The 115343-nt window shown below is 43.0% G+C and carries 106 protein-coding genes and 5 tRNA genes (1 of these 111 only partly in view); 35 read left to right on the top strand and 76 right to left on the bottom strand.

Annotation, left to right across the window (positions count from 1 at the left end):
- Positions 1-166 precede the first annotated feature (166 nt).
- From PR699_RS02755 to PR699_RS02720, 8 genes are all read right to left on the bottom strand, one after another.
- Positions 167-1291 carry an adhesin gene (locus PR699_RS02755; RefSeq protein WP_306169839.1) on the bottom strand — a complete coding sequence of 375 codons (1125 nt, stop codon included), beginning with the start codon at positions 1289-1291 and terminating at the stop codon, positions 167-169.
- A 13-nt stretch (positions 1292-1304) separates the two neighbouring features.
- Positions 1305-1838 (bottom strand): fimbrial protein, encoded by a 534-nt coding sequence (locus PR699_RS02750; protein ID WP_004915882.1) that lies wholly within the window; start codon positions 1836-1838, stop codon positions 1305-1307.
- Complete coding sequence (locus PR699_RS02745) at positions 1838-2371, bottom strand: fimbrial protein (protein ID WP_004915879.1); 534 nt, start codon at positions 2369-2371, stop codon at positions 1838-1840. Before PR699_RS02745 ends, PR699_RS02750 begins: the two co-directional genes overlap by 1 nt.
- Positions 2364-2792: a hypothetical protein gene (locus tag PR699_RS02740; protein ID WP_014657342.1), complete on the bottom strand. Its 429-nt coding sequence runs from the start codon at positions 2790-2792 to the stop codon at positions 2364-2366. Before PR699_RS02740 ends, PR699_RS02745 begins: the two co-directional genes overlap by 8 nt.
- A 31-nt stretch (positions 2793-2823) precedes the next feature.
- Positions 2824-3555, bottom strand: coding sequence for a molecular chaperone (locus tag PR699_RS02735; RefSeq protein WP_014657341.1), 732 nt, complete (start codon positions 3553-3555; stop codon positions 2824-2826).
- A gap of 28 nt (positions 3556-3583) precedes the next feature.
- Positions 3584-6109 carry a fimbria/pilus outer membrane usher protein gene (locus PR699_RS02730; RefSeq protein WP_014657340.1) on the bottom strand — a complete coding sequence of 842 codons (2526 nt, stop codon included), beginning with the start codon at positions 6107-6109 and terminating at the stop codon, positions 3584-3586.
- 57 nt (positions 6110-6166) lie between these two features.
- Complete coding sequence (locus PR699_RS02725) at positions 6167-6745, bottom strand: fimbrial protein (protein WP_004915870.1); 579 nt, start codon at positions 6743-6745, stop codon at positions 6167-6169.
- Between the two features lie 214 nt (positions 6746-6959).
- Entirely contained in the window at positions 6960-7511 is a 552-nt protein-coding gene (locus PR699_RS02720) for a fimbrial protein (RefSeq protein WP_004915868.1), read from the bottom strand.
- Between the two features lie 1778 nt (positions 7512-9289).
- Here PR699_RS02720 and nrdD point away from each other — a divergent pair.
- Both nrdD and nrdG read left to right on the top strand, forming a co-directional pair.
- Positions 9290-11428, top strand: a complete 2139-nt coding sequence (gene nrdD, locus PR699_RS02715) for an anaerobic ribonucleoside-triphosphate reductase (RefSeq protein ID WP_014657339.1) — start codon at positions 9290-9292, stop codon at positions 11426-11428.
- A 4-nt stretch (positions 11429-11432) separates the two neighbouring features.
- Positions 11433-11897, top strand: a complete 465-nt coding sequence (gene nrdG, locus PR699_RS02710; RefSeq protein ID WP_014657338.1) for an anaerobic ribonucleoside-triphosphate reductase-activating protein — start codon at positions 11433-11435, stop codon at positions 11895-11897.
- On the opposite strand, the gene PR699_RS02705 is transcribed toward nrdG, so the two are convergent.
- Positions 11894-12331 carry a YhbP family protein gene (locus PR699_RS02705; protein ID WP_014657337.1) on the bottom strand — a complete coding sequence of 146 codons (438 nt, stop codon included), beginning with the start codon at positions 12329-12331 and terminating at the stop codon, positions 11894-11896. The two genes, nrdG and PR699_RS02705, sit on opposite strands and share 4 nt — an antisense overlap.
- Before the next feature lie 114 nt (positions 12332-12445).
- The gene (locus PR699_RS02700; protein WP_004915853.1) at positions 12446-12697 is read right to left on the bottom strand and encodes a DUF1471 domain-containing protein; all 252 of its coding nucleotides are present in this window, start codon (positions 12695-12697) and stop codon (positions 12446-12448) included.
- Between the two features lie 296 nt (positions 12698-12993).
- On the opposite strand from PR699_RS02700, the gene PR699_RS02695 reads away from it, so the two are divergent.
- The gene (locus PR699_RS02695; RefSeq protein WP_014657336.1) at positions 12994-13305 is read left to right on the top strand and encodes a GIY-YIG nuclease family protein; all 312 of its coding nucleotides are present in this window, start codon (positions 12994-12996) and stop codon (positions 13303-13305) included.
- On the opposite strand, the gene PR699_RS02690 is transcribed toward PR699_RS02695, so the two are convergent.
- Together PR699_RS02690 and PR699_RS02685 are read right to left on the bottom strand one after the other, a co-directional pair.
- Entirely contained in the window at positions 13278-13781 is a 504-nt protein-coding gene (locus tag PR699_RS02690; RefSeq protein ID WP_014657335.1) for a GNAT family N-acetyltransferase, read from the bottom strand. The genes PR699_RS02695 and PR699_RS02690 overlap by 28 nt on opposite strands.
- Entirely contained in the window at positions 13775-14299 is a 525-nt protein-coding gene (locus PR699_RS02685) for an SCP2 domain-containing protein (protein ID WP_014657334.1), read from the bottom strand. The genes PR699_RS02690 and PR699_RS02685 overlap by 7 nt, the downstream gene beginning before the upstream one ends.
- A gap of 347 nt (positions 14300-14646) precedes the next feature.
- On the opposite strand from PR699_RS02685, the gene PR699_RS02680 reads away from it, so the two are divergent.
- Positions 14647-15642 (top strand): peptidase U32 family protein, encoded by a 996-nt coding sequence (locus PR699_RS02680; protein WP_004915849.1) that lies wholly within the window; start codon positions 14647-14649, stop codon positions 15640-15642.
- 13 nt (positions 15643-15655) lie between these two features.
- Positions 15656-16531, top strand: a complete 876-nt coding sequence (locus PR699_RS02675; protein WP_014657333.1) for a U32 family peptidase — start codon at positions 15656-15658, stop codon at positions 16529-16531.
- A 138-nt stretch (positions 16532-16669) separates the two neighbouring features.
- Here PR699_RS02675 and PR699_RS02670 read toward each other — a convergent pair whose 3' ends face one another.
- The 6 genes from PR699_RS02670 to PR699_RS02645 all read right to left on the bottom strand — a co-directional run bounded on the left by PR699_RS02670 (position 16670) and on the right by PR699_RS02645 (position 22711).
- The gene (locus PR699_RS02670) at positions 16670-17866 is read right to left on the bottom strand and encodes a glutathionylspermidine synthase family protein (RefSeq protein WP_004915847.1); all 1197 of its coding nucleotides are present in this window, start codon (positions 17864-17866) and stop codon (positions 16670-16672) included.
- A gap of 2 nt (positions 17867-17868) precedes the next feature.
- Positions 17869-18597: a DUF1190 domain-containing protein gene (locus PR699_RS02665; protein ID WP_004915846.1), complete on the bottom strand. Its 729-nt coding sequence runs from the start codon at positions 18595-18597 to the stop codon at positions 17869-17871.
- Between the two features lie 16 nt (positions 18598-18613).
- The gene (locus PR699_RS02660) at positions 18614-19021 is read right to left on the bottom strand and encodes a DUF350 domain-containing protein (RefSeq protein WP_004915844.1); all 408 of its coding nucleotides are present in this window, start codon (positions 19019-19021) and stop codon (positions 18614-18616) included.
- A 404-nt stretch (positions 19022-19425) separates the two neighbouring features.
- Positions 19426-20583, bottom strand: coding sequence for an ABC transporter permease (locus PR699_RS02655; RefSeq protein ID WP_004915840.1), 1158 nt, complete (start codon positions 20581-20583; stop codon positions 19426-19428).
- Positions 20583-21728 (bottom strand): ABC transporter permease, encoded by a 1146-nt coding sequence (locus PR699_RS02650; protein ID WP_004915838.1) that lies wholly within the window; start codon positions 21726-21728, stop codon positions 20583-20585. Before PR699_RS02650 ends, PR699_RS02655 begins: the two co-directional genes overlap by 1 nt.
- A gap of 11 nt (positions 21729-21739) precedes the next feature.
- Complete coding sequence (locus tag PR699_RS02645; RefSeq protein WP_014657332.1) at positions 21740-22711, bottom strand: HlyD family secretion protein; 972 nt, start codon at positions 22709-22711, stop codon at positions 21740-21742.
- Between the two features lie 241 nt (positions 22712-22952).
- Here PR699_RS02645 and PR699_RS02640 point away from each other — a divergent pair, with 241 nt between their 5' ends.
- The 3 genes from PR699_RS02640 to PR699_RS02630 all read left to right on the top strand — a co-directional run bounded on the left by PR699_RS02640 (position 22953) and on the right by PR699_RS02630 (position 25840).
- Positions 22953-24638, top strand: coding sequence for a sensor histidine kinase (locus PR699_RS02640; RefSeq protein WP_004915834.1), 1686 nt, complete (start codon positions 22953-22955; stop codon positions 24636-24638).
- Between the two features lie 15 nt (positions 24639-24653).
- Positions 24654-25370, top strand: a complete 717-nt coding sequence (gene btsR, locus PR699_RS02635; protein ID WP_014657331.1) for a two-component system response regulator BtsR — start codon at positions 24654-24656, stop codon at positions 25368-25370.
- Between the two features lie 95 nt (positions 25371-25465).
- Positions 25466-25840 (top strand): YjaA family stress response protein, encoded by a 375-nt coding sequence (locus PR699_RS02630; protein WP_014657330.1) that lies wholly within the window; start codon positions 25466-25468, stop codon positions 25838-25840.
- Between the two features lie 115 nt (positions 25841-25955).
- Here PR699_RS02630 and PR699_RS02625 read toward each other — a convergent pair whose 3' ends face one another.
- From PR699_RS02625 to rlmE, 16 genes are all read right to left on the bottom strand, one after another.
- Positions 25956-27824, bottom strand: coding sequence for a DEAD/DEAH family ATP-dependent RNA helicase (locus tag PR699_RS02625; protein WP_004915822.1), 1869 nt, complete (start codon positions 27822-27824; stop codon positions 25956-25958).
- A 169-nt stretch (positions 27825-27993) separates the two neighbouring features.
- Positions 27994-28911 (bottom strand): lipoprotein NlpI, encoded by a 918-nt coding sequence (gene nlpI / locus PR699_RS02620; protein WP_004915819.1) that lies wholly within the window; start codon positions 28909-28911, stop codon positions 27994-27996.
- A 78-nt stretch (positions 28912-28989) separates the two neighbouring features.
- Positions 28990-31113 (bottom strand): polyribonucleotide nucleotidyltransferase, encoded by a 2124-nt coding sequence (gene pnp / locus PR699_RS02615; protein ID WP_014657328.1) that lies wholly within the window; start codon positions 31111-31113, stop codon positions 28990-28992.
- Positions 31114-31393: 280 nt separating this feature from the next.
- Positions 31394-31663, bottom strand: a complete 270-nt coding sequence (gene rpsO, locus PR699_RS02610) for a 30S ribosomal protein S15 (protein ID WP_004915813.1) — start codon at positions 31661-31663, stop codon at positions 31394-31396.
- Positions 31664-31785: 122 nt separating this feature from the next.
- Positions 31786-32730 carry a tRNA pseudouridine(55) synthase TruB gene (truB, locus tag PR699_RS02605; protein ID WP_014657327.1) on the bottom strand — a complete coding sequence of 315 codons (945 nt, stop codon included), beginning with the start codon at positions 32728-32730 and terminating at the stop codon, positions 31786-31788.
- The gene (rbfA, locus tag PR699_RS02600) at positions 32730-33140 is read right to left on the bottom strand and encodes a 30S ribosome-binding factor RbfA (protein WP_014657326.1); all 411 of its coding nucleotides are present in this window, start codon (positions 33138-33140) and stop codon (positions 32730-32732) included. Before rbfA ends, truB begins: the two co-directional genes overlap by 1 nt.
- 103 nt (positions 33141-33243) lie before the next feature.
- Positions 33244-35976: a translation initiation factor IF-2 gene (gene infB, locus PR699_RS02595; protein WP_004915802.1), complete on the bottom strand. Its 2733-nt coding sequence runs from the start codon at positions 35974-35976 to the stop codon at positions 33244-33246.
- 23 nt (positions 35977-35999) lie between these two features.
- A complete protein-coding gene (nusA, locus tag PR699_RS02590; protein ID WP_004915799.1) occupies positions 36000-37508 on the bottom strand; it encodes a transcription termination factor NusA in 1509 nt (502 codons plus the stop codon).
- A gap of 23 nt (positions 37509-37531) precedes the next feature.
- The gene (rimP, locus tag PR699_RS02585; protein WP_014657325.1) at positions 37532-37984 is read right to left on the bottom strand and encodes a ribosome maturation factor RimP; all 453 of its coding nucleotides are present in this window, start codon (positions 37982-37984) and stop codon (positions 37532-37534) included.
- Positions 37985-38190: 206 nt separating this feature from the next.
- A tRNA-Met gene (locus PR699_RS02580) sits at positions 38191-38267 on the bottom strand.
- A 59-nt stretch (positions 38268-38326) separates the two neighbouring features.
- Positions 38327-38416 (bottom strand) — tRNA-Leu (locus tag PR699_RS02575).
- 100 nt (positions 38417-38516) lie between these two features.
- Positions 38517-38855: a preprotein translocase subunit SecG gene (gene secG, locus PR699_RS02570; RefSeq protein WP_004915793.1), complete on the bottom strand. Its 339-nt coding sequence runs from the start codon at positions 38853-38855 to the stop codon at positions 38517-38519.
- 260 nt (positions 38856-39115) lie between these two features.
- Positions 39116-40453, bottom strand: coding sequence for a phosphoglucosamine mutase (gene glmM / locus PR699_RS02565; RefSeq protein WP_004915791.1), 1338 nt, complete (start codon positions 40451-40453; stop codon positions 39116-39118).
- Complete coding sequence (folP, locus tag PR699_RS02560; protein ID WP_004915787.1) at positions 40446-41294, bottom strand: dihydropteroate synthase; 849 nt, start codon at positions 41292-41294, stop codon at positions 40446-40448. Before folP ends, glmM begins: the two co-directional genes overlap by 8 nt.
- Positions 41295-41360: 66 nt before the next feature.
- Positions 41361-43340 carry an ATP-dependent zinc metalloprotease FtsH gene (ftsH, locus tag PR699_RS02555; protein ID WP_127891335.1) on the bottom strand — a complete coding sequence of 660 codons (1980 nt, stop codon included), beginning with the start codon at positions 43338-43340 and terminating at the stop codon, positions 41361-41363.
- A 48-nt stretch (positions 43341-43388) separates the two neighbouring features.
- Positions 43389-44018 carry a 23S rRNA (uridine(2552)-2'-O)-methyltransferase RlmE gene (gene rlmE / locus PR699_RS02550; RefSeq protein WP_004915770.1) on the bottom strand — a complete coding sequence of 210 codons (630 nt, stop codon included), beginning with the start codon at positions 44016-44018 and terminating at the stop codon, positions 43389-43391.
- A gap of 206 nt (positions 44019-44224) precedes the next feature.
- Between rlmE and yhbY the strand changes: the two genes are divergently transcribed.
- The gene (gene yhbY / locus PR699_RS02545) at positions 44225-44518 is read left to right on the top strand and encodes a ribosome assembly RNA-binding protein YhbY (protein WP_014657324.1); all 294 of its coding nucleotides are present in this window, start codon (positions 44225-44227) and stop codon (positions 44516-44518) included.
- Between the two features lie 118 nt (positions 44519-44636).
- On the opposite strand, the gene greA is transcribed toward yhbY, so the two are convergent.
- Entirely contained in the window at positions 44637-45113 is a 477-nt protein-coding gene (gene greA / locus PR699_RS02540; RefSeq protein ID WP_004915763.1) for a transcription elongation factor GreA, read from the bottom strand.
- A gap of 261 nt (positions 45114-45374) precedes the next feature.
- Here greA and dacB point away from each other — a divergent pair, with 261 nt between their 5' ends.
- Positions 45375-46823: a serine-type D-Ala-D-Ala carboxypeptidase gene (dacB, locus tag PR699_RS02535; RefSeq protein WP_004915760.1), complete on the top strand. Its 1449-nt coding sequence runs from the start codon at positions 45375-45377 to the stop codon at positions 46821-46823.
- Between the two features lie 81 nt (positions 46824-46904).
- Here the strand turns inward: dacB and cgtA are convergent, their stop codons facing one another.
- The 3 genes from cgtA to rplU form a co-directional block, all read right to left on the bottom strand.
- Positions 46905-48077 carry an Obg family GTPase CgtA gene (gene cgtA, locus PR699_RS02530; protein WP_004915758.1) on the bottom strand — a complete coding sequence of 391 codons (1173 nt, stop codon included), beginning with the start codon at positions 48075-48077 and terminating at the stop codon, positions 46905-46907.
- A gap of 130 nt (positions 48078-48207) precedes the next feature.
- The gene (rpmA, locus tag PR699_RS02525; protein WP_004915755.1) at positions 48208-48465 is read right to left on the bottom strand and encodes a 50S ribosomal protein L27; all 258 of its coding nucleotides are present in this window, start codon (positions 48463-48465) and stop codon (positions 48208-48210) included.
- 19 nt (positions 48466-48484) lie between these two features.
- Positions 48485-48793 (bottom strand): 50S ribosomal protein L21, encoded by a 309-nt coding sequence (gene rplU / locus PR699_RS02520; RefSeq protein ID WP_004915752.1) that lies wholly within the window; start codon positions 48791-48793, stop codon positions 48485-48487.
- A gap of 334 nt (positions 48794-49127) precedes the next feature.
- On the opposite strand from rplU, the gene ispB reads away from it, so the two are divergent.
- Positions 49128-50099: an octaprenyl diphosphate synthase gene (ispB, locus tag PR699_RS02515; protein WP_004915749.1), complete on the top strand. Its 972-nt coding sequence runs from the start codon at positions 49128-49130 to the stop codon at positions 50097-50099.
- A gap of 41 nt (positions 50100-50140) precedes the next feature.
- Here the strand turns inward: ispB and PR699_RS02510 are convergent, their stop codons facing one another.
- Entirely contained in the window at positions 50141-50503 is a 363-nt protein-coding gene (locus PR699_RS02510) for a DNA-binding protein (RefSeq protein ID WP_004915746.1), read from the bottom strand.
- 133 nt (positions 50504-50636) lie between these two features.
- Entirely contained in the window at positions 50637-50984 is a 348-nt protein-coding gene (locus PR699_RS02505; RefSeq protein ID WP_014657323.1) for a DNA-binding protein, read from the bottom strand.
- A 515-nt stretch (positions 50985-51499) separates the two neighbouring features.
- On the opposite strand from PR699_RS02505, the gene PR699_RS02500 reads away from it, so the two are divergent.
- Positions 51500-51772 (top strand): helix-turn-helix transcriptional regulator, encoded by a 273-nt coding sequence (locus tag PR699_RS02500; protein WP_014657322.1) that lies wholly within the window; start codon positions 51500-51502, stop codon positions 51770-51772.
- A gap of 78 nt (positions 51773-51850) precedes the next feature.
- Here PR699_RS02500 and mdh read toward each other — a convergent pair whose 3' ends face one another.
- Positions 51851-52789 (bottom strand): malate dehydrogenase, encoded by a 939-nt coding sequence (gene mdh / locus PR699_RS02495; RefSeq protein WP_004915736.1) that lies wholly within the window; start codon positions 52787-52789, stop codon positions 51851-51853.
- Between the two features lie 549 nt (positions 52790-53338).
- Between mdh and argR the strand changes: the two genes are divergently transcribed.
- Positions 53339-53809 (top strand): transcriptional regulator ArgR, encoded by a 471-nt coding sequence (gene argR, locus PR699_RS02490; protein WP_004915733.1) that lies wholly within the window; start codon positions 53339-53341, stop codon positions 53807-53809.
- Positions 53810-53886: 77 nt separating this feature from the next.
- The gene (locus tag PR699_RS02485; RefSeq protein WP_272577822.1) at positions 53887-54273 is read left to right on the top strand and encodes a DUF6122 family protein; all 387 of its coding nucleotides are present in this window, start codon (positions 53887-53889) and stop codon (positions 54271-54273) included.
- Positions 54274-54450: 177 nt separating this feature from the next.
- Here PR699_RS02485 and mpl read toward each other — a convergent pair whose 3' ends face one another.
- The gene (mpl, locus tag PR699_RS02480) at positions 54451-55830 is read right to left on the bottom strand and encodes a UDP-N-acetylmuramate:L-alanyl-gamma-D-glutamyl-meso-diaminopimelate ligase (protein WP_014657320.1); all 1380 of its coding nucleotides are present in this window, start codon (positions 55828-55830) and stop codon (positions 54451-54453) included.
- Between the two features lie 302 nt (positions 55831-56132).
- Here mpl and fbp point away from each other — a divergent pair, with 302 nt between their 5' ends.
- Together fbp and ppa are read left to right on the top strand one after the other, a co-directional pair.
- The gene (fbp, locus tag PR699_RS02475; RefSeq protein WP_004915725.1) at positions 56133-57140 is read left to right on the top strand and encodes a class 1 fructose-bisphosphatase; all 1008 of its coding nucleotides are present in this window, start codon (positions 56133-56135) and stop codon (positions 57138-57140) included.
- 212 nt (positions 57141-57352) lie between these two features.
- Complete coding sequence (gene ppa, locus PR699_RS02470; protein ID WP_004915724.1) at positions 57353-57883, top strand: inorganic diphosphatase; 531 nt, start codon at positions 57353-57355, stop codon at positions 57881-57883.
- Between the two features lie 94 nt (positions 57884-57977).
- On the opposite strand, the gene PR699_RS02465 is transcribed toward ppa, so the two are convergent.
- Genes PR699_RS02465 through PR699_RS02455 form a run of 3 tightly spaced genes read right to left on the bottom strand, consistent with a single transcriptional unit; the run spans position 57978 to position 63838 of the window.
- Complete coding sequence (locus PR699_RS02465) at positions 57978-58325, bottom strand: gamma-glutamylcyclotransferase (protein WP_004915721.1); 348 nt, start codon at positions 58323-58325, stop codon at positions 57978-57980.
- 3 nt (positions 58326-58328) lie between these two features.
- Positions 58329-62099, bottom strand: a complete 3771-nt coding sequence (locus tag PR699_RS02460; RefSeq protein ID WP_014657319.1) for a translocation/assembly module TamB domain-containing protein — start codon at positions 62097-62099, stop codon at positions 58329-58331.
- Positions 62096-63838, bottom strand: a complete 1743-nt coding sequence (locus PR699_RS02455) for an autotransporter assembly complex family protein (protein ID WP_014657318.1) — start codon at positions 63836-63838, stop codon at positions 62096-62098. The genes PR699_RS02460 and PR699_RS02455 overlap by 4 nt, the downstream gene beginning before the upstream one ends.
- Positions 63839-63970: 132 nt before the next feature.
- On the opposite strand from PR699_RS02455, the gene msrA reads away from it, so the two are divergent.
- Positions 63971-64612 (top strand): peptide-methionine (S)-S-oxide reductase MsrA, encoded by a 642-nt coding sequence (msrA, locus tag PR699_RS02450; protein ID WP_014657317.1) that lies wholly within the window; start codon positions 63971-63973, stop codon positions 64610-64612.
- Positions 64613-64760: 148 nt separating this feature from the next.
- Positions 64761-66128 carry a hemolysin family protein gene (locus PR699_RS02445; RefSeq protein WP_014657316.1) on the top strand — a complete coding sequence of 456 codons (1368 nt, stop codon included), beginning with the start codon at positions 64761-64763 and terminating at the stop codon, positions 66126-66128.
- Between the two features lie 95 nt (positions 66129-66223).
- Here PR699_RS02445 and PR699_RS02440 read toward each other — a convergent pair whose 3' ends face one another.
- Positions 66224-66430, bottom strand: a complete 207-nt coding sequence (locus PR699_RS02440; protein ID WP_014657315.1) for a DUF1107 domain-containing protein — start codon at positions 66428-66430, stop codon at positions 66224-66226.
- Between the two features lie 307 nt (positions 66431-66737).
- Here PR699_RS02440 and PR699_RS02435 point away from each other — a divergent pair, with 307 nt between their 5' ends.
- The gene (locus PR699_RS02435; RefSeq protein WP_004915703.1) at positions 66738-67298 is read left to right on the top strand and encodes a YtfJ family protein; all 561 of its coding nucleotides are present in this window, start codon (positions 66738-66740) and stop codon (positions 67296-67298) included.
- Between the two features lie 159 nt (positions 67299-67457).
- On the opposite strand, the gene qseC is transcribed toward PR699_RS02435, so the two are convergent.
- Positions 67458-68804, bottom strand: coding sequence for a quorum sensing histidine kinase QseC (gene qseC / locus PR699_RS02430; protein ID WP_014657314.1), 1347 nt, complete (start codon positions 68802-68804; stop codon positions 67458-67460).
- Positions 68801-69463, bottom strand: coding sequence for a quorum sensing response regulator transcription factor QseB (gene qseB, locus PR699_RS02425; protein WP_004915700.1), 663 nt, complete (start codon positions 69461-69463; stop codon positions 68801-68803). The genes qseC and qseB overlap by 4 nt, the downstream gene beginning before the upstream one ends.
- Before the next feature lie 177 nt (positions 69464-69640).
- Between qseB and PR699_RS02420 the strand changes: the two genes are divergently transcribed.
- From PR699_RS02420 to mqo, 4 genes are all read left to right on the top strand, one after another.
- Positions 69641-70045, top strand: coding sequence for a YgiW/YdeI family stress tolerance OB fold protein (locus tag PR699_RS02420; RefSeq protein ID WP_014657313.1), 405 nt, complete (start codon positions 69641-69643; stop codon positions 70043-70045).
- A gap of 145 nt (positions 70046-70190) precedes the next feature.
- Complete coding sequence (locus PR699_RS02415; RefSeq protein WP_014657312.1) at positions 70191-70784, top strand: NUDIX domain-containing protein; 594 nt, start codon at positions 70191-70193, stop codon at positions 70782-70784.
- 422 nt (positions 70785-71206) lie between these two features.
- Positions 71207-71596, top strand: a complete 390-nt coding sequence (locus PR699_RS02410) for a cupin domain-containing protein (RefSeq protein ID WP_014657311.1) — start codon at positions 71207-71209, stop codon at positions 71594-71596.
- An 11-nt stretch (positions 71597-71607) separates the two neighbouring features.
- The gene (gene mqo, locus PR699_RS02405) at positions 71608-73101 is read left to right on the top strand and encodes a malate dehydrogenase (quinone) (RefSeq protein ID WP_004915691.1); all 1494 of its coding nucleotides are present in this window, start codon (positions 71608-71610) and stop codon (positions 73099-73101) included.
- Positions 73102-73154: 53 nt separating this feature from the next.
- On the opposite strand, the gene cysQ is transcribed toward mqo, so the two are convergent.
- Positions 73155-73895, bottom strand: coding sequence for a 3'(2'),5'-bisphosphate nucleotidase CysQ (cysQ, locus tag PR699_RS02400; RefSeq protein ID WP_004915686.1), 741 nt, complete (start codon positions 73893-73895; stop codon positions 73155-73157).
- 586 nt (positions 73896-74481) lie between these two features.
- Between cysQ and PR699_RS02395 the strand changes: the two genes are divergently transcribed.
- Complete coding sequence (locus PR699_RS02395) at positions 74482-75450, top strand: hypothetical protein (protein ID WP_196715686.1); 969 nt, start codon at positions 74482-74484, stop codon at positions 75448-75450.
- Between the two features lie 95 nt (positions 75451-75545).
- Here the strand turns inward: PR699_RS02395 and fklB are convergent, their stop codons facing one another.
- On the bottom strand, positions 75546-76166 hold the full coding sequence (fklB, locus tag PR699_RS02390) for an FKBP-type peptidyl-prolyl cis-trans isomerase (protein ID WP_004915679.1): 621 nt from the start codon (positions 76164-76166) through the stop codon (positions 75546-75548).
- A 230-nt stretch (positions 76167-76396) separates the two neighbouring features.
- On the opposite strand from fklB, the gene PR699_RS02385 reads away from it, so the two are divergent.
- Positions 76397-77038, top strand: coding sequence for a LysM-like peptidoglycan-binding domain-containing protein (locus PR699_RS02385; RefSeq protein ID WP_004915675.1), 642 nt, complete (start codon positions 76397-76399; stop codon positions 77036-77038).
- Between the two features lie 403 nt (positions 77039-77441).
- On the opposite strand, the gene rplI is transcribed toward PR699_RS02385, so the two are convergent.
- The 7 genes from rplI to nsrR all read right to left on the bottom strand — a co-directional run bounded on the left by rplI (position 77442) and on the right by nsrR (position 82796).
- Positions 77442-77891: a 50S ribosomal protein L9 gene (gene rplI / locus PR699_RS02380; protein WP_004915671.1), complete on the bottom strand. Its 450-nt coding sequence runs from the start codon at positions 77889-77891 to the stop codon at positions 77442-77444.
- A 38-nt stretch (positions 77892-77929) separates the two neighbouring features.
- Entirely contained in the window at positions 77930-78157 is a 228-nt protein-coding gene (gene rpsR, locus PR699_RS02375) for a 30S ribosomal protein S18 (RefSeq protein ID WP_000135199.1), read from the bottom strand.
- A 4-nt stretch (positions 78158-78161) separates the two neighbouring features.
- Complete coding sequence (gene priB / locus PR699_RS02370) at positions 78162-78479, bottom strand: primosomal replication protein N (RefSeq protein WP_071599631.1); 318 nt, start codon at positions 78477-78479, stop codon at positions 78162-78164.
- 8 nt (positions 78480-78487) lie between these two features.
- The gene (rpsF, locus tag PR699_RS02365; protein ID WP_004915670.1) at positions 78488-78883 is read right to left on the bottom strand and encodes a 30S ribosomal protein S6; all 396 of its coding nucleotides are present in this window, start codon (positions 78881-78883) and stop codon (positions 78488-78490) included.
- 156 nt (positions 78884-79039) lie between these two features.
- Positions 79040-79789: a 23S rRNA (guanosine(2251)-2'-O)-methyltransferase RlmB gene (gene rlmB, locus PR699_RS02360; RefSeq protein ID WP_004915668.1), complete on the bottom strand. Its 750-nt coding sequence runs from the start codon at positions 79787-79789 to the stop codon at positions 79040-79042.
- A gap of 67 nt (positions 79790-79856) precedes the next feature.
- The gene (rnr, locus tag PR699_RS02355; protein ID WP_014657307.1) at positions 79857-82331 is read right to left on the bottom strand and encodes a ribonuclease R; all 2475 of its coding nucleotides are present in this window, start codon (positions 82329-82331) and stop codon (positions 79857-79859) included.
- A gap of 42 nt (positions 82332-82373) precedes the next feature.
- The gene (nsrR, locus tag PR699_RS02350) at positions 82374-82796 is read right to left on the bottom strand and encodes a nitric oxide-sensing transcriptional repressor NsrR (RefSeq protein ID WP_014657306.1); all 423 of its coding nucleotides are present in this window, start codon (positions 82794-82796) and stop codon (positions 82374-82376) included.
- 455 nt (positions 82797-83251) lie between these two features.
- Between nsrR and PR699_RS02345 the strand changes: the two genes are divergently transcribed.
- On the top strand, positions 83252-84454 hold the full coding sequence (locus PR699_RS02345) for a mechanosensitive ion channel family protein (RefSeq protein ID WP_004915659.1): 1203 nt from the start codon (positions 83252-83254) through the stop codon (positions 84452-84454).
- Positions 84455-84517: 63 nt separating this feature from the next.
- Here the strand turns inward: PR699_RS02345 and PR699_RS02340 are convergent, their stop codons facing one another.
- The 9 genes from PR699_RS02340 to tsaE all read right to left on the bottom strand — a co-directional run bounded on the left by PR699_RS02340 (position 84518) and on the right by tsaE (position 94836).
- On the bottom strand, positions 84518-85819 hold the full coding sequence (locus PR699_RS02340) for an adenylosuccinate synthase (protein WP_014657305.1): 1302 nt from the start codon (positions 85817-85819) through the stop codon (positions 84518-84520).
- A 251-nt stretch (positions 85820-86070) separates the two neighbouring features.
- Complete coding sequence (gene hflC / locus PR699_RS02335; RefSeq protein WP_004915648.1) at positions 86071-87072, bottom strand: protease modulator HflC; 1002 nt, start codon at positions 87070-87072, stop codon at positions 86071-86073.
- Between the two features lie 2 nt (positions 87073-87074).
- Entirely contained in the window at positions 87075-88289 is a 1215-nt protein-coding gene (gene hflK, locus PR699_RS02330) for an FtsH protease activity modulator HflK (RefSeq protein WP_004915644.1), read from the bottom strand.
- An 86-nt stretch (positions 88290-88375) separates the two neighbouring features.
- Positions 88376-89656 (bottom strand): ribosome rescue GTPase HflX, encoded by a 1281-nt coding sequence (hflX, locus tag PR699_RS02325; protein ID WP_004915641.1) that lies wholly within the window; start codon positions 89654-89656, stop codon positions 88376-88378.
- 101 nt (positions 89657-89757) lie between these two features.
- Positions 89758-90054, bottom strand: coding sequence for an RNA chaperone Hfq (gene hfq, locus PR699_RS02320; protein WP_004915637.1), 297 nt, complete (start codon positions 90052-90054; stop codon positions 89758-89760).
- A 106-nt stretch (positions 90055-90160) separates the two neighbouring features.
- On the bottom strand, positions 90161-91102 hold the full coding sequence (gene miaA, locus PR699_RS02315) for a tRNA (adenosine(37)-N6)-dimethylallyltransferase MiaA (protein ID WP_004915633.1): 942 nt from the start codon (positions 91100-91102) through the stop codon (positions 90161-90163).
- Positions 91095-93050 carry a DNA mismatch repair endonuclease MutL gene (gene mutL / locus PR699_RS02310; protein ID WP_014657304.1) on the bottom strand — a complete coding sequence of 652 codons (1956 nt, stop codon included), beginning with the start codon at positions 93048-93050 and terminating at the stop codon, positions 91095-91097. The genes miaA and mutL overlap by 8 nt, the downstream gene beginning before the upstream one ends.
- A gap of 11 nt (positions 93051-93061) precedes the next feature.
- Positions 93062-94357, bottom strand: coding sequence for an N-acetylmuramoyl-L-alanine amidase AmiB (amiB, locus tag PR699_RS02305; RefSeq protein ID WP_014657303.1), 1296 nt, complete (start codon positions 94355-94357; stop codon positions 93062-93064).
- Between the two features lie 14 nt (positions 94358-94371).
- Positions 94372-94836: a tRNA (adenosine(37)-N6)-threonylcarbamoyltransferase complex ATPase subunit type 1 TsaE gene (tsaE, locus tag PR699_RS02300; RefSeq protein ID WP_004915627.1), complete on the bottom strand. Its 465-nt coding sequence runs from the start codon at positions 94834-94836 to the stop codon at positions 94372-94374.
- 241 nt (positions 94837-95077) lie between these two features.
- Here tsaE and queG point away from each other — a divergent pair, with 241 nt between their 5' ends.
- Positions 95078-96235: a tRNA epoxyqueuosine(34) reductase QueG gene (gene queG / locus PR699_RS02295; RefSeq protein ID WP_014657302.1), complete on the top strand. Its 1158-nt coding sequence runs from the start codon at positions 95078-95080 to the stop codon at positions 96233-96235.
- Between the two features lie 698 nt (positions 96236-96933).
- Here queG and PR699_RS02290 read toward each other — a convergent pair.
- The 4 genes from PR699_RS02290 to orn all read right to left on the bottom strand — a co-directional run bounded on the left by PR699_RS02290 (position 96934) and on the right by orn (position 98129).
- Positions 96934-97009, bottom strand: a tRNA-Gly gene (locus PR699_RS02290).
- A gap of 39 nt (positions 97010-97048) precedes the next feature.
- Positions 97049-97124: transfer RNA gene (locus PR699_RS02285), tRNA-Gly, on the bottom strand.
- A gap of 40 nt (positions 97125-97164) precedes the next feature.
- Positions 97165-97240 (bottom strand) — tRNA-Gly (locus PR699_RS02280).
- A gap of 346 nt (positions 97241-97586) precedes the next feature.
- Positions 97587-98129, bottom strand: a complete 543-nt coding sequence (gene orn / locus PR699_RS02275) for an oligoribonuclease (protein ID WP_014657301.1) — start codon at positions 98127-98129, stop codon at positions 97587-97589.
- Between the two features lie 117 nt (positions 98130-98246).
- On the opposite strand from orn, the gene rsgA reads away from it, so the two are divergent.
- The 4 genes from rsgA to PR699_RS02255 all read left to right on the top strand — a co-directional run bounded on the left by rsgA (position 98247) and on the right by PR699_RS02255 (position 104166).
- Positions 98247-99299, top strand: coding sequence for a small ribosomal subunit biogenesis GTPase RsgA (gene rsgA / locus PR699_RS02270; RefSeq protein ID WP_040133385.1), 1053 nt, complete (start codon positions 98247-98249; stop codon positions 99297-99299).
- A gap of 127 nt (positions 99300-99426) precedes the next feature.
- Entirely contained in the window at positions 99427-100383 is a 957-nt protein-coding gene (gene asd, locus PR699_RS02265; RefSeq protein WP_004915608.1) for an archaetidylserine decarboxylase, read from the top strand.
- Between the two features lie 38 nt (positions 100384-100421).
- Positions 100422-103763, top strand: coding sequence for a miniconductance mechanosensitive channel MscM (gene mscM / locus PR699_RS02260; RefSeq protein WP_036942645.1), 3342 nt, complete (start codon positions 100422-100424; stop codon positions 103761-103763).
- A 70-nt stretch (positions 103764-103833) separates the two neighbouring features.
- Positions 103834-104166: a hypothetical protein gene (locus PR699_RS02255; RefSeq protein ID WP_004915603.1), complete on the top strand. Its 333-nt coding sequence runs from the start codon at positions 103834-103836 to the stop codon at positions 104164-104166.
- Between the two features lie 9 nt (positions 104167-104175).
- Here PR699_RS02255 and PR699_RS02250 read toward each other — a convergent pair whose 3' ends face one another.
- The 6 genes from PR699_RS02250 to pldA form a co-directional block, all read right to left on the bottom strand.
- Positions 104176-104967 carry a tetratricopeptide repeat protein gene (locus tag PR699_RS02250; RefSeq protein ID WP_004915601.1) on the bottom strand — a complete coding sequence of 264 codons (792 nt, stop codon included), beginning with the start codon at positions 104965-104967 and terminating at the stop codon, positions 104176-104178.
- A 262-nt stretch (positions 104968-105229) separates the two neighbouring features.
- Positions 105230-105943 carry a hypothetical protein gene (locus tag PR699_RS02245; protein ID WP_014657297.1) on the bottom strand — a complete coding sequence of 238 codons (714 nt, stop codon included), beginning with the start codon at positions 105941-105943 and terminating at the stop codon, positions 105230-105232.
- A gap of 223 nt (positions 105944-106166) precedes the next feature.
- Entirely contained in the window at positions 106167-106973 is an 807-nt protein-coding gene (gene yigL / locus PR699_RS02240) for a sugar/pyridoxal phosphate phosphatase YigL (protein ID WP_014657296.1), read from the bottom strand.
- Between the two features lie 13 nt (positions 106974-106986).
- Positions 106987-107982: a lysophospholipase L2 gene (gene pldB / locus PR699_RS02235; protein ID WP_004915594.1), complete on the bottom strand. Its 996-nt coding sequence runs from the start codon at positions 107980-107982 to the stop codon at positions 106987-106989.
- Positions 107983-107997: 15 nt separating this feature from the next.
- Positions 107998-109824 carry an ATP-dependent DNA helicase RecQ gene (gene recQ, locus PR699_RS02230; protein WP_014657295.1) on the bottom strand — a complete coding sequence of 609 codons (1827 nt, stop codon included), beginning with the start codon at positions 109822-109824 and terminating at the stop codon, positions 107998-108000.
- 129 nt (positions 109825-109953) lie between these two features.
- Positions 109954-110847: a phospholipase A gene (pldA, locus tag PR699_RS02225; protein WP_004915589.1), complete on the bottom strand. Its 894-nt coding sequence runs from the start codon at positions 110845-110847 to the stop codon at positions 109954-109956.
- Between the two features lie 156 nt (positions 110848-111003).
- Here pldA and PR699_RS02220 point away from each other — a divergent pair, with 156 nt between their 5' ends.
- The 4 genes from PR699_RS02220 to PR699_RS02205 all read left to right on the top strand — a co-directional run.
- Positions 111004-111474 (top strand): thioesterase family protein, encoded by a 471-nt coding sequence (locus tag PR699_RS02220; protein WP_014657293.1) that lies wholly within the window; start codon positions 111004-111006, stop codon positions 111472-111474.
- Between the two features lie 159 nt (positions 111475-111633).
- Positions 111634-112524 (top strand): EamA family transporter RarD, encoded by an 891-nt coding sequence (gene rarD, locus PR699_RS02215; RefSeq protein ID WP_004915578.1) that lies wholly within the window; start codon positions 111634-111636, stop codon positions 112522-112524.
- A 713-nt stretch (positions 112525-113237) separates the two neighbouring features.
- On the top strand, positions 113238-114590 hold the full coding sequence (locus tag PR699_RS02210) for an APC family permease (RefSeq protein ID WP_014657292.1): 1353 nt from the start codon (positions 113238-113240) through the stop codon (positions 114588-114590).
- A gap of 104 nt (positions 114591-114694) precedes the next feature.
- Positions 114695-115343, top strand: partial view of an amidohydrolase gene (locus tag PR699_RS02205; protein ID WP_004915572.1) — the beginning only. The gene runs 1073 nt beyond the window's last position; the window shows 649 of its 1722 coding nt (coding positions 1-649); its start codon is at positions 114695-114697; its stop codon lies beyond the right edge, outside the window.

Raw genomic sequence — 115343 nt, 5'->3', positions numbered from 1 at the left:
GAAAAAGAAAAACAGTTATCCCCTTAGGGGGCTGATATTGATGAAATATTCAAAATTAGCTAAGGAAGATTTTCTCATTTCCTGCCCCTGTCAATAAACGGCTTTGATATTTTATCAAGGCCGTTTATTAACTTACTTTTATCTTATCGAGAAAAAACATAAACAATTAATCAAATGTCGCTATCAACCAAGCCGAACCTTTATAATCCCCCGCGGCGGCATTTGTTCCTTGGATATGACTCGTAATTTTAATTGTTCTTAGGTCTTTAATCTCAATTTTAAAATCTTTACCCGTTTGACCCGTTGTTTCATCGGTCATGGTCAAGTTACTGTAGATTTTATGATTACTATTTTGGCTACTCGTCATTGGTAAACGTTTCTGTGGGTCATTGTCTGTTGCATAATCAAGGCGTAACCTGACATTTGTTGGAATAGCGAACTTGCAGTTATAAGTCACTTGTTCAGTGACAACACTATCGTAATTTAATGTGTTTAAGTGTCCATGCCGTAAGTTTACTGTCCCCGCTTGCCCAGTGGTCGTGGTGGTATTACACGATGAGCCCACATTTAATGTTGAAGAGAGTAAGCGCATTGGAACCGTTGTTTCCTCTAATGGCCAAGATGTATAGATTGGCGGTACTTTAGGGTTCATAAATGCACGTACATACCCCCCAAGAGGCATCGCAGCAATCATCACCTGACCATCAATAATGCGCTCATTAATATAAAATGTTACGGTGATGGGAAACTGTACTCCAAAATTAGATGCCGACGCTATCATCGCTGTACTCGAAGCATTCGCACAAACTCCAGCTCCCGTAATATTGATCCAATTAAGCATTCTACTCTCAACGGTCATCACGACGTTACTATTGATGCGATAACCTGGTTTGCCTTCTATCGTAGCGGCTTCAGGGACATACATGAATAGCCTGTGGTAAGCACTATCACTACCAATAATCCTCGTACTTGTTCCCCCCCAAGTTCTACCAATACATTTTGCCGCTCCCGTTGCTTTAACCGCTGAGTCAATGCTACTAATCACTATCGGCTCCCCCACACGATAATAATTTTTACCATCAGAGCCGGTGACAGGCGTCGAAACGATTGCGCTATTACTCGCCAGTGTGATCAAATAGCCATCATTTGGGTTTTGGATCATCGGTGCATAGTTTGCTAGGGCAATCGAGGGAAGTAATAAACCGCCTGATGCAATGCCCCCCCAGCCGATTTTCTTTTTTTTAAAAGACTGCAACCCGTGTGTAAGAATAATGCCTTTTAAGTTCAACATAATCATGATCCTACTAATGATAAGTCACAGAAAGGGTGACGGTTGACGTAAATTTCCCCAGAGCCAATTGATTGATCGGCACCGTACTCACTAATTGCGCTTGTAAATCCATGCGGTACAATGTCGCGTCCACCCGTTCGGGGTAAATTCGTTGCTTTTTACTCACTTCCAATGCACGCACCGTACCGCCCGTCACCTCTTTAAAATCAATACCCAGCCCATTGATACTGGTCGCTAAAATATTTTTCCCGTTATATAACACGCTGCTGCCCCCTTTGGGGCTCAACACGATAGCTAATGTATTGTTGAAATTACACCCCGTGATATAGAGTGAAAAATCGTTCACTGCCGCCGATGTATTCAGTGAGTTTGGGTTAAGTGTGCCGAAACCAATTTTCAGCGGTGAGCTGCTGTTTTCACTGCGAATATTACAAGCGGGATCTACCATGGTGGCGGTCACATCCACCAAAACGTCAGCGTGGCTCTCTAATACGGTCAATAACAGGAGTAACCCGAGAGGCTGTTTGAGCTTATTCAGTCTTATCACTATTCGTACTCCACCTGAAAGGTCACGATCCCGGAAAAATCGCCCACATTAGCTTCGCCAGTGGCGGGTTTACGGACAAAAACACCAAAATCAAATTGTTGTAAGCCGTCAACCACACTGACATCACCCATCGTCATCGGCTTATTCCACACAAGGGGTTTTTCATCATGATCGACCAGCCCCAAGACGACCCCACTGTCGCCTTTGGTGGTTAAAAAACTCTCACCGCCAATCGTGACTAATTCGCTGCTTTTCCACGTTAATTGAATACTTTTTTGTAAATCCGTTGCACTACACTTATCGATGGCAATGGTAAAGGGCGTCACCGCGCTGGTGCCATTTTCATTAATCAATTGCCAACGCAAGTTATACAGTGTGATTTTCTGATGGAGAGAGCCGGCTGCCACTTGGCATGCCGTGTTGACCAGCTCACCACTCAACTCAATATCTAAGCTATTGGCCGCGCGTACCTGAGAAGCTCCCCCGAAAAGCGCCACCGAAAACAGCCAAATATACTTTGCTGCCCTATTCATAGCTCACCTCTAAACGCACCGTGTGCCCATCTTTCATCCATGTCGGTAGGTCGATTGGATTATCCCCATTTAGCAAAGACAGCGGGTAACGCACTGAAAACACCCCGCGTTGTACATCGTAAAGCCGCACACTCGCTGGGGTATTGGCTGCTGCATTAAACACCGCCATTTCTTGGTACTTGTTTCCCGCGCCACACCCAATCAAACGCAGCGTGTTATCTAACGACAAATTGCAGGGGGCATTAAATAGCGTGGCACTCACCTGTATTTGGCCTTGATGCTGCGGTTCGTAGTCCGATTGATTAACCGGTGTATTCGCCACAGGGCTATTAGCCATCGCCCATTGGCTCAAGACACTGCCAAGAACAAACAGTACCGCGTTGTACCCGGCTGTTTTGATGAACATGTTGTGTTTACGCATCGTCCTTTCCCGTTCGCTCATACGCTGAAAGTTACGGCTCACCCGTTACCGTGCAAGTCTCACCTTGGCAACGAAATGCCAGCGTGGGCTTACCACCATAATCATTGATGTACGTCAGATACGGTGTGGACAGTGCGGGGGATACCACATCCTGTGTTGACTTAGGCGGCACCATAACCACATCAAATGAATTGTGCTCAGCCGCGGCTTGACTGTTCCCTAGCCCAATCACCGTTAAGTGAAATGGCGTGGTATTATTGATGCGATAACCTTTCGCTATCTTTGTTAATGTGACTTGATGCGCCCACTTAGTGTCCGATTCAGGCAAAATACTGGCCGGTCGATAAAACAGTTTGACCCGTGATTGCAAGGCAATTTGTAAGGTATTGCCATCGGTGGATTTAGGGGGCACTTCACGCAAATTGAAGTAAAACACCGACTCACGATCTTGTGGCAATTGGCTCAGTGCCGGCGTCGTGCTTAAACGCACTAAACTGTTGCTCATGGGCTCAATGCGTTGCAACGGCGGCGTCGCCAAAATAGCCCCTTTGGTGAGCTTATTTCCCTGTAAATCTTCAATCCAACTTTGGGCTAAGTAAGCTTCTTCAGGGTTATCGTTCGAAATGGTGACGTTAATCGATTTTTCCGTTCCCGGAAAAATGATGCGTGTTCTATCTAATGTGACTGCGCTGTAGGCACTCATTGAGACAAATACCGCGATACCCACCCACATATGGCATAATCTTTGACCTAAATTCAACATCATTGACCTCATAAAACGAATAAAAGACTTATTTTGCTGGCGTTACATTTGCCGTTGACAGCGCGGGCGCGGGTGCAGCGCAAGGCAGCAATAACATGCTGGATAATGACGTGACATTGTCAGGCATGCGTAATTCACACTGCTTCTTTCCGGCCCAATAAACAGACAGGATTTCTTGAGGGGAAATACCGACCAACCACGTCACCCCCTCTTCACCCACAATGCCCAATTCACGGTTGTCAGCATTGCGCACACTGGCCCCAAACGGGGGATTTTTGCCATCACTCAACGATACGATGGCGAACAGTTTTTCCCCTTTCATCACCGATAAACGGCGGTAACCTATCGCGCCTTTGGTTAAGGTAATGTCGGTCGTTGACTGTAACGTTTCTAAATTCTCTGGCAGCTGACTGGTGTTAATCGACGCCGTCGATTTACGGTAACTGTTCACGTTAGGAATAACCGCAATCCCAAAACGGTTGGTTTTGATGACGCCACTGTCCAGTGGCACATCCCCCACCCCCGGTGTTTCAATCATTAAGCGGGTATCGCCATTTGCTGAACGGTGCAGTGCTACCCCGTGAGCCGTCGCCGTGATCCCACTGTTAATCGAGGCGCCAAAACTGCGATATTGTTGTGGCACATAACTGACGTTTGTGGATAAGTTAGCCTGCGACAGATCCCGTGAATAATAGCCACTGAAACTCGACTGACTCTGCATATGCTGTCCGTGGTTATACCCCACATTCAGGCTGTAATTATCACGATCGCTATAGCCGCTATACCCGACACTGTGGCTATATTGGTTATACTCACCGGCACGTGAATAGCGTTCGGAGAAGGTGATATTGTGCCCGCGATACAGAGGAACCGTTAAATACAGGTTGATAGCATCATCTTTATAGCCGTTATCACGCTCGGTACGCGTCGCCGATAATGAAATATTGGCATCTTGCTGCGATAGCCCAGGTATGCTGATATTGGTACTGGCGTATAAACCATATTGCGTTTGCGGTTTATCTTGCCAATAAGTACTGTATTGATAATTCAACGATAAACTGAAATTATCAAAATACTTGTTCAGATAGATTTGGTAGTTTTCTTTTGCCACACGCGCCACATGACCGCTACGGCTTTGATCTATAAATTGGCTTAATGTGCGGTAATCTCTATCGGCAAATCGATACCCTGCAAAGGTAATATCCGTGCGTAACTCATCAAATGACTTTGCATAGTTGAGGCGATAGGAGCGGCCTTGCAGCGTGTGATGGGTAAAGCGGGCAAAAGACTGCGTCATATCGAGTGACAATGCCCCAAATGCAAACAAGTCTCGTCCAATCCCTATCGCTGCGGTTTGGTAATCCCCATTCAGTTGCGTCCCCCCATACAGTGACCACGCATTGGATAACCCATAAGACAACTCGCCGCTGATCACCGGCTTACCAGTTAGGCGATGACCGTCATAGCGCGTTTTACCCGCCACTAACTTATAAATAATGCGCCCCGGGCGGGTTAAATAAGGCAGTGAGGCGGTGTTGAGACTAAATGTTTTCTCTTCGCCATTTTCTTCACGCACAGTGACATCGAGCACCCCTCGTACGCCGCTGTCCAAGGTCTGAATGCGAAACGGCCCCGGGGGCACCGTGGTTTCTAAGATCACGCGGTCTTGGCTACGCACAATCACCGTGGCATTCGTGTTCGCCACGCCAATAATTTCCGGCGCGTACCCCACCAATTTAGGCGGTAACATGCGGTCGTCACTTTCGAGGGCGATACCACTGTATTGCCATGACTCAAACACATCAGAATAGAAGTAGTTTTCCCCAATGGTCAAAATAGAGGCTAATTTCTTCAAGGAGGTAAACGTATACAGCCGGCTAAAATCAAAACGGTGGGTTTCTTGGGGGTTGCTGCCACCGTGCTGTTTTTGGTAGTTCGCGTTATAGTCACCACGAAAACGCCAAGCACCGAGGTTAAGACCTGTTGTACCATTGGTGGATAAATAGACCCGTTTACTCCCGCGACTTTCTTCGATGACAGACGCATTGGCGCTATAATCCACAAAGGCACCATTCACCCCCTCTTCCCATAACGCCGGGGGTGTCCAGTTTGGATCACGGTATTCCATCCATAACTGGGGAATGGTGATTTTCAGTGAGAGTGTGGACAATTCAACCGTCGATTTCACCCCAGTTAACGCGGAAAAATCAAGACACTGCCCCGCCTCGGAAAGGGTGACTTTTTGTTTTGCCGAATCTTTCAGGCCAATCAGATCCAGTAAGTTCGCCGGTATGCAAATGGCATGTTGTGCTAAGACCGTGATATCACGAGGCGCCCCTAAGCGCTGGCCGTTAACAAACACGGTTAACACATAGTCTCCGGGAGGCACATAACCCGCAACGGAAAATTGGCTCATATCGACGTTTTGCATATCTTCCGCATCCAATACGTCAGTATTGAACTCTGTTGCAGACACCGTGCATGCACTGACGCTCACCGCCAATAAAACGGCCTGCCTGACTTTGCTAAGTTTGAACATCATGCTCTGTACCATCCCAAAGACAGCAAGAATGCCTCCTCAATGTCATCATTGAAGACGTGCTTCTGTGCTTTATTGATAATCGATAAAAAAACGAACCAGCCCGTGATAACGTCCTGCTTGTAGCGGCTTTCCTGTCAGCTCGAGCCGTAAAAAATAGCGCAAAAAGAGGGTTTGCCCCGATTGACCTTGCCGTAACACACTGTCAAACAAAGGATAGGTTTCCCCAGGGATCACGATATTTTTCGTGTTATCCAGCACGGATACGCCCAACCCCTGAGAAGGCCCTTGCAAGGCAAATGCGTCGATATTATCGGCCCCTTGCCCGTCAAAACGTATTGTCCATGTTTTACTGTCAAGGGTGCTGTACACACTGCCACAATCACGAAGCTCAATGTCAAAAGGGCGTGTTTGTTGTTCACGCGCCACGGCGGTTGAGAGCATCGTCAACGTTAACGACGAAAAATCGACCGTTTGGTCGCGATTTGACATCACAATCGAGCATGGTGTTGAGATCACACTGCCAACCAGTTGAGTGACACCTTCATGGCGCATGCCCACCTCGTTGGCGCCAAAAGCCGATGTGCCCCCCAAAATCAGCGAAAAGAGGATCCCTGTTGTTTGCAAACTCACGCGTTGATAAACAGCCACCCGTTTCTCCCTTGCAGACAGTAAAAAAATCCACCTGTGTTATGACTGTTAACAAACAAATACTGTTTGACGGCAGTCGTTAGAGGTTGTTAACTCCATGAAGAAAATCAATTTATTGACTTTCGATTGAGAAGACGAAGAGGGCGAGATTGCACTTTACCCCTCTTCGTGAGCCCCTTGGCCGCCAGCGTTCACTGACGGTCAATGTATCGACTTACTGGTACGTGATACGGAAGTTAGAGATGGCGCTGAATCGCCCTTCCGCAACATCTTTAGTGGTATCAACCGCTTTCGCCAATGCTTTAAAAATTAAAGTATTTTCACCATTTGTGTTGGCAATACGAGGGAGAACGTCTGTGGCTTTACCGAACTCAAAACCATCAATCAAAATACCGAGGTTGTTCGAATTCCCCGCGGAAGTTGCCAGCAGCGTGTTGCCTTTATCTGCATAGCTTTGGCCAGTAAACACGAGTTCCATTGATTTCACCGCAACAGGGTTACCTTCAGTATCTTTACCAAAGTTAGCAAAGTCACAGCCAGTGAATTTGATCTCGAACTCTGCTTCCGCAGGCTTACCACTTTCCAACGCTTTACGAGACAGCTGACCGAAATCAACGGTTTGTTTCAGAGAAGACTGCTCGATATTACAAGGCGTGTTCACAACTGTACCCACAAAGTTAATCGTTCCGGTGTTATCCGCCATTGCGCTAAATGACACAACAGACGCCGCAAATACAGTTGCAACTGCTAATTTTGTTAATTTCATTTATTTTTCCTTTCTAGTAAAAAGACAATAGAAACCAGTCACCACACATAAATTGAAGAGTGTTAATTTCATTTTTTGTTGATAAAGCAAAGGTTACATCATTAATAAAAACATCGTCCCTGCTGCTACCTATCCCTTATCCATATCTAAGAGACAAATAGTTCCTTATAGGCTAAGGCTAACCCATATAATTTATTTATATATAATCTTAAAATAGAATTAATTAATTTGACATTTTGCCGTCATAGTTAACCATGACTGAACAGAATAAATTCTGTCAGATTTCCCCGAAAATGTTGAGCATAGTATCCGGAATTAAAATATTAATTACTGATTTCATCGACTTAAAATAGGAGAAACATCTAACATTTAATTATTAACATTCCGTGAAATAATTACACTAACTTATTTTATTTAAACAATCTCAATATTTATATTTAATGAATTTTTATTGCCATATTAAATTTAGTTTCTCAAATAAAAATTCATAAAATAAAACTATTATTTTGATATTTTTGAAATAATAAATTGATGGCGAATATAGAACCAACCCCATTTAGAGTAAATACGTTTTTAACGATAAGTCTCCATATTTCGATAGGTGATAACTATTAAATATTTGTTATTAATGGCATCGACATAACCAAATATTAATTTGGTTCCTATATATCAATGGATTACAATAAATCATGATAATCAAAATCATATAAATCTCCAAACAATGTCTTATTCTTAATGAGAGTATGTTGATTTTATTTAACGCTATTTTCATTTTGTTACATATTTAATTATTTTGATATTTTTATAAGAGATATAGCTTTATTTTTTTCAATAATAAAACAAAAAACCTCAATATTGCTTATTTTTTGGCGCCATTAAAAAATAGAAAAAATACTCATAAACTTAGACACACTCTAAGAACACCCATAATAAACATAGGTGTAACCCATTAAATACAATATAACCCACCTTAATTACTCATTAAATGCGTTATCACTTTTCGCTATTAAATTTATTTAATGATAATTTATTGTTTTTTAACAGTGAAATAAAAATATTACTCATCATCGCATATCAGCGCTCTTTAAATGCCAACAATACCCTTATCAAAGCCCTATCCTCAAAATCTTCACCGACTCAAATCCTCCATCGACAATACGACTAATCGATTATCAACTGGATATTAATATCCAGAGCCACGCCTATGCTCTGATAATGGTCAACAAAATAATTTGGCCCGCAGTTTTGGTGGCCACTTTGCCTGTATAACCCGCCAAATCTTGTCAGACATGCGCTAGCTCTTGAACGGCAAAAAGTGGGAAATATGGCTTCTTCCGTGGGAAAGAGCAGAAGCCAGTTCAGGGGGAGCGTGATATTCCATGCATCCAATGATGATGGCATAGGAGAGTCTCATTTAAGTTGCCAATTGCAGTAATGACACAACTTAGGTCACCGTTCGATATATCTCGCTGTTGGAAAGAACCATTTGTTCGAAAACCTATCACGTGCTCAAGGTTGCCATCATCCTAAATAATTAGGGGCGTTTTTATTTTTCATCTTCTCCGCTTTTGATATTCATACAATTTATTTTTTTCCTTGTTGTGGATCAAATTATCGATAGCTAAAAAAGAGCAATAAACTATATATTGTGCTTTAATTACACAATCAAACACTACATATAGTATTTATTCACAGTTTTATCCACATTCCCTTCGCACATGCAGCGGAAACTTATCGCTAGGTTTAAGGTTGTGGATAACTCAACAAGGAGCATTTCAGTGAAAACGGTTGTGATTAAACGAGATGGTTGCCAAGTGAACTTTGACTTCCAAAGAATTCAAGAGGCAATAAAACGTGCATCAGCGGCTGTGAATATTCAGGATGATGACTATTGCCTTCAAGTTGCTACAACGGTCACAGAGCAACTTGGCAACCGTGAAAAAGTCGATATTCGAGAGATCCAAGATGCTGTTGAAAATCAACTAATGTCAGGCCCTTATAAAGACCTCGCTCGAGCCTATATTGAATATCGCCATGATAGGGATAGTGCTCGCGAAAAACGCAGCCAGCTTACCCATGATATTCGCGGCCTTATCGAACAAAGCAACGTTTCACTGCTTAATGAAAATGCCAATAAAGACAGTAAAGTGATCCCGACTCAGCGTGATTTACTTGCTGGTATTGTGGCTAAGCACTATGCCAAACAGCATATTTTGCCTCGTGATGTCGTTATCGCTCATGAACGAGGAGAAATACACTATCACGACCTTGATTATGCCCCCTTTTTCCCGATGTTTAACTGTATGTTGATCGATCTTGAAGGCATGCTTACGCAAGGGTTTAAAATGGGCAATGCAGAGATCGAACCACCAAAATCAATTTCAACAGCAACCGCTGTGACTGCACAAATCATTGCGCAAGTTGCTAGCCATATTTATGGTGGTACGACGATTAATCGCATCGATGAAATTCTGGCTCCTTATGTACGCATCAGCTATGAAAAACATCTTAAAACGGCTGAAACGTGGGGGATCAATGATGCTCAAGGTTATGCTGACTGCCAAACAGAAAAAGAGTGCTATGATGCTTTCCAATCCCTAGAATATGAAGTCAATACATTGCATACCGCGAATGGGCAAACCCCCTTTGTCACCTTTGGTTTTGGTCTTGGCACCTCGAAAGAAGCGCGCTTAATCCAACAATCCATCTTGAAAAATCGTATTGCAGGTTTAGGCAAAAATCGTAAAACAGCCGTATTCCCTAAGTTGGTCTTTGCCATTAAAAAAGGATTAAACCACCAATTTGGTGATCCTAACTATGATATCAAACAGTTAGCCCTTGAATGTGCTAGCAAGCGCATGTACCCCGATATCCTTAATTATGACCAAGTTGTTAAAGTGACCGGATCGTTTAAAACACCCATGGGCTGCCGTAGCTTCTTAGGGGTCTACGAAGAAGCGGGGCAACAAATTCATGATGGTCGCAATAATTTAGGGGTGATCAGCCTTAATTTGCCTCGCATTGCCATTGAAGCACAAGGCAATGAAGACGCATTTTGGCAACTGTTAGAAGCACGTTTATCTATTGCTAAAAAAGCCCTTATGACACGGATCGCACGCCTTGAAAACGTCAAAGCACGTGTCGCGCCAATTCTCTATATGGAGGGGGCTTGCGGTGTAAGATTAGCCGCTGATGATAGCGTTGCAGAAATCTTTAAAAAGGGTCGAGCCTCAATTTCGCTCGGCTATATCGGACTACATGAGACCATCAATGCACTATTTGGTACGCAAAACCATGTTTACGACAGTGAGCACTTAAGGGAAAAAGCCATCGCGATTGTTAACCGCCTACGCCAAGCAACAGATGAGTGGAAAGCAGAAACTGGCTATGGTTTTAGCCTGTACAGTACACCTAGTGAAAACTTATGTGATCGTTTTTGCCGCCTTGATACTGCTGAATTTGGCGTAATAGCTGGTGTGACAGACAAAGGCTACTACACAAATAGCTTCCATCTTGATGTTGAAAAACGCGTGAACCCATACGACAAAATAGACTTTGAACAGCCTTACCCTGCCATCGCAAATGGGGGCTTTATCTGCTATGGCGAGTATCCTAATTTGCAGCATAACCTCAAAGCGCTCGAAGATGTTTGGGATTACAGTTATGAGCATGTTCCATATTATGGAACAAATACGCCCATAGACGAATGTTATGAGTGTGGATTTACGGGTGAGTTTAACTGTACCAGTAAAGGCTTTGTTTGCCCTCGTTGTGGTAACCATGATACTAACCGTGTCTCAGTGATCCGCCGAGTATGTGGTTACCTTGGCAGCCCTGATGCACGCCCATTTAATGCAGGCAAGCAAGAAGAAGTGAAGCGACGTATCAAACACCTAGGTAATGGGCAGTTAGGTTAATAGTATGAATTATCATCAATATTACCCTGTTGATGTCGTGAATGGTCCGGGCACGCGTTGCACACTGTTCGTCTCAGGATGTGTTCATCAGTGCCGAGGATGTTATAACCAAAGCACATGGCGCCTCGATTCGGGTATTCCATTCACTCAGGAAATGGAAGATAGGATCATTCAAGACTTACAAGATACCCGTATCCGTCGGCAAGGTTTATCCCTTTCCGGCGGGGATCCACTACATCCCGCTAACTTATCAGCGATCTTTCAGTTGGTTAAACGTGTAAAAACCGTTTGTCCAGATAAAGACATTTGGCTATGGACAGGCTATCAATTTGCCGAACTGACCGCCGAGCAACATAAGGTGGTGAGTTTGATCAATGTACTGGTTGATGGGAAATTTGTAAAAGCGCTGCATGACCCCGCGTTACTTTGGCGAGGAAGCAGTAATCAAGTGATCCATAAATTACGCTAGCGATTTCTAGACCAATAGAGCTTGCTGCCAAAACCCAATTTATTATTGACCATTTTGACTTCTTGTAACTGCAAACGCCATACAGGCAGTTTTGCCGTCAATGCCACAGGGAAGCGACGACAATAAAATTGATGGGCTTGCTGTCGTAAGCTTCCATCCAGCGCTATCACTTGCCCAATAAATTGTAGCCCTTGGATTTGGCTAACCACTTTCGTTTGGGCAGAGACAGTCCCTGCGACGTGAGGATTTTCAGTCATCAGTTGACCATGGCGTGAAGCAGGATCGGTCATAAAGAATAAACTCATCGACTTAGCATCAAATGCATAATAACAACTGGCAGGCCAGATATCATTGCCGTGGCAAGTAAATAGAGAAAAGACGTGTTGGCGAGAAAAGTAACGTTGGATATGTTGTAAGGCGTGTTCATCATTCATAGCAAAAGCCCATATTGACCGTTCAGAACACGCTCTTTGAATATGTACATCCTATCGCTGAGCGTGCTTAAGCTGTTCTGAACGTTTGGTATTACATTTGCTAGGTACTATAAATTATTTATAGATTGCAGCAACACCATTCATTGAGTTTTCACCGCCAGCTGAGATAACACGGAATGAAGTTGCACCAGCTTCATCAGCTTTTTTGGCTAACTTTTCAGTCAGGTCATTAACACTAACAGCACCTGATACAGAAACATAACCCGCAGCTGGTTGGCTAGAATGTTGAACTTCTTCAGCAGCCATTGAACCAAATGAAATAGCACTTAAAGCCAAAGTTGCAGCGACTAATGTTGATTTTTTCATAATGTTTTCCTCATTGTATATTCATTTTTATCAGGGATTTTTGTTCTCCCCCTGTGATATGGATCATATTATGCTCTTTTAGTTACGATGAAAATTAGCTAATTTTGCTGTTATAGTTCAAATATTTTGAATCAAAACCACGCTTTAGGTTACAAATTTATGACTTTAATGTGTCATTTTTTATTTATAATTTAATAAGTTATGGCTATCCTTGTTCGCGAGATTTTTAGTCTATTTATGAATTATTTCCCCTTAAATTTCAGCACAGAAAGTCAAAAATAGGGCAACAAAATAAAATGTCTACGCAGAAAAACTGGTACATTTACCTAATTAGAGAGAAAAATAACAGGTTATATTGTGGGATCACCACAGATGTCTCGCGCCGCTTTACCCAACATAAAGAGGGAAAAGGCGCAAAAGCGTTGAAGGGGAAAATGCCGCTCACGCTAGTATTTGATTGTTTAGCCGGGGATCGCGCTACCGCATCAAGATTGGAATATCAGATAAAACAACTGAGTAAAGCCGCCAAAGAAAGGCTGGTTATTGACCAGCCCATTAATATCTTTGATTACTTAATGCATCAGAATACATCAAAGTGTGAAGAGTAAGTCACCTGCCCTTTGTGATCACTCAAGCTGCCATTTTCTAGCCCGCAAATCAGAAAATGCTCTTGCAATTCAGGCCACTGGCTGAAAACTTCATATTTTGAGGCAGGTTCAAAGCCAAAACGGCGGTAATAGTTGCTATCTCCTAATACCACAACCGCACCATAGCCAAACTCATTAAGACTATCTAGCCCTTCATAAATAAGTTGCCCACCAATGCCTTGTTTTTGGTGCGCTTTACTCACTGCAAGCGGTGCAAGGCCAACCCATTGAACGTCTTCATTGTTGACATCGACAGGTGTAAAGCCGACATAACCGATCACTTCGCCGTTGTCATTCGTGGCAACAACACCCAGAGTCAATAAGCCGTCTTCTCGTAGCTTTTGTACCAGATCGGCTTCTGCTTCCGTCGGGAAAGTGTCACGCAGTAACTTATCGATCCCCATAGCATCGACAGGAATTTCAACACGAATTAGCATGAGGCAACCACGGAGCCTTTATGCTCTGTGTCCTCATTTTGTTGAGTCGTTTTAATCAAGTCGGCCAATTGTAGTAATGCAAAACGCAGGGGTGTCGGCATATTGTCTAGCTCAAAAGCATCCATAAGGTTTTTTACATACAGCCCTAATTCGGTGTCACCTTCAATGACCAAACGGCGCTGAAAAAACAGCGTATCAGGATCTTCTTTACGCGCCGCGATAAGGATCAGGTCATTGGCTGTAGCACAGACACTGACATCGGCTTGCTCTTGATTACGCACAATTAACATGCCATTTTGCAAACTAATGAACCAGACTAAATCAAGGTCACTGACTTCAACTTTCAGCCATTTACCTTCGAGAAAATCCAATTCCCCTTCTTTGACCGATTCACGAAACTGCCAGCTCAGTAACTGCTCAAGTACTTGACGCTGCACTGCAAATGGGGTCACTTTTAAAGGTAACTTCAATAATGAAGGCCCTTTTGAAATAAGTTGAGAACGAATTTTAGCTAACACAGCACTGACTCCCGTATCAATTGCCTGCCCGTTAAATACACACCCCAGCATCAGCTACGGCCTCTCGGTAGCAAATCAGTATTAGAACAGGCATTTATATCGACATACTCAATAATAGAATAGTCCTATCATGCCAGAGAAAATAAGTACTCACTTGATCCTATATCAAGGTTTACACTTCTCGCCAGCATTTATTTTTTATTATGCCAAAAAGCTCATGGAGTCATGACCTCATAAGCCACAAAAACAGATAGCCAACAGCCAATTCAATGCCTTAAATCAAAATTTACATCGCATGAGTTGACTAGAATGCTAAGTTGTCGAAAATTTAAACTGGAACAGATACCATGGAATTACTCTGCCCAGCAGGCAACTTACCGGCCCTTAAAGCCGCTGTCGATAACGGTGCCGATGCGGTTTATATTGGCTTGAAAAATGATACTAACGCACGCCATTTTGCTGGACTCAACTTTACTGAAAAAAAATTGCAAGAAGCAGAGCGCTACATACATCAACATCAGCGTAAACTTCATATTGCTATCAATACATTTGCTCACCCAGATGGCTTTCAACGTTGGAAAGATTCGGTCGATCTTGCGGCTTCGCTAGGGGCTGATGCCCTGATCCTTGCCGATCTCGCGATGCTTGAGTATGCTGCACACCGATACCCTCATATTGAACGTCATGTCTCCGTTCAAGCTTCAGCAACCAACACCGAAGCGATTCGCTTTTATGCCCGCAATTTTAATGTTCATCGGATTGTACTGCCTCGGGTTCTATCTATTCATCAAGTCAAACAACTCGCTAAAAGTAGCCCTGTCCCCTTAGAAGTCTTTGCTTTTGGTAGCCTATGTATTATGGCGGAAGGACGCTGCTATCTCTCTTCCTATTTAACGGGTGAATCCCCCAATACTGTTGGGGCATGCTCGCCCGCGCGTTTCGTTCGTTGGCAACAAACGCCTCATGGCATGGAGTCACGTTTAAATGAAGTGCTTATTGATCGCTACCAAAGTCATGAAAATGCAGGTTACCCCACTCTCTGTAAAGGGCGTTATTTGGTGGATGACCATCGATATCATGTACTCGAAGAGCCAACTAGCCTCAATACCATCGAATTACTACCAGACCTAATGGCGGCGAATATCGCCTCGGTCAAAATTGAAGGCCGCCAGCGCAGCCCTGCTTACGTCACCGAAGTGACACGCATCTGGCGAAAAGCTATCGATACATATCATGCAAACCCAGAGCAATTTATTGCAGATCCACAATGGATAAAAGTACTGGGTGGGCTTTCTGAAGGCAGCCAAACCACATTAGGCGCTTATCATCGTAAATGGCAATAATAAGGAATAGATGATGAAGTATGCATTAGGGTCAGTTCTTTATTACTGGCCTAAACAAGAGCTATATGATTTTTATCAGCAAGCAGCACAAAGTGAAGCCGATATTATTTATCTTGGTGAGACGGTTTGTAGCAAGCGCCGTGAAATGAAACCGGCTGATTGGATTGAATTAGCAAAAACGCTAGCGCTAAGTGGCAAGCAGATTATCTTAAGTACATTAGCGCTATTGCAGGCACCTTCCGAACTTAAAGAAATAAGTAAACTCGTTGATAATGGCGATTTTTTGGTTGAAGCCCATGACTTTGGTGTCGTCAATATGCTCACTGAGCGCCATCTTCCTTTTATTGCTGGTCATGGTTTGAATTGTTATAACGCACAGACCCTCAATATATTATTACGCCAAGGCATGCAGCGTTGGTGTATGCCTGTAGAGCTTTCTCGTGACTGGTTGATCAATTTACTCAATCAATGCGATGAATTGGGGATACGTGGCAAATTTGAAGTAGAAGTGATGAGTTATGGTCATTTACCGCTGGCCTACTCTGCTCGCTGTTTTACTGCCCGTTCAGAAAATCGTGCCAAAGATGATTGTGAAACTTGCTGCATTCACTATCCTCAGGGGCGAAAGGTGTTCTCTCAAGAACAACAGCAAGTGTTTACTCTCAACGGGTTACAGACACAAAGTGGCTATTGCTACAACCTAGGTAATGAGCAAACATCTATGATTGATTTGGTTGATATTGTACGTATTTCGCCGGAGAACATTGAGTCTCTAGACATATTGGCGCAATTTAAAGCGAATCAAACCGGAGAAGCGCCACTGGTCATCAATGACAAGAGTTGTAATGGTTATTGGAGGCAAGTGGCAGGATTAGAAATGCTGCCTTAGCCGCAATATCAATCAGCGCCATTGGATAAAAAGCGGGAGCAAACACCAGCTTCCCGCTGTGTATTCATTCTAAAGCATCTCATTGATTTTATTTTTGAAAAATGAATAAATTGCACGGTTCACAGCATTACCTCACACTCACTCATTCATAATATAGTGAGGAACAAACCTAGAAGTATCTTTTGTGATTAAAGAGTTATCTTCACGTATACCGATCCCTGCTGGGGCATCCCCCACCACCCAGCTCCCAATTAAAGTGTAGTCATTACCGAATTTAGGCAAAAAAGCACTCGCCTGATAAATTCTAGGCTCATGAGCATACATCCCTAATTCTTGCGTGATCACTTCTTGCTCATTATTAAAAAATAATGAAACATTAGCGCCTTCCCGTGAAAATAATGGCTTTGTCGTAAACCCTTGCCACGCTTTCCCCATATCCTGTTTTAATTTTCCCACAATATCGCTCTGCTCATCCGCAAAATAGGCAGGAAGTAAGTTAGGGTGATTAGGAAAAAAACGCCATAATAACGGTAATAGTCCTTTATTACTTAAAATGGATTTCCATAAAGGTTCTACCCATTCTGTTCGTTCACTACGTAGTACTGGACCATAATCATCTTGGAACATCCATTCATATGGATATAATTTAAAGCCTTGGTGAATAATTTGATCTTGTAAATCCGTAAAAACACCACCTAAGCCTAATCCGATGTCCTCCACATAAATAAATTGTGTCTGTAGCCCTGCTTGACGCGCACAATCTTCCAAATATAAAACAGTTCCTCTATCTTCAATGGAGCCTTCACAGCAACAAAAATAAAAAGGGTGCTCATTGCGCCACAATAAAAAACGCTGGATAAGCTTTTCCTGTATCGAATTAAATTGATCGGCATTTGCAGGAAGCATACCTCTATCTGTCATGTCAGATAACCATTGCCATTGAAAAAATGCCGATTCATAAAGTGATGTCGGGGTATCTGCATTATATTCCAGCAACTTTGCAGGCTGATATCCATTCCATGAAAAATCCATTCGCCCATACAGTGATGATTTATTATTTCGCCAACTATTTGCAATCGCATCCCAATATAATTCAGGTATGGCTAATGCTTCTAAAATACGTTCATCATTGATAGCAGAATTGACTACTTCTAAGCACATTTGGTGCAACTCTTCGGTTGGGTCTTCGATGCCAGATTCAATTTGCGCTAATGTAAAACAATAAGCATGCGATTCATCCCAATAAATTTCATTGTCGATAATATGGAAGTCAAAACCATAATCTTGCGTAATTCGCACTAAATCTTCGCGTGGCTTTACAGGTATTCGTAACATAATTAACCACCTCTACTCCCCGATTTATGCCCAAAGCCCCCTCTTGATGTTGTTTTAGTCGAATTATTACTATATTTCGCAGGCTTTAGCCTATTCGAACCATCAGCAACCCATTTATCGGATGAACCTAGCTCATGATAAATATTCGGTTCATTTTTAGCGCGATAAAATGGACGAACTCGTGAAAAATAGTAATGAGAGCCTGAGTAAGAGCTGGTTGTATGACTACTACTTGCTGGCTGCGGAAATTCATTAAGCGCAAAACCAGCCAATTTGGGGCCATAAACATCACGCTGTATGCTATCGCAATATTCTGGCTTTGATTGTAATAAGCATTGCTGATATTCTCTTATATTAAGGGCACGATGAACTAAAACACAGTTATCTTTCCCATAATGATATTCACAATCAACTAATCGATTGTAAATCGCCATGCTTCTATTCAATTCTTGTTGTGCTTCTTCTTGTTTTTGTTTACAAAAAGAGTTGGTATAACCTGCAAGCTCACAATCATTAAGCCCCTTGAAAATCGTTATTTTGGGTGTTGGTGATTCGTCACTGCAACTGCGTAACCCCAAAAAAACGGCTCCTCCCATAATTGCCAACGTAAGTATATTAGCGCCTTTGCGTGGTTCATCTTTTACATCAAGGCCAATACGCTTTAATTCAGGCCCCTCTTGAGCCTTATTATACTTACGCTGTTTTCTTTTGATTTTATTTTTATTTTTCATAGAACATCATTATTCATTAATAGCTCATGCTTACTGCATTCAAAATACCAAATCCAAGTGATGTTCCACCTAAAAAGAGGCCTGCGGATATATTATTTTGCTCTATTTTTTCACTGATTTTTGGCATATAGATTTTTGTTGCGCCAAGAACAAGCAATTGAACTAATAATGCAATAACACCCCATATTATACAGTCAAGAATACTAATAGAATGAGAAATCGCACTCGATAACGGAGTGATATAACCTAGCATCGCACCAATAAATGCAAGGCCAGCGGCGGTATTATTCTGTTTAATTAATACCCATTCATTATGACGCGATATACGTGTATAAATAAAGAGGAATGCAAGTACCATAACAGCACCAATTGCAAAATAACTAATAAAGGAGAGTAGAGCAGAAAGTATAGCTGTAAAATCCATGAAATTATATTTCCGTGAAAAAGGAATAAATGTAGCTTAACCTTTTTCAAAAATAAAGAGATTATAAATAATTCAGTGCATTTTACTTTTATCTAGAGACTATGATCTAATGATTCATTTTTTACTGAGCATGATAGAGTAGTAGTATCAAATAAGTCGCTTTATTAATAATAGAATAACTGCATGAGGTCTAAACGATTAATTGATGATGACAATCCTGTCACGAATAAACCAATAATGGATTTTTCTTATCTAATGTTAAAAACACTTATATTTAAGTAAGAATACCAAACAGATAAAGATAATAATATTGAGAGCAAAATGATTAGTGGTGTTGCAGCTGGCTACCACCAACTGCAATCGTTTTTTATTTTCTGACAATCAAACACGCCAGAAGAATAATATTAATTATGATGTTGTTTACGCCAACGATGAATAATATGAGAAATCTGACGTAATTCACCATCACGCAACATGCCAATTAAGACACCAATTACAGTATAAATCACACCGAGCACTAACATCATCACAATATCCATCAAGACGCCACTAAAAGGTAGCCCCATTTGATTGATACCCGCCATGGCACTCGTTGCCCATGTTGATGGTAAAGCCGAAGCAATCATTCGTACCCATTCAGGCATGGCTTGTAAGGGCCATATCGTACCGGACATGTAAAAGACAGGTGTTGTAATAAACGCTAATGTCAGATAAATCATCTCGACACTACGCAAACACTCAGTGACCAACTTCCCTAACCCAATTACGGCAAGCAAGAAGGGAAAAGTGAGCATCCACAATTGATACAATGGCGCCTCTTGACGATAGCCTAAGATCCACGGCCATAATGCAAAAAAGACGGTCGATAAAAATAGCCAGATCGGGATCAAGGCCGATAGCGCCCCCAAATACACCGCTAATGGTGGTTTACCTTTCGGTGTACCGCGGATAGCAATACTCACGCGAACACAAGCAATCAGCAAGGAGTGTTGTAGCAACATCACTAACAACCCAGGAAACACAATCGCGGCAAAGCTTACACCCGGGTTATATAACGGCTCTGTTAAACTACGTATTGGCGTAATAATGACGTTCGCTTGCTCTTGACTAAATCCTGAGTTGATGAGTAATTGGGTGTTATAGCTATTTAATAACGTTTGATACGCACTCATTAGCTCTTGCTGGATCTGACCACTTGCTAAACGGTTTGTCGCATCACCATAAACGGGGATAGTGATATTTTTCCCATTTAGCAGGAATTTTTCAAAGTCTGTCGGGATAATAATAATGGCAAAAAGCTGCCGATTAATCATATCCTTACGAGCTTGTTCCAAATTGTCATAGCTGTGTAATTTAACTTTAGGCGCCGCATCCAAATCGCGGATAAGTGCCCGACTTGCCACACTATGATCCTGATCGATGACTGCAACAGGCAGATCCCACAAGACGGGTTTCGCATACACCAAACTCATCACACACAGTGAAACGATCAATAATAACCACATTGGCTTATCTAACATGCCAATCAGCACCTTACGGAAAGTCGCAAAATACATTTGCATTACAGCTCCCCTCCTTGTGCCGCAATACGTTTCGGCAAGCGCTTACGGATCAAAAATGCCGTCACTATTGGATAAATCAGCAAAAATAGACACACTTCCACAATACGTTTAAATGAGATCTCACGTAGGAAAATATCAAACATCGCATTGAGTGTATGAGTTAATGGCTCGATATTGGAAATAATCTGCGCAGGTAAAATCATGGATAATTCCGGTACAGCCATACCGGAGAAAGCGAGTGCAATACTCACTAGCATCCCTATCAAGCTGTAAGCCATAATCGCACTTGAAGTAAAGCTAAATAGCAGTAGCCCAATACTTTGTGCCGCTATTACATAGAAAAAGCCCACCATTATCATATAGAGGGGATTCCCCACAACCTTAGCATCAAAAATACTGACCAAAGCCGCAAGTTCAACCACTAACAGTGTCGTAAAAAATAGCGTATAAGGAGCCATTTTCCCTAAGACCGCCATACCGAAAGGCTTCACGCTTTGTAAGATAGAACTACGTGATAATGTGTAAATCGTACAGGTCACCACAAACAGTTGTAGCATATGAATGGTAGCCGCAAATTGCTGATAATAAATATAACTACCACTAGGGTTAAATAAACTGTCATAAGAGAGGGTCACTTGAGCGAGCGGTGGTAATGCTTTCCCCATCGAACCTGCCAACTGCGTTCGATATTTGGCATTTAGCTCAGCCACCAGCCCACTAAAGTCTTGGATTGCATAGCTCCCTGACGCATAAAACAGCGCGTTATAGTACATGCGTAGCTCAGGTTGACGCCCCCGTAATGCATCGGCCTCAAAATTAGTCGGCACGTACAGCAGCGCATAATCCTGTGCACTGGCTAATCGTTTTAACGATGTATTAAGATTATTATCAATCGCTTTAACGTCAGCATGGGGTCCAGCATTGAGATCCCGGATAATTTGTCGGGAAACGGGGCTTCTGTCATTATCCACCACCGAAACAGGCAAATCCATCAACGTTCCTTCTGAGAAGTTAGCACTAACTAACGTGAATAACATTAATGGAAACAACCAGCTTAACCAGTGAAAAACCGGACTACGAATAGCGGCTTGTGTTTCTCGACTGAATGCATGCTCAAAACCATGCCAAGCGAATTTTAATCTCATACTCGCGCCTTTTATTTATCCCAGCGCCATAGCACGCTCATTCCAGGCCTTAAGCCGTCAACAGGCTCTACTGGATACAAACGAACCTCAAAGGTTTTCAAGTCAAAATCCCCTGTTGCACGTGTTGCCCTTTTTGTTGCGTAATCCCCTTTTGGCGCAATATAACGCACCTCAGCTTCGATTTTTTTATCGCCTAATGCAGACACATCAAGCTGAACTCTATCGCCTTTTTTCACATCGACAAGAATGTCTTCACGTAAGTTATAGATAAAGTAAGACTGCGGTATACGCACCATGGTCAAAAGCGGGCTGCCCGCATTGAAAATTTCCCCTACTTCTGCGGGAATTGGACCGATTTCCCCATCCACTGGCGCTTTCACTTGTAAATCATCTAATTGGACTTGAAGCTCCGCGAGTTTTTGTTCAGCTTCATTCAGCGCCGCCTCATATTTTTGACGCAATTCAATGCGATCACCATTCTTAGCTTCTTCAAGCTGCGCTTTTGCCCCTTGAACTTGCTGAAAAGCAACTTCTTTCGCTTTACGCGCATTATCAAGCTCATTGGCTGAAACATAGCCTTTAGCCGATAAATTACTTAAGCGTTGGTATTCACGAGACGCATTTTGGTATTGTGAATTGGCTTGTGCCAATGAGGCTTGCAGGTGACGGATCGTCTCTTCGCGAGTGCCATGGAGCGATTGTGCTAACTGTGCCTTTGCTTGATCTCTTGCGGCTTTCAAGGCAGCGTATTGCGCTGTTAGCTCAGGGCTTTCTAAGGTCAATAATAACTGCCCCTTTTTAACATCATCCCCACGCTCAACATGACGCTCAATAACACGACCTTTAGCCTTAGATGTGACCATGACTTCGGGTGCATCAACTTCACCTTGTAATAGCAAAAATTGATTGTGAGAATGGAAAAGTGCCGCCGCCGCTATCAAAATCAGCATCAACAAAATCAGTGCTATTGTTCTTTTTTTCATTATTAGTAAAACCCTAAATAATCACGGAGGAAACTATGGCTATAAAATTATCGCAGTAATTGCCGATACAGCGTTAATAAATTTGTGCGCAAGGTCACAAATAGAAGGGGGATATATAATATTGAAGTGACTTGCCCCTTATGTCAAATAAAGAAAAGTTAACTTTGACCAAATCGCTATTATCAAATCAGCCGCTTACGTTACAATTGCCCTGTTAAGACGCCACCAACTGGAAACCTTTATGTACGAGTTTGATCTCATTCTGCTGCTACTACAGCAGATGTGCGTTTATTTGGTCATTGCATGGGCGCTCAGTAAAACCCCCCTTGTTATTCCATTATTAAAAGTGACCATTCGCTTACCCCATAAAGTGATGTGCTATCTCATTTTCTCGGTTTTCTGCATCATGGGAACCTATTTTGGGTTACACATTAACGACTCAATAGCAAATACACGCGCCATTGGCTCTGTCCTTGGTGGATTACTTGGTGGCCCCGCGGTTGGGTTTGCTGTTGGCTTCACGGGAGGATTACACCGTTACTCACTCGGCGGCATGACCGCCTTCAGTTGTATGGTCTCCACCATCGTGGAAGGGCTAATTGGTGGCTTAGTCCACCGCTACTATATGAAACGCGGTCAGATCAATAAAATATTTAATCCTCTCACCGCCAGTTGCGTTACCTTTGTGGCCGAAATTATTCAGATGCTGATCATCCTATTACTTGCCCGCCCTTTCGGCGAAGCACTGGAACTGGTCAAAAGTATTGCCGCCCCGATGGTCATTGCCAACACGATTGGTGCCGCGATGTTTATTCGGATTTTACTCGATCGCCGCGCTATCGTAGAAAAATACACAACCGCATTCTCCGCACAGGCCCTAAAAATAGCCCTCTGCACAGATGGTATTTTACGTAAAGGGTTCAATACCGATAACAGTATGAAAGTGGCTAAAATTATCTATCAAGAGCTAGAAATTGGTGCGGTCGCCATCACCGATAGAGAAAAAATATTAGCTTTTATTGGGATAGGAGCCGATCACCATTGCCCCGGAACCCCCATAGCTTCAGAACAATCGCGCCGAGCAATTGATAATAACGAGGTGGTGTATGCCGATGGTAATGAAACCCCCTATAAATGTTCGTTAAGCCCAACATGTAAGCTCGGCTCTGCACTGGTGATCCCACTTAGGGGAGAGAACGAACGCGTTATTGGTACAATTAAACTGTATGAGGCCAAAAACCGTTTATTTAGCTCTATCAACCGTACATTGGGTGAAGGCATTGCGAGTCTATTTTCGGCACAAATCCTTGCTGGGCAATATGAACGCAATAAACAATCATTACTACAATCCGAAGTGAAGCTACTTCACGCGCAAGTAAACCCTCACTTCTTATTTAATGTCCTCAATACGCTACAAGCCGTTATTCGCAGAGACAGCCAACAAGCGGGTCAGCTAGTACAATATATTTCCACCTTCTTTCGTAATAACCTTAAGCGTCCGGAACAAAATGCAACGCTTGGCGAAGAGTTAGAGCATGTAAATGCTTACTTACAAATTGAGAAAGCACGCTTTTGTGAGAAATTACAGATAGAGCTGGATATCCCTGAAGCATTAAGACAAGTAGAGTTACCTGCCTTTTCCCTACAACCGATCGTTGAAAATGCAATTAAACACGGCACCTCACAGTTATTAGACACTGGATATATTACAATTAGAAGTTATATACGCTGTGAACAGGTTTATATTGAGATAGAAGATAATGCAGGTCTTTATCAACCCACAGCTCAGAACGATGGATTAGGCATGAGCCTAGTTGATAAGCGTCTACGCCTAAAATATGGCGAACAATATGGCGTTAGCGTGGAATATGAACCTGAACAGTTTACGCGAGTGCAATTACGTCTGCCTTATAGGCTAACAGAATAAAATGATTAAATTTCTATGAATGTATTGATTGTTGATGATGAACCACTTGCGCGGGAAAATGTACGCTGTTTGTTGGAAGAGCATGATGATATTGAAATTATGGATGAGTGTGCCAATGCCATTGAGGCGATCAGTGTTATCCATAAAAAGAAGCCCGATGTCGTGTTTCTTGATATTCAGATGCCACGTATTACGGGTCTTGAAATGGTACGCATGCTCGACCCTGAAGATAGGCCTTATATTGTCTTTCTAACTGCATTTAATGAATTTGCCATACAGGCCTTTGAAGAACATGCTTTTGATTACTTATTAAAACCATTAGAGAGTGAAAGGCTAAATAAAACACTAACTCGTCTACGCCAAGGCAAGCAAAAACAAGATCTTGAGATCCTAAGTGACCATGAACCACTCAAATTTATTCCTTGTACTGGTCACAGTCGTATTTGGCTGATGAAGTTGGACGAAGTGCAGTATGTGACCTCGCGGATGAGTGGTGTTTATGTGATGAGCACGCAAGGTCAAGAGGGCTTCACCGAACTGACACTGAGAACGCTAGAGTTACGCACACCTTTGGTCCGTTGCCATCGCCAGTATTTGGTGAACATGACAGAATTAAGTGAGATTTTGTTTGGTGACAATGGGCAAGCAGAGCTCGTTTTAAGGTCGGGCGAACATATTCCTGTCAGCCGTCGTTACTTAAAACCACTAAAAGAAGCGCTGGGGATCATTTAATGTGCCATACTGACTCTAAATAATTTGCGTTGTCGCTAGGCGACAAGTCAACATACTGCAACTTGGCGGATAACGAGCTTATAAGGAGATCACACATGGCGGACTTCTATTTACAACTTCGCACTAACTCAATGACTTTAAAAAACCTAAAGACCCATGAGGAGTACACCGCCGAAGGGGAGTTCTCATCTTCTCGGTTAATTGTCGGAGATTTCTACGTCGCCCAAAGCCTCCTAATACAGCTTATTGATGCAATGAAACTCAGTATTCGCCTTCCTTTAACCCCTCATCACCGCATTGTTATACAAGCCTTAGAAAAAAATGAAGGTGGACTAAGCCCCGTTGAAGTCAGGTTATTAGAAGAAATTACCGTTACGGCGTTTAATCATAAACTGAAAAAAGTGATTGTCAGCCATGACGAATTACCAATACCACAAAGGCAAGCGGAAGAATTATTAGATAATAAATAGTGTTATTACCTGTCGTGTTAGAACAACATAAAAAAACCGCTCCATTAATTTGAAGCGGTTTTTTCACAATTTAAGTCGTGCTTCCTAAATAGAAACACTCGATAAATGTGTGTAATTAAGCATTATGGCTGGTGCTACGGCGGCGCGGAGCTGCCGAGTTGTGATCTTCATTACGACCACGTCCGTTACCACGATGGCCACCACGACGATTGCCACCCTCACGGTCGTTGCGACGCTCACCATTAAAGCCACCGTCACGGCGTGAACCACCACGACGCTCACGACGTTCAAACGGCTGTGCATCACCAATTAATTGCATTTGCATTGGTTTATTCAAAATGCGTGCACGGCTTAAGTGAGTTAACACTTCGGTTGGCATGCCTTTTGGTAGCTCAATCGTTGAGTGAGAGCCAAACAGCTTGATATTACCAATATAACGGCTGCTAATATCCGCTTCATTGGCAATCGCCCCTACAATGTGACGCACTTCTACGCCATCATCACGGCCGACTTCGATGCGATACATTTCCATATCGCCAACATCACGGCGCTCACGACGACCACTACGATCACCACGCTCTGCACGGTCAAAGCCATTGCCATTACGATCACGACGGCGATCATCACGGTCATTGAATTCACGACGTGGGCGACGCGGTGCATCTGGTGGCAGAATAAGTGCACGCTCACCTTGAGCCATTTTTAGCAACGCGGCGGCCAATGTTTCCATATCAACATCTTCTGACGGTGACAGTTTCTTTAACAGCGCGCGGTATTGGTCTAAGTCACTGCTTTCAAATTGCTGTTGGATTTTTTCAGCAAATTTCGCCTGACGACGTTCACTTAGCAATTGTGAATCTGGCAGTTCAACTTCAGGGATCGTTAGCTTCATGGTGCGTTCAACGTTACGCAGCAAACGACGCTCACGGTTCTCTACGAACAAGAGTGCACGGCCAGCACGCCCTGCACGGCCAGTACGACCGATACGGTGAACGTAAGACTCTGCATCCATTGGGATGTCATAGTTAACGACTAAGCTAATACGGTCAACATCAAGACCACGAGCAGCAACGTCAGTGGCGATCAAAATATCCAAACGACCGTCTTTTAAACGTTCTAGCGTTTGTTCACGTAACGCTTGGTTCATATCACCGTTCAATGCAGCACTGTTATAACCGTTGCGCTCAAGCGCTTCTGCCACTTCCAGCGTTGCATTCTTTGTACGAACAAAAATAATTGCTGCGTCAAAATCTTCGGCTTCTAAGAAACGAACCAGAGCCTCATTTTTGCGCATGCCGTAAACAGTCCAATAGCTTTGAGCAATATCTGGACGTGTTGTAATGCTAGCCTGAATACGAATTTCTTTAGGCTCTTTCATGAAACGGCGTGTTATACGACGAATTGGTTCTGGCATCGTCGCTGAAAACAGCGCTGTTTGATGCTCTGCTGGGATTTGGCTCATGATGTTTTCAACATCTTCAATAAAGCCCATACGCAGCATTTCATCAGCTTCATCCAGTACTAAGCCTTTCAATTTAGACAGGTCTAATGTACCGCGTTTCAGATGATCAAGCAGACGCCCAGGCGTTCCTACAACAACTTGTGGCCCTTGGCGCAAAGCACGCAATTGCACGTCGTAACGCTGGCCACCATATAGGGCCACCACGTTAACACGGCTCATGTGTTTAGAAAAATCGCCCATCGCTTCAGCAACCTGAACCGCCAACTCACGTGTTGGGGCTAGGACTAGAATTTGCGGAGCTTTTAAATCTGGATCAATGTTGTGCAGTAGCGGCAAACTAAAGGCTGCGGTTTTACCGCTCCCCGTCTGTGCCATACCCAACACATCATTACCGTCCATTAACAATGGAATACATTGTTTTTGGATCGGAGAAGGTTTTTCATATCCCAGGTCGTTTAGTGCAGTCAAAATAGACGCTGATAAACCTAAATCAGCGAAAGAGATATCAGTCTCGGTGGTCATGTAAAGGTGCCTCATACTTAATGGCGGCCAGTTTACATAACCGTGCGAAAATCATTTCGGTCATTTTCATTTAAAATGTGAACTGGCTCAAATTGTGTTATTAAACGAACAAATAGGCCGTCACCCCGAAGGATGATGACTCAAAAAATAGTGATGAAATGTTCGTCAGCTATTGCTGGCCCGATTCTAAAAGGTCGTCTTGTTCTTGGCCTAACAGCGCCAATTCCAACAATGCATAGCGGTGTTCAACAAAGCTATGAGCGTTGTTAGCCACCGTCAGTTTGAATAACGCAGTTGCGCTATCCTTATCCCCCAGACTTAGGTAATGCTTACCTAAATAGAAGTTAGTTTCACTGAGATGCTCAGCGAGCGAAGTGTTATCCGTAGAAGTTTCTTTCAAGCGCTCCATCAATGTGTTTTCACTGATTTTGCCAAGGTAAAACTCTACGATATTCCAGCCCCATAGCCCTTTCTCCGCACGGTCATAACGAGCTGCAAGATTATCTTGCGCCACTCGCGGGTCTATGTCTTTCTCAACGAGATAAAGCCATAGCGTGCGAAAAGGATCATTTGGATCTATCTGATAATACGCCAGCAGATCATCTTGCGCTAGTTTGTACCGACCACCGTAATATAATGCGATGCCGCGGTTCATACGCGCGAAAGTGTAAGTTGGATCAAGCTCTAATACAGAATCAAACGCTTCATAGGCGGCATCATAGTTGCCAGCCTGCGTAAAATATATTCCTAAAAAGTTAAAAATTTCAGGAATATCAGGGCGAATCGCTAACGCCGTTGAAAAATCATTGCGCGCTAACGCCCTCAAACCGAGACTATCATACAACACTCCGCGCTCATATAAAAGCTGAGCGTATTCGTCATCGGTTAAAGATCGGCTCGCAAGGATTTGTTCCATACGAGCCAATATTACTTCTTGTTGTAATGAAGGTTGCAGAGGAACAGCAAATACCTCGTTTTTACGCCAATCTTTACTGCTGCATCCAATGAGCACAAAAAAGATAAGCGCAGAGACCACACGAGTAAACGTGCTTAAGCCCCTAAACCGAAGACAGATACTATTCAGCATACTCCGCCCTTACATTACCACTATTTCAGCAAATTACGGCTATGCGCCCTAACTTATAGGGCGCTGCTTAGATTCAGCCTATTCTGCTGAGTCCTGCTGCTGTGCTGGAGTTTCTTCAGTCGCAACAGCTTCTTTCATGCTCAGGCGGATGCGGCCTTGACGGTCGATTTCCAACACCTTAACAGGAACTTCTTGACCCATTTGCAGATAGTCAGTCACTTTCTCAACACGCTTATCGGCGATTTGAGAAATATGCACTAAGCCTTCTTTACCACCACCGATAGCAACGAACGCACCAAAGTCAACGATACGAGTAACTTTACCTTGGTAAACACGGCCGACTTCGACTTCAGCAGTAATTTCTTCGATACGACGGATAGCTTCTTTTGCTTTCAAGCCATCAGTTGCAGCAATTTTCACTGTACCATCATCTTCAATTTCGATTGTAGTGCCAGTTTCTTCTGTCAGCGCACGGATAACCGAACCACCTTTACCGATAACATCTTTAATCTTATCTGGATTAATGCGGATAGTGTGAATACGTGGTGCAAATTCAGAAATATCATCACGAGGGCTGTTAATCGCTTGTTCCATTGTACCTAGGATGTGCAGACGAGCACCTTTTGCTTGGTTCAATGCAACTTGCATGATTTCGCGAGTAATACCTTCGATTTTAATATCCATTTGCAGTGCGCTGATACCATCACGGCTACCTGCGACTTTAAAGTCCATATCGCCTAAATGGTCTTCATCACCAAGGATGTCAGAAAGTACGACGAAATCATCGCCTTCTTTAACCAGACCCATAGCAATACCTGCAACCGCTGCTTTAATTGGTACACCTGCATCCATCAGTGCTAAAGAAGCACCACAAACCGACGCCATTGATGATGAACCGTTTGATTCAGTGATTTCAGATACAACACGAACAGTGTATGGGAAATCAGCATGATCAGGCATGACCGCCATCACACCGCGTTTCGCTAAACGACCATGACCAATTTCACGACGCTTAGGCGAACCAACCATACCTGTTTCACCAACAGAGTATGGAGGGAAGTTATAGTGGAACAAGAAGCGGTCAGTATATTCGCCCATTAACTGGTCAATAACCTGTGCATCACGTTCAGTACCCAGTGTTGCAGTGACTAATGCCTGAGTTTCACCACGGGTAAATAGCGCAGAACCGTGAGTACGTGGCAGAACGCTAGTGCGTACATCCAGCGCACGAACCATGTCTTTTTCACGACCATCAATACGTGGCTCACCACGAATGACACGGCTACGAACAACTTGTTTTTCTAGGTTCGCTAGAATGTCAGCAACTTCAGCTACGTCGACATTTTCATCTTCAGCCACGATTGCTGCTGTGACTTCTTCTTTGATCAGGTCAACTTGCTCATAACGCTCTTGTTTTTCAGTGATACGATAAGCATCACCCATACGGCTTTCAGCCAGCGCTGCAACTTTATCACGTAAAGCTTGGTTAACTGGCTCTGGTTGCCAATCCCATTTTTCTTTACCTGCTTCTTTAACTAACTCATTGATTTCTTGAATCACGATTTGTTGTTGATCATGACCAAAAACAACGGCACCCAGCATTTGCTCTTCGCTTAACAGATCCGCTTCTGACTCAACCATCAGAACTGCGCTTTCTGTTCCTGCTACCACTAAATCAAGGCGGCTTAATTTTAGCTCATCTGCTGTTGGGTTCAGAACATATTGGTCATTGATAAAACCAACACGTGCCGCACCAATTGGGCCATTAAAAGGAACACCAGACAACGCCAATGCAGCCGATGCACCGATCATAGCAACAATATCCGGGTTAACTTGTGGGTTAACAGAAACAACAGTTGCGATGATTTGGATTTCGTTCAGGAAACCTTCTGGGAACAGAGGGCGTAATGGGCGGTCAATAAGACGCGCGATCAGCGTTTCACCTTCACCAGGGCGGCCTTCACGACGGAAGAAACTGCCTGGAATACGACCAGCAGCATAAGAGCGCTCTTGGTAGTTAACGGTCAGAGGGAAGAAGTCTTGGCCTTCTTTAACTTTTTTCTGAGCAACCGCGGTCACGAAAACGGCTGTATCATCCATGTTTACCATAACAGCGGCAGTCGCTTGACGCGCTATCATGCCGGTTTCAATGGATACGGTATGTTGACCGTATTGAAATTTGCGTACGATAGGATTTAACAAAATAGTACCCTTTATTTTAGGCCACTCGACTCTCTCTCGTGGCATTGGCTTTCTCTTCCTAACTACAGCCTCGCGACTAATGAGAAGACAGATATTCAAATGATCAATTTTCTCATTAGCCGCGCGAATCGGTGTAGCTGAAGAGGCGTTAATAAAACAATTAATTACGAATCATAGCTTAGCATTTAAGTTAAGTATAATTCGAGTCTTACTTCAACTTTAAATATAACTTTTAGAAGAAAAGGGGCCATTAGGCCCCTTTCCACTGAAACTGACTCGATTAACGACGCAGACCCAGACGCTCGATAAGAGCGGTGTAACGCGCGATATCTTTGCTTTTCAGATAAGCTTGCAATCTACGACGCTGAGCAACCATACGCAGCAGACCACGACGGCTGTGGTGATCTTTTTTGTGCTCTGCAAAGTGGCTTTGCAGATGGTTGATTTGAGCGGTCAACAAAGCGATTTGCACTTCGCTTGAACCAGTGTCGTTAGCATCGCGGCCGAATTCAGCAACGATTTTTGCTTTAGCTTCAGTACTTAGAGACATATTAAACTCCAAATGTATAAATGTATGTAATGAGAGCCAATCTCTAATTTAGCATCTCACAGATTAAGCGCCGCTATTCTACGCTGCTTATAGTCGCAAAGCAATAAGTGCCGCCATGCGGATTATTCATTTTCAACAACTAAACGCCGAGGAGCAACCCGCATATCTTCACTGATCAACGCAATGCCAATAAAACGTTCAGCAGTACCACAAGTCACGCGAACCATGGTGCCTTCCGCTAATTGACCAATATTCGCCCTAACAGGCTGGCCCTGCTTAAAGTATGCCGCCGTTTCTTCTGTCAAATTAACGGCAGGAAAATGCACCACCGCAGTATCCATCGGCAACAATAAAGGGTCGAGCAGCGATTCAAAAGTGCCATTGCCTTCATCAACTTGCGCTCTTAATGCGGCGAGCTGCTCTAATGTCACCATCCGCGCATAAGGGTAGTTTGCTACCTGCAAGCGTCGTAGGTAAATGACATGTGCACCACAACCTAACATCTCACCTAAATCGTCAATAATGGTACGAATATAAGTACCTTTAGAGCAGTGAATTTCCAGTTCCAGTTCATTATTTTCTAAACGAATAAACTGTAACTCATACACTGTGATAGGCCGTGCTTCCCGCTCAACGGTGATCCCTTTACGCGCATACTCATACAAAGGTTTCCCTTGATGTTTTAGTGCCGAATACATTGATGGCACTTGCAATGTATCACCACGAAAATGCGCTAATGCCTCATCAAGCTGAGCTTGTGTAAACTCAACGTTACGCTCACTGATGATTTGACCATGGGAATCCGAAGTGTCAGTACGTTGTCCTAGACGGGCAATCACACGATAACGCTTGTCTGAGTCGAGTAAAAATTGAGAAAACTTGGTTGCTTCACCGAGACAAACAGGGAGCATCCCTGTTGCAAGTGGATCTAACGCTCCCGTGTGACCCGCTTTATTTGCATTGAAGAAGCGCCGCACTTTTTGCAGCGCATCGTTTGAAGAAATATCAGTGGGTTTATCCAGCAGCAAAACGCCATGTATGTCACGGCCGCTACGACGACGCCCCATTATTTTTCCTCTTTATCATCCGCGTTCGCACGACGCATTTCATCATTACGAATAACATTGGAAACTAAGTTAGACATACGCATACCGTCAACCAATGAGCTATCGTAAGAGAACGTTAACTCTGGAATAACGCGTAAACGCATCGCTTTTCCTAGCAAAGAACGAATAAAGCCAGAAGCTTCATTGAGCGCTTTAATGCCATCTTGAACCATTTGAGACTCATGTTCTTCATGAGAAATGTTAAGGAAAGTCACGAAAACTTTACCATAAGCCAAGTCTCTTGATAGCTCGACACCTGAAACAGTTGCCATGCCAATGCGGGGATCTTTAACTTCACGCTGCAAGATAATCGCAATTTCTTTTTGCATTTCTTGGGCTACGCGCTGAGAACGACTAAATTCTCTTGCCATCGTTATATCTCCTGACATTTTGGGGGGCTATTGCCCCCCAATAAATACAAAGCTATGGATACCCGTGATAAGCGATATGCTCCCTTCGCGGGTATAAAAGAAATTAACCGTCAATCGAACGTTTAACTTCAATCACTTCAAAGACTTCAATCATATCGCCAACACGGACATCGTTGTAGTTCTTAACACCGATACCACACTCCATACCATTACGGACTTCGTTGACGTCATCTTTAAAGCGGCGCAGTGACTCCAGCTCACCTTCGTAAATAACCACGTTATCACGCAGAACACGGATTGGGTTATTACGCTTGATAGTACCTTCTGTCACCATACAACCAGCGATAGCACCAAACTTCGGTGATTTAAAGACGTCACGGACTTCTGCAAGACCCATGATTTGCTGTTTGTATTCAGGTGCTAACATACCGCTCATCGCTTGTTTGATTTCATCAATCAAGCTATAGATGACGGAGTAGTAACGTAAATCAACACTTTCACTCTCAATAACGCGGCGAGCAGATGCGTCAGCACGAACGTTAAAGCCAAGAATGATCGCATTCGATGCCGCAGCCAGAGTTGCGTCAGTTTCGGTAATACCACCCACACCAGAACCGATGATTTTGATTTTAACTTCATCAGTCGATAGTTTTAACAGTGAGTCAGTAATCGCTTCACAAGTACCTTGAACGTCGGTTTTTAGAACAATGTTCAGTTCAGAAACTTTACCTTCTTCCATGTTAGCAAACATGTTTTCCAGTTTAGATTTCTGTTGGCGAGCCAATTTCACATCGCGGAATTTACCTTGGCGATACAATGCAACTTCACGTGCTTTTTTCTCGTCACGAACAACGGTTGCTTCATCACCTGCGGATGGAACATTGGATAGACCTAAAATCTCAACAGGCATTGATGGGCCAGCAGATTGAACTTCTTTACCGAGTTCGTTACGCATTGCACGAATACGGCCGTATTCAAAACCACAAAGAACAATATCGCCTTTGTTGAGCGTACCTTCTTGAACAAGAATCGTTGCAACTGGACCACGACCTTTATCAAGGTAAGATTCAACAACAACACCGCTTGCCATACCTGCGTAAACTGCTTTCAGCTCGAGGACTTCTGCTTGTAGCAAGATAGCATCAAGCAGCTCATCGATACCGGTACCTTTTTTCGCCGATACGCTAATAAACTGAGTATCACCACCCCAATCTTCAGAAATAACACCGTATTGTGACAGCTCATTTCTTACACGATCTGGATCCGCTTCTGGTTTATCAATTTTGTTCACAGCAACAACGATAGGCACACCCGCCGCTTTTGCGTGTTGGATGGCTTCGATAGTTTGTGGCATCACACCATCGTCTGCTGCAACAACCAGAACAACGATATCCGTCGCCTGAGCACCACGAGCACGCATTGACGTAAACGCGGCGTGACCCGGAGTATCTAAGAAGGTGATCATCCCTTTATCAGTTTTCACATGGTAAGCACCGATGTGCTGAGTGATACCACCTGCTTCGCCTGAAGCGACTTTCGTTGAACGAATATAGTCAAGCAGTGATGTTTTACCATGGTCAACGTGACCCATGATGGTAACAACCGGTGCACGTGGCTCTTCAACTGCTGAACCCGTATCACGGTCATTCATTACCGCTTCTTCTAGCTCATTTTCGCGACGAAGGATAACTTTGTGCCCCATCTCTTCTGCAACAAGCTGCGCAGTTTCTTGGTCAATGACTTGGTTGATAGTCGCCATCGCGCCCATCTTCATCATTGTTTTAATCACTTGTGAACCTTTCACCGCCATTTTGTTAGCGAGTTCACCAACAGTGATCGTTTCACCGATAACCACGTCACGGTTTACTGCTGCCGCAGGCTTGTTAAAGCTCTGTTGCAGTGAACTACCTTTACGTTGTTTACCTTTGACGCGATTAGAGCGGCCAGCAGCGCGTTCTTCTTCACGATCGGCTTTTTCAGAAAGCTTATTGCCTTTCTTTTGGCGAGGCGCTTTCGCACTACGGTTACGAGAACGACGACCTTCTTCTTTTTCGTCGCTTTCATCTTCCGCTGCACGAGCATGGCGAGAAGTCGTCGTGTGATAGTCACTATCGTCGTCGATTCTGGAATCATTGTTCCATTTTTCGTTGTTTTCTTCTGCCATTTTGCGAGCCTCTTCTGCGACACGTCTCGCTTCTGCTTCAACTTTACGTTGAGTTTCTTCTTCAACTTTACGCTTCAGAGCTGCTGCTTCAGCTTCACGGCGCTGTTTTTCAGAGTTGGTCTCACCGGCTTTGCCAGCTTTTTGATGATTTTCGCTTGATTTCACTTTTTCTCTTTCCGCTACTTCGCGCGTAGCTTTCTCAGCTGCTTCACGTTTTGCTTTCTCTTCGGCTGCACGCTTTGCTTCCGCTTCACGCTTCGCATTTTCTTCTGCGATACGTTTTGCTTCTGCTTCACGTTTAGCCAGTTCTTCAGCTTCGCGCCGTGCTTGCTCTTCCGCTTCACGCTTCGCCTGCTCTTCCGCTTGCGCTTGCTCAGCGTCGCGGTTCACATAAGTGCGTTTTTTGCGGACTTCTACATTTACCGATTTGCTCTTACCACCGGTGACTGGAACACTCAACGTACTACGTGTTTTACGTTGCAATGTTAACTTACTTGGCTGGCTCGCTGAACCGCCTTGCTCACGATTCAAGTGCCCCAGCAATGTTTCTTTTTCTGCCTGACTAACAGAGTCATTCTCACCTTTTTTGATCCCTGCTTCAGCAAATTGCTGTACCAGGCGTTCAACTGTGGTTTGAATTTCTGCTGCCAATGATTTTACAGTTTCTGTCATGCCGTTCCTTCCTGCTACAGTGTTTACGCATCGTTACCGAACCAGCAAATATTACGTGCGGCCATGATGAGTGCACCTGCCTTCTCACCATCCAGACCCTCGATATCAATCAGGTCGTCGATGCCCTGCTCAGCAAGATCTTCCAGTGTACAGATACCGCGAATAGCCAAATTATAGGCCAGAGTATTATCCATACCATCCAGATTCAATAAATCTTCTGCCGGCTGGTTATCACCTAGACTCTCTTTTTGAGCCAATTCAATCGTAGTGAGGGCCGCTTTCGCTCTTTCACGTAGAACTTCAACAGTTTCTTCATCTAAACCGTCAATTTCCAGAAGCTCTTTGATAGGCACGTAGGCCAGTTCTTCTAACGTCGAGAAGCCTTCTTCAACAAGTGCAGTGGCGAACTCTTCATCAATGTCAAGATGCTTAGTGAATGTGTCAATAGAAGCATGCGCTTCTGCCTGATGTTTTGCATTCAGCTCTTCTGCAGTCATGACATTCAATTCCCATTTGTCATCACCACGGTGTTTTTTCAGTAACTGTGCTGCTAAGCGCACATTTTGGCCGTTACGACCAATCGCCTGAGCTAAGTTACTGCTTTCTACGGCAACATCCATTGTACATTTGTCTTCATCAACCACAATAGATGCCACATCAGCCGGAGCCATTGCATTAATCACGAATTGAGCTGGGTTATCATCCCATAACACAATATCAATTCGCTCGCCGCCTAGCTCACTAGAAACAGCTTGAACTCGCGCGCCACGCATACCAACGCACGCACCGACCGGGTCAATACGCTTATCGTTAGTTTTTACTGCGATCTTAGCGCGAGAACCCGGATCACGAGCAGCGGCTTTGATTTCAATAATTTCTTCACCAATTTCTGGCACTTCAATGCGGAATAATTCAACCAACATTTCTGGGCGAGAACGGGTAACAAAAAGTTGTGCGCCACGTGCTTCCGGACGAACATCATACAGGACTCCACGGATGCGGTCACCTGGACGGAAGTTTTCACGCGGTAACATATCTTCTCGTAAGATCACCGCTTCAGCATTGTTACCAAGATCTAACGTGATATTTTCACGGTTTACTTTCTTAACTTGAGCGGTGATGATCTCACCTTGTTGCTCACGGAATTGATCAACCACCATCGCACGTTCCGCTTCACGTACTTTCTGTACGATCACTTGTTTTGCAGTTTGGGTTGTAATACGGTCGAAAGCAACGGACTCGATTTGGTCTTCAACGTATTCGCCCAGTTTTAGCTCTGGGTTTTCAAATTGTGCTGCTTCTAACGTAATTTCACGTGTTGGCATCGTTACATCTTCAACGATCAGCCAACGACGGAAGGTATCAAAATCACCGGATTTGCGATCGATTTCGACACGAACGTCAATTTCTTGCTCATATTTCTTTTTGGTTGCTGTCGCTAGTGCCGTTTCCAGTGCCTCGAAGATTTTTTCACGAGGGAGGGATTTTTCGTTAGAAACCGCTTCTACAACAGCCAGAATTTCTTTGTTCATCCTAGTTGCCTCATTGAACTTAATTAAAAGTGGGGTACCAAGTTAGCTTTCTGGATGTTGCCAAGGGCGAACACTTCATCCTTACCATCCACAGTAACCGTTATCATTTCACCTTCGACAGCTTTTATAATGCCTTGCCATCTACGGCGGTTCTGCATCGCAATGCGTAAAGTCAGTGCCACCTCTTCACCGACAAAACGCTCATAATGTGCGACAGTGAACAGTGGGCGTTCTAGCCCTGGTGACGATATTTCTAGGTTATAGACCACAGAGATTGGATCTTCGACATCCAATACTGCACTCACCTGATGGCTGACATCAGCACAATCATCAACAGTGATGCCTTCTTCACTATCAATGAAAACACGCAATGTCGATGTACGAGCACGGACAAACTCTAAGCCTACAAATTCAAAGCCAAGTGCTTCCACCGGTGCTGAAATCATCTCTGTCAATTTTTGTTCTAATGTGGACAAGCCCACCCCCAGACATAAAAAAAGGGCTATAAAAGCCCAGTTAATTCGATTGTCAAATAACAAAAAACCCCGAAATTTCGGGGCTTTATGAAACTGGACCCTGTAGTGCCAACGGGTTCACCATGTTCTTAGTATATCTTTAAAACCGTGATAAATCGATGAGAATTTCCGATAAATACATCTGATAAGATATGCTGACTAAGAATTGGTTGCGGGAGCCGGATTTGAACCGACGACCTTCGGGTTATGAGCCCGACGAGCTACCAAGCTGCTCCATCCCGCGTTCGAAAACGTGACATATTCTACACAAATAACCTGTAGAGCACAAGTTATCTTAAATAATGGTGCCGAGGACGGGACTTGAACCCGTACGCCCGTTTTGTAGGCACTACCACCTCAAGGTAGCGTGTATACCAATTTCACCACCTCGGCACTGAGGCGAGGTTATTGATGAATAACTTAACAATAACCTCAAATTCTTTTTTACTTTATTGATGATGGCTTAAATGCCTTCATCCGGAATCTTTAACACTTAACGAGGGATATCGCTCGTTGGTGTTGCTGGTGCTGCCGGAACGTCTGTTGGTTGCTCGACTTTTGCCGGTTCACTAATATTTTCCCATTTGCTACCAGTTCCATATTTATTGGCAGTCATATTGCCAAGGATCAAACTGATAATGAAAAATACAGCAGCCAAGATTCCAGTCATACGAGTCATGAAGTTACCAGAACCCGATGAACCAAACAGTGTTGCAGAGGCACCCGCACCGAATGACGCACCCATGTCAGCACCTTTACCTTGTTGTAACATGATCAGACCAATCAGGCCGATAGCTACCAACAAGAAAACAATTAAAAGAGCTATGTACATTTGAGTTACCTATTCAGTTTGCGGAACATAGTGTAACCACTATGACCTATAATACTGCACACCCGCTTATTTGCCGCTTAAGTATGACCTTTACGGGATTAAGCAGGTGCGAATACTAACCAAAGCTGAGCCGACAAGCAAGCCAAATTTCATTTCCTGAGTTCATTTGCGGAAAAAAACAGCAAATGAACTCGGGATGGGCAATTTTGTCAGGCTCTCAGTTAGTGCCTTATTTTTAAACGATCCTATCGTTAAAATGATTAACCTGCCGCTTTTACTGCATCAGCAATGCGGTTAGCCATCGCCAAAACGTCAGCTTCATTTTCACCTTCGACCATGACTCGAATCAAAGGTTCTGTACCTGATTTTCTCAGCAGAACACGACCTTTGCCTGCCAACTCTTTCTCGACTTGCTCACTCGCGGCCAATACAGCTTCACTTTGTAATGGGTCATGTGAGCCAGAAAAGCGTACGTTAACCAATACTTGCGGTAACAGTTTCATGCCACTGCATAAGTCATGCAAACTCATTTGGTTACGAACCATCGCACTGAGTACTTGCAGACCAGCCACAATACCGTCACCCGTCGTCGTTTTATCTAATAAGATAATATGACCTGAGTTTTCAGCCCCCATTCTCCAACCTTTTTCTTGGAGCTTCTCAAGTACATAGCGATCCCCCACTTTTGCGCGCTCAAAAGGAATGCCAAGTTGTTTCAGAGCGATTTCTAACCCCATATTGCTCATCAGCGTGCCGATAACACCACCTTTTAATTGACCTTGACGTAATGCTTCACGCGCAATGATATAGAGAATTTGGTCACCATCGACTTTATTACCTTCATGGTCAACCATAATCAAACGGTCACCATCACCATCAAAGGCTAGCCCCACATCCGCTTTTTCTGCAAGCACACGCTCTTGTAGCATGCGAACATCCGTAGCGCCACACTTCTCATTAATGTTGATCCCATTAGGTTCACAGCCAATCGCGATGACTTCAGCCCCTAACTCACGAAATACATTCGGTGCAATATGGTAAGTTGCGCCATTAGCACAGTCGATAACGACTTTTAGGCTAGAGAGGCTTTGTTCACTAGGGAAAGTGCCCTTACAAAATTCAATATAACGACCCGCAGCATCAACAATACGGTTTGCGCGACCTAGCTCTGCGGATTCAACACATGTGATTGGTTTTTCCATCTCCGCTTCTATCGCTTCTTCGACTTCATCAGGCAATTTAGTCCCATCAATCGAGAAGAATTTAATCCCATTATCATCATAAGGGTTATGAGACGCAGAAATTACAATCCCCGCCTCAGCGCGGAAAGTACGTGTCAGATAAGCTACGGCAGGTGTTGGCATTGGGCCAGTAAATGACGCAGATAAACCCGCAGCCGCTAGACCCGCTTCTAAAGATGACTCCAACATATAACCGGAGATACGCGTATCTTTACCAATAATAATTTTTCGTGAGCCATGGCGAGCAAGAACTTTCCCTGCTGCCCAGCCTAATTTTAATACAAAATCAGGCGTGATTGGGCTGTCACCCACTTTGCCACGAATACCATCAGTACCAAAATATTTACGGTTACTCATACGCTAACTTTTCCTTTTCTGACAGAGTCATCTGAACGATCTGCATTGCTTGTACGGTCTCTTTGACATCATGTACACGAATAATCTGTGCGCCTTGCATCGCTGCGATAGTTGCGCAAGCAATACTTCCCACAAGCCTTTCTTGTGGTGGAACATTCAATAAGTTTCCAATCATAGATTTACGAGACATTCCTGCCAATAGCGGTAGTCCGAAATCATGAAACTGATCCAAATTTGCCAACAGTTGATAATTATGTGACAGGTTTTTACCAAAACCAAAACCGGGATCGAGTATTATCTGCTGTTTATCGATACCTGCCGCGACACAACGCGCAATTTCAGCATCAAAATAAGCTTTAATATCTGCTACAACATTTTCATAATTAGGCGCATCTTGCATGGTTCTTGGCTGACCTTGCATATGCATAATACAAACGGGTAAGCCACTTTGTGCCGCAACTTCAATGGCTCCTGGCTCATGTAATGAGCGAATATCATTGATTAGGTGCATACCTGCTTTTGCGGCTTCTGACATCACTTCCGCTTTTGAGGTATCAACAGAAATCCACACATCAAAACGCTGTGCAATGGCTTCCACAATTGGAATAACTCTATCGAGTTCTTCATTGACAGAAACCTCTGCCGCTCCCGGACGCGTCGATTCACCGCCAATATCAATAATCGATGCCCCTTCATTCACCATCTTAGCGGCATGTTCCAATGCGTCATGATAACGATTATGAGTGCCACCATCTGAAAATGAATCAGGAGTAACATTCAAAATCCCCATCACTTTTGGTGTGGATAGATCGAGTTCACAAGCCCTTGCTCTAATTTTCATCGTTATTTCACCTTAACGTAAAAAACCCCAGAGAACTGGGGTTTTTCCATATCACTTAACGATAGCTTATTGTGGTTTGTTATCGTTTGTATTGTCTGATGAATGAGATTCATCATTACTGTTTTTTGGCTCTTCAGATTGAGGTTTTTCAGTCGTTGTTTCAGGTTTTGATGTATTAACCGCAGCACCAAAAGAACCCGTTACATTGTTGACTTTTTTGTCTTCATCCCAGCCCGCCGGTTCGCGTACAGGACGACGATTCATCAAATCATCAATCATTGGCATATCAATGGTTTCATATTTCAATAATGCATCTTTCATAGCATGCAGAATATCCATATTGTCTGTCAGCGTTTTATAGGCGACTTGGTAAGCGCGCTCAATAATTGCTTTAATCTCTTCATCAATAATGCGAGCAGTTTCATCCGAATAAGTCGAGCTGTGCCCCGAGCGACCTAAAAATGCAGGCCCTTCCTCGTCAGCATACAGTACTGGCCCTAACTTCTCAGAGAAGCCCCACTGAGTCACCATTTTTCTAGCGGTGTTGGTTGCTTGCTGAATATCGCCTGACGCCCCTGTAGAGACTTTGTCATGACCATAAATTAACTCTTCTGCAATACGACCACCGTATGTGCTAGCGATATTCCCTTCTAATTTCTGACGGCTTGCACTGACTTGGTCGCCTTCAGGTAGATAGAAAGTAACGCCCAATGCACCCCCACGAGGGATAATCGTCACTTTATGCACAGGGTCATGCTCAGGCATCAGATAACCAACAATTGCATGGCCTGCTTCGTGATACGCGGTAGCTTCTTTTTGTTCTTCTGTCATCATCAAAGAACGATGTTCAGCCCCCAGCCATACTTTATCCCTAGCTTTTTCAAACTCAACCATTGAAACAACGCGTTTGTTGGCACGAGCCGCAAACAGGGCTGCTTCATTCACTAGGTTTGCCAATTCAGCACCGGAGAACCCAGGCGTTGCTCTAGCAAGGATGGCTGTATCAACAGCAGGATCAATAGGAACACGACGCATGTGAACTTTTAATATTTGTTCACGACCGCGTACATCTGGTAAGCCTACCATAACCTGACGGTCAAAACGGCCTGGACGTAATAATGCAGGGTCCAAAACATCAGCACGGTTTGTTGCCGCAATAACAATAATACCCTCATTGCCTTCAAAACCGTCCATCTCAACCAGCATTTGGTTCAGAGTCTGTTCACGCTCATCGTGACCACCACCTAAACCAGCGCCACGTTGACGACCAACCGCATCGATTTCATCGATAAAGATAATACAAGGTGCTGCTTTTTTCGCTTGTTCGAACATATCACGAACACGCGATGCACCAACACCGACAAACATTTCAACAAAGTCAGAACCTGAAATCGTAAAAAATGGTACTTTGGCTTCACCGGCAATTGCTTTAGCAAGCAAAGTTTTACCTGTACCTGGAGGACCTACCATCAGGACGCCTTTTGGTATTTTACCTCCCAACTTCTGGAAACGAGCTGGTTCACGTAGAAAATCAACAATTTCACCAACTTCTTCTTTTGCTTCATCACAGCCAGCAACATCGGCAAAAGTCGTTTTGATTTGATCTTCCGTTAGCATTCGAGCTTTGCTTTTACCGAATGACATTGCTCCTTTACCGCCACCGCCTTGCATTTGGCGCATAAAGAAGATCCAGACACCGATCAGCAGAAGCATTGGGAACCAGGAAATAAAGATAGTTTGCAGAAAGCTAGGTTCTTCTGGTGGCTCACCAACGACAGTTACGTGCTTATTTAGCAACGTGTCTAACAGCTTCTCATCCTGCATAGGAAGATAAGTTGTATAACGGCTATTATCAGCCTTTCTGACGTTTAATTCACGACCTGTGATACGAACTTCACGTACCTGATCCTGGGCTAACTCATTGATAAACGTAGAATAATCAACTCTGCGATTATTCGAATCGCTTGGGCCAAAACTCTGGAACAAGGACATCAGAACAACTGCGATGACTAACCAGAGAATCAGGTTTTTCGCCATGTCACTCAAGGGATTAACCTCATATTACAACTGTGTTAACAAATAACGTTCAGGGTACTACAGTTTTAGCCCTGTCGCTACAATGTATACTTCACGCGATCGTGCCCGCGAAGATTCGGGTTTACGAACTTTTACTTTCGTAAATAGGGAACGGATATCCCTGAGGTACTCGTCAAAGCCTTCCCCCTGAAACACTTTAACAATAAAACTGCCCCCAGGAGCCAGCACAGCACGGCACATATCCAATGCTAACTCAACCAAATACATCGACCGAGGTATATCGACCGCGGGAGTCCCACTCATATTGGGAGCCATGTCAGACATGACCACCTGGACTTTTTTATCTCCAACCCGCTCTAACAGTGCAGCTAGCACTGCTTCTTCACGAAAATCTCCTTGAAGGAAATCAACGCCAACAATCGGGTCCATCGGTAAAATATCACAAGCAATCACCCGGCCATTATGGCCTATTTGACTAACCACATACTGTGACCAGCCTCCGGGTGCTGCCCCCAAATCAACAACGGTCATACCTGGTTTAAAAATTTTATCACTTTGCTGGATTTCATCCAGTTTAAACCATGCACGTGAGCGAAGCCCTTTTTTTTGTGCTTGTTGAACATATTTATCACTAAAATGTTCTTGCAACCAGCGACTAGAGCTTGCCGAACGTTTTTTATTGGCCATTGCATTTTCCAACTATACTAAATAGAGCACATCTATCCCCATCATTTTTCGGCCTACATGAACGTTGATGATACCACTGCATGTAATTCGAATTATTTTGGGTGTTCATTGTTACTTCTTTACCATCCGATAAATATAATTGATGGTGATAGATATCAGATGGCGGTAGAATAAGCCATTTTCAATACTAACGAAGCAAAAAATCGATGAATCTTAATAAAAAACAAATCCAACACCTGAAAAGCCTCGCTCATCACCTCAACCCAGTTGTTATGATTGGTAACAATGGGTTAACTGAGGGTGTTTTAGCTGAGATTGAACTTTCATTAGCACATCATGAGCTTATCAAAGTCAAAATCGCAGGCGAAGATCGCGAAACTAAAAATTTGATCGCCGCAGCGATCGTTCGCGAAACAGGTGCTGTTAATGTACAAATTATAGGCAAGATACTTGTTCTCTACCGTCCATCGGATGAGCGCAAAATTATTTTACCTAAATAATCACCCTTAATTTATATAAAAATGCCATTGAAGGCAGCTTTTATATGAAGAAAAAGGCCGCCAGCGGCCTTTTTCGCTAATACAGTAAAATAATATAACCAATTCAGGCAAATAGGAATCAGATATACTCAACTTTAAGAATTTCGAACTCAACGTCGCCACCGGGCGTTTTGATAGTGACAACATCATCCTGTTCTTTACCGATCAAGCCGCGTGCAATCGGTGAGTTAACGGAAATCAGATTGATTTTAATATCTGCTTCATCATCACCCACAATGCGATAAGTCAGCTCTTCATCCGTATCAACATTCAACACAGTAACTGTCGCACCAAAAATCACACGACCATTGTTTGTCATTTTCGTGACGTCAATAACCTGAGCATGGGAAAGCTTGGATTCAATTTCTTGAATTCGGCCTTCACAAAAGCCCTGTTGTTCGCGAGCGGCATGATATTCTGCGTTCTCTTTCAAGTCACCGTGTTCGCGGGCTTCCGCAATCGCTGCAATAATTTCCGGGCGGCGGACAGATTTAAGATAATCGAGCTCTTCTCGTAACTTATCTGCACCCAATACCGTCATTGGAATCTGTTTCATTGATAAATACCTCTGTTTCAATCCTATCTAAAAATAAGTATCTTCCTGATTTTTGTAACAACAGTACACTGAACCGCCCCATGGTTAATGGGGAGGCTCAAACAATACACAGGCTGTGAATGTGTCTTTAAAACCCATTCACACACTTATCTTATCACAATGCTAACCATTCTAACGTAGAGTTAATAGCGGGTCATCGTTTACTTTTTCAGGCATTACACTTTAGTATGTACAGTATGTCTACCCTAATGCGTGAAATTTATGCCGTTATTAACACTTACCAGAAAATGGATCATCACTTTAGGACTTGTCTTCACCACAGGACAAGCATTTGCCATTCCAATTGATGATTATAAGCAATATTTACCCGATGGTACTAACCTCGCTCTGGTTGCGCAAAAAGTCGGTAGTGACACCCCCATTATTGATTACAATGCGCAGCAAATGGCACTGCCTGCAAGTACCCAAAAAGTCGTCACTGCCCTCGCGGCTTTGCTACAGCTTGGTCCTGATTACCGTTTTGTGACGAATTTCGAAACCAATGCAAAATTAAACAACAATACGCTAACGGGCGACCTCGTTATCCGCTTTAGCGGCGACCCAACACTCACACGCCAGCAAATCCGCAATATGGTCAATGCGCTGAAACAGATTGGTATCCACAAAGTTGAAGGTGATTTAATTGTCGATATTTCGGCATTTACTAGCCATGATAAAGCGCCGGGCTGGGTATGGAACGATATGACGCAATGCTTTAGTGCGCCGCCTGCCGCAGCCATTATCGATAGAAACTGTTTTTCTGTTTCACTCTATCCCGCTCAAAAAATAGGGGATATGGCTTATATCAAGGCAGCCAGTTTCTACCCCGTCAATATGTTCAGTGAGGTTAAAACATTAGCCAAGGGAGACCCTGAAGGGCGTTATTGTGAACTGGATGTGGTTCCTGGCGAGCTAAATCGCTACACGTTAACAGGCTGTCTATCACAACGTAGTGAACCTCTCCCCCTTGCCTTTGCGGTACAAAATGGCGCAAGCTATTCCGGCGCTATTGTTAAAAATGAACTGCAAAATGCGGGCATAGCGCTAACAGGGCATGTCAAAAAGCGTACCCAACCAACGGCACAATCGCAGGTCCTCGTCAAAACCGAATCTCAGCCGCTGCATGACCTATTGAAGGTGATGTTGAAAAAATCAGACAATATGATTGCTGATACTGTCTTTCGTACTATTGGTCGAGACTATTACGGTGTTCCCGGTACGTGGCGCTCGGGGTCGGATGCTGTTAGGCAGGTTTTAAAACAAAAAGCGGGCATCGATTTAGGTAATACCGTTATGGTCGATGGCTCTGGTTTATCCCGCCATAACCTGATCACGCCGACGACAATGATGGAAATTCTACAATTTATCGCTAAAAACGATCAGCAACTTGATTTTATCTCTATGCTGCCTCTTGCAGGACATGACGGTACATTACGTTACCGTGGCGGCTTAGATGAAGCCGGTGTGAATGGCAAAGTTTCAGCTAAAACAGGGGCTTTACAAGGCGTCTATAACTTAGCAGGCTTTATCACGACGGCTAGTGGGCAACGCGTTGCTTTCGTACAGTTTATCTCTGCCTATGCGGTACCACAAAACCAACAACGGAGCCGACGCGTTCCTCTCGTGCGTTTTGAGAGTCGGTTGTATAAAGATCTTTACCAGAAAAATTGATCCTTCGATCAATTCCCCGTAAATAAAACAATCTTTATATTTGAAAAAACCCCCAATCATTGGGGGTTTTTCTGAGATTGATTATTTCTGATAGATGATTTCGACACCTTCGTCGTCATCTTCGTCCCAATCATCATCCCAGTCATCCAGATCTTCAGCACCTTCGAGTTGCTCTTTATGGTAGTCATCCCACATAAATTCAACTTTTTCAGGCTGTTTTTCATCTTCCGATGCTGCCATATCACGCGGCTGAGTTTCCATAAACTCCATAATATCCCAGCACAGTGCCTTCACACCTTCGTGATTCACCGCGGAGATCATATAGTATTTATCTTCCCAGCCCATCGCTTTAGCGATTTCAGCAGCACGTTTTGCGGACTCTTCAGGGCCTAAAATATCCACTTTGTTAAACACTAACCAACGTGGTTTTTCTGCCAGTTTTTCGCTGTATTTTTCGAGTTCGCTAATAATGATCTTGGCATTTTCCACAGGATCCGATTCATCGATCGGGCAGATGTCGATCAGATGCAATAGCACGCGACAGCGTTCTAAGTGTTTAAGGAAACGGATCCCTAAACCTGCGCCTTCCGCAGCACCTTCGATTAACCCTGGAATATCCGCAACCACAAAGCTTTTTTCGTTATCCATACGCACGACACCTAAGCTCGGTACTAGCGTAGTAAATGGATAATCAGCGACTTTTGGTTTCGCTGCCGATACCGAACGAATAAAGGTCGATTTACCCGCATTCGGCATCCCTAGCATACCCACATCAGCGAGCAGCATCAGCTCTAACATCAGCTCACGAGTTTCACCAGGCGTTCCCATCGTACGTTGACGTGGAGCACGGTTAACTGAAGATTTAAAGCGTGTATTACCTAAACCGTGGAAACCGCCCTTCGCGACCATTTGGCGCTGCTCATGGCGAGTCATATCACCCAGTATTTCTCCAGTACCGAGATCGCGTATACGCGTTCCGACAGGCACCTTGATCGTGATATCTTGACCACGTTTCCCTGTACAGTCACGACTTTGACCATTTTGCCCACGCTCTGCGCGGAAAGATTTTTCAAAACGGTAGTCGATGAGTGTATTCAGGTTTTCGTCGGCTTGCAGATAGACATCACCACCATCACCGCCGTCACCACCGTCAGGACCGCCTTTTGGAATGTATTTTTCGCGGCGGAAGCTGACACAACCATTGCCACCATCCCCCGCCACAACCAATATTTTGGCTTCATCTACAAATTTCATAATTCTTTCTCCGTATGATAGCCATTATAGTGCTGGATGGCCGTGTTACCCAGAGATGGCGTATTCTAAATATAAAAAGCCCCGCAAAAAGTTTTTGCAGGGCTTTAATTCGAATTAAAAGTCAGAAAACTTATTCAGCTTCGATGCTGATAAATTTACGGTTTTGTGGACCTTTAACTTCAAATTTAACTTTTCCGTCCGCTAAAGCGTACAGAGTGTGGTCACGGCCACAACCTACGTTGTTACCTGCGTGGAACTTAGTACCACGTTGACGAACGATGATGCTACCTGCTAATACAGCTTCGCCACCGAAACGTTTTACACCCAGACGTTTTGCTTCTGAATCGCGACCGTTACGAGTCGAGCCGCCAGCCTTTTTGTGTGCCATTAATCTGCTCTCCTAAATCTTAAGCGATGCCAGTGATCTTAACATCAGTGAACCACTGACGGTGACCCTGTTGTTTACGGCTGTGTTTACGACGACGGAATTTGACAATCTTAACTTTATCGCCACGACCGTGTGCAACCACTTCCGCTTTCACTTTAACGCCTTCAACGACAGGAGCGCCAATTTTGATATCGTCGCCATTAGCAACCATCAGAACGTGATCAAATTCAACAGTTTCACCTGTTGCGATGTCCAGCTTTTCTAGGCGGACAGTTTGACCTTCGCTAACTCGGTGTTGTTTACCACCACTTTGGAAAACCGCGTACATATTAACTCCGCTTTCCGCGTACCCGCTAAAAAATTTAATTCCTGAGCACGCTATAAAATATTCACAATAGGGCGCGAATTCTACGCAAAAAAGCGTCAGAACACAAGCCAATAATGCATTTAGATCACAAAAAAACCGACTTTTTTATTCCATACTCCGGTCAGCCTTTGATTTATGATGAATAACTCGAATTGTTACTTATTTAAACATTTTTTGCATTACAACTAATTATCTTAGAAATATTAATGTTATGCTTAGGCTATAACTGTTCTATTGGCGACACCTTTTTGACTAAAGGGTGGCGGCTAAAATCCTATAATATGAATAAATTACGATGAATTTAGAATCTATTGTTGAACTGACTAGCGAGGATATGTCAGCAGTAAACGAAGCAATCCTCAGTCAATTGAATTCAGACGTTGCGCTAATTAACCAACTTGGTTATTACATTGTTAGCGGTGGTGGGAAAAGGATCCGTCCAATGATCGCGGTATTGGCAGGACGATCCCTTGGTTATTCAGGGCAAAAACATATTCAAGTTGCTGCGCTGATCGAGTTTATCCATACTGCAACTTTATTGCATGATGATGTTGTCGACGAATCCGACATGCGCCGCGGTAAACAAACAGCGAACGCCGTATTTGGTAATGCTGCGAGTGTCCTCGTTGGGGACTTTATTTATACACGATCCTTCCAAATGATGACGGATCTTGACTCGATGCGTGTCCTTAAACTCATGTCGGAAGCGACGAACGTTATCGCTGAAGGTGAAGTCTTACAGTTAATGAACTGTAATGATCCTAACATTACTGAAGAAAACTACATGCAAGTGATCTACAGTAAAACCGCTCGTTTGTTTGAAGCTGCCGCGCATGCATCGGCAATTTTAGCATCAGCAACCCCCGAGCAAGAGAAAGCCTTGCAAGATTACGGTCGCTATCTCGGCACTGCCTTTCAATTGATTGATGATTTGTTGGATTATGACGCAGATAATAAGCAATTAGGCAAAAATACCGGGGATGACCTTGATGAAGGGAAGCCTACGCTGCCCCTACTTCATGCAATGAACCATGGAACCGAGGAAGAAGCCGCCTTGATCCGCCAAGCGATCGAGCAGGGCAATGGCCGTCACCTACTGGACACTGTGCTGGCAACTATGAAACGTTGCGGCTCACTGGAGTACACCTACGCTCGCGCAAAAGAGGAATCGCAAAAAGCCATTGATGCTTTGAGTACTCTTGATGATTCAGTTTATAAAGACGCGTTAATCAGCCTCGCAGAGGTGGCTATTTCACGTCACTCATAGCGTTAAACGTATCGTTTTGAATGCGATGAGGGGGAAAGAGACTACTCTTCCCCTTTTTCTTCTTTTTCGATCCTAGCGAGCAATGATGAAAGGCCATAACGCAAAATATATTTCACCACTTTATCACGCTCCGCTTCAGTGAGTTGGTAATAGGCTTCCATCCAAATTTGTGAAGCATCCATTCTTTGGCTTTGATAGCCCACTGAAGGCTCAGAAAGACTCAATTGACTCTGTATTTCTCCAGGTAAGCTCTCTAGATGATACTCGACGGCTTTACCTTGAACGCCACGCTTACGACGATTTTTCCATCCTTCTCTTCTAGCCATCAAATTAATACCTTGAGGAGAAGTTGGTAAGCCTTCTAAACCTGCTAATTCTTTCGCAGTGAACCACATTTTTTTCATATTATCTCTTTCGAACTTATATTATGAAATCTGCCGTTGAGGCTCTATCTAAATATTGTTAATAAAGAATATGTTGAGTACCAATATGCCTATTCTTCATTATTGAATTACCCAAACCGATTTTTTAGGTAAATTATTTTTTATTTATTAAATCTACCAATGCTATTACACCTTCACGCATAATAAATGCCAATATAAGGTTACGCTCTTCCGGAGAAAGCTGGTGATAAACTTCCTGCCAAATAAATGCATTACCATGATGTTTTGCTTGATATAATGCAGGGGCTTCATAAACAGAAAGGGGCTCAAATAAACCTTCAGGCAAACTATTAATATGATATTCCAACGCCTTTCCTTGAATCCCCCGCCGCTTGCGGCATAACCAGTTTTCACGACGAGCCATCGCATTGATACCTTGAGTAGTCATTGGGAGTCCTTTTAAGCCAACTAACTCTTTCGCCGTTAACCATTCTTTTTGCATGCCTGACCCTCCTAGTCACGATTTACAATTTAATAATAATTGCTGAAAAACGTGTTTATTTTCTCAATAACCTTTTTCTTTTTTGTTTTATTAATATTTATTATTAATTAATTTATGAGTTATACATGTAAAGTATATTTTAATTTCTTTTAATAACAATAGATTGGATATACACGAGGTCACAGTTATCTTTTTTCATGCGATCGTCTTTATATATTAGCTGTACTTATAACATCTATCATTAATATGTGATTTTTACAGATAACCCAAACTAGTTAGTTTTTACTTTCAATATGTTAGATAAAATCACAAATATATATGCCAAATCTTTCTTATATTTCATAAAAATAAAACTCCTTTCATAAAACTGAATTTTTAGAAAAAATTAGAAATAATTTTGGAAAATTTCTGTTATTTTATTTCCAATAACAGGGCTATTGCAGTGAATGTATCACAATCTCCTGTTAGATGTACTACTAACTCTACATGATTCTGAGTAAAAAAAGGACTAAAAAATGATCTTACGGAAATCGGATTGGCATCCAGCAGATATAATTGCCGCTTTACGTAAACGCGGAACGACTTTAGCAGCAATATCTCGACAAGCAGGTTTAAGCTCCTCCACACTGGCGAATGCCTTATCTCGTCCTTGGCCTAAAGGTGAATGGATTATTGCGAATTATCTCGGAATTCATCCTTCAGAGATATGGCCAAGCCGCTATTTCAATCCAATTACAGGTGAATTATTAGAAAGAAAAGTAAGAGAAAAAAACCCAACCTCAAGCTGAAAGAATATAAAAAAAACCGCTGCCCCAACAATATCAGGACAGCGGTTTTCTTAAGAAATAAGTGAAAATTAATAGCAATTAGCCATTAATGAATTTTTCACCTAGTTCGATATCTTTTCTCAGTACATCAAGCATGTCTTTCAGTGCTTTTTGTTCAAACTCACTCAGTTTGCCGTAAGAGATATGCTCTTCGATACCATTTTTACCTAAACGGACTGGCTGAGCAAAGAAGCGAGCGTGTTCACCTTCACCTTCGGTGTAAACACATTCGATAACATTTGGCTCACCTTGTAGGCCACGGATCAGAGACAGGCCTAGACGTGCTGCTGCTTGGCCCATTGACAGTGTTGCAGATCCGCCACCTGCTTTTGCTTCAACAACTTCAGTACCTGCGTTTTGGATACGTTTAGTCAGAGCAACAACTTCTTCATCGGTGAAGCTAACACCTGGGATCTGAGACAATAGAGGCAGGATAGTAACACCTGAGTGACCACCGATGACAGGCACTTCGATTTCGTGTGGTTTCTTACCTTTCAGTTCAGCAACGAAAGTATTAGAACGGATGATATCCAGAGTCGTTACACCGAATAGACGGTTTTTGTCGTAAACCCCTGCTTTTTTCAGCACTTCAGCCGCAATAGCCACTGTTGTGTTAACTGGGTTAGTAATGATACCGATTAATGCTTTTGGACAAGTATCAGCGATTTGTTGAGTCAAATTGCGAATAATACCCGCGTTAACATTAAATAGGTCTGAACGATCCATACCTGGTTTACGAGCAACACCTGCTGAGATCAGGACAACATCAGCGCCTTTCAGTGCAGGAGTCGCATCTTCACCTGAGAAACCAACTACTTTAACGTCAGTTGGGATATGGCTAAGGTCCGCAGCAACACCCGGAGTTACTGGTGCGATGTCATATAGTGAGAGTTCTGAACCTGCTGGAAGCTGGTTTTTAAGAAGAAGGGCCAGAGCCTGACCAATACCACCTGCTGCGCCTAGGACTGCAACTTTCATTCTGAAACTCCTTTATTTGTACTTAAAAAAGTATATTGATTCATCTTGTTATGTAGTAAACACATTACTGATAAAAAACAATTCATTAACAGATGTTGAAGCATATTAATGTGTATAGGCTTACGCACTGATTTCATCTATTCTAAACAAAATCCTTATCTGTTAATGAGATAAGGGGCACTTTTTTAACAAATAGTTTTTATCACTATTGATTTTTGCATAATAAATTGTTTTTACTGCTGATAATCCCGTTATTCACAAAGTGATTAACAAAAAATTTACACCTTTTGGCAACAAATTGCATTACCTCTCTATGCTACTGGGTCTATTTTCTTCTTATATAGGCATAAATCATTAAGATTATTGATTATTTTTATTTATCAACTTTTGCTAAACTAAACTTTCATCAATGTTCTCTTTTTATGCATAAAAAAGACAATAACCTTCATTTTTCATCGTATACAAAACCATCATAACGCAATTTTGTTGCATAAAAATTCACATTTACAGATAATACAGACCAATTTATTGTCATAGGATGGGTTAATTATGCGTACACCGTCTAAACAAGAAGACTTGGTTAAAGCGTTCAAAGCGCTGCTTAAAGAAGAAAAATTTAGCTCTCAGGCTGAAATTGTTATCGCACTGCAAGAGCAAGGCTTTGAAAATATCAACCAATCAAAAATTTCCAGAATGCTGACTAAGTTCGGTGCTGTGCGCACTCGCAACGCAAAAATGGAAATGGTCTACTGCTTACCCACAGAGCCTGGCGTTCCCACGGCGACTAGCCCATTAAAAAACCTAGTACTGGATATCGATTACAACCATTCTGTTGTGGTGATCAGAACAAGCCCCGGCGCCGCACAATTGATTGCACGCTTGCTAGATTCTTTAGGGAAAGCGGAAGGGATCTTAGGCAGTATCGCAGGGGACGATACCATTTTCTCTACACCAGCGAATAATTTTACAACTAAAGAGCTTTACGAAGCGATCCTTTCACTCTTTGATCAAGAGCTTTAAATCCATTTTTATTTTTTAATTTCTATTCCATTCGCGCATTCGTGCGCGATTGAATATAAAAACGATGGGCTATCAAAGTGATATTTGAGATATTCAGAAACGTTGTGCACTATGGATTTCACTTTTTAGTTCCCATTCTCTTCGGTTATCTATTTTGGCGCAAAAATTGGAAATTAGCGTCACTGCTTATGATAGCCACGATGGCGATTGATTTAGACCATCTTCTTGCGGATCCAATTTTTGATCCTAATCGCTGTGGCATTGGTTTTCACCCATTACATACTCTCTGGGCGGCAATCGCTTATTGTATCCTCTTTTTGATGCCATCGTGGAAATTAAAGGCTATCGCTGTTGGTTGTCTTTTCCATCTCTGCATAGATTCTTTAGATTGCTACATGGGCAGCCTAAAACAAGAGCTACAGTATAGTTATTGTTATAGTCGCCAATTTATTGAGGCGAGTTAACATTTAGCCTCGGCACACCTCGCCAAGAGCGCGATTTTACAGCGCTAACCCAATGCATTTCACCAATATCATTCACTGAGTTTAGTCGTATAACATACGAGACGTTTTCTACTATCCAAAAACAAAAAATGCCACTGTCCTGTTAAGGGAAGTGGCATTTTGCGTCAGCCATTATATTTAGTCGTCTAACTCTGTCTCTGCTTTATTTTTTAAGCCGGCGAGTAACTTACCGTGGATATCACCAAAACCTCCATTACTCATAACAAGAATATGATCGCCTGGCTGAGCGGTTTCAATGACCATTTGTGCCAACGCATCAATATCACCACTCCAACGGGCTGGTTGAACACATTTTTCCGCAATTTCAGTGACCATCCACGGAATATTGCTTGGCTGGAATAAGAAAACTTCATCAGCACGACCTAACGCCGGAGCAATATCACTTTTATTAACCCCTAACTTCATAGTATTAGAGCGTGGCTCTAATACCGCCAGTATGCGGGAAGTACCCCCAACTTTACTGCGCAGCGCTTCCAGTGTTGCGAGGATCGCCGTTGGATGATGAGCAAAATCATCATAAACACTGACACCATACTCAACCCCCCGTAATTCAAGGCGGCGACGAGCATTAATAAATTTACCTAAAGCAAAGCACGCTTCTTTGGCGGGCACGCCTACGTGATGTGCTGCGGCAATTGCCATCAACGCATTTTGGATATTATGATTACCCACTTGTGACCAATTCACCTCACCCACACGTTGTTGTTGATAATAGACTTCGAACTGGCTGCCATCGTGGTTCAGCTTTTTCGCTTGCCATTCACCATGTTCACCGACGAACTCTTGCTCACTCCAGCAGCCCATCGTCATAACCTGTTTAAGGTTATTATCGCTATCTGGCATGAAAATTTTACCGCTAGCAGGCACAATACGAACAAGATGGTGGAACTGTTTTTGGATGGCTTCTAAATTTTCAAAAATATCGGCATGGTCGAACTCAAGGTTATTGAGCACCAGCGTTCTTGGACTGTAGTGTACAAATTTCGAACGCTTATCGAAAAACGCGCAATCATACTCATCAGCTTCAATCACAAAAAAGGGACTTTCCCCTAATTGGGCTGATACTTCAAAGTTCCCTGGCACGCCTCCAATTAAAAACCCTGGTTTATAACCGCAATCTTCTAAGATCCAAGCAAGCATCCCCGCCGTCGTTGTTTTACCATGGGTGCCCGCGACAGCGAGTACCCAGCGTTCAGGAAGTACATGATCATGTAGCCATTGTGGACCAGATGTATAAGTGAGGCCTTTTTCCAATACCGCTTCAACACAAGGGTTACCACGCGTCATCGCATTACCAATAACGACCATATCAGGTGCTGGTTCTAGCTGACTAGGGTCATAGCCCTGAATGAGTTCAATACCTTGCTTTTCTAGTAAGGTACTCATCGGAGGGTACACGTTTGTATCGGAGCCTGTTACTTTATGCCCGAGGGAGCGAGCCAGTATTGCCAAGCTCCCCATAAACGTACCGCAGATACCCAAAATATGTATGTGCATTATTTTCCATCCAATAGCATGAGGTTTGTCACTATTCTACCCATCAACGTTAGGTTTATATAGACAAAAAATTCGAATTAAATACAGGGAAAAATAGGCAGAGTATTCCCAAAATGATCCAAACGCGGCAACAAGAGCCAGTTACTGTTATCCCAAGAGTACATGCTCAAGTATGTGACTTAGGTAACAAAATACGGCCCACATCGCGGCGGTACAACGTATCAAGGGTATAGATTAACTCCACGCGCAAGGGTACAATTCCCCCCTGCAAACCTCTGTCAATTATATTCAGGACCTTCGTCATGAAAACATTAGGCGAATTCATCGTCGATAAGCAACAAGATTTTCCTCATGCAACAGGAGAACTGACCGCATTACTGTCAGCAATCAAACTGGGCGCTAAAATTATCCATCGTGATATTAACAAAGCTGGACTTGTAGACATTCTTGGCACAAGCGGTGTGTCGAATGTCCAAGGTGAAGTCCAGATGAAGCTTGACCTGTATGCAAACGAAAAATTAAAAGCCGCTTTGAAAGCTCGCGGGGAAGTAGCTGGTATTGCCTCCGAAGAAGAAGATGAAATCGTCATTTTCGAAGGCGATCGTGCAGAAAACGCGAAATATGTCGTATTAATGGATCCACTGGATGGTTCTTCGAATATCGATGTAAACGTTTCCGTCGGAACAATCTTCTCTATCTACCATCGTATTACCCCAATTGGCCAACCGGTGACTGAAGCTGACTTCTTGCAACCGGGTCATCGTCAAGTCGCGGCAGGTTACGTCGTTTACGGTTCATCCACCATGTTGGTGTATACCACAGGATGTGGCGTACATGCCTTTACCTATGATCCATCACTTGGTGTCTTCTGCCTCTCTCACGAAAAAGTGATGTTCCCAACAGAAGGAAAAATGTATTCAATCAACGAAGGTAACTACATCAAGTTCCCTATGGGCGTGAAAAAATACATTAAATACTGCCAAGAACAAGATGAAGCGACAGGTCGCCCTTATACGACTCGCTACATTGGCTCGCTGGTTGCGGATTTCCACCGTAACTTGCTTAAAGGCGGCATCTATATCTACCCAAGCACGGCAAGCCATCCAAATGGTAAGCTCCGCTTACTGTACGAATGCAACCCAATTGCGTTCCTTGCAGAACAAGCAGGCGGTAAAGCGAGTAACGGACGTGACCGTATTTTAGATATCAACCCAACTGAACTTCACCAACGCGTTCCTTTCTTTGTTGGTACAGCTTCTATGGTTGAAAAAGCAGAATCCTTTATGCGTGAGTTCCCTGACGCTGAATAATGTTATTCATCGCGCTAAGGCGGGCTAATCCCGCCTTTTTTGTGGCCTTTTCTCAGCTTTTTTTTATGAATGCCCTACCAACTAGTGAGTTTTCCCCCTCTTTACGGCTATAATACCTTTCACGTTATGTACCCAAAATCGTTTTAAGTTGCTTAGATAGGGCTTAACTTATTGATGGGCATATTAGTTTTTAACATAAAGGATACTTTTTCATGGGCCTGAACAATGTACCGGCAGGTAAAGATCTGCCAGAAGATATCTACGTTATCATCGAAATCCCTGCTAATGCAGATCCTATCAAATATGAAGTTGATAAAGACTCTGGCGCTCTATTTGTAGACCGTTTTATGTCTACAGCGATGTTCTATCCATGTAACTATGGTTACATCAACAACACACTATCTTTAGATGGTGACCCTGTTGATGTACTGGTACCAACACCTTACCCATTACAACCAGGCTCAGTTATTCGTTGCCGTCCAGTCGGCGTATTAAAAATGACTGATGAATCAGGTGAAGATGCCAAATTAGTTGCAGTACCACACACTAAACTGAGCAAAGAATACGATCACATTAAAGATGTGAACGACCTGCCAGAGCTGCTACGCGCACAAATCACACACTTCTTTGAACACTACAAAGATTTAGAAAAAGGTAAGTGGGTGAAAGTAGACGGTTGGGATAACGTTGAAGCGGCTAAAGCTGAAATTATCTCTTCTTTCGAACGCGCTGCTAAAAAATAATTTCCCCTAACTCGGGAAGGGAAGGCTCTGGTGGTAACACGAGAGCCTTTTTTATAGAAAAAGCGCCGATAACCCATTGGCTACCGGCGCTTTATTACTCTTCTTCGTGACGTTTTAACCAGTCACCTGATTTGATACGACGCAAGCCTTCAACGGAATGCCGATAAAGATAAATCCAAGCATTGCCATATGGCGTAGGGATTAATTCACGAACATAGTCCTGTGAATTTTTCTTTAACTCATCTAACTCAGTCAAAATAGAGGGATTGATGCGATACACTTCGCACTCAATCACACCTTCACCTTTGATAACCGCTGGATAATACCCCAAGTCATAAAGCTCATAGCCTTCTAAGCTATGTTCGCCTAACAACTGAGCGTAAGTCATCCAGTGATGATTTCCTTGCTTGCGCCTTAAACTGCCATAAACAATTACACGCATATATTAAAACTCAAATTGATAAAGAAGATCCAGCGCCTGATTCACACCAGACACCGCTTCCAAATATAATTTAGGCATTAATCGATAACGCAATGTTAGCGTTGCCAGTGAGTCAAATATACCAACACCGTACTTAATTTGAAGGTCATTGGTAATTTTACCGCTCACCACGACTTGTGATTTATCACCAACCCCTTGCGTATCGAGGGCTAAATCAGATACTCCAAATGTTTCACCAATCTTACCTACGAGTTGCCCACTTTGAGCCACCCCGAGTCCAATTAGCATTGATGTCATTTGTGAACCATTAGCATCTCCGCTTTCTAATCCTTCTCCGCGTAGCAAATAGGATAAAGCTTCTTGTTGCGTTTTGGCTGGCTCAGAGAATATCTCGACTTTCGGTTTGTCTGCAAGCCCTGTCACCTTAACACCAGCAATCACATTATCAGCTGTGTTTTCAGGATTACGAATCGCTTCTAAGTTCAAGAAAGGCTGTTCCGGAGGACCTGAGAACTGGATTTGCCCTTTACGCACTATCAAATCTTGCCCATAAGCACGGAAACGCCCTGATGGAATATCGATTTGCCCATTCAAGCTCAGGCCTTGTTTATTTTGCAGTACCTTCAACATGCCTGTTAAGCGAGCTTTCAGACCAAACGCATCCAACATCACATCGTTGCCGATCTTAATATCCAGATTGGTTTGAATTGGAATTGGTGTGCTTGTCTTCTCAATAGGTTTCAGGTCACTGTCTAACATCACCACATCGGAAGAAGCCCCTACCGCTGATTCAGGAATTTCTTGAACCGTAATTCTTGCCCACGGAATATTCACACTTCCGTTTAACGTCAGTAAGGTCGGTGAAGCTTCAAACACAATATCAGGCTGCACATCCACTTTGATCATTGGCGGCATGGATACACGTAAATTGTTACCCACGGCCATGACTTTAGCGTGCCATGCCTCTGCCTTACGCCAATCCGCATCACCATTAATATTCAGATAACCTTCTGGCGTATTAATTTGCCCCGTCATGACTGAGCTGGCGCCATTAAAGGCAATACCTAATTGACCACTTTTGATATCAAATGGGATCAATGACGATTTAAGCTCTAAGCCTGAAAGGGATAAATTACCATTTAGCAATGGGTTATTCGCCGTTCCGCCAAGACGTAAATTGGCATTTAGGTTACCATTGGCAACTTCTTTCTCGCCTAATAACGGCTTAATTAACGCTAAGGTAATCGCATTGATTTCGACATTACCTGAAAGCTGCCGTCTCTTTTCCAAATCAGCAATATGAACATTGCCTTTTAACTGCCCATTGTTGGCAATTTTAAACAACCAATTCAGGTCTGCTTTGCCATTTTTCAATGCGGCATTCAAGGTCAGAGTCTCAAACTCTAACGGTAATAGTGTACCTTGAACCAATTGAACAGCTTTAACACCATCACCTTTAAGATCGACTTTAGCTTGTGGCAAGCTGCCATCATCCTTCCATACCACATTGGCTTTACCGCTAAATACGCCTTTGACGCGTGTCTCATCTGTCAGGAACGGTTTTAACATCGCAAGGTCAAAGCGTTCTAACACAACATCGGCGCTACCGCTTTTCCCTGCTTTAATCGGTTTGGGAACACAAAGGCGTGCATTGGTATTCACCCAACAGTGAGTACCAATAGTCACTTCTTGCGTTTGGTTTGCATAGTCCAGCGCCATGACCTTACTTAATTGCCATTCACCCACTGGCGTTTCAAATAACGTATTGCTGAGATTACCTTTCCATGTTTCAGTTTGGCGATCGAAACCACCTGCTAACGTTAAGCGCCCCGAAACTGGCTCACCTTTCACATCCAATTTTACGGTATGTTTTTTCTCGCTCCCATTCGCATCTAATGTTAGCTGGCTGATCACCAAGTCAGCCTGTTTGAGTTGGCGAACAACGACGGATAAATCCCCTTTGATTTGCTCACCCGATGTGACTTTTCCTTTAATAACTGCATTATCAATGGATAGGTCTTTTTGCCATCTCACCCCACGAGCGGTAAGATCAGCCTGCACCTCTGGTGCGTCGAGATCACCGCGTAGTTTTACATCACCGATGATCACACCACCTAGCCCCGGCAATATGCCATCAAGGCCCGGTGCATTGATTTTAGTATCTAGGTTCCATTTGTCCGCAAGGCTTCCTTTAACATCAAGGTGGTTTTTACCCAATGACAGTTTCAGATCAGGTATATTCCATTGCCCTGCCGCATTACCTGAAGCCTGACCGCGTGCTTTTAGCGGATTATTCTTGACGTTACCGTCTAAGCTAATCTCAGGGACTTGTAACTGCCAGCTACCGCCATAAAGACTACCGCGAGTGGCAATCTTACCATCGACTTTTGCTGGCCATTCAGGCCACTGTTTTGCGGTATTGATACCTGATAACGTCAGTACTGCATTCCAACTGATCGCTTTGCTCCAGTCAGCCACCCCCGTAATATCCGCATTACCTTGCAACGCCGCTAAACGTAGGCGCGTAAGGTTAATTTGCTCTTCATTACCTTTCGCATCCAACATTAGCGTTGAAGGTGGAATATCTTGTCCTGTAATCGCTGAGCGAAGGGATAAATCATAAGCCGAAGGACGCCCATTTAAGCGTAAACGAGTGCCATCAAGCTGATATTGAACCTCTCCCACCAGCGGCCAGCTCAATTTTTGGCTCTCTAGCGTTAATTGAATAGGTAAGTCTGCCTGACCAAGATCGGTCTGAGCATTCAACGTCGCATTCACTGGCCCACTGAGATTCAGTGCCAGTTTTAACTCTTCGAGCAATCCACCTTTAAGGGATAAATCAATCTTTTGTCCATTAAGATCTTCAAGGCGGCTTTCCCCTGTTATCGACAAAGAAACCGGCCACTTATCCTGTAATGTTGCGGTGCCTGATAAAGCGACATTACCTTGCGGTGAATCAATCGTAAATTTCTTAAGTAAAACGTTTTGCCCATCGTTTGAAAGCGTTAAATTCAAACTATTAATAACCGCTTCGGTTGCTCCCGTCAGTTGCAAGTTTGAACCATTAATACCTTCAACATTTAGATCAACAGGCAAAATCACTTCCGGCAATTCCGCTAATAACGGTTTGGCGAATAATGTTTTTAGCGTTTCACCAATAGATTTTTCTTCGCCAGTCGCGACTTCTTTGACGGGCTCTTCTGGTGGTGCCTCTTTGTTTTCAGGTAAATTAATCGCCAAATCAATAATATCGGTTGGCGTTACCGTTAACGCTTTTTTCTGCCAGTAAATACCCGTTTTAAACTTCCCTAAATCAATCGCCATTCCATCCACATTGACTTGCGTTGAAGTCAGTTGTAGTTGATTTAGGTTGATGGTCAGTGGCGCATTTAACTCTGTTAATGGCTCAGAAGGTGGTGTCTCTTCTGAAGGTGGCATTTTGGATGTATCAACATTAACGACCACATTTTCGGTCGAAAGATCATCAATACATAATTCCCGATTAGTCAAACAGCCTAAACGTAACGCCAGATGTAATTTTCCAGCATTCACATCAACACCTGGCATTTGGTATTTTACGTCGGTCAAGGTGAGATTATTAATATCCCCTTCAATCGAACGGATTTCTAACCCCGATACAAAACGGGTGGCGCTGTTCAAGGCAAAATGCAGGCCCGATTGTGTGCCAAGTACCCAGCCTAGCGCGGCAAAAACCAAGATCAAGACTAATAAAATGGTGAGACCTGTCCATTTTAACCACTTCATCCATTTCATAGTTCTGTCCCCAAGCCGATGTAAAATTGAATTTTATTGTTATCCGAATCTCCAATTGGGGTAGCCAAATCGAATTTAATTGGCCCTACAGGAGAAACCCAACGGACGCCAACACCGGCCCCTGTTTTAAAATCGCTTTTCTTAATATCGTTAACTGCTTCACCGGTATCAACGAACGCGGCGCCCCACCAATTACCTGTGAAGTTGTAATCATACTCGATAGAGCCGACAACCAGTTTAGATGCCCCGGTTAGCTTGCCTTTACTATCCTCTGGAGAGATTTTTTGGTAACCGTAACCACGTACACTGCCATCACCCCCTGCGAAGAAACGCAAGTCTGGCGGTACTTTGTCAAAGTTATTAGTTTCAATCCAACCTAAGTTGCCTCTAAACACAAAACGGTGCCCTTCCCAAGGAGAACGGATCCAGACCTGTTTTGTTTGTAACACGAGAAAATCAATATCTGATCCCCAAATTTCATTTGAGTAATCAACAGAATAACGTTGGCTATCACCCCAACTTGGCATCACCCCTCCGCGTTGACGAATGCGACTCGCATTTGCCCCTGGATAGAGCAGCATCGTGGTATTTGTGACATCTGCCTGAGTAAAGTGACTGAGCATCCAACGCATATTGACGCCATACTGCCAACCGCTGGAGTAATCCCAGTTACGAGACAGATTTAACGTTGTGGTATCAGACTCCGTATCGTTTAAATCAGTACGTTTATACCCCCCTTGAACGGCATAATATTGTTCAAGTGGATTGGCTTTAAGGGGGATCTTATAGCTTGCATCAATAATTTGTTCTGGCTGTGATAGGCTAATATTGGATGTAATACTTTGCCCACGAGAGTTGACCCATGGCTTATTCCATGTTGCTTTGACACGCGGCCCCACGTCTGTCGCATAACCGCCCCCCAATTCAACAAAGTTTTTTGCCCGAGGCACCATCACCCCTTCCATCGGCAATATGTCAGTATCATCTTCTCGCGCTTTAGCGATGTTTGGTGTGACAATAGCCGAAGTAAACCAGCCAGTTTCGACTAATCGGCGGTTAAATTCAGCTAATTGCTCTGACGTGTAATATTCCCCTTCTTTAAAAGGAGCAAGGTTATTTAGGTAATCCGTGCGAATTTGAGAACCTTCATAGGAAATAGCACCAAATCGATAACGCTCACCACTATTAAAATTAAAATCCCAATAAGACGCGTGGTGGTCTAGCGATATCCCTAACTGACTTTTTTCCATTATCGCATCGAAATAACCTTTACGGATCGCTAGGCTACTAAACTTCCCTTTAAAGCTTTCATATTCACCATCATTTTGGATCGTACCAATTTTGGGTGTATTACTTTTAATCATTTTGGCATAGTCAGAGTCGTTTTTGGCTCCCCCTTCTAATTCAATATTTACACCCTGTACTCGAATGGGTTCACCCAAAGTCACTTTCGCTGTCAGCACAGAACGCGCTGGTGGCTTATTTTCTTGATAGCTGAATTCAATTTTTGGTTGGTAGTAGCCTAACGGCTTTAAACCATCCTCAATCGCTTTTGTTACCCGAGCGCGGAAGCGGCCATTAGGCACAACTTCATCTTGAGAAATCGTAGATAATTGAACTCGGACGTTCTGATTCGGTTGCCCCTCAAGCCCTTCAATATTAAGGCGAAGATTTGCAGCATATGCCGTAGAAACCGCCGCCGTTAAGCTGAGAAAACAAATGATAGGGTATTTTGACACGCCCGCTCCTAAGTTCATTGATAGTTTGACTAAAGACTCCATATCAATTTATTTTGAGTAAAATAAATTTTAGATACAAGTTTTTATCCTAATTTTTACCTAACGTGCACAACATTACTCATAGGAATAGTTATGTCATCTAATCAGTCACAACCCATAAATATTTCCCAAGCGCTACCCGGTAGGCAAAGTGCTATTCCCCATTCACCATACCATGCGGTTAACCATCATTCGATTGACAATATTCCGAAGAACGCTGAAATTGCCTATTTTGCGATGGGCTGTTTTTGGGGAGTTGAGCGTTTATTTTGGCAGCAACCGGGCGTTTACTCAACATCCGCTGGCTATAGTGGCGGGATTACGCCAAATCCAACTTACGAAGAAGTGTGTACGGGTCTCACCGGCCATACTGAAATCGTGAGAGTCGTCTTTGACCCACAAACTATTAGTTATGCAGACTTACTGACTCTGTTTTGGGAAAACCACGATCCAGCACAAGGTATGCGCCAAGGGGGTGACATTGGCACCCAATACCGTTCGGCTATCTACACCGTCTCTGATTCGCAATTACAGCAAGCCACAAAGACGCGGGACGCTTATCAACAAGCGATGACAGCACAGGGTGATCCACGCCAAATCACCACAGAAATCATGCCATTTGAAGTGTTTTATTTTGCGGAAGATTACCATCAACAGTATCTTCACAAAAACCCAGCAGGCTATTGTGGTTTAGGTGGAATCGGTATTTGTTTACCACCACAGAACATAAACTAGGCAGAAAATTTAACCTAATGCTATAATAACGCCACTAACCGAATTTTTGCGCACTCCGCGTTATTTTTGCCTATGTAGTAGAACGAGTTACCTTCAGGTGATCTCAAATCAAGATCCGTTATACCTGAAGGTAATGTCTGGATAATTTATGCTTAACAGTTTACTAATCGTACTTTTATTATGTGCTATCAGCGCATTTTTTTCGCTGTCAGAAATATCATTGGCAGCATCTCGCCGCATTAAATTGAAACTCATGGCTGATGAGGGCAATGTTAATGCCGCTCGTGTTCTAAAATTACAAGAAATGCCGGGTATGTTTTTTACCGTAGTGCAAATTGGCCTTAACGCCGTCGCCATCTTAGCAGGTATTGTCGGCGAATCTGCTTTTGCGCCATCACTACAAGAGGTATTTATTCATTTCTTATCACCAACTTGGGCACAGCAAACCGCATCCATTCTTTCATTTACGATTGTCACCAGCCTATTTATTTTAGTGGCGGATCTAACGCCTAAGCGTATTGGAATGGTGAAACCTGAAGCCATCGCAGTGCGAATTGTCAATCCAATGCGTTTTTGTTTGACCGTATTAAGCCCTCTAGTTTGGTTTTTTAATGGTCTTGCAAACCTGATCTTCAAAATTTTCAAGTTACCAACGGCACGTAATGAAGATATTACCTCCGATGATATTTTTGCTGTGGTCGAAGCGGGAGCGGTTGCAGGTGTGCTGCGTAAACAAGAGCACGAACTGATCGAAAACGTATTTGAACTTGAATCACGCACCGTTCCCTCTGCAATGACGCCACGTGAAAGTATTATCTTCTTTGATAAAGAAGAGTCAGAGGAGAGTATTAAACATAAAATTTCAACCGAGCCGCATTCTAAGTTTTTAGTTTGCAGTGGTGATATTGACCATGTCATTGGCTTTGTTGATTCAAAAGTCTTGCTAAATCGTGTTTTGAATGGTCAAAGCCTTAACTTACAAGATGGCGTTCATATTCAAAATGCGCTGATGATCCCCGATACCCTCTCGCTTTCCGATACACTCGAAGCTTTTAAAACAAATGGGGTCGATTTTGCCGTCATTCTCAACGAGTACGCTCTTGTGATGGGGCTTATTACGATCAACGACGTTATGACAACATTAATGGGCGATCTGATTGGGCCGGGCCAAGAAGAGCAGATTATCACGCGGGATGAAAACTCATGGCTGGTTGAAGGCGGTACTCCGATTGAAGATGTACAGCGTATTTTAGATATCGATGAATTCCCTGATGTGAGCAATTACGAGACCATTGCAGGCTTTATGATGTACCGTTTAAGGAAAATGCCGAAACGTACTGATTATGTGAAATATGCAGGCTATAAATTTGAAGTTGTCGATATCGATAACTATAAGATTGATCAGTTGCTTGTCACCCGAATTACAACGCCACCCGCACCTGTCGTGGTTCAAGCGGGTAAAAACAACACAGAAACGGCTAACGCAGAACAACCAACACAAAAAGTCAAAGAGTAATACTTTACAGCGAAGCCGTTTCATTTGATGCGCCACCTTGTGTGGCGCTGCTTTTAATTAAATAGCGAACAACTATTTAATTAAATCAACAGCATTTACCCCAACTCAGATTGTAGAACCAGAACTTGTTTATTCACCTCACTCATTACATTGTAGTGGCGCTTATCACCCACTTTAGGTGGTAAGATTTTGCCGTAATTGAATTCAAATGCACCAAAGCCTTTGATGTAAATACGACCACGGAATAGCGTTTTAACGTAGAGTGCAATTTTGGATGGGTTATAACGGTTAAATATTTTCATTAGAACTTTTCCTTTCCTTTTGTCATACGATACTCGTTCACTCATACCGCTCGTTAATAATAGACCAGTAATATTTACTTTGGTTCTATTATTGCAGTTTTATTCAATTCATTTACAGAAAATGACACTACGAACATTCTGTCAATAACCTCAAAAACTTTGTAGTTATGCTAAATTTTGCAAAAATGTTAATTTCAGTTTCACAACTCATCGGATGAGCTATGCTATAACTGTAAGCGCAAAACATGACTGCCATGTTTCAGTCATTGCATGACACTCTCAAACCGAGTAATAATGAGGTAATATAATGATTAAAAAGAATTTTTTACTTGCTTGCCTACTCACTTTATCATCCACAGCTTTCGCAAGCCAAATCCAACTAAATCAACCTGTACCGGCAGTTTCTGTTACAGACAAAGGAGAGATGCTATTAAGTCAAGAGGGGAAATTTTCCTATCAAGAGTGGAAAAGCCAACAATTACCAGGAAAAGTCCGTACAGTTCAACACATTGCGGGGCGCTCTTCCGCTAAAGAGCTGAATGCACCATTGATTGAAGCGATCAAAAAAGCGAATTTTCCCCATGATGCTTATCAAACAACCTCAATTATCAATGCGGATGATGCCATTTTTGGCACAGGTGTTTTCGTCAGTAACAGTGTTGAAGACAGCAAAAAAGAGTTTCCTTATTCGCAATTTATCGTTGATAGCGATGGTGTCGTTAAAAAAGCATGGCATCTCGCACCAGAAAGTTCAGCGATTATCATCTTGAATAAACAAGGAAAAGTGCTTTATTTCAAAGACGGTGCGCTCACTGCCCCTGAAGTGGATAAAGTGATCACATTAATTAAATCTGAACTTGCTCAATAGCGCTCATCACCTCTTGTGCACGGAAACATCGCTGTCGTGCACATATTAAAAGAGAGGTGTGAGTTTATCTATCACTAGTGAGTTATTCTAAAAAGGCTTATTAGCCACTAAATTTATATGGTGAATAATTATTTGGAATTTATTAATAACCAAGCATTATTACCAAGTGATTTTGACGCAAAAACCGCCATTTTCGCCATTTGCAAAAGCCAATCTGAAATGGTGTAGCTCAGCAATCTGTTTCGCAATAGATAACCCTAAACCACTACCTGTTTTCTCTTGCCCCGGTGGACGATAAAAGCGTTCACCTAACCGTTTAAGAACATCCTGAGTTACCCCTTGCCCATCATCATGGATCGTGAGGTGATCCTTATTCAGTACAATATCTACTTTTCCACCAGCCTTACCATAGCGAATGGCATTATGTAGCAAATTCCTTAAAAGGATAGCTAATAACAGACGCTGCCCAGTCAATAATGGTGGCTCATTAACCACTACAACATCCATTGTCGTCTGTGCAGCTTTCGCCTCTAATGAGATATCTTGCAGTGCAGACTCAATTAAGGCTAACCATGAAAGTTGCTCCACATCATCAAGCTGTGACAATGACTCTAAACGAGAAAGCGTTAATAGCTGATCGACAAGACGTGTGGCTCTATCGATCCCTTCGGATAAGTTAGCAACCGCATGTTCTCGAATGGTAGGATCATGCCCTGCTATCTGCACAACTTCGGCCTGCACTTTCAGTGCTGCCAACGGACTACGTAGCTCATGGGCCGCATCCGAGGTAAATTGGCGTTCACGAGCAAACATCGCTTGAATACGCGTAAATAAGCTATTGAGTGCATCTAACATTGGCTTGACTTCTGAGGGGAGCCGCTCAACATGCACTGAACTCAGTTCATCGGGCCGCCGTTGATAGAGTTGGGTTGTGACTTGATGTAATGGCCTCAATGCACGCGTTAATAACCATAAAAACAGGATTAGCATGATAGGCAGCGCAATTAGCCAAGGTAAAAACTGCGCAACCATAATCTCCATCGCCATATCTTGCCGATATTCCCACTCTTGCCCCACGACAATAATATATTGCCCTTCCGATGATCTTAGCCAAACAAAGCGCCATTCATCATCACTTCCTTTAATTTTGCCTTCGGTAAACCCTTCTCGGCTAAAGTTAAACGGGATTTTGCGCCCATTATCACCGTCATTCAGTACCATCTCCCCTTGAGGTGTGAAAATGGCGAATGCCAGCGCATCATCATCTTGATTACCACGGTTTTTACGTAAGATTTTCTTCGTTTTTGCTAATGAAACATCATTAAAATCGAGATCAGAAGGTAATACAGACAAACGTTTAGCAAATACCATTTGCTGAGTATCAAACAGTTCATTGATCGTTTTATATGTTTGATGCCACGCAAGTAAACTCGCCACTCCCCACGTCATTAGCGCGAGTAGCAACAGCATGAGTGTCAATTTTAAGCGTAAGCTAAAGGTTTTCATGCTTCCTCACCTAAACGGTAGCCGACACCATGAACTGTTCGAATAAAACGCGTACCTAACTTACGCCGTAAATGGTGAATATGCACCTCGACGGCATTGCTGGATACCTCTTCATCCCAGTTATACAATTTTTCCTCAATGAAGGCACGAGACAGCACCTTGTTTGGATTATGTAAAAACAAGGATAATAGAGATAACTCCTTACTTTTTAATTCGATACGTTCACCGTGACAGGTGACAGTCATTGCAACAGGATCCATTTCAATATGACCATGCTTTAATATTGGCGACAATTGCCCGCTACGCCGGCGAATTAATGCCTGCAAACGCGCAGCAACTTCTGCAAGCGCAAAGGGCTTACAAAGGTAGTCATCGGCACCTTGTTGTAGCCCTTGAACTCGCTGATCCAAGGCATCTCTTGCGGTTAATATTAAAACAGGCTCATCACGCCCTTCTTTGCGCCAAAACTTCAAAATCTCCATACCATCTACACTCGGCAGAGAAAGGTCGAGTATCACGGCATCATAAGGCGCATCGAATAAGGCGACTTGCCCTTGCTTACCATCGGCAAACCAATCAATGGTAAAGCCAAGTTGGCTTAATCCTACTTTTAAACCATCGCCAATTAACCGGTCATCTTCGATCAGCAAAATACGCATGATTTTCTCCTTTATTAGAATATTGTTATATTTATCCGATTAATTTGGATATGACCAGTTGTTATGAACTAAATTTAAAATATATTTTTTTTCTGTGGGTTCTTAAGATCCTGTTAAGAATTTCTTGTTTTAATAGCTCCCGTAAACAAATTTTGGTAACAAATGGAGAGGACCACTATGAAAAAATTACCCTTAATCGCGTTAATTGCTGCATTAGCTTCTGCACCTGTACTCGCTGCAAATGGTAGCTTTGATGGACCAGGCGCGGCTCAGACGACCACCAATCAAACAAACCAAGCTGGTGGCTTTTCTGGCCCAAATAGCGGCGAAACTACGGTCGCTAAAGCTCTCGATTTATCCGATGATAGCTGGGTGATCTTGCGTGGTAATATTGTTAAGCAGTTAGATCAAAAACATTATGAGTTTACCGATGGGACAGGCACCATCAATCTCGAAATTAGCCCAAAACGCTGGAATGGCATTAATGTCACGCCAAAAGATAAAGTAGAGATCCGCGGTAAAATCGACAAAGACTGGAATACACGCGAAGTGGAAGTCAAACAGATCCAAATTATAAAATAATCTTTTGGTAAAAATTAAGGTAGCCGCTACGGCTGCCTTATTTATATTGATAGAGATTGATGTGATAAAACTGGCATAAACTCTTATTTAAGGATGGTGACCACAGTGCTAAATTAACCGTTACCCCTATTACGAAGGTAACATCATGTCTGCTAAAACTCCCCAAATCCGTCATATTCGTGAAACTTTACTCTCTGATAATTGGTATACCTTAAAAAAATACACTTACGAAATTCAACGCCGCGATGGTCGTTGGCAGCAGCAAACCCGTGAGTCATATGACAGAGGAGACGGGGCTGTTATCCTACTTTACAACCAAGCGAAAAATACCATTATACTGATCCGCCAATTCCGCCTTCCTTTGTATATCAACGGCTATCCTCATTTTCTTATCGAAGCTGCGGCTGGGTTGCTTGATAATGCATCGCCCGAAGAACGCATTATTGCCGAAACAGAAGAAGAAACAGGTTTTCGTATCGAAAAAATAGAAAAAGTCTATGAAGCCTATATGAGCCCAGGCTCCGTCACCGAAAAACTCTATTTTTATATTGCCGAATATCACGATGGCGACCGCATCAATTCGGGAGGTGGGCTTACCGAGGAAGGTGAAGATATTGAAGTATTAGAGTGGGAATTCCCAAAAGCATTAGCCGCGATAAAAAGTGGTGAGATTGTTGATGGAAAAACGATTATGCTTATACAACACATTGCCCTAAATAATATTTTAAAGAGTCATTAAAAGTACTATTTATATTATTCTATTTTCCTTCTTGATAAGAACCAAGAAGGAAAATTAAATAGGGTTTATTTCTTCTTATATTTTTACATTAATACGTTTTATTTCCTCTATACTAGAAATATTGACATTTCTTATCCCAGCTCAAAAAATAAATAAAAATATCAAATTACAATCAATAGGTTACGATAATTTTTTATTCACAAATATACTATCAGGAACTATTAATCTAATAACTACAGTGTTTATTTTAAATAAAACACGATACAATCAAATAATGTGATATTTTATATTTACAACAATAACGAGTAGGTTAATTATTAATTTTCAGTTTAGTCTTTTTTAGAAAGTCCTTTATTGAAAGTCTCACTCTTTTACCAATTAAGTTGTTTGTTCAGCCATATAAAATGTAAGAGGTTAATAATATGATACGTTGTGTTCGTATGTGGACCGGTGAAGATGGCAATTCTCTTTTTGAAGAAGGTACGATTGAATTAAGTGGTGAAGCTAGAGGCGATAAAGAAACGCCTGCTATTGCCGTCAGTGAACTTTCATTTCGTGAAACAACCTCTGGTGGGTCTTGGGATTGGCATAAAGATCCTGTACCACGTTATGTCATCACACTTTCAGGCACTTTAGAATTCGAAACCAAAGACGGCTCAACTTTTATTATCAAGCCTGGTGATATTTTACTCGCACAAGACAACACAGGTACTGGCCATAAATGGCGTTTAATTGGTGATGAACCATGGCGCCGTGCTTATGTTGTTTATCAAGAAGGCACTGAACTGTGTTTTAAACCCTCTAAGTCTTAGGAGTTTTTTGAATGAGTAAGCCTATTTCAGAACAAGTTGATATTGCGCTCATTGGCGCAGGTATCATGAGCACCACACTCGCAACTTTTTTAAAAGAGCTTGAGCCATCGCTAAATATTGCGATATTTGAAAGACTCAATGACTGTGCTCAAGAAAGTTCCCACCCATGGAATAATGCGGGAACAGGTCACGCAGCAAACTGTGAAATGAACTACACGCCACCGAACCCAGATGGTACAGTGGATATCAGCAAAGCGCTTGAAGTTAATACTGAATTTGACCTATCACGTCAACTTTGGTCCTATCTTGTCACCAAAGGTAAAATCAAAGATCCCCGTGACTTCATTCACCCTTGCCCACATATGAGCTTTGTTTGGGGTGATGATAACGTAAAATTCCTCCAGCAACGCTATCGCCAAATGTCTGCTCACCACTGCTACCAAAACATGGAATACAGTGATGATCCTAAGCAGATCAATGAGTGGGCACCGTTGATTATGGAAGGCCGTGATCCAAAAGAAGCCATTGCAGTCACACGCGTGGTAACGGGGGCTGACGTAGATTATGGTGCATTGACCCATTTATTGATGGAGCAATTAACACAGCAATCGGGTTTCACTGTTCATTACAAGCATGAAGTGGTTGATGTTAAGAAAACCGCAGAGGGTCGATGGAATATTGAGGTTAAAAACCTACTCACTCACGAAAAAACCATCACATCAGCGAAATTTGTGTTTGTGGGCGCGGGTGGACGTGCAATAGAGCTACTACAAAAATCAGGCATCCCAGAAGGTAAAGGCTTCGGTGGCTTCCCTGTAAGTGGTATCTGGCTACGTTGCGACAACGAAGAGATTGCTAATCGCCATCATGCAAAAGTTTATGGTAAAGCAAGCAAAGGCTCCCCTCCGATGTCAGTGCCTCACTTAGATACACGTATCATTGGCGGCAAACGTTCACTTCTATTCGGACCTTACGCGGGTTTTTCCAGTAAGTTCCTTAAACATGGCTCTTATTTAGACTTGTTTGAATCTGTGCGCTTAAATAACATCGAACCGATGCTGGCAGTTGCTAAAGATAACTGGTCGCTGGCGGAATACTTAGTTGGACAAGTATTACAAACATCAGCACATCAGTTTGCGATGCTACAAGAGTTCTACCCTGAAGCACAACATGAAGACTGGAAAGAAGTTGTCGCGGGTCAACGTGTACAAATCATTAAGCCAGATCATGATAAGAAAGGGGTCTTGGAATTCGGCACGGAGCTAATTACCAGTGCAGATAAGTCCTTCACCGTATTAATGGGAGCATCACCGGGCGCTTCTACTGCGGCCTTTATCGCGCTAAACGTTTTGAAAACTTGTTTTGCCGAGCAGCTTAGTGCAGATGGCTGGGAAGCACGCTTAAAAGAGATCATTCCAACTTATGGTATTGACTTAAAAGTCGATGCAAAAGCTTGCTCTGATATCCGTGCGGCAACGGCAAAAGTGCTCAAACTGGATAATTAATTCAGCGCTGTCGGGTAAATAAAGTTATTTACCCGACATTATTTCACCATAGTTTAAAATAACGTTACGCGAAAACCTGGGTTTAAAAAGGATTCACGTGGTGTGTAATCTAATGTTTTGCCATTCCAATCAAGCACCTTAGCCCCAGCTGCCATTGCGATTGCATGCCCTGCTGCTGTATCCCAAATGTTAGTTGGCCCAAAGCGAGGATAGAGCTGCGCTTTCCCTTCCGCTACCAAGCAAAATTTTAATGATGAGCCAATTTCTACCGTGTCATGGTTCCCCAATTGTGCAAGGTAATCACGTAATTCAGCGTCTTGATGAGAGCGGCTAATCGCTATGATTGGAGGTGTTATATCTTTAACATGGATTGACTGTTTATGCCCACCCTCTTCTTTCCACGCTTGATTACCCTCCGCATAATAGAGCAAGCCTTTGGCGGGCGCATAAATAACCCCCATAACGGGCATACCCTTTTCAATCAAGGCAATGTTAACGGTAAAATCCCCATTACGATGAATAAATTCTTTTGTGCCATCAAGTGGATCAACCAACCAATACCGTTGCCAACCTTTGCGTTCATTCCATGAAGGGGGGTCTTCTTCAGATAACTGAGGAATATCCGGTGCAATGCGAGTCAAACCCGCTGTAATAATTTGATGAGCGGCAATATCCGCAGCCGTCACCGGAGATTTATCGCTTTTTTGCTCAACTTGTAGCGGTTCTTGAGCATGATAGATCTCCATAATGGCAGAGCCTGCATCGATAGCCAGTTCACAAATTTGTTTTAGCATGATTCACCTCTTTTCCATCACTCTTTACCTTAAGATTAACAGCCATAGATAGTAAGTGCACGCTAATTGAAGCCACAGAAACCGTTCACACTTACCTTATCAATCTACATTATTTTCTTTCTAAGTAGTTTCAATTAATGAAAAGAATAGTGTTCTTGGGGAAATGTTGCGTTATATCAGAATAGTGCTTTATATTTTGCTTTAAGTTTGATTTATTACTCGACATTTGCAATAGTGATATTGCTTAATCCATTGTTTTGTATGCGTAAGAAACAAATAAGCGAGAGCCGTGAGCTTCTTTTAAATAAAAGCAATTATAGATTGTGAATATATATCCGAAGTTAGTTTAGGTTTTTAGCTCTCACGCTACTAAGAAAAATTCCTATATTTATGCCCGATGGCAACATTAAGATAGCAAACGTTATGATCCATTCTCGAGTAGCAACAACGCATTATGATTTAATGCCATACAGAACAATAAGTAAAAATGACAGTAAGCTTGATAGCATTTTTGAACGGGAATGTAATCTTCTATTTATATATCACCGCTATCAATTATGTGATTCTCTAAAATTTAGGAATAAAAATGAGTCAATCAAATGCAGCCAAACTCTCTTTTTTTAGATTACCCGCCATATTTGTGAGTGTTTGGATCCTCACTGAATATTTGTGGTTTTATAGCGTGACAATCCAACCATTATTATACGCGCCACCGCATTATTTAAATTCGATTATATATGGCCTAAGGGTAGAGTGGTTCATTAAGATTTTTATCTTCCTACTTTCCACTTGCCTTATCTTTTACTACACCAAATTGAACCAAGCTAACCTTAAAAATATACTTATTGTTGCGGGTATTGCCATTGTCTACTTTTTTATTCTCAAATTTACGCAACACTTAAGTGGCATAGTCATGAACAAGACATTTGGAGGGATAGGATTATATCATCGCCCCAGCTTAGTGTATGCCTACAGGTTTTCCATTATAGTTAGCATTATCAACGTCTTGATACTTATTTTGCTATTTATACCAAGAATATTTTTTTGTAAAAAAGCGCGTCATGATTTCGTATTAACAAAAAAAAATCATGGGTTAATTTACAATGCACTCTATATCATAACCATGTTATGTTTTACGCTTGTTATCACCTTTATCACAGTATATAGCATTGCATTATTCAAGGAGAATCAACTGATATTAAAAGGTTTCTTGCTTCTGAGTTACCAAGCGTCTGACATGTTATTTCCTGCAACAGCAGCTGCTATCGTTATCTTCCTTTTAAGTATATATAGATCAATTCCTTTCCAAGGAAGTCAACTCAAGGTAAAACGTTTAATGCTTCTTTCGTTCATTAATACCATTATACTACTGGCGATAATGAGCCTGTTAGCATTCTTACTCTATTTATCAATAAAGGCCAATCAACAAATCGCCACTTTAGATAAGTTCTTCGTCATCGTTGGGATTGTGATTTTTATTATCATTGCACGTCTTATAAATAAACGGGTGTTTAGAACGAAAAAAGATTCACCCACAATTACGCCTACCGCTTAAAACATAAAAAGGGCTTTGCGGCCTCGCCTTCATAATAAAAAGGCTGACCTGCAAAGCCCTGATAGTAGCTTAGTCAGTTATACTGACCGCCAAGATTACAGAATTTCGAGTAACTCAACTTCAAAGACTAGCGTGCTGAATGGCGGAATAGATGCGCCTGCACCACGTTCGCCATAAGCAAGCTCGGAAGGGATATAAAGTTCCCATTTAGAACCGACAGGCATCAGTGTTAATGCTTCAATCCAACCTTGAATAACGCCGCTAACAGGGAACTCTGCGGGTTGACCGCGCTGCACTGAGCTGTCAAATACAGTACCATCAATCAAGCGACCGGTATAATGTACGCGAACACGGTCTGTACGTGTAGGAATTGCGCCTTCGCCTTGGTTAATGACAGAAAATTGCAAACCAGACTCAGTGGTTGAGACACCTTCACGTTTTTGGTTTTCTTCAAGGAATGCACGGCCTTCTGCGGCCATCGCTTCTTGGCGAGCTACACGAACAGCATCTGCACGCTCATGGATTTCACGTAACGCTTTATGTAGCGCTTCGACGGGAACTGAAGGCATATTACCTTCTAATGCGTCAGTAAGACCCGCTAAGATAGCTGCCGGCTCTAGGCCTTCTAAGCCAGACTCTAATAGTTGTTGACCAACTTGCAGGCCAATACCGTAGCTTGCTTGAGCTTCTACTGAATCAAAATTTTGGTTTGCCATGAAAATACCTGTATGGTTTTTGATAAAAAACCAAGGATAACAGCCCCCCTCTTATGGGTAAACCTAAACAATGCCTATCAAGAATAAAAGCCTTTCGGACAGCCTGATCCCGCTCAGTGTTCTCTGAAAAATAACTTAGGGTAATCAAATTACTACAAATCAGTGCTAGTATTCTTGTTATCACAAGTTATTTTGCCTGTTGTTAGGGTTTCCTCAATCAAGGAGGAGTCATGTTTAAACTTTCAATATTTCATCGTATTGGTATTGCTGTTTTAACGATCATTATCATCGCGGCGTTTTTTATACCTGTCGATGACAAAAACAGCGATCAGCAAATAGCACAAAATCAGCCACAACCTATTGTAGTTCCACCACCCACAGCACCGGAAATTGTGACCCAAGCCCCTTCGGAGGAGCCAACCATCAGTAGTGGAACAGACGACACACAAACGCGTTTACCTAATGAGCCTGAAATTATTCAAGAGCCTCCCGTTGAAACCGTTCCACCTACCACTGTCGAGCAACCTAAGCAACCGGTCACACCATCAGAGCCAAAACAGACCACACCAACAGAGCAAGAGAAGCGTCCAGCTACGCGTCCTTCCACTAATAATTGGCAAAATTATCAAGTCCAAAAAGGAAAAACACTGGCTCAGTTATTTCGTGATAATCATCTGCAAGCCAACGATGCATTTATCATGGCACGCGTTGAAGGCCCAGAAAAACCATTGAGTAACTTGCGCCAAGGGCAGAAAATTCGTTTGAAAGCGAATGCCAAAGGTGAAGTACAGCTTTTAGAAGTGACAACTGCGGAAGGTAAAACGGTTAGTTTTGCCCGTTTAAGTGATGGTAGTTACTACCGTACACCTTAGTTATTCGTTAAAACATTAACGCTCCACTATCAGGCAATAGCTGGGGCATTAATGTTTATACAAAAAATCCCATTTCGCTTTATGCCACATACTGTCAATCAACCTTACGCGGTAAATTTGCTATTACGCAATCGCATTTAGCTCGATTGCTCCGACTCTAACTCACACTTGAGAAAATTAGGCTATTGCCATTTTCTATCAAAGTCGCAAATCAGTGGTATCACTGTACTTGATATAGGATGGAGTGGTGTGAATAAGGTTATTTCGTGGAAAGCAGCAGGATAGGTAAAACGCTTACGACTTTTAAGTAAAAATAACAGTTTTTAGGCAATAAAAAACACCGGACAAGCCGGTGTTTTTTTGTACCATCGAATAAGTCCGATAGTACTACCATCATTTTTGATTACTCAGCAACGATGATAACGTTCAGCTCAGCAAAAACATCGCTGTGTAACTGGAAGTGAACTTCGTGGTCACCAGTAGTACGCAGAACGCCGTTTGGTAGGCGAACTTCGCTTTTCGCGATTGCAACGCCTGCTGCAGTGACTGCATCAGCGATATCACGAGTACCGATAGAACCAAACAGTTTACCTTCGTCACCTGCTTTAGAAGCAATAGTCACAGAGCCCAGTGCATTAACAGCTTCTGCACGAGCTTGAGCTGCTGCCAGAACTTCAGCCAATTTAGCTTCTAGTTCAGCACGGCGAGCTTCGAAGAATTCGATGTTTTTCTTAGTTGCAGGAACAGCTTTGCCCTGTGGAACTAAGTAGTTACGAGCATAGCCCGATTTAACGTTAACCTGATCACCCAGGCTACCTAGGTTAGCTACTTTATCAAGCAGAATAACTTGCATTACCTTATCCTCTTAAAGTCGTTAATGGACTGTACCAATTACTGATGACGATCAGTATATGGCAACAGAGACAGGTAGCGAGCGCGCTTGATAGCACGAGCGAGCTGACGCTGATATTTTGCACGAGTACCGGTGATACGGCTTGGTACAATTTTACCACTTTCAGTGATATAGTTTTTCAGCGTTGCGATATCTTTATAGTCGATCTCTTGAACGCCTTCCGCTGTGAAACGGCAGAACTTGCGACGACGGAAATAACGTGCCATATGGCTAGTCTCCAGAATCTATCAAATCAATCTGCTCGGCATGAAGAACCAGTTTACTCAGTCCATTGCGCCCTTGATGGGTACTAATAAAACCTGTCACTGTAATTCGACTGCCGACCGTTATACTGTGAGTATGGGCTTGTAAGGCTTGTCCGCTAACAATGATGGGCATTCTGCACCATGCTTGCCGAGTCAATCCCGCTTCCTGTTGTTGTGAACGATGTTCTAAAACAAACTGGCAGTGAGGAATACCCGACGGACTCACTTTTCGAATTAATGCTTTACAGACCGTGCCTGTGAGCACCAAACGATTAGTGAACACCTGCGCAATTACTCTTCAGAATCCCCAGCTTCTTCAGCTTCTTCATCCTGATATTCATCAGCCAGGTCACGGCTACGACGTTCGTCTTTAGCTTTAACCATTGGAGAAGCTTCTGTCACCGCGTGTTTAACGCGCATAACCATGCTGCGGATAACGGCATCGTTGAAGCGGAAGTTAGTTTCCAGCTCATCAATCGCTTCCTGTGGAGCTTCTACGTTCATCAGAACATAGTGAGCTTTGTGCAGTTTATTGATTGGGTAAGCCAGTTGACGACGGCCCCAGTCTTCCAGACGGTGGATCTGACCTTGTGCGTTAGTGATTGTCGCACTGTAACGCTCGATCATGCCCGGAACCTGTTCGCTTTGGTCAGGATGGACCATAAAAACGATTTCGTAATGACGCATTAGTAGTTGCTCCTTACGGATTATTCAGCCTCCTGTCAGGGTTAACCGCGGCCCGCGGAGGCAAGGAACTTGTTGAGTGCGGCTAAAAAATTGACGCGTAACTATACCCATCCCTGAGAAAAAACTCAAGGGATGGAGACAAATATCAGAGAATATTTATTCTACGGCTGACTTCTCGGCACGTTGACGAACCGCTTCAAACAAACAAATCCCTGTTGCAACAGAGACATTCAGTGACGAAACCGTACCCGCCATAGGAATGCTGATCAACTCATCACAATGTTCACGAGTCAAACGGCGCATACCTTCACCTTCCGCTCCCATCACCAATGCCATTGGCCCTGTAAGCTTACTTTGATAAAGCGTATGATCGGCTTCACCAGCAGTACCAACAATCCACACATTGTACTCTTTTAACAGACGCAATGTTCTGGCTAAGTTTGTCACACGGAATAGCGGAACACTTTCAGCCGCACCGCATGCCACTTTTTTTGCTGTCGCATTTAACTGTGCAGACTTATCTTTTGGCACAATCACCGCATGAACACCGGCGGCATCAGCACTACGCAAGCATGCCCCTAAGTTATGAGGATCAGTAACACCGTCTAAAACTAATAAAAAAGGCGTGTCTGTACTTTCAAGAAAATCAGGTAAATCACCCTCTTGGTACTGTTTACCCGGCAACACTTTCGCAATGATCCCTTGATGAACCGCGCCTTCTGTTTGTGCATCCATCCATTGACGATTCGCCACTTGTACAACAATACCCAGTGACTCGATTTCATGGATAATCGGCATTAGACGGCGATCTTCACGCCCTTTTAAAATATAGACTTCTTTGAACCGTGATGCGTCACGATCAAGCAAGGCTTTCACCGCATGAATGCCGTAAATAATTTCGCTCATAAATATCTTTTTTGTTGATAGAATTCAAGGTGGCATTACGCCACCTTATTTGATTCAGCAGGGTCAATTACCCTTCTTGCTTCTGGGCTTTTTTCGCTGCACGTTTTGCTTTTAATTTTGCACTGATTTTCTTCGTTTTGTCAGAGGCTTTTTTACTTTTCGCCTTTGTCTCTGCCTTCTTACCCGCTTTTTTATCCGTTTTCTTGCCATTTTTGTCTGAGCGACGGAATGCTGAATCAGGCTCGAAGTTTTTATCTCGGCTTACATCGCGTTTACCACGCGCGGATTTAGTGGCATTTTTGACTTCTTTTTTCATTTTATCACGGGCTGTTTTACCCGGATTTTTAGCTTTACGTGTCGTTGAAATCAACGCGAAATCAATCGTACGCTCATCCATATGCACGGCTTCAACACGAATTTCAACTTCATCACCAAGTCGATATGTGGTTCCCGATGATTCACCAATCAAACGTTGACCCACAGCATCATAGCGATAGTAATCGTTATCCAGCGTCGAAACATGCACTAAGCCATCAATGAACAAATCATTAAGGCGTACAAAGAAGCCAAAGCCTGTCACACTGGTAATCAACCCAGTAAACACTTGACCAACTTGGTCTTGCATAAAGTCACATTTTAACCAATCCGCCACATCGCGAGTCGCCTCATCGGCACGGCGTTCAGTCATTGAGCAATGTTCACCTAACTGCAACATGCTATCCATATCGTAGTGCCAGCCACCTGTTGGCGTCCAACGATGATCGGTATGCCCCTGCTCTTTAGCCAGTAAGTACTTGATACCTCTATGCAACGTTAGATCGGGATAACGACGAATTGGCGATGTAAAGTGAGCGTAGGATTTTAAAGCAAGCCCAAAGTGACCTCGGTTTTCTGGATCATAAATGGCTTGCTTCATTGACCGCAAGATCATGGTTTGCAGCAACTCATGATCAGGACGGTCAGCCACTTCATTCATGACCTGTGCATAATCTTTCGGCTCCGGTTTCATTCCCCCCGGCAAGGTTAACCCTAACTCACTAAATACAGAACGTAAATTCATCACGCTCTCTTCTTTCGGGCGATCATGCACACGATACAATGCAGGCTCTTCATGTTTTTCAACAAAACGAGCCGCCGCAATGTTGGCTAAGATCATACACTCTTCAATCAGTTTATGAGCATCATTACGCTCTACAGGCTCAATACGCTCAATACGACGTTCAGCATTAAAGATAAACTTCGCTTCTTCAGATTCAAAAGAGATGGCCCCGCGGCCAATACGTGCATTATCTAACGTTTTATACAGAGCATGAAGCTGTTCAATATGAGGCACTAATGCTTTGTAGTGTTCGCGTAACTCTTCATCACCTTGCAAGATTTTCCATACTTTAGTGTAGGTTAATCTTGCGTGAGAGTTCATCACCGCTTCATAGAATTTATATGATGATAAGCGACCAGATGCCGACACGGTCATTTCGCATACCATACACAAGCGATCGACACCTGGATTCAGTGAACACAGGCCGTTCGATAACACTTCCGGTAACATCGGAACAACTTGTGATGGGAAATAGACCGAGTTACCGCGGCTACGCGCTTCATCATCAAGGGCGGTTTGTTGACGAACATAATAGCTAACATCAGCTATCGCAACCCACAAGCGCCAGCCACCTCCTTTTTTCGGCGCACAGTGTACTGCATCATCAAAGTCACGAGCATCTTCACCATCGATAGTCACGAGTGGCAAATCACGTAAATCGACGCGGCCTTTTTTAGCAGACTCTGGTACTTGTTCATTTAAGTCAGCGACCTGCTTTTCCACTTGAGGGGGCCATGTATGTGGGATTTCATGGGTACGCAAGGCAATTTCGACTGCCATTCCCGTTCCCATACTTTCCCCTAATACTTCAATAATATGACCTACCGCCTGAGAGCGACGCTGTGGTCTCGTGATTAATTCAACCACCACCACGTTCCCCATTCGCGCGCCATTAATTTGGTCTTTAGGGATCAAAATATCGAAGCTTAAGCGGCTATCATCAGGCACAACAAACCCCATACCTGACTCAATAAAATAGCGACCAACAATTTGGTTATTACGAGGTTCAAGGACACGGACCACACGTACCTCTGTACGCCCTTTACGGTCCTGACCATAAGCTTGTGCTAAAATAACATCACCGTGCAATGCACGTTTCATTTCGTCTTGTGACAAATAGTAATCTTCTTTTTTACCTTCAACTCGCAAGAAGCCATAACCATCACGGTGACCTATTACTTTTCCTTTGAGGAGGTCTAAACGCTCAGGTAGTGCGTAACATTGGCGGCGGGTAAACACCAATTGCCCATCACGCTCCATTGCACGCAGGCGACGGCGTAATGCTTCTAACTCTTCTTCAGAAGAGAGGTTTAATAATTGTGCAATTTCTTCACGTTTTGCTGGAGCCGAGCGCTTAGTGAGGAGTTCGAGAATGAATTCTCTGCTAGGAATTGGGGAGTCGTATTTTTCTGCTTCTCTTTCCTGAAAAGGATCGCGTGACATCGTTACCTCCGTTGTCATCAGAATTTGTAATTACCGCATCATTTAATCAAGCAGTAATTGATAAAGCGGGCTGTTGTCTTTCACCATATCAGCCAGCGTATGTTTATCGAGTTCTTTTAAAAATTGTTGTATTGCCTGATGAAGCACACCCTTCAAACGGCAGGCTGGCGTAATATGACAAAATTCACCACTACAGTTCACCAGTGTCAGAGGTTCCAGAGCTCTTACTACATCCCCAACACGGATCGTTTCCGCGGGTTGGCCTAGGGTGATCCCGCCATTTTTACCTCGCGTTGCTTTAACATAACCAAGATGACTGAGCTGATTAATAATCTTAACCATATGATTGCGGGAGACTCCATAAACTTCAGTAACTTCTGTGATACTGGTCATTTTCCCTTCAGGAAGGGATGCCAAGTAAATCAGAGCACGTAACCCATAATCTGTAAAACTCGTTAGTTGCACAATCACCTCAAAATTTCGGCTTTGCCAATGGTTATCTGACCTTACCGACTTATTAATTTCAAATTGTAGCGACATCACACCCCGTTACTGTTTTATACCCAATAACTACGACGAATAACGCTTTAATTTGCAACCATAAGCGACCTTTTCATTCTAGTTTAGCTTACCACAAAGAGGTAATATCCCCTCAATAACAATACATATCTATGATTATTTGCCATTATGCGGTGTTTTATTGACATAATTTGACTAATAATATGTCAATAGCGAGTAATGCCATAACGCTAATCATACCTATAATAACATAGATTGCTAAGGCCACTCGTGGATTTGCACTATCTAAAAGGATATTAGAGTGAACCGAAAACCTATATATCACTTTTATCATCAATTCTTTTTAGTTTGCTCATTTTATAATAAGCCATCAGCACATTGAGGATATGATGTAGGATACTATGGAACAACTTGCTGAAATTTATAATGTTATCTCGAACAACACCCTATTAATGACCTCGCTTTTAGTCGTGATCCTGCTGCTCACTTGGTTTGTGGGAAAAGTGATTTTTTTGCGGTTTGCCCGACGGTTGCTACCGTTACTGACTAACTTAACCGATGATGACTTGATTGATGGTGTTGCGAAGAAAATAGCCTCAATTGTCGCTGTAACCTTGGTACTTTACCTTAATCAGTTGCTGCCCTCATTCTCCGATGAAGTCAATATAACCTTCAAAACCATTTGTTGGTCGCTCATTGTGATCAATGGTGCAGGGCTAGTCAATGATGGCCTTGATGTCTTTATTTTACGGCAAACGACCCGAACTTTGCATCGAAATAACTCCATCAAAGGGTATATTGAAATCGCCAAAATTATTGTTTGGATTATTTCATTTATCCTTATTATCGCATTAATGACGGACCAATCACCTGTCATTATTATTTCCAGTTTTGGTGCAATCGCAGCGGTATTAATGTTTGTATTCCAACATACCTTACTGTCGTTTGTAGCAAATATTTTAGTTTCTAATGGGAAAGTCTTAAAACTTTATGATTGGATAGAGCTACCAAGTAGTAATATTAGCGGTGAAGTCATCGATATCGCACTGCACACCATCACCATTCGTAATTGGGATAACACGATTTCACGTATTCCGACTAAAGATTTTCTCACGGAGAAATACACAAACTGGCAACCCATGTTCTCTTCGGGTGGCCGTAGGATTAAGCGTAGTTTTTATATCGACCAATCATCAATTGAATTTGCAACCGAAGCGTTATTGAATGAATTAAAGAATACGGCACCACTGCGTAAAAGCCTAGAAACAATGCTCGAAGAGAAAGGCGAACTCGGTAATATCAATGAATGGATGATTGACAATGGCGTGACCAATCTCCAATTGTTTAGAAAATATATTTTAAATTGGATAAAAATGCGCGGGGATGTCAGAGCTGATATGTATTTAGTGATCAGAACCATGCCACCAACACCTAATGGTCTTCCTGTCGAAATATACTGTTTTACTCGTTCCACAACTTGGGTGGATTATGAAGAAGTGCAGTCGGAAATATTCGAGTACGTCAACGCATCCGCTAAATATTTCAAATTACGGATCTATCAACACCCATCCGGTAGCGATTTAGCCCATTTAAAACGTGATTAATTGATAAAAAAAACACCGAAATATTCGGTGTTTTTTCTCTAAACCTAAAGATTAGGCTCGATATTATTCAGCGTCAAACGGGTCGCGTAAGATCATCGTTTCAGAACGATCAGGACCTGTTGAGATGATATCAACCGGAACACCAGTCAACTCTTCAACACGCTTGATATAGTCTAACGCAGCTTGTGGTAACAGCGCTCTGTCTTTCACACCGAACGTTGTTTCGCTCCAGCCTGGTAATACTTCATAGACAGGCTCTAAACCTTCCCACTCATCAGCAGCTAATGGTGTTGTTTCAAGAACAGTACCATCTGGACGACGATAGCCTACACAAATTTTTACTTCTTTCAGGCCATCTAAAACGTCTAGTTTCGTCATACAGAAGCCAGACAGTGAGTTGATCTGAACAGCACGGTTAATCGCCACGATATCTAACCAACCCGTGCGGCGCTTACGACCTGTTGTTGCACCGAACTCTTGGCCTTTTTCACGTAGGAAATCACCCGTTTCGTCAAATAACTCAGTTGGGAATGGACCAGCCCCTACACGAGTAGAGTAAGCTTTAATGATACCCAAAACATAGCTTACATAACGTGGGCCTAAGCCTGAACCTGTCGCAACACCACCCGCGGTTGTGTTGGAAGAGGTCACGTACGGATAAGTACCGTGGTCAATATCCAATAAAGTGCCTTGTGCACCTTCGAACATGACTAATTCATTCTTCTGATGTGCTTTATAGAGCAGATCAGAAACATCAACTACCATGCCAGTCAGAATATCAGCGACTGCCATGATATCATCAAGGGTTTTCTGATAATCAACAGCGGGTTCTTTATAGTAATTCACCAACTGGAAGTTGTGGTATTCAACAATTTCTTTTAGTTTTTCAGCAAAGGTTGCTTTGTCAAACAGATCGCCAACGCGCAGGCCACGGCGAGCAACTTTGTCTTCATAAGCAGGACCAATACCACGACCCGTAGTACCAATCGCTTTCGCGCCACGCGCTTTTTCGCGCGCATTGTCTAATGCGATATGATAAGGCAGGATCAGTGGGCATGCTTCAGAAATACGTAAGCGTTCGCGAACAGGAACACCGCGATCTTCTAATTGCTTCATCTCTTTCATCAATGCGTCAGGCGCGAGTACGACACCATTAGCAATAATGCTGATGACATTTTCACGAAGAATACCGGATGGAATTAAGTGGAGAACGGTTTTTTCACCGTTTACAACAAGAGTATGGCCAGCATTATGGCCGCCCTGATAGCGAACTACATATTTAGCACGCTCTGTCAGCAAGTCGACGATCTTGCCCTTTCCTTCGTCACCCCATTGGGTGCCCAGTACGACAACGTTCTTACCCATTTCAAAATACACTCGGTTGCTTAAAAATGAATTCTACCATCTAAAATAATCTGTTCCAGTGATTTTTTGCACAGCAAAAAATTTTTTTCTGGAAAGCAAGAAAAAATGGCCTTTTTTATTTCTGTCATCAATCCAACTGATAGCGACCAGATTAGACAGTATTAGTTTTCCCTGAAAAATCTAATACTTAAAGAGACAGACGTAAAAAAAGCCCGCGAAGCGGGCTTTTCTTTATTAGCTTAACAGTTATTTTAATCCGTTGCACGCAACTTGGTTGGTGCTTTCATAAAGCGGAAGAAGTCTGTGTCTGGGCTTAATACCATCACGTCCTCACCGCTATTAAAGCTGTGCTCATAGGCACGTAAGCTACGGATAAAGGCATAAAACTCTGGGTCTTGGTTGAATGCGTCAGCAAACAGTTTTGTTGCCATCGCATCCCCTTCACCGCGTAGAGTCAATGCTGTACGTTCAGCTTCTGCTAACGTTTCAGTCACAGTTTTATCAGCCACCGCACGGATCTTCGTGGCTTCTTCTTGGCCTTGTGAACGATGCTGACGTGCAACCGCTTCACGCTCTGCACGCATACGCGCATAGATAGCCTCAGAAACTTCGTTCGGTAACTCAATACGTTTGATACGAACGTCAACAACTTCAATCCCTAAAGCAGCCATACTGTTTGCGTTAGCGACTAACGGCGTTAAGTTAGTCTCTTCTTCAACGCGCGCTGCCGCAGAAGCAATCTCTGCATCGACTTCCTTAGTCGATTCATCAGATGCTGAACCTACGTTCAGAGCTTCGCGCACATCAACAGTCAAACGACCACGTGAGTCTGTAATAATATCTTTAACACTCAGACGACCAAACTCAGAGCGCAAACGGTCACTAAACTTACGTTTTAAGAATGTTTCAGCTTGATCTGAGCTACCACCACCCGTTGCCACATAATAACGGCTAAAGTCAGTAATGCGCCATTTCAGGTAGGAGTCTACCATCAAGTCTTTGTTTTCACTTGTCAAATAGCGGTCAGCTTGGATTTCCAATGTCTGAATACGCGCATCAAGCATTTTCACCGTTTCGATGAAAGGCACTTTAAAATGCAAACCTGGCTCATAAATGATAGGTTTATTGTCAGCGTCACGCACAACCTTACCAAAACGCAGCACAATACCGCGATCGGCTTGAGGGACAATAAAAATGGATGCGTAAGCGACTGCCAAAATAGCAATAATAATAACAATTAGCGAATTACGCATGATTATTGTCTCCCTACTCGAACAGTATCACCGCGCACATTACTGCTTTGCTGTGCAGGCTGAGTACCCGAAGATGATGAATTGTTAGTCGTATTTGGATTCATCACTTTTGGTTCTAAGCCCGTTTTTGGTGCTGCTGTATTGTTGTTATTACCACGCATTAATTGCTCTAATGGCAGTACTAACATGCTATTACTCTTATCATTAGCGATAACTTTACGTGTATTACTTAAAACACGCTCCATGGTATCAATGTAGAGTCGTTCACGGGTAATTTCAGGTGCTGCACGATATTCAGGCAACATTTTTGCAAAACTTGCAACCTCACCCTCTGCTTTAAAGACCACACTCGCCTTATAAGCTTCAGCTTCTTCGATCAGTTTTTGCGCATTACCTTTTGCCATTGGTAGCACTTCGTTACGATAAGCATGTGCTTCACGAATCGTTTTTTGCTCTTCTTCCCGTGCTGCAATTACGTCATCAAAGGCAGCCTTAACATCTTCAGGCGGACGAGCAGCTTGGAAGTTAACATCGAGTACCGTAATCCCCATTTTGTATGGCTCTATCGTCGCTTCCAGATCCCTTTGTGTTACATCACGAATAAATGCTCGATTCGTTGTAAGCACTTGTTCCATCGCTGACTGACCGATTACGCCACGGACTGCACTATCAAGTGCCTGACGTAAGCTGTTATCAGGGTTAGTGACGCTGAATAGATATTCTTTAGGATTAGTCACACGATACTGCACGTTCATCTCAACGCGGATCACGTTTTCGTCTGAGGTTAACATCATACCATTCGTCGCTTGTTCACGAACGGTTTCAACGTTAACTGGAATCACTTTATCAATAAAAGTTGGTTTCCAGTTCAAACCAGGTCCGACAATACCACTGTATTCACCAAAGCGTAGTATCACACCTCGGTCACTTTCCTTGATGGTATAAAAACCTGAACCCGCCCATACAACGACGACTGCCGCGAGAGCCAATACACCAAAGCGACCGCTGATTTGGAATGGCTGTTTATTATCACCATCACCACCACCGCTGCCGCCTTTTTTACCGCCAAGCTTGTTGCTCAGCTTACGAAAGAGATCGTCGAGATCAGAAGCCCCACGTTTTCGACCACCTTTATTCCCGCCAGAGTTGCCGCCTTTATTGCCGCTTCCCCACGGATCGCGGTCTTGTCCGTCATTACCGGGCTGATTCCACGCCATGTTTTAGCTCCATATCTTTATGATTGATTTTTCGGGTTAAGAGCAACAAATAACTCTTAATATCAATTCCATTTCCTAGCGATATGTTAAATCACATAGCTAGGCAATTGTTGTTCCTGTTTGCACAAACGCTGCCAATCAACCATCGGCATACGCACCTCAAGGCCAATTGAACCATCTTCTTCCTGCCACTCGCGTTCAATGGCTTGGAGTTGATAAAAACGGCTACGTAAGCGGCCTTCACTCGGTGGCAAACGCATTTCAACGTGTGCGATTTCACCTGAAAGGCGTTCCGTCAATGCTTGTAGCAACAAGGGGATACCGTCACCCGTTTGTGCTGATACCCAGACACGAACAGGCTTGTTATCCTCATTTCTGTCGATACGCGGGATGAAGTCTTCCAGCATATCCACTTTGTTCATGACTAAAAGTGTTGGGATCTCATCTGCTTCAATTTCTTCCAATACACTTTCGACCGCGTGAATATTTTCATCCAAACGGCTATCTGCTGCATCAATAACATGGAGCAATAACGTTGCTTCACGCGTTTCCTGCAGTGTTGCTTTAAAGGCAGCAACCAAATCATGTGGCAAGTGACGAATAAAACCAACAGTATCCGCAAGTACTACTGGCCCAACATCTTCCACGTTAATACGTCTTAATGTTGGATCAAGTGTTGCAAATAGTTGGTCAGCAGCGTAAACATCGGAAGCCGTCATCCGGTTAAATAAACTTGATTTACCGGCGTTGGTATAACCCACCAGCGAAATTGTCGGAATATCCGCTTTATTTCGTGCTTGGCGCCCTTGCTCACGTTGTTTTTCTACTCGGCTGAGACGGGATAAAATTTGGCTAATTTTGCCCCTTAATAACCGACGGTCTGTCTCTAACTGAGTTTCACCAGGACCACGTAAACCAATCCCACCTTTTTGCCGCTCAAGGTGCGTCCATCCTCTTACCAAACGGGTCGATAAATGGCGTAACTGCGCTAATTCAACTTGAAGTTTACCTTCATGTGTCCGCGCCCTTTGAGCGAAAATATCTAAAATCACCCCTGTTCGGTCTACGACCTTACATTGGCATAACCTTTCGAGATTACGTTCCTGTGCTGGACTCAGCGTATGGTTAAATAGCACCACATCTGCGCCACTTTCCTTCACAGCTTCAGCGATTTCTTCCGCTTTCCCTTCTCCAACATAATATTTAGGATGGGGAGACTTACGACTGCCTGTTACTATCTGTACAGGTTTCACACCCGCCGATGTCACGAGTGACTCAAATTCTGCCAGATTTTCAGTGTCCTTTTCTTGGGAGAAAAAGACATGCACCAATACAGCCAGTTCACCGCCTTCATACCTATCAAACAAGGGCTATAACCTCTTAGGCTTAATCACTAGAAATACAAAGGAAAAACACAGGTAAAGTCTCCCTACCCATGTTTTCCTTGAATTTTAACGCACAACTGGTATTACTCAGCAGCTTCGCCATCCTGTTGAGTTGAAGCACCAGAGTTGTAGTTACCATTACCCGCACCGCCAGTAGCACTGCCACTATGGTGAGAAACAGGGCGAGCAGGGACAACGGTAGAGATAGCATGCTTATAAACCATCTGACTAACCGTGTTTTTTAGTAAAATGACAAACTGGTCAAAAGATTCAATCTGACCCTGCAATTTGATGCCGTTAACCAAATAAATTGAGACCGGAACCCTTTCACGACGTAATGCGTTCAGGAACGGATCTTGCAAAGATTGCCCCTTAGCCATTCTATGTTTTCCTTATTTTGTTGTTTTTAAATGAGAATCTTTCGATTCCAAAAATTAACTACTCAAAAATTGCGCTTAGCGTTCTAATTGTACACAAACCATAGCTCTATGCACATACAACCTGCATAACAGCCTTAAGCGCTTGCTGTGGTTGTTCACTATCTAACCAATGAACATTTTCCCAGCTTCTCAACCAGGTAATTTGACGTTTTGCCAATTGGCGTGTTGCACAAATTCCCCGATAAACCATTTCATCATAATCTGTTTCGCCTTCTAGGTACGACCACATTTGCCGATACCCCACACAACGAATAGAGGGTAAATCAACATGGAGGTCACCCCGTTCATAAAGAGCACGAACTTCCTCTTCAAAACCGGCGTCTAACATCTGATGAAAACGTTGTTCAATGCGCTGATGTAAAATTTTACGATCTTGGGGCGCAATAGCAAATTGAAACACATTATAAGGTAATTCTTCACCTGCTGTTTGTGTCATTTCAGTCAAAGTTTGCCCTGAAATGAGATATACCTCTAAAGCTCGGGATAATCTTTGTGGATCATTAGGATGAATCCTCGCTGCCGCAACCGGATCGACCTCCGCTAAACGACGATGGATTTCACCCCACCCTTGCTGCTGTGCAATTTTTTCAATCTCAGCACGAGTAGCGGGATCCGCAGAAGGCAAAGGCGAAAGCCCCTCTAGTAATGCCTTAAAATAAAGCATTGTGCCCCCCACAAGTAATGGAATTTTACCTTGAGAAGTTATTTCCTCCATTACATTTAATGCGTCTCGCCGGAAATCAGCAGCGGAGTATGGTAAAGAGGGATCGAGTATATCGATCAGACGATGAGGCGCTTGACTAAGCTCCTCTGCATTTGGCTTCGCTGTGCCGATGTCCATACCACGGTAGATCAACGCCGAATCGACACTGATTATCTCAACAGGCAAGTGTTGGCGTAGAGCAATAGCTAACGCTGTCTTGCCTGAGGCCGTTGGCCCCATCAGGAATATGGCATTCGGTTTTTTCTGAGTTACAAGTTCACTCATTTGTTAGTGTAGCTACCACGGATTGTAAATTAATTAATTGTAATAATGTTGGTGACGGCTTTTTAACATACTGCGGGCAAAGCCGCTCAACATCAGCGAGTAACTGAACTGCTTGTGCTAAGCTCCAGCTTTCTTGTGTTTTTTCTTGTGAAACTGTTTTTGCAAGCCATTGAGCAATATCTTGACGAGATGCCTGCTCTTTTGTCGACAAAAAATTCAGTAAACCCGAAAAAAGCTGAGATAAATTTTGCGTTCTTAACGGTAACGATACCGCATGAATAGTTACTTTTCCATGAGATATCGTGGCTTCAATACCAAATAATGTCAATTGTTCCTTGTTACGCTGAAAAACCGCAATTTCATCAGAATTAAGTGATAATTTTAGCGGGATCAACAACGGTTGAGGTTTTAACGCTTCGCCATCAGGTGATAACTGAGCCAACTTCAGTAAATAATTTGCTTCTGATAAGGATAACAGGATTAGCCCTAATGAAGACTCAATTAATGCAAAGTTTTTTGCGTAAATTGTCAATACTTTGCCAAATGTGAAGTTATTGGTATTTTCTTCCACTGATTGCGAAGAAACTGCTGGAACATCTAATGGTTGCCGACTAGGAAATAGTGGCTTTTTATCTTCTTCAGCAACAGGAACAGACATCAATGCTTGGTACAGTTGCCCCGCTTTTCGGTCATAATGCGTATTAGAAGGCGTAAACGCGCTTTTTTCTCGACTAAAATGATTTGTTGATGTCGGCGATGTAGCCGCTACGGAAGGGGCTGAATGCGAACGACTACTGCCCGTGCTGTCATGTTGCTGTTGCGCCGTACGACTCGTCTCATTTTCATCGTTTTCATTGAGCGTGGATGATGACGAAAAGTAGTTGTCTCCCGCGGATGAACGATTAGTTAATTCATGGGTAACAGGTTCAATACCAGGCAACTCATCTGGCTCATGCGCATTTAATAAGGCCGTTCTCACACCTTGATAGATAAAATCATGCACTAGCCGAGCTTGGTGAAAACGCACTTCATGCTTAGCAGGATGGACGTTAACATCCACTTGTTGGGGGTCAATGGTCAAATAAAGGACATAGGCTGGCTGTTGATTATCATCAAGATGCCCTTCATACGCTTGGCGGATCGCATGGTTAATTAACCTATCGCGCATCATTCGACCATTTACATAACAGTACTGAATATCACTCACTGGCGTCGAAGACGGTGAAACCACCCAGCCTTTAATGCCAAGGTCACCATGCTCCCAAGATATCGCTAGCGCCCCCTGCATAAAACCTGTACCACAGATGTTTGCCAGCCGCCGCTCTTGTTGGGCTTCCCCTTTTGCAGCGCGGTACTGTTTCACCAGCTTCCCATTATGGTTCAAATTGATTGTCACATCAGGGCGAGAAAGCGCGATACGCCGGACGACCTCATCAATATGGCCAAACTCGGTTTTTTCGGTACGCATAAATTTGCGACGCGCTGGCGTATTGTAGAATAGATCAAGCACTTCTACGGTGGTGCCATTTGGGTGAGCGGCGGGTTTGACGGTCACCGCCATATCTCGCCCTTCCGCATAAGCTTGCCACGCCTCTGATTGCTCAGCCGGTTTTGATGTGAGCGTCAAACGAGAGACGGAGCTAATACTCGCCAGTGCTTCACCACGGAACCCCATACTCATGATGGCTTCTAGGTCATCTAACGTGGCAATTTTGCTGGTCGCATGGCGCGCTAACGCTAAGACCAGTTCATCTTTGCTGATCCCACTACCATTATCGCGAATACGGATCAGCTTCTCTCCTCCACGTTCAATATCGATGTCGATGCGTGTTGCACCTGCATCGAGACTGTTTTCAACCAACTCTTTAACCACTGAGGCAGGGCGTTCGACAACCTCGCCGGCAGCGATTTGGTTAGCAAGTTGGGGAGAGAGGATCTGTATTGCCATCACCATCCCCCTTAATTAGGTGCCGCTTGCAACGGATTTACAAGGAAGTATTGCCGCAAACCTTGGTGGATAGCTTCGGCGACCTTCTCTTGATAGTCATTGGATTTAAGCAACTGCTCTTCAGCGCTATTACTAATAAACCCTGTTTCTACCAGAATTGAAGGGATATCAGGTGAACGCAAAACCCCAAGGCTGGCATGCTCTGGGCTACGTTTATGAATATTACCCACTTTTCTTAATTGATGGAGTACTTGTACCGCCACATCATAGCCAACCCGCTGTGAATGACCGAATTGTAAATCGAGTACCGCTTGGCTCAAGTAAGGGTCCGCACCACTTAATGCATCGCCTGCTCCACCTAATAGCTCGGATTGTTTTTCTCGTTGTTCCAACCAGTTACCTAATTCACTATTTGCACGTCGATTTGACAATACCCAAACAGAAGCGCCTCGCGCACTACTATTTGGTGCAGAGTCAGCGTGAATAGAAACTAACATGTTAGCCCCTTTCTTACGTGCAACATCTGAACGCCCACTGACAGAAATAAAATAATCACCATCTCGGGTCATCGCTGGCTTGAACATAGGGTCAGCCTCAAGTTTTGCATACAGTTTACGTGCAACACTTAACGTAACATCTTTTTCTCGATAGCCGTTTTTACCAATCGCCCCGGGGTCTTTGCCACCATGCCCAGCATCAATAGCAATCACGACCTGTTTTGCCCCCTTGGGCATTGTTTTATTGGTTTTAACTGGTGCAGGTGCAACAGCTGGTCGCTGTGCCTGCGAATTCATTTTTAACGGTTTATCTTGCACCGCATTATTAGGCACTTGCATCGGTTGAGTCGTATTATTGAAAGACGTTGGTGCACGATTTTGCCCCGAGGAAAGCGTAAATACCACTTGATACTGCCCAGCGACTTGTTTCAGCGACGTTTGTACTTTTGCCGCTTTTGACAGTTCCAATACGATACGTTTGTGTCGGCTATCCGGTGGCTGGCTGGTACGAACCACTTTAACCAAATCACCAGCAGGCACTCTCATTGGTAGGCCGATAATTTCGCCATTTTGCTTAACATCAATAACTAGCCGCTCTGGCGAATGCAGGGGAAAATATTTGTAATCAGGCTTACCATCCATGAAGGATAGTGTCACCTGTGCATTTGATGGGCTATTATCAACCTGTATGTTCGATAAGGTCGCCGCCTGTACAGGTCGTGCAACTAACCATAATGCAACAATCATCAACAGCAATAAGAAGGAGAAAAAACTTCTTTTTGTTATTTTTCTCGGCAATGCATTCGTCATGAGCAATATATCCCTTAGAGTGCTTGTAATTCTTCTAACAACGACTCCCCATTTGCAGAAAAAGCAATAAAGTGAGCCTGACGCCCTTCATCCTGATAAGTCAAATGGAGTTCAAGATCCGCTTCTGGCAGAAAACCTTTGCCTTGTTGAGGCCATTCCACTAAACAGATCGACTCAGGGGAAAAATAGTCTCGGATCCCCATAAATTCCAATTCTTCTGGATCAGCTAAACGATAAAGATCAAAATGAAAAACCTGCCCATCAGGAAGATCATAAGGCTCCACAAGCGTATACGTCGGGCTTTTTACGTGACCTTGGTGCCCGAGTGCCTGTAAGAAACCGCGACTAAATGTCGTTTTGCCAGCGCCCAAATCGCCATACAAGTTAATCACGACGCCTCGTTGACAGGCATTTGCGACAGCGCGCCCTAGCGCCACTGTTTGCTCTTCGTTGGCAAGTTGTAAAATACGTTCTTTCATGGAAAGTTCAATCAGCTATAGTAAGGAAAAATAGATCAATATAGATATAATGACTATATTAACCTAAGCCGATCCATTTTTCTTAAATAACATTACAGAAATATTTAGATAGTGGATATCAGATAAGCGACTAATCCTGTTACATCACACAACAGGGCATCAGTGATGATTTTGTGAAATCACGGGATCATGGTAAAGTGCCCCTGCAATTTCACTCAGCTTAGCATCAATATAAAATCTAATGGCAACACATCTCGACCTCAACCTTCTTGCACAAAATATCAAACAATGGGGGAGTGAAGTTGGCTTCCAGCAAGTCGGTATTTGTGACACTGACCTTTCCCTTGAAGAGCCAAAATTACAGGCATGGCTCGATAAGCAATACCACGGTGAGATGGCGTGGATGGCACGCCATGGGATGATGCGAGCAAGACCTCACGAATTACATCCCGGCACATTGCGCGTGATCAGCGTGCGTATGAACTACCTGCCTGCAAAAGCAGCTTTTGCCAGCACATTAAGTAACCCTGAATTAGGTTATATTAGCCGCTATGCACTAGGTAGAGATTACCATAAGCTATTAAAAAAGCGCTTGAAAATGCTCAGTGATCGCATCTTGGCATACTGCCGAGAACATATCTGCTCTGACGATCTCAATTTTCGCCCATTTGTCGATTCTGCCCCTATTTTAGAACGCCCTCTCGCCGTCAAGGCAGGCTTAGGCTGGACAGGCAAGCATTCGTTGATCCTTAATCGTGAAGCTGGATCGTGGTTTTTTCTCGGTGAACTTTTAGTTAATTTACCTCTTCCTATCGATCAACCTGTTGAAGAGCAGTGTGGTCGCTGTGTGGCCTGTATGACCACTTGCCCTACCGGCGCGATCGTTGAACCTTATGTCGTCGATGCTCGCCGCTGCATTTCTTATCTAACCATTGAGCTTGATGGCCCGATCCCGGAAGAGTTTCGCCCACTGATGGGGAATCGGATCTACGGCTGTGATGACTGCCAATTGATCTGCCCTTGGAACCGTTTTTCACAATTAACCGATGAAGAAGATTTTAGCCCAAGACGCGTATTACACACGCCCGAACTTCTTGAACTATTTAGCTGGGATGAAGAGACTTTCCTAAAAGTGACTGAAGGTTCAGCAATTCGCCGCATCGGTTACTTAAAATGGCTCAGAAATATCAGTGTCGCGTTAGGCAATGCCCCCTATCAGGACACGATTGTCAACGCATTGCGCTCACGGTTAGGCATGGGGGAGATGTTGGATGAGCATATCCAATGGGCAATACAACAACAATTACAGCGCCGAGAAGAAAACCAAGTAACTATTCAAACTTCACAGCAGAAACGCCTTGTACGCGCCATATCTAAAGGTTTACCTAGGGATGCTTAAAAATAATACACCCCTATACTGCAAACGAATAAAAATCAACTCCGTGTGAATAAAATAAAAAATTGCTTAGCTGACAATAGGTAAAGAATTTGCAAGCTAGGTTAGCCACATTTTAAACAAAAATATTTACTATTAAATTCAGTAAGATATATATCACCACGAAGCAATAGCTTTTTGGAATATGTGCGATTACCTATCATGCTATCCTGTGGATAACTCGGTGCATTAAAGTATTACAGACGCGTAAAAGCACCACAGCATTGATGATAGGTTGTGGATAACTTATTAATGATAGGAAATTAAATAAGTCCTCTTTTTTACTACTCTCAGCAAAATTAAAGCGCTTAAAACACAAGGTTGGTACAAAAAAGTCACTGAAACTGCAAAAATCGGATTTTTTGTTTATTATTACAACTGAAATTATAACAATTTGGATACTTATTGATCGCCCCTATTGGTCAGGGGGTGGCTATTCTATGGCGACAAGTTAATGAATGCAAGCAGAAAAAACCGCAAGATCTGAAAAAGATCCCAAAGAGTGTGATGATCATCACTCTCTGCCGATCATCACTAAAAGAAAAGCATTTGTTGATGAATAAACAGATTCGAACGCAATTCACCTAGTGCATCAAATAGGTGTCATTTCTTAATGAAAGCAGTTGGATTTTTAACAATAAGAGGTAAGAGACTAAGGATTTTGGAGCGGGAAACGAGACTCGAACTCGCGACCCCGACCTTGGCAAGGTCGTGCTCTACCAACTGAGCTATTCCCGCATTTGGATAGGTAACTACAACTAAAACACTAAGAGAGATTGGAGCGGGAAACGAGACTCGAACTCGCGACCCCGACCTTGGCAAGGTCGTGCTCTACCAACTGAGCTATTCCCGCATACCGAAAATAGTGTTCTAGCTAAAACATTAAGAGAGTTTGGAGCGGGAAACGAGACTCGAACTCGCGACCCCGACCTTGGCAAGGTCGTGCTCTACCAACTGAGCTATTCCCGCAAAATACTTTCTTTTTGCTTTACCGTACTCATGAAAATCTTCATCGGTACGGGGAGCGCATTATACGAGAAATTGCACGGCAGGCAAGCCCCTTGGCTCAATTTTTTCACTTTTTTATTTGTTTGCTGATAAATTGGGCATTGTGATGATTTTATCAGCGTTGCAAGTAAACTTCTGATTTCAATCAGTTAACATTTTTTACTTTTTTCTAAAAACGCATCGCCCAATGACGTCCATGCCATGAAAACCCGAATGCCTGTTACTTATACTTTTAACGCGCTGTGATAAGTTAACCGCTAAAAAAATTGGCCACCTTTTGGTCGCCAATCTCAGTTTTCTGCTTTGATTATTTGATAAAGGTCTCACGGTAATAAGCCAATTCTGCAATAGACTCGCGAATATCATCTAAAGCTTGGTGTGTGCCTTTTTTAGTGAAGCCCGCGAGAATTTCAGGTTTCCAGCGACGAGCTAACTCTTTTAGGGTGCTAACATCAAGGTAACGATAGTGGAAATAGCTTTCTAACTCAGGCATGTAGCGGAATAGAAAACGACGGTCTTGACCAACGCTATTCCCACAGATTGGTGATGCCCCTTTTGGTACCCACTGCTCTAGAAACTCAATCGTCGCTAATTCAGCTTCACGCTCACTGAAAGTACTGCTTTTAACGCGTTCAACCAAGCCGCTTGCTGTATGGGTATTCACATTCCATTCATCCATCAAATCCAATTGTGCTTGTGTTTGATGAACCGCAATGACAGGACCTTGTGCTAAAATATTAAGCTGACTGTCGGTAACGATAGTGGCAATTTCGATAATACGGTCACGCTCAGGATCGAGACCCGTCATTTCTAAATCGATCCAGATTAAATTATTCTCATTCTTTTGCATCATATACCCTAACTTGATCCAATGGAGTTCGTGTATGATAACGCGTTTGAGGTATCGACGCGATCCACTCAAGTTAGTAAACAAGAAAACTCAGCCAACAATATCAAGAGAGGTCAGGTGGCTAAGCAGAAACTGTCAAAAGGCCAACAGCGCCGAGTACAGGCAAATCATCAAAAAAGACTTAAAAAACAAAAAGTCACTGAGATTGATGACAGCCTATTAGGAGAAGCGCAAGAAGGGCTAGTGATCAGCCGATTTGGGCAACATGCTGACATCGAAGCAAGCGATGGCACATTACAGCGTTGTAACTTACGTCGAACTATTTCATCTCTCGTCACAGGAGATCGCGTAGTTTGGCGCCCTGCGTTGAATACACAAGCCGATATCAAAGTTAATGGCATTGTTGAAGCCGTTCACGAACGCCACTCCGTCCTAACACGCCCTGACTATTATGATGGGCTAAAGCCTATTGCTGCAAATATTGACCAAATCGTGGTCGTTTCCTCGATTTTACCCGAGCTATCTCTGAATATTATCGATCGCTATTTAGTGGCTTGCGAAACTTTAGGCATCCAACCCATTATTGTCCTAAACAAAATTGACCTATTAGACCAAGAAAACCGTGAATGGGTCAGCGAATTAATGACTATTTACAGTGATATTGGTTACCAAGTACTGGAAGTTTCTAGCCATACCAACGAAGGAATGGAAGCACTTACTAACGCACTGATCGGCAAAATATCAGTGTTTGTAGGTCAATCTGGCGTTGGCAAGTCCAGTTTACTGAACGCTCTTTTGCCTCATAATGAAGAAACCATTTTAGTCAATGACGTTTCAGATACTTCAGGGCTAGGCCAACACACCACAACGACAGCGCGGTTATATCATTTTCCGTTAGGTGGCGATGTCATTGACTCCCCGGGAGTACGTGAATTCGGCCTATGGCACCTTTCTACGGAACAAGTAACAAAAGGTTTTGTCGAATTTAAAGACTATTTAGGTGGCTGTAAGTTCCGCGATTGTAAGCATTTGGATGATCCCGGTTGTCTACTGCGTGAAGCCACGGAAGAAGGGAAAATCGCCGAATCACGGTTTGAAAATTATCATCGTATTTTGGAGAGCATGGAACAGATTAAGCCTCGTGGGAATTTTACGGGTAAAGATAAGTAGTTTTGGCTTAACGACTGACTAACCAAGTGAGCGAGTACTTACATTTATTTTGGTAGGTGATTCATCAATGGTAAAGATTTTTAAGCCTATCGAAACAAAATAGCCTATTTAAAAAAGCAAAGGTACAATGACTGCCTTTTTGCTAACTGGCCTTTACGAATTTGAGGTTAACGTGCTAGATAAGATTAAAATACGTTTGCAATATATGCTACCAAAACAGGGTCTTACAAGACTTGCCGGCTGGTTCGCCGATAAGAATGCAGGCTTTGTCACTCAATGGGCAATTAAGCTGTTTGCAAAAGCCTATAAAGTGGATATGAGTGAAGCACAAAAAAGCGAGTTCACCGCTTATGCAACGTTTAATGATTTCTTTATTCGGCCGCTAAAAGAAGAAGCGCGCCCATTAGTGACAGGAAAACACCAATTAGCGCAACCGGCTGATGGTGCGGTGAGCCAATTAGGTTCAATTCAAGATGACCAAATCTTTCAAGCCAAAGGTCACCATTATACGGTCGAAGCCTTGCTCGCGGGTAATTATCAGCTAGCTGATAAATTCCGTGGCGGTGAGTTTATCACAACCTATTTATCCCCTAGCGATTATCATCGTGTACATATGCCATGCGATGGGTTATTAACCGAGATGATTTATGTACCGGGTGATTTATTCTCTGTCAACCCATTGACCGCCGCCAATGTACCCAACCTCTTTGCCCGTAATGAGCGCCTAATTTGTGTGTTTAAAACCGATGTGGGTCTGATGGTGCAAATCTTAGTCGGTGCCACTATCGTTGGTAGCATTGAAACTGTTTGGGGTGGTTGTGTTAACCAACAGCGTGAAGGGGTTATTAAGCGCTGGACCTACCCAGATCAACTGACTGAAGGTGCCGTATTCTTGAAAAAAGGCGAAGAAATGGGTCTCTTTAAGCTAGGTTCAACCGTCATTAACCTGTTTGAACCGAACGCTATTCGTTTTAATGCCTCACTGATCCCCGGCTATGCGACTCGTATGGGAGAGCTACTGGCGGAAACCGTGGCAAATGATACCTCAGTGGATACCGCCGCTGAGCAAATTGAAACCCAGTAATACCTTATATTGTTAATTGCTTGAAGGAGCTCCTGACTGTGCGTTTGATTATCGGTTTTTTTTTCAGCCTGCTAATCGCCTTCTCTGCGGCAGGGGCTTCCAATAGTACGCCAAATGAAGCACTGATTAAGCAAGAGCTTGCTCAGCTCGACCCCAGTAAAAACCCTAAAGATGCGGAAATAGCGCAAGCATTTCAAGGCGCACTTAACTGGATCAGTGAAGCCAATCAGTCGGAAGCTAAAGCCAAGTCTTATCAAGACGCCATCGATAATTTCCCTAAAATTATCAAGGGGCTAAGACAAGAACTACTCAATGAAAGCGATGAGCCAACCAATATTCCAACCAATATCAGCTTGTCTGAGCTTGAACAACAAATCATTCAAGTGAGTAGTCAGCTTCTCGATCAGGGAAGAAAGACACAGCAGGAGCAAGATAAAGGTCGGGAAATCAGTGAATCGCTAAGTGCATTACCAAAACAATTATCAGAAGCACGCCGCCTCCTTTCTGAAGCGTCATTTCGCTTACAATCACTAAGCTCTCCTACTACACCATTAGCAGAAGCCCAAACAACCTTAGCTCAAGCCGAAGTGAGTGCTCGCAAAGCTGAGGTTAATGAGCTTGAAATGGCGCAATTATCCGCGAATAACCGCCAAGAAATTTCACGCGTCGCTTTAGAACTGAATAAAAAGCGTTATAACCGGCTGGAGCTTGAATTACAAAAATTACGTGAAGTGCAAAATACGTTGCGCCAGCAAAAAGCGGTATTAGCACTCGAACACACCGAAATGCTTGCAGAACAAGGTGAGTTGACCCCTTTCCTTAAAGAGCAAATTGATATTAACCGCAAGCTATCCCAAGAGCTGACTGAGCAAGCGGTTCGTATGAACACTATCAGTACGAGCCAAGCAGAAATCTCCTCGGGAATACAAGATGCACGCCAAGCATTGACAACTATCCGCGAGCAAGCGCAGTGGCTTGATGGTTCAAGTACGTTAGGTGAGGCACTTCGTACCCAATTATCACGTTTACCGGAAATTCCTAAAAGCCAGCAGCTTAACCGTGATATGGCAGATTTACGGGTACAACGCCTAAATTATGAAGATATGCTAGACCGGTTATCCAAACTGGATACCGCCACACAAGAGACCGAAAATAATTTAAGCCCAGCACAAGCGCAAGTCTACTCATCATTAATTAAGACGCGTAAAGAGCTGCTAACCGCGCTCATTTCTGGCTTTGATACCGAGATGTTAGAGCTGACAAAATTAAATGTCGCCACTAGCCAACTAACAGACGCATTAAAAGATGTTAAAGATGCGTCACACCGTTATCTGTTTTGGGTTGCCGATGCTCCACCGGTAACACTCCACTATCCTGTTTTATTGATAACAGATATTACTCAGTTGCTCTCTTTAGACACCTTATCGCAGCTCACTGGTGCCTTTAAAGTGATGTTAACAACTCAAGACACCTTCCTATATCTGTTTGGCTCGATCATTTTAGTGATTTTTAGTATTAGCACGCGTAAGCATTATCAAGACTTTCTAGATAGAGCAAGCTTACGCATTGGTAAAGTGACTCAAGACCACTTTTACCTCACCATACGCACGATTTTTTGGTCCATTATTGTGGCGCTACCACTCCCAATGATGTGGTCTGCCATTGGTTATGGCCTGCAAAGTGCTTGGCAATACCCGATGGCGGCGGCAATAGGTTATGGTGTCAGTGCCACAACTCCCGTACTATGGCTATTTATGATCAGTGAAACATTTTCACGCCCAACGGGTCTATTTATTGCGCACTTTGGTTGGGATAAAGATGCGGTAAAACGTGCGATGCGTTATTACCGGCTCGCGATTTTTGTCATCGTACCTCTGATGATGGCGCTGATCACTTTTGAGCACTACAGTGATAGGGAATTTTCTGCCTCCATCGGTCGCTTCTGCTTCTTGCTACTGTGCTTTGCATTGAGCTTAATGACAAACAATTTGCGCCGCACCCATGTGCCTCTCTACCTTGATAGACATGGTTCAGGGGATAACCTAATCAATAAAGCACTGTGGTGGATGCTGCTGGTTGCACCGATTATCGCTGCATTCTTCTCACTATTAGGCTACTTCTCAACGTCTCAAGCCCTGCTTGGCCGTTTAGAGACCTCTGTCGCGATATGGTTTGTATTATTGATTGTCTACCATGCTATCCGCCGTTGGATGTCAATACAGCGCCGTAAATTAGCCTTTGAACGAGCCAAACAACGTCGTGCAGAAATTTTAGCGCAAAGGGCCAAAGGGGAAGAAGATATTCACCAACCCAATGCGAGTGGCGAAGGGAACATTGATATTGATGAGCAAGTGATTGACCTTGATGCAATCAGCGCGCAATCCGTCGGGTTAGTCCGCTCAATCCTCACGATGATAGCGTTGGTTTCTCTCATTTGGCTCTGGTCTGAACTCCACACTGCATTTTCGTTCCTTGAAAATATTCGTCTGTGGGATGTAACCTCGACAATTAATGGGGTCGATACTGTTCAGCCGATCACTATGGGGTCTATCTTTATCGCCATACTGATCATTATCGTCACGACTCAGTTGGTGCGTAACTTACCTGCACTCCTTGAATTGGCAGTATTGCAGCACTTAGATTTAACCCCTGGTACAGGGTATGCCATCACGACATTAACCAAATACTCATTGACCATCATTGGTACCATCGTTGGTTTCTCAATGCTCGGGATTGATTGGTCAAAATTACAATGGCTGATAGCCGCCATGGGGGTTGGTTTAGGTTTCGGCTTACAAGAGATTTTTGCCAATATTATTTCTGGGTTGATGATCTTATTTGAAAAACCAATTCGAATTGGCGATACCGTGACGATCCGTAATCTGACAGGGAGTATTACAAAGATTAATACTCGAGCCACAACCTTAACAGATTGGGATAGAAAAGAGATTATTGTGCCTAATAAGGCCTTTATTACTGAGCAATTTATTAACTGGTCCTTATCTGACACGATCACGCGTATCGTGATGACGATCCCTGCTCCTGCCGATGCAGATAGCCAGCAAGTGACCTCTATCATACTCAGTGCGGCCGAGCGTTCCACGATGATACTTGATAACCCGAACCCAGAGGTTTATTTAGTTGATTTACAACAAGGCATTCAAATCTTTGAATTGCGTGTTTATGCTGCTGAGATGGGGCATCGGTTACCTGCACGTCATGAAATCCATCAAAACATACTGGCAGCATTTGCAGAGCAAGGCATTACCTTGCCATTCCCACCATTCCAAGCTCGAGTGGACATACGGGAGAATGCACTGCAAAGCGCAACAAACAACCTCTCTGGTCGCAACCCTCCGCGTAAATCCGGGGAGTTATAATGGCGATATTCAAGGTCAGCGGCCATCAAGCCGTTGGCCTTAATACTCAATCGATGATTAAGGTAGAAAAATGAAAGCGCCCATTGAACCACAAGATGAACTGACTTTATTGCGAGTCTCTCAACTTGAGAAGATCGGCTCCATTCTGTTTTTTCTTATTCCACTCATCATCTTACTGGTGGTAGGTAAATCATTTGCAGTCAACATCCTGTATTTATGGCAAGTGCTGACCCTGTTATATATTGTGGCGTTTCGTATTTTGGTGAGTAAAGTATCAAATAAGCAACTACAGTTGGATGTGCGTCGGGGATGGGGATATAACCGTTTTTACCGTATGAGCTGGGCCTATCTTGTATTATCCGTGATCATTATGGTGGGATATCGGATCATATCCCACGAATGATCAGATCATTCAACCTGCTTTAAATCCATAGGATTGAATATAGTTCTCTGCTAATTTTTGCGCTTGCTTTAATTCGCTTTCGCTTAATTGCTCTGCGACTTTACTTTGCAGCCGATGGCTCTCTTTATTACCGCTATACACCGCGGTGGTTAGCCAAGCATAAGATTGCTGAAGGTTTTTCTTTACACCTTTCCCTTCAGAGTACATGACCCCTAAACGATCTTGTGCTTTTGCATCGCGCTGCTTCGCAGCTTTGCGGAACCAAAACACTGCTTTTTCATTATCGAGATCAACACCACTGCCGATAGAATACATTTGGCCAATATGGAATTGGGCAATCACGTTGCCCCCTTGAGCGGCCTTTCTGAACCAATAAGCTGCCTTTTCGAGATCTTGAGCGACACCAAGGCCTTGAGCATACATCATCGCCATATTGGTTTCTGCCCGTGTATCATTCTGTTTAGCCGCTTGTTGATACCAAAGCATCGCTTTATCGTAGTCTCGGCGAACGCCAAAGCCATTCACATACATTGTTCCTAATTGGAATTGAGCGTCTGCATTGCCTTGATCACCCGCCTTGATAAACCATTCAGCAGCGACTTTAGAATCTTGAGAAACGCCATTACCTTTAAAATAGCGTTGACCGAGAAGATATTGTGCGGTTGGATCACCTTTTTGTGCTAATTGCGTAATTTGCTCTATTGTCTGTTGTGAAGGTGCCGATTTTATCGGGGGAGTAGCCAGTAATAATGAACTATAGCAAACAGAGCCCAACAATAGCGCTAACGCAATTTTTTTCATCCTAAACAACCCTCAACAGTGCAAATTACCGACTGCGAAAACAGTGTGATCCATTATTATCGGCAAACTGCTGCTAAGCTATAGCCTAAACACACTGCCGACTCGTTGATAGTTTAATGCCACTTGCATACAGAAAGAATAGGAAAATTGACTTTATTGCAAATTCAGCATCTTTTTTTAAGTTTGTTGTATAAAATGAGATATTTCCTGATCCAAGTAAGGTGTCGGCAACACCTTACTTTCGTTATGGTAAGACACACGCTTACGGTTTAGCATGGCACAATTGATTGGGTAAAAAAGCATCGAGAGAGTTGTCTCGAAATACCGGTATTTCGCTTTCTGCTGGAGGGAGCGCACTAATATGGCTTGATAGCAATAACTCATCGGCTCTCTCTTGTATTCTCCGGTATAACACAATGTCTCGAGGCAGCTCCCCAGTTAACCGAAATACATCTAATGTTTCTTTAATCGGCTCAAGGTCACTATTAATCCCTTGTAGGTCATATTGAAGATAACCTCTCACTTCAATTAACTGCTGCATTTCCTCAATAATTTGACGGTATGAACCATAATAAGAATGACTAATGCGGCTTAATTCATCGTTAACTTTATCGAAAAATTCCTGTGATACTATAAAGCTATTTAGCATTTCAATATCATTATCAAATTGAGTGGCTTGATATAATGCTGAACCAACATTAATTGCGCTAATTTCATCGAGTATACTTTTATATATTATTTGTTTTTCTAAAATCAATCCAAATAATTCCTTGTTATTTTCCAAATCAGATTTTAGATTATTTAACATACTGAAAATAAATTGAAAATCACCTTCGTTAACCTCATTATCCATTGAGTTAAAACTCATTTTAGCTGATTGATTTAATTGCAATACCCTCTCTTCATACAGCTTTATTGAACGATGGGCGAGACTTATTTTTTCTAGGAGCTTTTCCACTCTGACGTCGATATCCATACAAATTCCCTCTATTTTCAAGCCTAGATAAACAATATTATTTTAATATTAATAGCATAGCTTAAACTAACTTAATTTAGAGTTAAAATTTATATTTCACATATAAACGCTGTTTTTATTTAATATTTAAATAGCTAAGCAGTAGGTGAATGAATAGATTTGCGATAATAAAATAGAGGTCGTTTTATCGACCTCTATTTTCGGATAACATTTAATTTTTACATTATGCTAAATAGAGCTTTCTTAAATAACGCGCTACCGCATCATCGGCATTAGAGCCAATGACCTCAAGTTGAGGTAATTCATCTTTAAGCATCTGGTGAGCATTTTCCATAATGCAACCTTTCCCTGACAAGGTCAGCATTTCTTTATCGTTCATACCATCACCAAAGGCGATACAGTCATGCATTTGATAACCTTGAAGTGCCGCAACTTGTTGCAGGGCTTCCCCTTTAGAAACCACACCAGCCATGACCTCTAAGCAACTACGTAGTGAAAAAGTCACATTAACACGATCTTGCCAACGTTCACGGATGCGATTTTGTAAATCTACCAACATATCGTGATCTTCACTGGTGTAATAGACTTTACAAACATCTGAAGTATCAAAGTTATGGCGATCAAATAGCGTGTACTGAAATACCGATTCTTTAAAGAACTCTTTCTGTTCGGGGCTTTCACGGTTAATAAACCAGTCATCTCCCCCGTAATAGTTGGTCACCAAATCAGGGTGATCAAACTCCATCAAGCACAACTCATGAGCAATTTCAGGATCAACATTATGCTTAAAGATCAATTCACCTTTTGTATTGTGTACCCGTGCACCATTCGACGTGATCATATAGGCATCAATACCTAAACCATCTCTAATTTGTGCAACATCCACATGGTGACGACCCGTCGCAAACACAAAATGGATATCTTGTGTTTCTACTAATTGTTTCAGTGTTTCCTTGGTGAAAGCGGTTAAATCATGATTAGGAGATAAAAGAGTACCGTCCAAATCAGAAGCAACAACAGGATATTTCATAAATCATTCCTAGCTAATACTGCTCAAAAAAATCACAGATAGCATTAAGCGCCATCGCTCTTAATGCATCCACTTCAAACAGGATTTCGTGGTGTGCCCCTTCAATCACGAGGGGTAATTTTTCTTCTCTTCCTGTCTGTGCTTTTTGCCGACTTTGACAAAAAGCCTGTAGCTCTCGATTGCTGACCACTTTATCTTCACTTGCTTCTAACACCAACAGTGGTACATCAATTTCTCCCGCCCGGGCAATTAGCTCATCGCCAATTGCAAAACTTTCTTTTAACCAATGATAGGTAGGGCCACCTAGCCGCAATTCGGGATAATCCGCATAATAGCGGAGATAACGCCGGTAACGTTCCTGACTGTGAGTCAACACATTGATCAAATAAGGCAACGGCTGCCATTTCCCCGTTGAAATCGCATAGTCATTACGCACACTGCGGTGTAGCTCCGCCCGATCAACAATAAAGCTCGCTAACCAGTGTGGGATCGGTAAATTAATCCCAATCATAGGGGCGCAAAACGCCGCTGCATCAAAGGTGACATTATCCCGTAATAAATAGCCGCCGAGGATCGCACTCCCCATTGAGTGAGCTAATGCATAACATTTGAGATAATGCCGACATTGCACTTCAAGTTCAACAAACTTTGCAAAATCATCAATATAGTCAGTAAACTTTTCAACGTGGCCTTTTTGTGGATCATCCAACATACGTCCGGAGCGCCCCTGCCCTCGATGGTCAATAATAAAGACATCGAAACCGAGGTGATAAAAGTCATAGGCAACTTCTGGGTATTTCATATAGCTTTCGCTACGACCAGGAGAGATAACAACGGCTTTATTATTTAGGGAATGGGTAAAACGAACATAGCGAATAGGAACATCATCGACCCCTAGAAATTCGGCTTCTTCTCTGCGCAACCAAAAGTCTAAAAGTGGACCGTTAGCAAATGCAGAAAATTGAGTTTCTCGGTTTAACCAATTTTCTTTCAGCTTTTCTGGGGTCATATGTATATCCTTTCGTCATTCGTAACCTTCAAGATGGTCCCTAATCAATGTCATAAAAGCATCACCAAAGCGTTCAAGCTTTTTCTCCCCCACACCATTAATTAACAACAATTCTGAAGGGGAAGCCGGACAATGCTCAGCCATCTCAATCAGGGTTGCATCATTAAACACAACGAATGGAGGAATATTCTCTTCGTCTGCTATAGATTTACGCAATTTGCGCAACTTAGCAAATAACTTCTTATCATAGTTTCCTCGATAAACTTTGCTTTGCTGATTACGGCTTTTTGCCACCAAAACACGAGGAACAGCAAGTTGCAAAGCGGATTCGCCGCGTAATATCGGCCTAGCTGCTTCCGTTAATTGCAACGCTGAAAAATGCGTAATATTTTGTGTGATCATCCCAAGATGGATCAACTGGCGGATAACGCTGACCCAATGCTCATGGGATTGATCTTTACCGATGCCATATACCGGTAATTTATCATGGCCTAGCTCGCGGATGCGCTGATTGTTTGCCCCGCGCAAGACCTCAACAATATAACCAATACCAAAACGCTGACCAACACGGTAAATACAAGATAGCGCTTTTTGGGCATCCACTAGCCCATCATACTGTTTTGGCGGGTCTAAACAGATATCACAATTGCCACACGGCGCTTGCCTATTTTCACCAAAATAATTGAGCAGCACTAATCGGCGGCAAGTTTGAGCCTCCGCAAATGCAGCTATCGCATTCAACTTATGGCGCTCAATATCCTGCTGCAAGCCAGCGGGTTTCTCTTCAAGACAGCGGCGTAGCCATGCCATATCCGCAGGGTCATAAAATAGTACGGCTTCCGCTTCAACCCCATCGCGACCTGCTCGCCCTGTTTCTTGATAATAGGCCTCGATATTGCGAGGGATATCAAAATGCGCCACAAAGCGCACATTGGACTTGTTGATCCCCATACCAAAAGCCACTGTTGCCACAACAATTTGTAGGTTATCTTTTAAAAAAGCATCTTGTACCCACTCTCGTTGTTGGTTATCTAACCCTGCATGATAAGCTGCAACGCTTAACCCACGTTTTTGCAGACGCTCTGCCGTTTCTTCCACTTTGCTACGGCTATTGCAATAGACAATACCCGCTTTACCTTTTTGTGCTTTGATAAAGAACCAAAGCTGATCAAGCGGTTTATATTTTTCGACTAAGGTATAGCGGATATTGGGTCTATCAAAACTGCTGATTTGTATCAAAGGGTCATGTAAGGCCAATAAACGTACGATATCGGCTCGTGTCGTTTCATCTGCTGTTGCCGTTAATGCCATGATAGGAACATCAGGGAAGTGCTGCCGTAACTGACCAATGGCGCGATACTCAGGACGAAAATCATGCCCCCATTGCGAAACACAGTGTGCTTCATCCACCGCCAATAAACTGATATTCCAACTACTCAGCTGGCTAAGAAAATAGTCAGTTAATAACCTTTCGGGCGCAACATACAGCAACTTGATGGCGCCTTCGGCGCATAAGGCCATCACGTCTCGCTGCTCTTGAGCGGTTTGAGAGGAGTTTAAACAAGCTGCTTTGATACCATGAAGGCGTAATTGGTCGACCTGATCTTTCATTAGGGAGATCAAAGGCGATACCACCAGCGTTACCCCCTCTTTAACCAGAGCAGGAACTTGATAACATAGCGATTTACCGCCCCCAGTTGGCATAAGCACCAAACAATCGCGGTTATCGAGTATGGCACGAATAACAGCTTCCTGCCCAGGGCGGAAAGACTGATAACCAAAAGTATTATTGAGTATACTTTCAGCCAGTGAAAACTGGGAGATCACTTCAGCTGTAGACACGCGGATCCTCAAATGACAAACTGATAGCTGCTCAATAGAGCAGCATCTAAATAGCGGGTTAGCACTCGGTGTTTTTCAAGGTATCACTTGAAATAGAGTTGCAGTATGCTAGCAAATAAGCGCTAATGACTAAAGCATATCATTTAGCATCACACCGATACCAAAACGTGTTTGTCGGTAATCATAATCAATCATCGATTCGCCATAGCCACTAAACAACTGGGTATATAATCGCACATGTTTGGTAATGGGATAGCTCCAACCCAATTCCGCGGCACCATAACCACTGTTCCAGTTGTAACGCCCTGTCGCGGTAATCACACTGTCACCTAGAGCATAACCCACTTTTAGTCGATAGTAGCCCATGTATTTGGTGATATCTTTATTATCATCGCTGCCTTCACTCTCATGAATGCGATACCACGGTTTTAAATCAACTTGCCAATTGCCATTTTGTGCCATGGCCCGCGCATAAATGCGGTTCCAGCTGCGAGAGGTTGGCTCTGAGCGACCGTTCGACTCGTGGTTAAAGCCTGTTTCCAGCTCTCGTAATGTCCAACCTCCCCATTGATAATCTGTTGCCCAACCAATAAATAGCTGAGGTTCATAATTGGTTTCGCGAAATGGTGAAGACTCTTTTTTATTACTTAATTGCCACCAAGAACGCTGAGTATATGACGCCGCTAATACGGAGTTTTCCCCCGCAATCCCGCGCCATAAAGGGAAACCTAGACTAATCTGAAACTTTACTTCATCGCGCAATGCATCTTTACCCCAATCATAGCTTTTTATCGCCTCTTTATTCATAGATGAGGTATAGGTATAAATAATGTAATTGGATTCATAAGGGTAAAGTACAAAAGGACTCTCGTAATTTTGTAATAACCCAGAAATAATGCTGCCTCTAATTGGCGTTTTCTCTGTTGTATCTACGGAAGTTAATGTATCTGTATTTTCTGCGGCGAATAATGATACAGACCAAAAACAGAGCACAGTACCAACTAATTTGTGAAAAACGCGCATTCTGTTATTCCTATTCTGAAAAAATCCCAAAAAAGTTTATCTCATTTTACACACAAAATCTGACAACTGCTGAAAGATTATTCGTTCATTTCATAGAGACATATTTTATACATAGTGATAACTTATTATTCACATATTTTTTAAAGGATGAATAAGATGAATGACCGTACTTATACATTAGAAGAAGCGAGTAAGCTCATGAGTGATGCGTTTATCTATAAAATGCCTTTTAATCAGCTTTTGGGAATACAATTGGCTCAGATAAATGATGATTTTGTCCAACTAACAATTAAGAATCGTCCAGAATTGATTGGTAATTTTACACAAAACATTCTTCACGGTGGTGTCATTGCATCAATATTAGATGTCGCTGGTGGCATGGTATGTATTAACCGTATTCTCCAACGGATCACACCATTAGTGCATCAAGATATTGTCGATAAAATGTCAAAAATGGGCACCATTGATCTACGAGTTGATTATTTACGTCCTGGTCGAGGTGAAGTGTTTACTGCAAGCGCCAGTTTATTACGCGATGGCAATAAAATTGCGGTGACGCGTTGCGAACTACATAACGAACGTAATCAGCATATCGCAACAGCCACGGCCACTTATCTCATTGGATGAAACGAGAAAGTAAAAAATTAGTTACTTACTCAACTAATAACTTGTAAAAAAACTCGAGCAATGTCACATTAATAAGGTCATAAATCGAGCCGATATTTTCTAAGGCTCGATATCTCAATCGACTTACTTTTAGCCGTTTATTCAAATTCAGAGCCAATAATGAGCCAACAAAATACCATCAAAGGCGTGTTATGTGCCTTGGGCGCTTATTTAATTTGGGGCGTCGCACCTATTTATTTTAAAACCATCCAAGAGGTGCCGGCAGAAGAGATACTGACTCATCGTATTATCTGGTCATTTTTCTTTATGTTGGTTTTATTAACTGCAACAAAACACTGGAGCTATATGCGCCAAGTGTTAAAGCAGCCTAAAAAAATCCTTATATTAGGCGTCACCGCGGTGACTATCGCTTCCAACTGGCTAATTTATATTTGGGCCGTTAACCATGGATATATGTTGCAAGCTAGCCTAGGCTACTTTATTAACCCTCTGGTGAACGTTTTATTTGGAATGCTATTTCTGCAAGAGCGCTTTCGCCGCATGCAGTGGGTCGCGGTTATTTTAGCCTTAACGGGTGTTCTTATTCAGTTATGGCAATTTGGCTCCGTTCCGGTTATCGGACTTAGCCTCGCCGTGACTTTTGCAACCTACGGTTTATTACGGAAAAAACTTGGAGTTGATGCCCAAACGGGAATGACATTTGAAACCCTGTGGTTACTCCCAGTGGGCGTTATTTTCTTGCTGTTCTTTGCCGATAGCCCAACCAGCAACATGGCAATGAATGATTGGCACTTAAATGTGTTATTAATCCTTGCTGGTGTTATCACAACCGTGCCATTGTTGCTATTTACTGAAGCAGCTAACCACCTTCGCTTGTCGACACTGGGCTTTTTCCAATATTTAGGGCCAACTATTATGTTTTTACTCGCGGTATTTATCTACGGCGAAAAAATGACATCAGAGCTACTCGTGACATTTGGCTTTATTTGGGTCGCATTAATTTTATTTACCTTGGATGCACTTTACACACAACAAAGGTTAAGAAAGTAATTCCTGTAAATTGCCTATATAAAGGCAAAGCCCAAAACACTGACCTTTATTTATTTATGAATAAAAGGTCAGTGTTTCATTTTATGGAACTGAATGAGTTAATTTATTTTAAGCATAATAGACAATATGCTAATTCATCACGTTTATCTAAATGTTAACTCAACCTAAATATATTAAAAAAAGCCCATTTATTATTAAAATAAGTCATAACTCTCGACAATATAAAACACTCACCTTTCAGTAGACCCCACTTTTACGAACAAAAGAAAAACCCATAGAATCAAAGTGTTGAATAAAAATCCAATAGGGTTGCGTTACGCTTAAAACAGGCTATTATTAAATTTATCTAAAATTAAATTCCGGTTTATCTCTAAATTAAAACCAACTCTTTGAAAAAAAGTCATTTTTTATTTTTTAATAATTAATCATTGCGTTAAAGGAACATCGACTCTATATTGTACGCCGCTTGTATTCACCCCAGCGGATGGTGATGGTCCGATTCATCACTGACGTTTCATTAAAGTGCGCACGATGACATGTAATTTATTTATGTCCTGGTGCGAGGTTTTCTGAAATTGAATACAGGTCCGCTCTAAAAAAATTTTTTAAATACAATAGTGTAGTCAGTTTATATGGCTGCATTTTAGGTTCACTCCGCCTGTGTATTCAGAAAGAGTTGATAGTTGTTAAGGGCTTTTGGGAAGGGCTTAAAAATGCAACAGAATACCGTTCAAATGAAACGTGTACTGACCACGCCTGCGCTCATTTTCTTTGGGCTGGCTTATATGGTGCCACTCGGGATTTTCACTACCTATGGACAAGTGACAGTATTAAGTGAAGGCCATTTGCCTATCGCTTATCTTGTGACATTGGCTGCCGTTCTCTTTACTGCCATGAGCTATTGCCGTATGACGAGTGCGCTACCTCTTTCGGGTTCCGCATACTCTTATGTGCAAAAAACATTTGGCGGAACATTGGGTTTCCTAGTCGGTTGGGCGCAATTACTCGATTATTTATTTTTGCCGATTATTAACTATATTGCGATTGGGATCTTCGTGCATGAAGCTTTCCCTAATATTCCAATGCCAGTCATTATCTGCACCACGATTGCCGTTGTCAGCATCATGAATATTTTAGGGATCAAACTCGTCTCTTCAATGAATATGCTGATTATTAGCATGCAAATTGTCTTTATCGCCGTATTCTTGTTCTTGAGCTTTAAGACTAATTTTGTGCTAGATACAGACGCACTACTCGCACCGATTACGCTAACGGCAGATCAAATGCCTGGATTATTCGCGGGTGCTGCCGTGCTATGTTTGGCCTTCTTAGGTTTCGATGCCATTTCAACCATGGCAGAAGAAACAAAAGATGCGCGTAGCACATTACCAAAAGCGATTATTTATACCGTTTTTATTGCGGGTGCGCTGTTTATCATCATCTCTTACAGCGCCCATTTGAGTTATCCATTATGGCAAGACTTTATTCCAAATACCGATATTGCTAGCCTCGCGGTCATGGAAAAAGTCGGCGGCGCAATGATGGCATCTAGCTTTATTACCGCTTATGTCATTGGTGTCTTTGCCTCTGCTATGACATCACAAGCCAGCATTGTGCGTATTTTCTATGCGATGGGGCGTGATGGCGTCTTGCCACGCTCAGTTTTTGCGTACCTGCATCCCAAACTGAATACCCCTGTGTATTCAATCATTTTTGTTGCCATCGCATCACTGCTTTCGCTGGTGCTTTCGCTCAGCATGGTAGCTTCAATGATTAGCTTCGGTGCACTGATTGCATTTACCTTTGTGAACTTGTCCGTGATTAAACACTTCTATATCGATCACAAAGAAGCGCTTGATGGTAAAAAATTTATCACTTGCCTGATTATGCCGTCGATTGGTGTCATACTCACCCTATGGTTATGGACAAGCCTAGATAAAGAGGCCTTTACTGTGGGCCTGTGCTGGCTAGCGGCTGGTGCATTTTATCTCACATTGCTCACACATGGTTTCAGACGTCGTCCACCCGCAATTTCGGACGATGAGACCAATATGATCATCAATTAGTACCTATACTTTAGTACACGTATGATAATAATGGGGATGCATAATTTCCCCATTATTTTTGTTCTTGCCCATACCGATAGGGCCCTGATAAAGACTGGTTAGAAATGAATAATAAAGTTGCAGATGTCATTTATTTCAACGGTTATATCTACACCGCAGACAAGCAAAACAGTGTTGTAGATGCCATTGCCGTACAAGATGGCTACATTATCGCAAGTGGTACTTCAGAGGAATTACACCAATACGTTGGGCCGGAAACTGAGAGTATCGATTTAGAAGGCAAAATGATGATGCCCGGCATCATCGATGGCCATATGCACCCATTTTGGGGTGGGATCCAGCTATTTGGCTGCCACCTCAACTACGAGTCGCTAACGATTGAGCAGATACTACAACGTGTCCAAGATCATTTAGATAAAGACCCGCGTACCGGGGAAAATGATTGGCTAAAAGTCACAGCTTGGCTACGCCAAGGTATGCTACCGGCAGGTATTGATATGTACCGCGAGGACATGGACAAACTGAAAACCAATCGCCCTGTGGTGCTGTTTTCCAATGACTGCCATACACTGCTAGCAAATAGCCGTGCTTTAGCATTGTTTGGTATCACCAAAGACACCCCTGAGCCACCCGATGGTAAAATTGGTAAACATGCTAACGGCGAACTAAATGGGATTTTAGAAGATGCACCGGCGATGCGTGCAGCAGACAGCATCCCATCAATTCGCGATGACCAAGCCATTGAAGTTGCTG

The organism is Providencia sp. PROV268, from assembly GCF_028477805.1.
In the GTDB taxonomy this organism is placed as follows: domain Bacteria; phylum Pseudomonadota; class Gammaproteobacteria; order Enterobacterales; family Enterobacteriaceae; genus Providencia; species Providencia stuartii.
The sequence above is the reverse complement of the archived record's forward strand: the minus strand, read 5'-3'. Positions and strand labels throughout refer to the sequence as shown.

Coding starts and splice junctions, on each gene's coding strand:
- argR (WP_004915733.1), top strand. CDS start 53,339: ATGCGTACACCGTCTAAACAAGAAGACTTGGTTAAAGCGTTCAAAGCG.
- PR699_RS02250 (WP_004915601.1), bottom strand. CDS start 104,967: ATGAAAAAAATTGCGTTAGCGCTATTGTTGGGCTCTGTTTGCTATAGT.
- PR699_RS02385 (WP_004915675.1), top strand. CDS start 76,397: ATGTTTAAACTTTCAATATTTCATCGTATTGGTATTGCTGTTTTAACG.
- PR699_RS02650 (WP_004915838.1), bottom strand. CDS start 21,728: ATGAGATTAAAATTCGCTTGGCATGGTTTTGAGCATGCATTCAGTCGA.
- amiB (WP_014657303.1), bottom strand. CDS start 94,357: ATGACGAATGCATTGCCGAGAAAAATAACAAAAAGAAGTTTTTTCTCC.
- glmM (WP_004915791.1), bottom strand. CDS start 40,453: ATGAGTAACCGTAAATATTTTGGTACTGATGGTATTCGTGGCAAAGTG.
- ppa (WP_004915724.1), top strand. CDS start 57,353: ATGGGCCTGAACAATGTACCGGCAGGTAAAGATCTGCCAGAAGATATC.
- rpsO (WP_004915813.1), bottom strand. CDS start 31,663: ATGTCTCTAAGTACTGAAGCTAAAGCAAAAATCGTTGCTGAATTCGGC.
- msrA (WP_014657317.1), top strand. CDS start 63,971: ATGTCATCTAATCAGTCACAACCCATAAATATTTCCCAAGCGCTACCC.
- PR699_RS02735 (WP_014657341.1), bottom strand. CDS start 3,555: ATGTTGAATTTAGGTCAAAGATTATGCCATATGTGGGTGGGTATCGCG.
- mpl (WP_014657320.1), bottom strand. CDS start 55,830: ATGCACATACATATTTTGGGTATCTGCGGTACGTTTATGGGGAGCTTG.
- PR699_RS02395 (WP_196715686.1), top strand. CDS start 74,482: ATGAGTCAATCAAATGCAGCCAAACTCTCTTTTTTTAGATTACCCGCC.
- PR699_RS02410 (WP_014657311.1), top strand. CDS start 71,207: ATGATACGTTGTGTTCGTATGTGGACCGGTGAAGATGGCAATTCTCTT.
- tsaE (WP_004915627.1), bottom strand. CDS start 94,836: ATGAAAGAACGTATTTTACAACTTGCCAACGAAGAGCAAACAGTGGCG.
- PR699_RS02755 (WP_306169839.1), bottom strand. CDS start 1,291: ATGTTGAACTTAAAAGGCATTATTCTTACACACGGGTTGCAGTCTTTT.
- PR699_RS02220 (WP_014657293.1), top strand. CDS start 111,004: ATGAATGACCGTACTTATACATTAGAAGAAGCGAGTAAGCTCATGAGT.
- PR699_RS02510 (WP_004915746.1), bottom strand. CDS start 50,503: ATGAAAAAAATGTGGTTCACTGCGAAAGAATTAGCAGGTTTAGAAGGC.
- yhbY (WP_014657324.1), top strand. CDS start 44,225: ATGAATCTTAATAAAAAACAAATCCAACACCTGAAAAGCCTCGCTCAT.
- PR699_RS02640 (WP_004915834.1), top strand. CDS start 22,953: ATGTACGAGTTTGATCTCATTCTGCTGCTACTACAGCAGATGTGCGTT.
- asd (WP_004915608.1), top strand. CDS start 99,427: ATGACTGCCTTTTTGCTAACTGGCCTTTACGAATTTGAGGTTAACGTG.
- hflC (WP_004915648.1), bottom strand. CDS start 87,072: ATGCGTAATTCGCTAATTGTTATTATTATTGCTATTTTGGCAGTCGCT.
- PR699_RS02435 (WP_004915703.1), top strand. CDS start 66,738: ATGATTAAAAAGAATTTTTTACTTGCTTGCCTACTCACTTTATCATCC.
- PR699_RS02340 (WP_014657305.1), bottom strand. CDS start 85,819: ATGGGTAAGAACGTTGTCGTACTGGGCACCCAATGGGGTGACGAAGGA.
- PR699_RS02690 (WP_014657335.1), bottom strand. CDS start 13,781: ATGCTAATTCGTGTTGAAATTCCTGTCGATGCTATGGGGATCGATAAG.
- PR699_RS02720 (WP_004915868.1), bottom strand. CDS start 7,511: ATGAAATTAACAAAATTAGCAGTTGCAACTGTATTTGCGGCGTCTGTT.
- rpsF (WP_004915670.1), bottom strand. CDS start 78,883: ATGCGTCATTACGAAATCGTTTTTATGGTCCATCCTGACCAAAGCGAA.
- yigL (WP_014657296.1), bottom strand. CDS start 106,973: ATGAAATATCCTGTTGTTGCTTCTGATTTGGACGGTACTCTTTTATCT.
- PR699_RS02665 (WP_004915846.1), bottom strand. CDS start 18,597: ATGAAAAATAAAAATAAAATCAAAAGAAAACAGCGTAAGTATAATAAG.
- fbp (WP_004915725.1), top strand. CDS start 56,133: ATGAAAACATTAGGCGAATTCATCGTCGATAAGCAACAAGATTTTCCT.
- cgtA (WP_004915758.1), bottom strand. CDS start 48,077: ATGAAATTTGTAGATGAAGCCAAAATATTGGTTGTGGCGGGGGATGGT.
- orn (WP_014657301.1), bottom strand. CDS start 98,129: ATGCAAAAGAATGAGAATAATTTAATCTGGATCGATTTAGAAATGACG.
- dacB (WP_004915760.1), top strand. CDS start 45,375: ATGCCGTTATTAACACTTACCAGAAAATGGATCATCACTTTAGGACTT.
- PR699_RS02730 (WP_014657340.1), bottom strand. CDS start 6,109: ATGGTACAGAGCATGATGTTCAAACTTAGCAAAGTCAGGCAGGCCGTT.
- PR699_RS02440 (WP_014657315.1), bottom strand. CDS start 66,430: ATGAAAATATTTAACCGTTATAACCCATCCAAAATTGCACTCTACGTT.
- PR699_RS02675 (WP_014657333.1), top strand. CDS start 15,656: ATGAAGTATGCATTAGGGTCAGTTCTTTATTACTGGCCTAAACAAGAG.
- rbfA (WP_014657326.1), bottom strand. CDS start 33,140: ATGGCAAGAGAATTTAGTCGTTCTCAGCGCGTAGCCCAAGAAATGCAA.
- PR699_RS02695 (WP_014657336.1), top strand. CDS start 12,994: ATGTCTACGCAGAAAAACTGGTACATTTACCTAATTAGAGAGAAAAAT.
- rplU (WP_004915752.1), bottom strand. CDS start 48,793: ATGTACGCGGTTTTCCAAAGTGGTGGTAAACAACACCGAGTTAGCGAA.
- nrdG (WP_014657338.1), top strand. CDS start 11,433: ATGAATTATCATCAATATTACCCTGTTGATGTCGTGAATGGTCCGGGC.
- qseC (WP_014657314.1), bottom strand. CDS start 68,804: ATGAAAACCTTTAGCTTACGCTTAAAATTGACACTCATGCTGTTGCTA.
- hfq (WP_004915637.1), bottom strand. CDS start 90,054: ATGGCTAAGGGGCAATCTTTGCAAGATCCGTTCCTGAACGCATTACGT.
- rpsR (WP_000135199.1), bottom strand. CDS start 78,157: ATGGCACGTTATTTCCGTCGTCGCAAGTTCTGCCGTTTCACAGCGGAA.
- rnr (WP_014657307.1), bottom strand. CDS start 82,331: ATGTCACGCGATCCTTTTCAGGAAAGAGAAGCAGAAAAATACGACTCC.
- fklB (WP_004915679.1), bottom strand. CDS start 76,166: ATGGCAAACCAAAATTTTGATTCAGTAGAAGCTCAAGCAAGCTACGGT.
- PR699_RS02680 (WP_004915849.1), top strand. CDS start 14,647: ATGGAATTACTCTGCCCAGCAGGCAACTTACCGGCCCTTAAAGCCGCT.
- PR699_RS02645 (WP_014657332.1), bottom strand. CDS start 22,711: ATGAAAAAAAGAACAATAGCACTGATTTTGTTGATGCTGATTTTGATA.
- qseB (WP_004915700.1), bottom strand. CDS start 69,463: ATGCGTATTTTGCTGATCGAAGATGACCGGTTAATTGGCGATGGTTTA.
- PR699_RS02345 (WP_004915659.1), top strand. CDS start 83,252: ATGGAACAACTTGCTGAAATTTATAATGTTATCTCGAACAACACCCTA.
- PR699_RS02655 (WP_004915840.1), bottom strand. CDS start 20,583: ATGCAAATGTATTTTGCGACTTTCCGTAAGGTGCTGATTGGCATGTTA.
- PR699_RS02625 (WP_004915822.1), bottom strand. CDS start 27,824: ATGACCACCGAGACTGATATCTCTTTCGCTGATTTAGGTTTATCAGCG.
- btsR (WP_014657331.1), top strand. CDS start 24,654: ATGAATGTATTGATTGTTGATGATGAACCACTTGCGCGGGAAAATGTA.
- PR699_RS02670 (WP_004915847.1), bottom strand. CDS start 17,866: ATGTTACGAATACCTGTAAAGCCACGCGAAGATTTAGTGCGAATTACG.
- rplI (WP_004915671.1), bottom strand. CDS start 77,891: ATGCAAGTTATTCTGCTTGATAAAGTAGCTAACCTAGGTAGCCTGGGT.
- PR699_RS02745 (WP_004915879.1), bottom strand. CDS start 2,371: ATGAATAGGGCAGCAAAGTATATTTGGCTGTTTTCGGTGGCGCTTTTC.
- PR699_RS02505 (WP_014657323.1), bottom strand. CDS start 50,984: ATGCAAAAAGAATGGTTAACGGCGAAAGAGTTAGTTGGCTTAAAAGGA.
- mqo (WP_004915691.1), top strand. CDS start 71,608: ATGAGTAAGCCTATTTCAGAACAAGTTGATATTGCGCTCATTGGCGCA.
- rarD (WP_004915578.1), top strand. CDS start 111,634: ATGAGCCAACAAAATACCATCAAAGGCGTGTTATGTGCCTTGGGCGCT.
- infB (WP_004915802.1), bottom strand. CDS start 35,976: ATGACAGAAACTGTAAAATCATTGGCAGCAGAAATTCAAACCACAGTT.
- cysQ (WP_004915686.1), bottom strand. CDS start 73,895: ATGCTAAAACAAATTTGTGAACTGGCTATCGATGCAGGCTCTGCCATT.
- ispB (WP_004915749.1), top strand. CDS start 49,128: ATGAATTTAGAATCTATTGTTGAACTGACTAGCGAGGATATGTCAGCA.
- PR699_RS02420 (WP_014657313.1), top strand. CDS start 69,641: ATGAAAAAATTACCCTTAATCGCGTTAATTGCTGCATTAGCTTCTGCA.
- PR699_RS02630 (WP_014657330.1), top strand. CDS start 25,466: ATGGCGGACTTCTATTTACAACTTCGCACTAACTCAATGACTTTAAAA.
- nusA (WP_004915799.1), bottom strand. CDS start 37,508: ATGAACAAAGAAATTCTGGCTGTTGTAGAAGCGGTTTCTAACGAAAAA.
- truB (WP_014657327.1), bottom strand. CDS start 32,730: ATGGGGCGTCGTCGTAGCGGCCGTGACATACATGGCGTTTTGCTGCTG.
- secG (WP_004915793.1), bottom strand. CDS start 38,855: ATGTACATAGCTCTTTTAATTGTTTTCTTGTTGGTAGCTATCGGCCTG.
- PR699_RS02700 (WP_004915853.1), bottom strand. CDS start 12,697: ATGAAAAAATCAACATTAGTCGCTGCAACTTTGGCTTTAAGTGCTATT.
- pldA (WP_004915589.1), bottom strand. CDS start 110,847: ATGCGCGTTTTTCACAAATTAGTTGGTACTGTGCTCTGTTTTTGGTCT.
- mdh (WP_004915736.1), bottom strand. CDS start 52,789: ATGAAAGTTGCAGTCCTAGGCGCAGCAGGTGGTATTGGTCAGGCTCTG.
- pldB (WP_004915594.1), bottom strand. CDS start 107,982: ATGACCCCAGAAAAGCTGAAAGAAAATTGGTTAAACCGAGAAACTCAA.
- PR699_RS02705 (WP_014657337.1), bottom strand. CDS start 12,331: ATGAATGATGAACACGCCTTACAACATATCCAACGTTACTTTTCTCGC.
- PR699_RS02445 (WP_014657316.1), top strand. CDS start 64,761: ATGCTTAACAGTTTACTAATCGTACTTTTATTATGTGCTATCAGCGCA.
- PR699_RS02460 (WP_014657319.1), bottom strand. CDS start 62,099: ATGAAATGGATGAAGTGGTTAAAATGGACAGGTCTCACCATTTTATTA.
- PR699_RS02415 (WP_014657312.1), top strand. CDS start 70,191: ATGTCTGCTAAAACTCCCCAAATCCGTCATATTCGTGAAACTTTACTC.
- greA (WP_004915763.1), bottom strand. CDS start 45,113: ATGAAACAGATTCCAATGACGGTATTGGGTGCAGATAAGTTACGAGAA.
- PR699_RS02740 (WP_014657342.1), bottom strand. CDS start 2,792: ATGCGTAAACACAACATGTTCATCAAAACAGCCGGGTACAACGCGGTA.
- mutL (WP_014657304.1), bottom strand. CDS start 93,050: ATGGCAATACAGATCCTCTCTCCCCAACTTGCTAACCAAATCGCTGCC.
- folP (WP_004915787.1), bottom strand. CDS start 41,294: ATGAAAATTAGAGCAAGGGCTTGTGAACTCGATCTATCCACACCAAAA.
- rlmE (WP_004915770.1), bottom strand. CDS start 44,018: ATGGCCAATAAAAAACGTTCGGCAAGCTCTAGTCGCTGGTTGCAAGAA.
- PR699_RS02245 (WP_014657297.1), bottom strand. CDS start 105,943: ATGGATATCGACGTCAGAGTGGAAAAGCTCCTAGAAAAAATAAGTCTC.
- nlpI (WP_004915819.1), bottom strand. CDS start 28,911: ATGCTGAATAGTATCTGTCTTCGGTTTAGGGGCTTAAGCACGTTTACT.
- PR699_RS02255 (WP_004915603.1), top strand. CDS start 103,834: ATGAAAGCGCCCATTGAACCACAAGATGAACTGACTTTATTGCGAGTC.
- PR699_RS02500 (WP_014657322.1), top strand. CDS start 51,500: ATGATCTTACGGAAATCGGATTGGCATCCAGCAGATATAATTGCCGCT.
- PR699_RS02465 (WP_004915721.1), bottom strand. CDS start 58,325: ATGCGTGTAATTGTTTATGGCAGTTTAAGGCGCAAGCAAGGAAATCAT.
- PR699_RS02660 (WP_004915844.1), bottom strand. CDS start 19,021: ATGGATTTTACAGCTATACTTTCTGCTCTACTCTCCTTTATTAGTTAT.
- queG (WP_014657302.1), top strand. CDS start 95,078: ATGGCAACACATCTCGACCTCAACCTTCTTGCACAAAATATCAAACAA.
- rlmB (WP_004915668.1), bottom strand. CDS start 79,789: ATGAGCGAAATTATTTACGGCATTCATGCGGTGAAAGCCTTGCTTGAT.
- rpmA (WP_004915755.1), bottom strand. CDS start 48,465: ATGGCACACAAAAAGGCTGGCGGCTCGACTCGTAACGGTCGCGATTCA.
- PR699_RS02210 (WP_014657292.1), top strand. CDS start 113,238: ATGCAACAGAATACCGTTCAAATGAAACGTGTACTGACCACGCCTGCG.
- hflK (WP_004915644.1), bottom strand. CDS start 88,289: ATGGCGTGGAATCAGCCCGGTAATGACGGACAAGACCGCGATCCGTGG.
- miaA (WP_004915633.1), bottom strand. CDS start 91,102: ATGAGTGAACTTGTAACTCAGAAAAAACCGAATGCCATATTCCTGATG.